General features: G+C 70.4%; 116 protein-coding genes and 1 pseudogene (1 of these 117 running past the window's edge). 46 read left to right on the forward strand and 71 right to left on the reverse strand.

Going from position 1 to position 111,836, the window contains the following annotated elements; all coding sequences use genetic code 11:
* Positions 1-150: 150 nt before the first annotated feature.
* On the forward strand, positions 151-660 hold the full coding sequence (locus tag JOD54_RS32855) for a YbaK/EbsC family protein (RefSeq protein ID WP_204455808.1): 510 nt from the start codon (positions 151-153) through the stop codon (positions 658-660).
* Entirely contained in the window at positions 657-1,235 is a 579-nt protein-coding gene (locus JOD54_RS32860) for a GNAT family N-acetyltransferase (RefSeq protein WP_204455809.1), read from the forward strand. The genes JOD54_RS32855 and JOD54_RS32860 overlap by 4 nt, the downstream gene beginning before the upstream one ends.
* Positions 1,236-1,633: 398 nt before the next feature.
* Here the strand turns inward: JOD54_RS32860 and JOD54_RS32865 are convergent, their stop codons facing one another.
* Positions 1,634-3,301, reverse strand: coding sequence for a DUF885 domain-containing protein (locus JOD54_RS32865; RefSeq protein WP_204455810.1), 1,668 nt, complete (start codon positions 3,299-3,301; stop codon positions 1,634-1,636).
* A gap of 63 nt (positions 3,302-3,364) precedes the next feature.
* Here JOD54_RS32865 and JOD54_RS32870 point away from each other — a divergent pair, with 63 nt between their 5' ends.
* The gene (locus JOD54_RS32870) at positions 3,365-4,066 is read left to right on the forward strand and encodes an LppM family (lipo)protein (protein WP_204455811.1); all 702 of its coding nucleotides are present in this window, start codon (positions 3,365-3,367) and stop codon (positions 4,064-4,066) included.
* Here the strand turns inward: JOD54_RS32870 and JOD54_RS32875 are convergent.
* Entirely contained in the window at positions 4,063-4,944 is an 882-nt protein-coding gene (locus JOD54_RS32875; RefSeq protein WP_204455812.1) for a methylenetetrahydrofolate reductase, read from the reverse strand. The genes JOD54_RS32870 and JOD54_RS32875 overlap by 4 nt on opposite strands.
* A gap of 156 nt (positions 4,945-5,100) precedes the next feature.
* Between JOD54_RS32875 and JOD54_RS32880 the strand changes: the two genes are divergently transcribed.
* From JOD54_RS32880 to JOD54_RS32895, 4 genes are all read left to right on the forward strand, one after another.
* Complete coding sequence (locus JOD54_RS32880) at positions 5,101-6,177, forward strand: polyprenyl synthetase family protein (protein ID WP_204456968.1); 1,077 nt, start codon at positions 5,101-5,103, stop codon at positions 6,175-6,177.
* 2 nt (positions 6,178-6,179) lie between these two features.
* Positions 6,180-7,718 (forward strand): phytoene desaturase family protein, encoded by a 1,539-nt coding sequence (gene crtI, locus JOD54_RS32885; protein ID WP_204455813.1) that lies wholly within the window; start codon positions 6,180-6,182, stop codon positions 7,716-7,718.
* Between the two features lie 776 nt (positions 7,719-8,494).
* The gene (locus JOD54_RS32890) at positions 8,495-9,922 is read left to right on the forward strand and encodes a hypothetical protein (protein WP_204455814.1); all 1,428 of its coding nucleotides are present in this window, start codon (positions 8,495-8,497) and stop codon (positions 9,920-9,922) included.
* Entirely contained in the window at positions 9,901-10,815 is a 915-nt protein-coding gene (locus JOD54_RS32895; RefSeq protein WP_204456971.1) for a phytoene/squalene synthase family protein, read from the forward strand. Before JOD54_RS32890 ends, JOD54_RS32895 begins: the two co-directional genes overlap by 22 nt.
* On the opposite strand, the gene JOD54_RS32900 is transcribed toward JOD54_RS32895, so the two are convergent.
* Both JOD54_RS32900 and JOD54_RS32905 read right to left on the reverse strand, forming a co-directional pair.
* Complete coding sequence (locus JOD54_RS32900) at positions 10,784-10,894, reverse strand: Rv2175c family DNA-binding protein (protein ID WP_204455815.1); 111 nt, start codon at positions 10,892-10,894, stop codon at positions 10,784-10,786. The two genes, JOD54_RS32895 and JOD54_RS32900, sit on opposite strands and share 32 nt — an antisense overlap.
* Positions 10,895-10,930: 36 nt before the next feature.
* Positions 10,931-11,299, reverse strand: coding sequence for an Rv2175c family DNA-binding protein (locus JOD54_RS32905; protein WP_204455816.1), 369 nt, complete (start codon positions 11,297-11,299; stop codon positions 10,931-10,933).
* 110 nt (positions 11,300-11,409) lie between these two features.
* Between JOD54_RS32905 and pknB the strand changes: the two genes are divergently transcribed.
* The gene (gene pknB / locus JOD54_RS32910; protein ID WP_307860466.1) at positions 11,410-13,518 is read left to right on the forward strand and encodes a Stk1 family PASTA domain-containing Ser/Thr kinase; all 2,109 of its coding nucleotides are present in this window, start codon (positions 11,410-11,412) and stop codon (positions 13,516-13,518) included.
* A gap of 306 nt (positions 13,519-13,824) precedes the next feature.
* On the opposite strand, the gene JOD54_RS32915 is transcribed toward pknB, so the two are convergent.
* Entirely contained in the window at positions 13,825-15,213 is a 1,389-nt protein-coding gene (locus tag JOD54_RS32915; protein WP_204455818.1) for a class II 3-deoxy-7-phosphoheptulonate synthase, read from the reverse strand.
* Positions 15,214-15,338: 125 nt separating this feature from the next.
* Here JOD54_RS32915 and JOD54_RS32920 point away from each other — a divergent pair, with 125 nt between their 5' ends.
* Positions 15,339-16,370: a DUF2891 domain-containing protein gene (locus JOD54_RS32920; protein ID WP_204455819.1), complete on the forward strand. Its 1,032-nt coding sequence runs from the start codon at positions 15,339-15,341 to the stop codon at positions 16,368-16,370.
* Here the strand turns inward: JOD54_RS32920 and JOD54_RS32925 are convergent.
* The 5 genes from JOD54_RS32925 to JOD54_RS32945 form a co-directional block, all read right to left on the reverse strand.
* The gene (locus tag JOD54_RS32925) at positions 16,367-17,155 is read right to left on the reverse strand and encodes a phosphotransferase (RefSeq protein ID WP_204455820.1); all 789 of its coding nucleotides are present in this window, start codon (positions 17,153-17,155) and stop codon (positions 16,367-16,369) included. The two genes, JOD54_RS32920 and JOD54_RS32925, sit on opposite strands and share 4 nt — an antisense overlap.
* A gap of 14 nt (positions 17,156-17,169) precedes the next feature.
* Positions 17,170-18,534 carry an amidase family protein gene (locus tag JOD54_RS32930; protein WP_204455821.1) on the reverse strand — a complete coding sequence of 455 codons (1,365 nt, stop codon included), beginning with the start codon at positions 18,532-18,534 and terminating at the stop codon, positions 17,170-17,172.
* 27 nt (positions 18,535-18,561) lie between these two features.
* Positions 18,562-19,029, reverse strand: coding sequence for a TspO/MBR family protein (locus JOD54_RS32935; protein ID WP_204455822.1), 468 nt, complete (start codon positions 19,027-19,029; stop codon positions 18,562-18,564).
* 126 nt (positions 19,030-19,155) lie between these two features.
* Entirely contained in the window at positions 19,156-20,181 is a 1,026-nt protein-coding gene (locus JOD54_RS32940; RefSeq protein WP_204455823.1) for a 6-phosphofructokinase, read from the reverse strand.
* 98 nt (positions 20,182-20,279) lie between these two features.
* Positions 20,280-20,783, reverse strand: a complete 504-nt coding sequence (locus tag JOD54_RS32945) for a polyadenylate-specific 3'-exoribonuclease AS (RefSeq protein ID WP_204455824.1) — start codon at positions 20,781-20,783, stop codon at positions 20,280-20,282.
* A 43-nt stretch (positions 20,784-20,826) separates the two neighbouring features.
* Between JOD54_RS32945 and JOD54_RS32950 the strand changes: the two genes are divergently transcribed.
* Entirely contained in the window at positions 20,827-21,927 is a 1,101-nt protein-coding gene (locus tag JOD54_RS32950) for a Kelch repeat-containing protein (protein ID WP_204455825.1), read from the forward strand.
* 150 nt (positions 21,928-22,077) lie between these two features.
* Entirely contained in the window at positions 22,078-22,374 is a 297-nt protein-coding gene (locus JOD54_RS32955) for a hypothetical protein (RefSeq protein ID WP_204457039.1), read from the forward strand.
* Positions 22,375-22,580: 206 nt separating this feature from the next.
* Here the strand turns inward: JOD54_RS32955 and JOD54_RS32960 are convergent, their stop codons facing one another.
* Together JOD54_RS32960 and JOD54_RS32965 are read right to left on the reverse strand one after the other, a co-directional pair.
* The gene (locus JOD54_RS32960; protein WP_204455826.1) at positions 22,581-23,723 is read right to left on the reverse strand and encodes a hypothetical protein; all 1,143 of its coding nucleotides are present in this window, start codon (positions 23,721-23,723) and stop codon (positions 22,581-22,583) included.
* 139 nt (positions 23,724-23,862) lie between these two features.
* A complete protein-coding gene (locus tag JOD54_RS32965) occupies positions 23,863-24,588 on the reverse strand; it encodes a lysophospholipid acyltransferase family protein (protein WP_204455827.1) in 726 nt (241 codons plus the stop codon).
* Between the two features lie 177 nt (positions 24,589-24,765).
* Here JOD54_RS32965 and JOD54_RS32970 point away from each other — a divergent pair, with 177 nt between their 5' ends.
* Positions 24,766-25,521: an alpha/beta hydrolase gene (locus JOD54_RS32970; RefSeq protein WP_204455828.1), complete on the forward strand. Its 756-nt coding sequence runs from the start codon at positions 24,766-24,768 to the stop codon at positions 25,519-25,521.
* 6 nt (positions 25,522-25,527) lie between these two features.
* Positions 25,528-25,977, forward strand: a complete 450-nt coding sequence (locus JOD54_RS32975; RefSeq protein ID WP_204455829.1) for a hypothetical protein — start codon at positions 25,528-25,530, stop codon at positions 25,975-25,977.
* A 314-nt stretch (positions 25,978-26,291) separates the two neighbouring features.
* On the opposite strand, the gene JOD54_RS32980 is transcribed toward JOD54_RS32975, so the two are convergent.
* The 6 genes from JOD54_RS32980 to JOD54_RS33005 form a co-directional block, all read right to left on the reverse strand.
* Positions 26,292-27,173 carry an ROK family protein gene (locus JOD54_RS32980; protein WP_204455830.1) on the reverse strand — a complete coding sequence of 294 codons (882 nt, stop codon included), beginning with the start codon at positions 27,171-27,173 and terminating at the stop codon, positions 26,292-26,294.
* 369 nt (positions 27,174-27,542) lie between these two features.
* Entirely contained in the window at positions 27,543-27,716 is a 174-nt protein-coding gene (locus tag JOD54_RS36130; protein ID WP_372440426.1) for a hypothetical protein, read from the reverse strand.
* 50 nt (positions 27,717-27,766) lie between these two features.
* The gene (locus JOD54_RS32990) at positions 27,767-28,909 is read right to left on the reverse strand and encodes an ArsA family ATPase (protein WP_204455832.1); all 1,143 of its coding nucleotides are present in this window, start codon (positions 28,907-28,909) and stop codon (positions 27,767-27,769) included.
* Positions 28,910-29,347, reverse strand: a complete 438-nt coding sequence (locus JOD54_RS32995) for an SRPBCC family protein (RefSeq protein ID WP_204455833.1) — start codon at positions 29,345-29,347, stop codon at positions 28,910-28,912.
* A 42-nt stretch (positions 29,348-29,389) separates the two neighbouring features.
* Complete coding sequence (locus JOD54_RS33000) at positions 29,390-30,178, reverse strand: metallophosphoesterase family protein (protein WP_204455834.1); 789 nt, start codon at positions 30,176-30,178, stop codon at positions 29,390-29,392.
* A 10-nt stretch (positions 30,179-30,188) separates the two neighbouring features.
* Positions 30,189-30,569 carry a polyketide cyclase / dehydrase and lipid transport gene (locus JOD54_RS33005; protein ID WP_204455835.1) on the reverse strand — a complete coding sequence of 127 codons (381 nt, stop codon included), beginning with the start codon at positions 30,567-30,569 and terminating at the stop codon, positions 30,189-30,191.
* A gap of 80 nt (positions 30,570-30,649) precedes the next feature.
* On the opposite strand from JOD54_RS33005, the gene JOD54_RS33010 reads away from it, so the two are divergent.
* From JOD54_RS33010 to JOD54_RS33030, 5 genes are all read left to right on the forward strand, one after another.
* Positions 30,650-32,392, forward strand: a complete 1,743-nt coding sequence (locus tag JOD54_RS33010; protein WP_204455836.1) for an AMP-dependent synthetase/ligase — start codon at positions 30,650-30,652, stop codon at positions 32,390-32,392.
* Positions 32,393-32,487: 95 nt separating this feature from the next.
* Entirely contained in the window at positions 32,488-32,832 is a 345-nt protein-coding gene (locus tag JOD54_RS33015) for a hypothetical protein (protein ID WP_204455837.1), read from the forward strand.
* Positions 32,829-33,803: a C40 family peptidase gene (locus JOD54_RS33020; protein ID WP_307860468.1), complete on the forward strand. Its 975-nt coding sequence runs from the start codon at positions 32,829-32,831 to the stop codon at positions 33,801-33,803. Before JOD54_RS33015 ends, JOD54_RS33020 begins: the two co-directional genes overlap by 4 nt.
* Complete coding sequence (locus JOD54_RS33025) at positions 33,800-34,057, forward strand: YbaB/EbfC family DNA-binding protein (RefSeq protein ID WP_204455838.1); 258 nt, start codon at positions 33,800-33,802, stop codon at positions 34,055-34,057. Before JOD54_RS33020 ends, JOD54_RS33025 begins: the two co-directional genes overlap by 4 nt.
* Entirely contained in the window at positions 34,054-34,302 is a 249-nt protein-coding gene (locus tag JOD54_RS33030; RefSeq protein ID WP_204455839.1) for a hypothetical protein, read from the forward strand. The genes JOD54_RS33025 and JOD54_RS33030 overlap by 4 nt, the downstream gene beginning before the upstream one ends.
* A gap of 20 nt (positions 34,303-34,322) precedes the next feature.
* Here the strand turns inward: JOD54_RS33030 and JOD54_RS33035 are convergent, their stop codons facing one another.
* From JOD54_RS33035 to JOD54_RS33060, 6 genes are all read right to left on the reverse strand, one after another.
* Positions 34,323-35,474: a glycosyltransferase family 4 protein gene (locus JOD54_RS33035; RefSeq protein ID WP_204455840.1), complete on the reverse strand. Its 1,152-nt coding sequence runs from the start codon at positions 35,472-35,474 to the stop codon at positions 34,323-34,325.
* A gap of 19 nt (positions 35,475-35,493) precedes the next feature.
* A complete protein-coding gene (locus JOD54_RS33040; RefSeq protein WP_307860469.1) occupies positions 35,494-36,852 on the reverse strand; it encodes a peptidase MA family metallohydrolase in 1,359 nt (452 codons plus the stop codon).
* Between the two features lie 130 nt (positions 36,853-36,982).
* A complete protein-coding gene (locus JOD54_RS33045) occupies positions 36,983-38,038 on the reverse strand; it encodes a C40 family peptidase (RefSeq protein WP_204455841.1) in 1,056 nt (351 codons plus the stop codon).
* 482 nt (positions 38,039-38,520) lie between these two features.
* Positions 38,521-38,706, reverse strand: a complete 186-nt coding sequence (locus JOD54_RS33050) for a hypothetical protein (RefSeq protein ID WP_204455842.1) — start codon at positions 38,704-38,706, stop codon at positions 38,521-38,523.
* Positions 38,707-38,823: 117 nt separating this feature from the next.
* Entirely contained in the window at positions 38,824-40,575 is a 1,752-nt protein-coding gene (locus JOD54_RS33055; protein WP_239573587.1) for a D-alanyl-D-alanine carboxypeptidase family protein, read from the reverse strand.
* A 6-nt stretch (positions 40,576-40,581) separates the two neighbouring features.
* Positions 40,582-41,934 (reverse strand): NYN domain-containing protein, encoded by a 1,353-nt coding sequence (locus JOD54_RS33060; RefSeq protein ID WP_204455843.1) that lies wholly within the window; start codon positions 41,932-41,934, stop codon positions 40,582-40,584.
* 81 nt (positions 41,935-42,015) lie between these two features.
* Here JOD54_RS33060 and JOD54_RS33065 point away from each other — a divergent pair, with 81 nt between their 5' ends.
* The gene (locus tag JOD54_RS33065) at positions 42,016-43,734 is read left to right on the forward strand and encodes a DEDD exonuclease domain-containing protein (RefSeq protein ID WP_239573588.1); all 1,719 of its coding nucleotides are present in this window, start codon (positions 42,016-42,018) and stop codon (positions 43,732-43,734) included.
* Between the two features lie 319 nt (positions 43,735-44,053).
* Here JOD54_RS33065 and JOD54_RS33070 read toward each other — a convergent pair whose 3' ends face one another.
* Entirely contained in the window at positions 44,054-44,476 is a 423-nt protein-coding gene (locus JOD54_RS33070; protein ID WP_204455844.1) for a YbaB/EbfC family nucleoid-associated protein, read from the reverse strand.
* Positions 44,477-44,556: 80 nt separating this feature from the next.
* Between JOD54_RS33070 and JOD54_RS33075 the strand changes: the two genes are divergently transcribed.
* Positions 44,557-44,835, forward strand: a complete 279-nt coding sequence (locus tag JOD54_RS33075) for an Lrp/AsnC family transcriptional regulator (RefSeq protein ID WP_204455845.1) — start codon at positions 44,557-44,559, stop codon at positions 44,833-44,835.
* Between the two features lie 31 nt (positions 44,836-44,866).
* Here JOD54_RS33075 and JOD54_RS33080 read toward each other — a convergent pair whose 3' ends face one another.
* The 5 genes from JOD54_RS33080 to ctaE all read right to left on the reverse strand — a co-directional run bounded on the left by JOD54_RS33080 (position 44,867) and on the right by ctaE (position 50,205).
* The gene (locus JOD54_RS33080; protein ID WP_307860471.1) at positions 44,867-45,826 is read right to left on the reverse strand and encodes a serine hydrolase; all 960 of its coding nucleotides are present in this window, start codon (positions 45,824-45,826) and stop codon (positions 44,867-44,869) included.
* 105 nt (positions 45,827-45,931) lie between these two features.
* The gene (qcrB, locus tag JOD54_RS33085; protein ID WP_204455846.1) at positions 45,932-47,572 is read right to left on the reverse strand and encodes a cytochrome bc1 complex cytochrome b subunit; all 1,641 of its coding nucleotides are present in this window, start codon (positions 47,570-47,572) and stop codon (positions 45,932-45,934) included.
* Positions 47,569-48,702: a cytochrome bc1 complex Rieske iron-sulfur subunit gene (gene qcrA / locus JOD54_RS33090; protein WP_204455847.1), complete on the reverse strand. Its 1,134-nt coding sequence runs from the start codon at positions 48,700-48,702 to the stop codon at positions 47,569-47,571. Before qcrA ends, qcrB begins: the two co-directional genes overlap by 4 nt.
* On the reverse strand, positions 48,699-49,496 hold the full coding sequence (gene qcrC, locus JOD54_RS33095) for a cytochrome bc1 complex diheme cytochrome c subunit (protein WP_204455848.1): 798 nt from the start codon (positions 49,494-49,496) through the stop codon (positions 48,699-48,701). The genes qcrA and qcrC overlap by 4 nt, the downstream gene beginning before the upstream one ends.
* 82 nt (positions 49,497-49,578) lie before the next feature.
* Positions 49,579-50,205: an aa3-type cytochrome oxidase subunit III gene (gene ctaE, locus JOD54_RS33100; protein WP_204455849.1), complete on the reverse strand. Its 627-nt coding sequence runs from the start codon at positions 50,203-50,205 to the stop codon at positions 49,579-49,581.
* Between the two features lie 83 nt (positions 50,206-50,288).
* Between ctaE and JOD54_RS33105 the strand changes: the two genes are divergently transcribed.
* Genes JOD54_RS33105 through trpD form a run of 3 tightly spaced genes read left to right on the forward strand, consistent with a single transcriptional unit; the run spans position 50,289 to position 52,201 of the window.
* On the forward strand, positions 50,289-50,696 hold the full coding sequence (locus JOD54_RS33105) for a hypothetical protein (RefSeq protein ID WP_204455850.1): 408 nt from the start codon (positions 50,289-50,291) through the stop codon (positions 50,694-50,696).
* A gap of 52 nt (positions 50,697-50,748) precedes the next feature.
* Positions 50,749-51,159 (forward strand): hypothetical protein, encoded by a 411-nt coding sequence (locus tag JOD54_RS33110; protein ID WP_204455851.1) that lies wholly within the window; start codon positions 50,749-50,751, stop codon positions 51,157-51,159.
* Positions 51,160-51,163: 4 nt separating this feature from the next.
* Entirely contained in the window at positions 51,164-52,201 is a 1,038-nt protein-coding gene (gene trpD, locus JOD54_RS33115) for an anthranilate phosphoribosyltransferase (RefSeq protein ID WP_204455852.1), read from the forward strand.
* A gap of 89 nt (positions 52,202-52,290) precedes the next feature.
* On the opposite strand, the gene JOD54_RS33120 is transcribed toward trpD, so the two are convergent.
* Both JOD54_RS33120 and ctaC read right to left on the reverse strand, forming a co-directional pair.
* Positions 52,291-52,692, reverse strand: a complete 402-nt coding sequence (locus JOD54_RS33120; RefSeq protein ID WP_204455853.1) for a cytochrome c oxidase subunit 4 — start codon at positions 52,690-52,692, stop codon at positions 52,291-52,293.
* 30 nt (positions 52,693-52,722) lie between these two features.
* Positions 52,723-53,682 (reverse strand): aa3-type cytochrome oxidase subunit II, encoded by a 960-nt coding sequence (gene ctaC / locus JOD54_RS33125; RefSeq protein ID WP_307860472.1) that lies wholly within the window; start codon positions 53,680-53,682, stop codon positions 52,723-52,725.
* Between the two features lie 275 nt (positions 53,683-53,957).
* On the opposite strand from ctaC, the gene asnB reads away from it, so the two are divergent.
* On the forward strand, positions 53,958-55,886 hold the full coding sequence (gene asnB, locus JOD54_RS33130) for an asparagine synthase (glutamine-hydrolyzing) (RefSeq protein ID WP_204455854.1): 1,929 nt from the start codon (positions 53,958-53,960) through the stop codon (positions 55,884-55,886).
* Between the two features lie 61 nt (positions 55,887-55,947).
* Here asnB and JOD54_RS33135 read toward each other — a convergent pair whose 3' ends face one another.
* Positions 55,948-56,232, reverse strand: a complete 285-nt coding sequence (locus JOD54_RS33135; RefSeq protein ID WP_204455855.1) for a hypothetical protein — start codon at positions 56,230-56,232, stop codon at positions 55,948-55,950.
* 138 nt (positions 56,233-56,370) lie between these two features.
* Here JOD54_RS33135 and JOD54_RS33140 point away from each other — a divergent pair, with 138 nt between their 5' ends.
* Positions 56,371-56,913 carry a DUF6461 domain-containing protein gene (locus JOD54_RS33140; RefSeq protein ID WP_204455856.1) on the forward strand — a complete coding sequence of 181 codons (543 nt, stop codon included), beginning with the start codon at positions 56,371-56,373 and terminating at the stop codon, positions 56,911-56,913.
* Here the strand turns inward: JOD54_RS33140 and JOD54_RS33145 are convergent.
* The 7 genes from JOD54_RS33145 to JOD54_RS33175 all read right to left on the reverse strand — a co-directional run bounded on the left by JOD54_RS33145 (position 56,910) and on the right by JOD54_RS33175 (position 62,058).
* Positions 56,910-59,756 carry an NACHT domain-containing protein gene (locus JOD54_RS33145; RefSeq protein WP_204455857.1) on the reverse strand — a complete coding sequence of 949 codons (2,847 nt, stop codon included), beginning with the start codon at positions 59,754-59,756 and terminating at the stop codon, positions 56,910-56,912. The two genes, JOD54_RS33140 and JOD54_RS33145, sit on opposite strands and share 4 nt — an antisense overlap.
* A gap of 81 nt (positions 59,757-59,837) precedes the next feature.
* A complete protein-coding gene (locus JOD54_RS33150; RefSeq protein ID WP_204455858.1) occupies positions 59,838-60,287 on the reverse strand; it encodes an Imm1 family immunity protein in 450 nt (149 codons plus the stop codon).
* Between the two features lie 102 nt (positions 60,288-60,389).
* A complete protein-coding gene (locus tag JOD54_RS33155) occupies positions 60,390-60,578 on the reverse strand; it encodes a DUF397 domain-containing protein (protein WP_204455859.1) in 189 nt (62 codons plus the stop codon).
* Positions 60,579-60,583: 5 nt separating this feature from the next.
* On the reverse strand, positions 60,584-60,772 hold the full coding sequence (locus JOD54_RS33160; RefSeq protein ID WP_204455860.1) for a DUF397 domain-containing protein: 189 nt from the start codon (positions 60,770-60,772) through the stop codon (positions 60,584-60,586).
* Between the two features lie 4 nt (positions 60,773-60,776).
* The gene (locus JOD54_RS33165; RefSeq protein ID WP_204455861.1) at positions 60,777-60,965 is read right to left on the reverse strand and encodes a DUF397 domain-containing protein; all 189 of its coding nucleotides are present in this window, start codon (positions 60,963-60,965) and stop codon (positions 60,777-60,779) included.
* Positions 60,966-60,970: 5 nt separating this feature from the next.
* Positions 60,971-61,168 (reverse strand): DUF397 domain-containing protein, encoded by a 198-nt coding sequence (locus JOD54_RS33170; protein WP_307860474.1) that lies wholly within the window; start codon positions 61,166-61,168, stop codon positions 60,971-60,973.
* Positions 61,165-62,058 (reverse strand): helix-turn-helix domain-containing protein, encoded by an 894-nt coding sequence (locus JOD54_RS33175; protein WP_204455863.1) that lies wholly within the window; start codon positions 62,056-62,058, stop codon positions 61,165-61,167. Before JOD54_RS33175 ends, JOD54_RS33170 begins: the two co-directional genes overlap by 4 nt.
* 194 nt (positions 62,059-62,252) lie before the next feature.
* On the opposite strand from JOD54_RS33175, the gene JOD54_RS33180 reads away from it, so the two are divergent.
* The gene (locus JOD54_RS33180; RefSeq protein ID WP_204455864.1) at positions 62,253-62,546 is read left to right on the forward strand and encodes a hypothetical protein; all 294 of its coding nucleotides are present in this window, start codon (positions 62,253-62,255) and stop codon (positions 62,544-62,546) included.
* Between the two features lie 322 nt (positions 62,547-62,868).
* Here JOD54_RS33180 and JOD54_RS33185 read toward each other — a convergent pair whose 3' ends face one another.
* Entirely contained in the window at positions 62,869-63,681 is an 813-nt protein-coding gene (locus JOD54_RS33185) for a helix-turn-helix transcriptional regulator (protein ID WP_204455865.1), read from the reverse strand.
* A 74-nt stretch (positions 63,682-63,755) separates the two neighbouring features.
* Here JOD54_RS33185 and JOD54_RS33190 point away from each other — a divergent pair, with 74 nt between their 5' ends.
* On the forward strand, positions 63,756-64,622 hold the full coding sequence (locus JOD54_RS33190; RefSeq protein ID WP_204455866.1) for an alpha/beta fold hydrolase: 867 nt from the start codon (positions 63,756-63,758) through the stop codon (positions 64,620-64,622).
* Here the strand turns inward: JOD54_RS33190 and JOD54_RS33195 are convergent.
* Together JOD54_RS33195 and JOD54_RS33200 are read right to left on the reverse strand one after the other, a co-directional pair.
* A pseudogene (locus JOD54_RS33195) lies at positions 64,612-65,593 on the reverse strand (aldo/keto reductase family protein). The gene JOD54_RS33190 and the pseudogene JOD54_RS33195 overlap by 11 nt on opposite strands.
* A gap of 10 nt (positions 65,594-65,603) precedes the next feature.
* Positions 65,604-66,254, reverse strand: coding sequence for a DUF3043 domain-containing protein (locus JOD54_RS33200; protein ID WP_204455868.1), 651 nt, complete (start codon positions 66,252-66,254; stop codon positions 65,604-65,606).
* Positions 66,255-66,298: 44 nt separating this feature from the next.
* Here JOD54_RS33200 and JOD54_RS33205 point away from each other — a divergent pair, with 44 nt between their 5' ends.
* Positions 66,299-67,324, forward strand: coding sequence for a glycerate kinase family protein (locus tag JOD54_RS33205; protein ID WP_204455869.1), 1,026 nt, complete (start codon positions 66,299-66,301; stop codon positions 67,322-67,324).
* A gap of 124 nt (positions 67,325-67,448) precedes the next feature.
* A complete protein-coding gene (locus JOD54_RS33210) occupies positions 67,449-67,811 on the forward strand; it encodes a HesB/IscA family protein (protein ID WP_204455870.1) in 363 nt (120 codons plus the stop codon).
* Positions 67,812-67,869: 58 nt separating this feature from the next.
* Here JOD54_RS33210 and JOD54_RS33215 read toward each other — a convergent pair whose 3' ends face one another.
* Entirely contained in the window at positions 67,870-68,046 is a 177-nt protein-coding gene (locus JOD54_RS33215) for a hypothetical protein (RefSeq protein ID WP_204455871.1), read from the reverse strand.
* A gap of 209 nt (positions 68,047-68,255) precedes the next feature.
* On the opposite strand from JOD54_RS33215, the gene JOD54_RS33220 reads away from it, so the two are divergent.
* The 4 genes from JOD54_RS33220 (at position 68,256) to JOD54_RS33235 (ending at position 71,380) form a co-directional block, all read left to right on the forward strand.
* Positions 68,256-69,191 (forward strand): carbohydrate kinase family protein, encoded by a 936-nt coding sequence (locus JOD54_RS33220; protein ID WP_204456988.1) that lies wholly within the window; start codon positions 68,256-68,258, stop codon positions 69,189-69,191.
* Between the two features lie 151 nt (positions 69,192-69,342).
* Positions 69,343-69,657 carry a hypothetical protein gene (locus tag JOD54_RS33225; RefSeq protein WP_204455872.1) on the forward strand — a complete coding sequence of 105 codons (315 nt, stop codon included), beginning with the start codon at positions 69,343-69,345 and terminating at the stop codon, positions 69,655-69,657.
* Positions 69,654-70,928: a hypothetical protein gene (locus tag JOD54_RS33230; protein WP_204455873.1), complete on the forward strand. Its 1,275-nt coding sequence runs from the start codon at positions 69,654-69,656 to the stop codon at positions 70,926-70,928. Before JOD54_RS33225 ends, JOD54_RS33230 begins: the two co-directional genes overlap by 4 nt.
* Positions 70,925-71,380, forward strand: a complete 456-nt coding sequence (locus JOD54_RS33235; protein WP_204455874.1) for a hypothetical protein — start codon at positions 70,925-70,927, stop codon at positions 71,378-71,380. The genes JOD54_RS33230 and JOD54_RS33235 overlap by 4 nt, the downstream gene beginning before the upstream one ends.
* A gap of 17 nt (positions 71,381-71,397) precedes the next feature.
* Here the strand turns inward: JOD54_RS33235 and JOD54_RS33240 are convergent, their stop codons facing one another.
* A complete protein-coding gene (locus tag JOD54_RS33240; RefSeq protein WP_204455875.1) occupies positions 71,398-71,664 on the reverse strand; it encodes a helix-turn-helix domain-containing protein in 267 nt (88 codons plus the stop codon).
* A gap of 46 nt (positions 71,665-71,710) precedes the next feature.
* Here JOD54_RS33240 and map point away from each other — a divergent pair, with 46 nt between their 5' ends.
* Positions 71,711-72,475: a type I methionyl aminopeptidase gene (map, locus tag JOD54_RS33245; protein ID WP_204455876.1), complete on the forward strand. Its 765-nt coding sequence runs from the start codon at positions 71,711-71,713 to the stop codon at positions 72,473-72,475.
* A 361-nt stretch (positions 72,476-72,836) separates the two neighbouring features.
* Here map and JOD54_RS33250 read toward each other — a convergent pair whose 3' ends face one another.
* From JOD54_RS33250 to JOD54_RS33275, 6 genes are all read right to left on the reverse strand, one after another.
* Positions 72,837-73,037: an FmdB family zinc ribbon protein gene (locus tag JOD54_RS33250; RefSeq protein WP_204455877.1), complete on the reverse strand. Its 201-nt coding sequence runs from the start codon at positions 73,035-73,037 to the stop codon at positions 72,837-72,839.
* 13 nt (positions 73,038-73,050) lie between these two features.
* On the reverse strand, positions 73,051-74,829 hold the full coding sequence (locus tag JOD54_RS33255) for a 3-hydroxyacyl-CoA dehydrogenase family protein (RefSeq protein ID WP_204455878.1): 1,779 nt from the start codon (positions 74,827-74,829) through the stop codon (positions 73,051-73,053).
* A 448-nt stretch (positions 74,830-75,277) separates the two neighbouring features.
* Positions 75,278-76,264 carry a DUF3558 family protein gene (locus tag JOD54_RS33260; RefSeq protein WP_204455879.1) on the reverse strand — a complete coding sequence of 329 codons (987 nt, stop codon included), beginning with the start codon at positions 76,262-76,264 and terminating at the stop codon, positions 75,278-75,280.
* Positions 76,265-76,309: 45 nt separating this feature from the next.
* Positions 76,310-76,564, reverse strand: a complete 255-nt coding sequence (locus JOD54_RS33265; protein WP_204455880.1) for a hypothetical protein — start codon at positions 76,562-76,564, stop codon at positions 76,310-76,312.
* Positions 76,565-76,572: 8 nt separating this feature from the next.
* Complete coding sequence (locus JOD54_RS33270; RefSeq protein WP_204455881.1) at positions 76,573-78,261, reverse strand: sodium:solute symporter family protein; 1,689 nt, start codon at positions 78,259-78,261, stop codon at positions 76,573-76,575.
* 466 nt (positions 78,262-78,727) lie between these two features.
* Entirely contained in the window at positions 78,728-79,927 is a 1,200-nt protein-coding gene (locus tag JOD54_RS33275; protein WP_307860478.1) for an MFS transporter, read from the reverse strand.
* A 79-nt stretch (positions 79,928-80,006) separates the two neighbouring features.
* Here JOD54_RS33275 and JOD54_RS33280 point away from each other — a divergent pair, with 79 nt between their 5' ends.
* Positions 80,007-80,594: a hypothetical protein gene (locus JOD54_RS33280; RefSeq protein ID WP_204455882.1), complete on the forward strand. Its 588-nt coding sequence runs from the start codon at positions 80,007-80,009 to the stop codon at positions 80,592-80,594.
* A gap of 325 nt (positions 80,595-80,919) precedes the next feature.
* Here JOD54_RS33280 and nucS read toward each other — a convergent pair whose 3' ends face one another.
* Positions 80,920-81,579, reverse strand: coding sequence for an endonuclease NucS (gene nucS, locus JOD54_RS33285; protein ID WP_204455883.1), 660 nt, complete (start codon positions 81,577-81,579; stop codon positions 80,920-80,922).
* A 35-nt stretch (positions 81,580-81,614) separates the two neighbouring features.
* Between nucS and JOD54_RS33290 the strand changes: the two genes are divergently transcribed.
* The 3 genes from JOD54_RS33290 (at position 81,615) to JOD54_RS33300 (ending at position 86,344) form a co-directional block, all read left to right on the forward strand.
* A complete protein-coding gene (locus JOD54_RS33290) occupies positions 81,615-82,157 on the forward strand; it encodes an NUDIX domain-containing protein (RefSeq protein WP_204456992.1) in 543 nt (180 codons plus the stop codon).
* Between the two features lie 103 nt (positions 82,158-82,260).
* On the forward strand, positions 82,261-85,560 hold the full coding sequence (locus tag JOD54_RS33295) for an HD domain-containing protein (RefSeq protein WP_204455884.1): 3,300 nt from the start codon (positions 82,261-82,263) through the stop codon (positions 85,558-85,560).
* A 10-nt stretch (positions 85,561-85,570) separates the two neighbouring features.
* On the forward strand, positions 85,571-86,344 hold the full coding sequence (locus tag JOD54_RS33300) for an enoyl-CoA hydratase-related protein (RefSeq protein ID WP_204455885.1): 774 nt from the start codon (positions 85,571-85,573) through the stop codon (positions 86,342-86,344).
* Between the two features lie 60 nt (positions 86,345-86,404).
* Here the strand turns inward: JOD54_RS33300 and JOD54_RS33305 are convergent, their stop codons facing one another.
* Positions 86,405-87,949, reverse strand: a complete 1,545-nt coding sequence (locus tag JOD54_RS33305; RefSeq protein WP_204455886.1) for a chitinase — start codon at positions 87,947-87,949, stop codon at positions 86,405-86,407.
* A gap of 165 nt (positions 87,950-88,114) precedes the next feature.
* On the opposite strand from JOD54_RS33305, the gene JOD54_RS33310 reads away from it, so the two are divergent.
* Together JOD54_RS33310 and JOD54_RS33315 are read left to right on the forward strand one after the other, a co-directional pair.
* Complete coding sequence (locus JOD54_RS33310) at positions 88,115-89,338, forward strand: sensor histidine kinase (RefSeq protein ID WP_204455887.1); 1,224 nt, start codon at positions 88,115-88,117, stop codon at positions 89,336-89,338.
* Positions 89,335-89,982: a response regulator gene (locus tag JOD54_RS33315; protein WP_204455888.1), complete on the forward strand. Its 648-nt coding sequence runs from the start codon at positions 89,335-89,337 to the stop codon at positions 89,980-89,982. The genes JOD54_RS33310 and JOD54_RS33315 overlap by 4 nt, the downstream gene beginning before the upstream one ends.
* On the opposite strand, the gene JOD54_RS33320 is transcribed toward JOD54_RS33315, so the two are convergent.
* Complete coding sequence (locus JOD54_RS33320) at positions 89,979-90,599, reverse strand: hypothetical protein (protein WP_204455889.1); 621 nt, start codon at positions 90,597-90,599, stop codon at positions 89,979-89,981. The two genes, JOD54_RS33315 and JOD54_RS33320, sit on opposite strands and share 4 nt — an antisense overlap.
* Positions 90,600-90,626: 27 nt before the next feature.
* On the opposite strand from JOD54_RS33320, the gene JOD54_RS33325 reads away from it, so the two are divergent.
* Positions 90,627-90,800, forward strand: a complete 174-nt coding sequence (locus JOD54_RS33325; protein ID WP_204455890.1) for a hypothetical protein — start codon at positions 90,627-90,629, stop codon at positions 90,798-90,800.
* Here the strand turns inward: JOD54_RS33325 and JOD54_RS33330 are convergent.
* Positions 90,797-91,744: a GlxA family transcriptional regulator gene (locus JOD54_RS33330; RefSeq protein ID WP_204455891.1), complete on the reverse strand. Its 948-nt coding sequence runs from the start codon at positions 91,742-91,744 to the stop codon at positions 90,797-90,799. The two genes, JOD54_RS33325 and JOD54_RS33330, sit on opposite strands and share 4 nt — an antisense overlap.
* Before the next feature lie 71 nt (positions 91,745-91,815).
* Here JOD54_RS33330 and JOD54_RS33335 point away from each other — a divergent pair, with 71 nt between their 5' ends.
* Positions 91,816-92,367, forward strand: coding sequence for a cysteine hydrolase family protein (locus JOD54_RS33335; protein ID WP_204455892.1), 552 nt, complete (start codon positions 91,816-91,818; stop codon positions 92,365-92,367).
* Here the strand turns inward: JOD54_RS33335 and JOD54_RS33340 are convergent.
* The gene (locus tag JOD54_RS33340; RefSeq protein WP_204455893.1) at positions 92,364-94,385 is read right to left on the reverse strand and encodes an ethylmalonyl-CoA mutase; all 2,022 of its coding nucleotides are present in this window, start codon (positions 94,383-94,385) and stop codon (positions 92,364-92,366) included. The two genes, JOD54_RS33335 and JOD54_RS33340, sit on opposite strands and share 4 nt — an antisense overlap.
* An 88-nt stretch (positions 94,386-94,473) precedes the next feature.
* On the opposite strand from JOD54_RS33340, the gene JOD54_RS33345 reads away from it, so the two are divergent.
* Positions 94,474-94,761 carry a hypothetical protein gene (locus JOD54_RS33345; protein WP_204455894.1) on the forward strand — a complete coding sequence of 96 codons (288 nt, stop codon included), beginning with the start codon at positions 94,474-94,476 and terminating at the stop codon, positions 94,759-94,761.
* Positions 94,762-94,814: 53 nt separating this feature from the next.
* Here the strand turns inward: JOD54_RS33345 and ggt are convergent, their stop codons facing one another.
* Together ggt and murA are read right to left on the reverse strand one after the other, a co-directional pair.
* Positions 94,815-96,617 carry a gamma-glutamyltransferase gene (gene ggt / locus JOD54_RS33350; RefSeq protein ID WP_204455895.1) on the reverse strand — a complete coding sequence of 601 codons (1,803 nt, stop codon included), beginning with the start codon at positions 96,615-96,617 and terminating at the stop codon, positions 94,815-94,817.
* Positions 96,618-96,742: 125 nt separating this feature from the next.
* Positions 96,743-98,014: a UDP-N-acetylglucosamine 1-carboxyvinyltransferase gene (gene murA, locus JOD54_RS33355; protein ID WP_204455896.1), complete on the reverse strand. Its 1,272-nt coding sequence runs from the start codon at positions 98,012-98,014 to the stop codon at positions 96,743-96,745.
* Between the two features lie 63 nt (positions 98,015-98,077).
* Here murA and JOD54_RS33360 point away from each other — a divergent pair, with 63 nt between their 5' ends.
* A complete protein-coding gene (locus JOD54_RS33360) occupies positions 98,078-98,650 on the forward strand; it encodes a cob(I)yrinic acid a,c-diamide adenosyltransferase (protein WP_204455897.1) in 573 nt (190 codons plus the stop codon).
* On the opposite strand, the gene JOD54_RS33365 is transcribed toward JOD54_RS33360, so the two are convergent.
* From JOD54_RS33365 to JOD54_RS33375, 3 genes are all read right to left on the reverse strand, one after another.
* Positions 98,647-99,630, reverse strand: coding sequence for an NsdA family TPR-like regulatory protein (locus tag JOD54_RS33365; RefSeq protein WP_204455898.1), 984 nt, complete (start codon positions 99,628-99,630; stop codon positions 98,647-98,649). The two genes, JOD54_RS33360 and JOD54_RS33365, sit on opposite strands and share 4 nt — an antisense overlap.
* A gap of 483 nt (positions 99,631-100,113) precedes the next feature.
* Positions 100,114-100,551, reverse strand: coding sequence for a DUF2550 domain-containing protein (locus tag JOD54_RS33370; protein ID WP_204455899.1), 438 nt, complete (start codon positions 100,549-100,551; stop codon positions 100,114-100,116).
* Between the two features lie 28 nt (positions 100,552-100,579).
* Positions 100,580-100,945, reverse strand: coding sequence for a F0F1 ATP synthase subunit epsilon (locus JOD54_RS33375; protein ID WP_204455900.1), 366 nt, complete (start codon positions 100,943-100,945; stop codon positions 100,580-100,582).
* Between the two features lie 108 nt (positions 100,946-101,053).
* On the opposite strand from JOD54_RS33375, the gene JOD54_RS33380 reads away from it, so the two are divergent.
* Entirely contained in the window at positions 101,054-101,563 is a 510-nt protein-coding gene (locus JOD54_RS33380) for a SigE family RNA polymerase sigma factor (RefSeq protein WP_204455901.1), read from the forward strand.
* Between the two features lies 1 nt (position 101,564).
* Positions 101,565-102,917: a hypothetical protein gene (locus JOD54_RS33385; protein ID WP_204455902.1), complete on the forward strand. Its 1,353-nt coding sequence runs from the start codon at positions 101,565-101,567 to the stop codon at positions 102,915-102,917.
* 60 nt (positions 102,918-102,977) lie between these two features.
* Here the strand turns inward: JOD54_RS33385 and atpD are convergent, their stop codons facing one another.
* The 10 genes from atpD to JOD54_RS33435 form a co-directional block, all read right to left on the reverse strand.
* Positions 102,978-104,414 carry a F0F1 ATP synthase subunit beta gene (gene atpD, locus JOD54_RS33390; protein ID WP_204455903.1) on the reverse strand — a complete coding sequence of 479 codons (1,437 nt, stop codon included), beginning with the start codon at positions 104,412-104,414 and terminating at the stop codon, positions 102,978-102,980.
* Entirely contained in the window at positions 104,414-105,343 is a 930-nt protein-coding gene (locus JOD54_RS33395) for a F0F1 ATP synthase subunit gamma (RefSeq protein ID WP_204455904.1), read from the reverse strand. Before JOD54_RS33395 ends, atpD begins: the two co-directional genes overlap by 1 nt.
* Positions 105,344-105,353: 10 nt before the next feature.
* A complete protein-coding gene (gene atpA, locus JOD54_RS33400) occupies positions 105,354-106,991 on the reverse strand; it encodes a F0F1 ATP synthase subunit alpha (protein WP_204455905.1) in 1,638 nt (545 codons plus the stop codon).
* A 43-nt stretch (positions 106,992-107,034) separates the two neighbouring features.
* The gene (locus tag JOD54_RS33405) at positions 107,035-107,871 is read right to left on the reverse strand and encodes a F0F1 ATP synthase subunit delta (protein WP_204455906.1); all 837 of its coding nucleotides are present in this window, start codon (positions 107,869-107,871) and stop codon (positions 107,035-107,037) included.
* A 12-nt stretch (positions 107,872-107,883) separates the two neighbouring features.
* Complete coding sequence (locus tag JOD54_RS33410) at positions 107,884-108,438, reverse strand: F0F1 ATP synthase subunit B (RefSeq protein ID WP_204455907.1); 555 nt, start codon at positions 108,436-108,438, stop codon at positions 107,884-107,886.
* 33 nt (positions 108,439-108,471) lie between these two features.
* On the reverse strand, positions 108,472-108,729 hold the full coding sequence (locus JOD54_RS33415) for an ATP synthase subunit C-like protein (protein ID WP_307860482.1): 258 nt from the start codon (positions 108,727-108,729) through the stop codon (positions 108,472-108,474).
* A 59-nt stretch (positions 108,730-108,788) separates the two neighbouring features.
* Positions 108,789-109,571 carry a F0F1 ATP synthase subunit A gene (gene atpB, locus JOD54_RS33420; RefSeq protein ID WP_204455908.1) on the reverse strand — a complete coding sequence of 261 codons (783 nt, stop codon included), beginning with the start codon at positions 109,569-109,571 and terminating at the stop codon, positions 108,789-108,791.
* 236 nt (positions 109,572-109,807) lie between these two features.
* Positions 109,808-110,296 (reverse strand): Cg1360 family ATP-synthase-associated protein, encoded by a 489-nt coding sequence (locus tag JOD54_RS33425; protein WP_239573591.1) that lies wholly within the window; start codon positions 110,294-110,296, stop codon positions 109,808-109,810.
* Complete coding sequence (locus JOD54_RS33430) at positions 110,293-111,447, reverse strand: glycosyltransferase family 4 protein (RefSeq protein ID WP_204455909.1); 1,155 nt, start codon at positions 111,445-111,447, stop codon at positions 110,293-110,295. The genes JOD54_RS33425 and JOD54_RS33430 overlap by 4 nt, the downstream gene beginning before the upstream one ends.
* A gap of 112 nt (positions 111,448-111,559) precedes the next feature.
* Positions 111,560-111,836, reverse strand: the final stretch of a protein-coding gene (locus tag JOD54_RS33435; RefSeq protein ID WP_204455910.1) for an L-threonylcarbamoyladenylate synthase. 371 nt of this gene lie beyond the right edge of the window; the window shows 277 of its 648 coding nt (coding positions 372-648); its start codon lies off the right edge, out of view; it ends in the stop codon at positions 111,560-111,562.

A 111,836-nucleotide genomic window follows, 5' to 3' on the forward strand; every position in this document is an offset into this window, starting at 1 on the left:
CGCTTCCCCCGCCCCACCGCCGGACCGTGTTCGAACCTATGTTCGAACACGACCAGCGTAACCCGTGGTCGGACGGGGTTCAAGCAGACCGGGGTGTGACCCTGACGGGTGGTTGGGCGCGGCCGGGGGGGCCGGTGGTGTGATGGAGCGGTGAGCACAATCGAGCACCGCGGGGTCACCGCCGTCGCGGCCGCACTGCGCGCGGCGGGACTCCCCGAGGCCGCCGCCGGGATCCGGTTCCTCGACGACGACGTCCGCACCGCCGCGGCCGCCGCGGCGGCGTTGGGCGCACCCGTGGGCGCCATCGCCAACAGTCTCGTCTTCATCGCGGACGGGGAGCCGCTGCTGGTGCTGACCTCGGGTGATCACCGCGCCGACACCGCCAAGCTCGCCGCGCTGGCGGGTGTCACCGAGGTGGGCAAGGCCAACCCGGCGTTCGTCCGCGAACACACCGGCCAGGCCATCGGCGGCGTCGCCCCGATCGGGCACCCCGCGCCCCTGCGCACCCTGGTCGACAGCCACCTCGAGCGCTACCCCACGGTCTGGGCCGCGGCGGGCCACCCGAAGTCGCTGTTCCCCACCACCTACGCCGATCTGGTGACCCTCACCGGGGGCACAGCTGCGCGGGTGGGCGTCGAGGAGGATGATCCGTCCTCGTGACCGCCGCTCCAGAACCCAGCGTCGCCCGCTTCGCCGAGCTGACCGGCGACGAGCTGCGGAGCCGCCTGCGCGAGGCGCTGACCCTGTACGTGACCGCCATGAACTACCCCAAGGGCACCGCGGAACAACGAGCCCCGATGTGGCTGGCGCACATGCTGCGGATCGGCTGGCGCTGCGTGGCCGCCTTCGACACCGACGACCGGATGGCGGGCATCGCCTACGGCTACCAGGGCGCCCCCGGCCAGTGGTGGCACGAACAGGTCAAACGCGGCGTCACCGAACGGCACGGCATCGAGGTCGCCGAGAGCTGGATGAGCGACTACTTCGAACTCACCGAACTGCACGTCCGCCCCGACACCCAGGGCCAGGGCATCGGCGGCGAGCTAGTCCGCCGCCTGGTAGCGGGCACCCCCAACGCCCACGTGCTGCTCTCCACCCCCGAAGGCCCCTCCCGAGCCTGGAACCTCTACCGAAAACTCTCCTTCACCGACGTCCTCCGCAACTACCAATTCGCAGGCGACCCCCGCCCCTTTGGCGTCCTGGGCCGCCCCCTCCCCCTCACCGACCAGAACTAGACCAACACCAAACAAGAAACTGGGCCAGCCCACCAAACCCGGCCACTGGACACTCGGAACCCGAGGTGCCAACTGCTCGATGGGGCGGACTTGTTTTGTGTGGGGGTGGCGGCAGTCGTAGCCTTGCCTCGCTGCAGGGCCATGCTTTTCGGCCCCGGCTTTTGCGGTCCTGCCACGGCTGGTGCAGGGGCCCCGCGCAAACAAGTTCGCCTCATCGAGCACACCGCACCACCCACGGATCCAGCGCAATGCCGAAGGCGAGCCGAACCCGCCCCATCAAGCACACCGCACCACCACGGGTCCAGGTCGCAATGCCGAAGGCGAGCCGACCCACCGAGCACACCGCACCACCACGGGTCCAGGTCGCGAGGTCCCCGTCAGGCGACGAGCCGACCGCCCTAGAACGCCGCCAACCGCTCCCTCAACGTGTCCAGCCCCATCGCGCCCATCTCCAGCGCGTCCTGGTGGAACGCCTTCAAATCAAACGCATCCCCCCGCCGAGCCCGCACCTCATCCCGCGCCTGCAACCACAGCCGCTCCCCCAACTTGTACGTGGGCGCCTGCCCCGGCCACCCCAAATACCTATCGATCTCGTCGTGCACATGAGTCGCGTCCGTGATCGTGCGCGTGAGCATGAACTCCAGCCCCAGCTCCGGCGTCCACCGCTCCCCCGCGTGGAATCCGTGCCCCGCCGGGATTTCCAGCTTCAGGTGCATGCCGATGTCGACGATCACGCGTGCGGCGCGGAAGATGTGCGCGTCGAGCATGCCCAGCAGGTCGCCGTCGTCGGAGAGGTAGCCGAACTCGCGCATGAGGCGTTCGGCGTAAAGCGCCCAGCCCTCGCCGTAGGCGGGGACCCAGGCGAGTAGGCGCTGGAACTTGTTGAGGCTGGCCGCTTGGTAGACCGCTGTGGCGATCTGCAGGTGGTGGCCGGGGACGCCCTCGTGGTAGACGGTGGTGACCTCGCGCCAGGTGGAGAAGTCCTCGCGGTCGGCGGGCACCGACCACCACATGCGGCCGGGTCGGGTCCAGTCGTCGGTGGGGCCGGTGTAGTAGGCGCCGACGCTGCCGCCGGGTGGGGCGATGCGGCATTCCAGGCGCATCAGCGGGTCCGGGATCTCGAAGTGCACGCCGCGCAGGTCGGACAGCGCCTGGTCGGAGAGCCGCTGCATCCACTCCTCGAACGCCTTCTGCCCGCGCACCTGGTAGCGCGGGTCGGCGTCGAGCACGGCGGCGGCCTCAGCGATGGTCGCCCCGGGGGAGATCCGGTTGGCGACCTCCTTCATCTCCGCCTCGAGCCGGGTGAACTCGGCCCAGCCCCACTCGTATGCCTCGTGCAGGTCCAGCCGGGCGCCGGTGAACTCGCGCGACCACAGCCGGTACCGGTCCTCGCCGACGGCGTCCTCGGTGGGCGCCTTGCCTGCCAGTTCACCGGTGAGGAACTCGGCGAGCCCGGCGTAGGCGCCGGAGGCGGCAGCGGCGGCGGTGTCGAGGTCCGAGCGCAGCCCGCCCTCGACGTCGGCACCGGCGACCATGTCGGTGAAGAAGGAGGCGGCCCAGGTGCGGCACTGGTCGGCGACCTTGGTGACCTGGCGCAGCGCGGCGACGTCGCCCTTGGCCGCGGCGGCGCGCAGCGATTCCCGGTAGCCCGCGAGCGCGGCGGGGACCTGCCCGAGCCGGGCGGCGATCGCGGCCCAGTCGTCGGCGGTGTCGTTGGGCATCAGGTCGAACACCTGGCGCACGTCCTGCGCGGGCGAGGCGATCACGTTCAGCTCGGCCAGCCGCTCACCGGCCTCGAACAGCTCGACCTGCAGCCCGACCCGCTCGGTGAAGACGGCCTTCGCGTTGGCCTCGCCCGCGTCGGTGGGCTCGACCCGGCCGATGGCGGCCAATCCGGCCCTGGCCAGGTTGCCGCGCTCGCTGACCCCGTCCGGGGACAGGTCGGGCAGGTCGCGCTCACCACCGGCGACGCCGAGCAGCGTCGCCATGATCGGGTCGGCGGCGGCGATGTCGTCGACGTAGCGGTCGCAGATCTGGTGCACGCCGTCGTGCGGGGAGGACGCCATGGTGGCCCACGTTACCCAACAGTCGGCGGCGGGCGCGGTGGACGGGTACGGCAGGATGGCCGGGTGCACCAGGCCACACAACAGCCCCGATCCGGTTTGCGCAGGTGGGCGGCGCTGCTCGCGCTCACCCTGCTGGCGCTGCTGACCCTTTCGGGGTGCGTGCGGGTGCAGGCCGCGTTCGCGGTGTCCGAGGACGACCTGGTCTCCGGCCAGCTCGTGGTCGCGTCGGTGGCGATCAAGCAGGGCGACACCGGGCCCGCGCTGACGATCCCGCCGGAGCTCAAGGGCAAGGTCCGCGCGCAGAGCTACACCGCCGACGGGTACGTGGGGCAGACGGTGTCGTTCCAGGGCCTGTCCTTCGCCGAGATCACCGTGCTCAGCGACGCCATCACCGCGGGCAAGCAGTACCGGCTCAGCTTCCGCCGCTCGGGTGACCTGGTGACGATGGGCGGGTCGGTCGACCTGACCGAGCTGCCCGCCGACCGGGCGGACGTGCAGGTGAAGGTGACCTTCCCCGGCACGGTCACCAGGACCAACGGCATCAACGACAACGGCACGGTCACCTGGAAGCCCAAGCCGGGCGCGGTGACCGAGTTCGACGCGGCGGTCCAGTACACCGACAAGTCCGGTGTCTCGTGGACCAAGTGGGTCATGATCGTCGGGGCTTCGGCGATCGGGGTCGCGCTGCTCGTGCTGGCCTTGGCGTACTTCACCCACCGCCGCTCGGTGCGCGCCGCGGGGCCGCCCACCGTGCGCCGGTATTAGGTCCGCGCGGGCACGAGCCCCAGTCGGTTGACGACCTCCTTGGTCGCCTTGGACCGGTTGAACGTGTAGAAGTGCAGGCCCGACACGCCCTCGGCCAGCAGCCGCTCGCTGACCTCGGTGGCCAGGTCGATGCCGGCGGCGCGGAACGACTTCGGGTCGGTGTGCGGCTCCAGCAGCGCGGCGATGCGCGGCGGCAGCGGCGCGCCGGAGAGCTCGATGGTCTTGGCCAGGGTCTTGCGGGTGGTGATCGGCATGATCCCGGGCAGCAGGTCGGCGTCGCAGCCGCGGGCGGCGACCCGGTCGCGCAGCCGCAGGAAGTCCTCTGGCTCGAAGAACAGCTGGGCGATGGCGAAGTCGGCGCCCGCCCGGAACTTGCGGATCAGGTTGTCGGTGTCGGAGTCCACGTCGGCCGAGCGCGGGTGGCCGTAGGGGAACGCGGCGACGCCGACGCAGAAGTCGCCGAGCTCGCGGACCAGCCGGACCAGCTCGTCGGCGTAGTGCAGGCCCTGCGGGTGCGCGACCCACTCGCCGTTGGGGTCGCCGGGCGGGTCGCCGCGCAGGGCCAGGATGTTGCGGATGCCCAGGGCGGCGTACCAGCCGATGACGTTGCGCAGTTCGGCGATGGAGTGGTCGACCGCGGTCAGGTGGGCCATCGACACCAGGGTGGTCTCCCTGGCGACCCGCCCGGTCGTGCGGATGGTGCGGTCGCGGCTGGAGCCGCCCGCGCCGTAGGTGACGGACACGAACGCCGGGTCGAGGCCCTCGAGCTCGCGGATGGCGTTCCACAGCCGCTGCTCGTCCGCCGCGTCGCGCGGCGGCATGAACTCCACGGAGAACACGGGCCTGCCCACCCGGATGCGCTGCACCACGGTCGTCATGCGGCCAAGCCTAGCGAAGTCCCGGCTCGTGGAACCGCGTTCCTAAGGTCTGGACAACCGGGTGCTCGGTCACAGTGGCCCACCCCCGGCTACCCGCCGCGGCGCGGCGCGGCGGACGATAGGCGGGTGCGGCGGACCCAGGTGATCGACAATTCCATGGACGGGGCGCTGGCGGTACACGTCGAGCGGGCCCTGTCGGATTATCTCGCGGGCAGGCACGCCGGGATGGCCGAGATGGCGCCGTCGTTCGGTTCGGCGGTGGAGTCGCTTGCGGCGTTCGTGCTCGGCGGCGGCAAGCGGATCCGGCCGACGTTCGCCTGGTGGGGCTGGCGCGGGGCCGGTGGCGCGGGCTCGGGCGCCGACGCGGAGGCGGTGCTGCGCGCGGTGAGCGCGTTGGAGCTGATCCAGGCGTGCGCGCTGGTGCACGACGACCTGATGGACGACTCCGCGGTGCGCCGGGGCAAGCCGACGGTGCACGTGGAGTTCGCCGCCCGGCACCGGGAGCGGGGCTGGTTGGGCACCTCGGAGCGCTTCGGCGCCGCGGCCGCGATCCTGCTCGGCGACCTGGCACTGGCCTGGGCCGACGACATGTACGTCAGCGCCGCGCTGGCCCCCGAGCGGCGGGCGGCGGCGCTGGTGCCGTGGCAGGCGATGCGCGCGGAGATGCTGGCCGGGCAGTACCTGGACGTGCTGACCCAGGCCAAGGGCGACGAGTCGGCCGAGGCGGCGCTGAGCGTGGCGCGGATGAAGACCGCCGCCTACACGGTGGAGCGGCCGCTGCACATGGGCGCGGCGCTGGCCGGGGCCGACGAGCGGGTGACCGGGGCGCTGCGGGCCTTCGGCGCCGACATCGGCGTGGCGTTCCAACTGCGCGACGACCTGCTCGGCATGTACGGGGACACGGACGTGACCGGCAAGCCCGCGGGCGACGACCTGCGCGAGGGCAAGCGGACGCTCCTGGTGTCGGTGGGCCTGCGCCGGGCGGACGCGGCGGGCAGGCAGGCGGACGCGGCGGTGCTGCGGTCGGCGCTCGGTGACGAGAACCTCGATTCAGCGACCGTCGAACGGGTCCGCGAGCTGTTGGTCGACCTGGGCGCGGTGGCCGAGGTGGAGGGTCGGATCGGCGAGCTGACCGAGTCGGCGATGCTGGCGCTGGGCGGCGTCGAGCTGGCCGAGCCCGCGGGAGAGGTGTTGGCCGGGTTGGCCGTCAGCGCGACCAAGCGGGCCAGCTAGCGGTGGGCGGGCTCCGGGTGCTGCCCGGTCGCACCGACCACGTCGTGGTCGTCGGCGCGGGCTTGTCCGGCCTGGCCGCGGCGCTGCACCTGGCGGGCGCGGGCCGCGAGGTGACCGTGCTGGAGTCCGCCGCGGTCCCCGGCGGCCGGGTGCGCCGGGAGTCCATGGGCGGCTACGCGGTCGACACCGGCGCGACGGTGCTCACGATGCCCGAGCTCGTCGAGGAGGCCTTGGCCGCGGTCGGCGCTTCGCTCGACCTGGACCTCGTGCCGCTGGACCCGGCGTACCGGGCGCACTTCGCCGACGGGTCCACCGTCCACGTGCACACCGACGCCGCGGCGATGGCCGACGAGGTGCGCCGGGTGGCAGGCCCCCGGGAAGCGGCGGGCTACCTGCGGCTGCGGGCGTGGCTGACCGAGCTGTACCGGGTGCAGCGGGACCGGTTCATCGGCGCCAACATGGACTCCCCGTTCGACCTGGTCGGCCCGGAACTCGCGCGGCTTGCGGCCCTGGGCGGCTTCGGCAGGCTCGGCCCGGCCGTGGCCAGGCACCTGTCCGACGAACGGCTGCGCAGGCTCTTCACCTTCCAGTCCCTCTACGCGGGGGTCGCGCCGAACCGGGCGTTGGCCGCGTACGCGGTGATCGCCTACATGGACACCGTGGCCGGGGTGTACTTCCCGCGCGGTGGGCGTGCGCACGGCGGTGGCGTCGGTGCCGTGGCCGAGGCGATGGCGGACGCGGCGGGGCGGGCCGGGGTGCGGTTCCGGTACTCGACGAGCGCGGCGTGGCTGGAGCGGGTCGGCACCCGGGTGCGGGCTGTGCGCACCACCGGCGGCGAGCGGATCGCGTGCGACGCCGTCGTGGTGACCGCGGACCTGCCCGCCGCATACGGCCTGCTCGGCCTGAGCCCGCGGCGCGCCCTGCGGGTGCGCTACTCCCCGTCAGCGGTCGTCCTACACACGGGCGTCACCCGCTCGTGGGACTTGTTAGCGCACCACACGATCTCCTTCGGCGCGGCCTGGGAACGCACCTTCGACGAGGTCACCCGGCGCGGCGCGCTGATGGGCGACCCGTCACTGCTGATCACCCGCCCGACCGCGACCGACCCGACCATGGCCCCCGAGGGACGGCAGCAGGTGTCGGTGCTGGCCCCGGTGCCGAACCTGCGCACCGGCCCGATCGACTGGCCGAGGATCGGCCCGATCTACCGCGACGAACTGCTGCGGGTACTCGAGCAGCGCGGCCTGACCGGCTTCACCGACTCGATCGAGGTCCAACGCCTGATCACCCCCTCCGACTGGGCGGCGGCGGGCCTGGCCGAGGGCACCCCGTTCTCCGTCGCGCACACCGTCACCCAGACCGGCCCGTTCCGCCCGAGAAACCTGGTCCCCGGCGTGGACAACGTCGTGCTCGCGGGCTGCGGCACAACGCCGGGCGTGGGCATACCCCCGGTGTTGATCTCGGGTCGGCTGGCCGCGCTACGGGTGACCGGCAGCCCCAGGGCGAGCACAGCCCGGCGGCGGTCCGCTAGCGGCATGTAAGGCGCTTTCGTTTCCTAGGCAACCGGCAGTTCAGGGGCGGGCGCGGCCGGGCGGCGGCGATCCGTGAGCGGTCTGCAAGGCCATTCTTGATTCCAGGTCCCCCACGGCCGCGACAATTTGCTCGGTCAGGTGTGGCCCTACACCGGCGTCGATATCCCGCCGGTGCCGATCTCCGGCAGGTTCGCCGCGCGCTACGGGTGACCGGTGCTTCCGCAGCGGGCACGGCCCAGCGTGGGCATCCCGCCGGGTTGATCTCGGGCAAGCTCGCCGCGCTACGGGTCACCGGACGTTACCGGGGGCAGGCACGGCCGGGGTATGGCACCACGCCCGGCGCGGGTATCCCGCCGCGCGGCCGGTGACCGGCAGTTCAGGGGCGGGCGCGGCCGGGCGGCGTCGGTCCGTGAGCGGCCCGTGAGGCACTTCTGATTCCGGTCATCCAAGGCTGCGACAACACGCGCGGCCAGGCGCGGGCACCCCGCCGGTACTGATCTCCGGCAGGCTCGCTGCGAGTGACCGGCCGGGCGGCGAAGATCCGTCAGCGACCTATGAGGCACTTCTGGTTCCTGGCCGCCCAAGGCCACGACAATCCGCGCGGCCAGGTGCGGCACCACACCGGCGTCGATATCCCGCTGCGCGGCCGGTGACCGGCAGTTCAGGGGCGGGCGCGGCCGGGCGGCGTCGGTCCGTGAGCGGCCCGTGAGGCTATCTTTGGTTCCTGGTCACCCAGGGCCGCGATAATCCGCGCGGTGGGCGGGTGGCGGACGGGGAGCGGCGAGATGCGCTGGGCTGGTTGGCGGAGGACGGCACGCGGGCGGGTGGTGCCGCTGGCGGCCCTGGGGCTTGGCGTGCTGCTGGCCGCGGCGGCGTGCAGCGACGGGGTGGCCGGGACGCCGGTGGCCACGGAGATCGGGCCGCCGACCGGTGCCGCCTCGGCCGTGCAGTCGCTCGACGACCTCGGCGAGGCCGGGCTGTTGCGCTTCCAGGGCACGCTGACCTCGGCCCACAGCGACCCGGTCCAGTTCGACCTCAAGGCGACCAGCGGCGGCGAGATCAGCGGCGCGCTCACCGTCAACGGCAAGGCCGCGTCGGTGCTGGTGATCGAGCGCGGCACCTACCTCAAGGCGGCGGCGGACTTCTGGTCGACGCTGTCGGGGGTGGGCAACGCCGAGAGCAAGGGCACCGCGGTGGCCGACCGCTGGGTGAAGGTGCCGGGCGGGTTGATCGGCATGGAGTTGGCCGACGTGTTCACCCCGGAGTCGATGAGCCAGTTCCTGGTGGTCGACACGGACAAGGCCGACGAGGCCGAGCAGCCGCTGACCACTCGACGGCCCACCGACCTCGGCGGCACCAAGGCGTTCCGGGTGCCGCTGGTCAACGGCGCGGTGTACCTGGCGGAGGCGGCGCCGCACGGCGTGCTGAAGGTGGAGCTCGACTCCGCCGGGCAGTCCGCGGCCACGACGGTGAAGAAGCTGGCCGCGACGGTCACCGACGCCACCGCGGACGTGGCGAAGTTCTACCAGGACGTGGCCACCGAGGCCGGGGCGCTGACCGCGCCGGTCGACGTGCTCAACACGGTGCAGGAGAGCGGCCACACCTTCGAGGGCTGCGGCGCGGCGAGTTGCTCGATCGTCGTGAGTTTCACCAACAGCACCAAGGCGGCGGTCCGGGTGTCGGTGCGCGGCAACTGGCAGGGCGACAGCGCGCCGCTGGGCGCGTGCGAGGTGCTGGCCGGTCCGGTGGCGCCGGGCCAGGCGGGCAGCGCCACCTGCACGCTGTCGAGCCAGGAGTGGGTGCAGTTCTTCGCCCGCGCGAACTCGGTGCCGGGCAACCACCCGTACAGCGTGGAGTGGTCGACGGTCGTGCTGGCCGACGCGCCGGACCTGACCAAGGTGACCGCGCTGTCGAAGTCCGCGCCCGCCGACGCCAAGGCCCGGTTGACCGAAGGCTCGCACTACGTGTTCTCGATCGGGTACGCGGGCAAGAAGGTCTGGAAGTACGGGGTGACCGGCAAGCACTGGTCCGACCGCGCCGACCGGCAGCTCGCGGTGTGCATGGGCATGACCGGGTCGGTGTGCCGGGTGGACCTGGTGACCGCGACCAGCGACGCGGGCTCGGCGTACGGGCTGCTCAAGCAGCTGGTCGAGGCGTACCGCAGCGCCGACGGGGCGTGCCCGGCCGGGCAATGGGCGGGGTGCGCGCGCTGAACCCGTTGGACGCGGCGTACGCGGGCAGCAAGCGGATCAACGCCCAGTACGGCCGCACGTACTTCCTGGCGACCCGCCTGTTGCCGCCCGAGCGCCGTCCCGCCGTGCACGCGTTGTACGGGTTCGCGCGGGTGGCGGACGAGGTCGTGGACAACCCAGGACCTGACCCAGCCGGTGATCTGCTCGCGTTGGAAGGTGCTCTTAAGAGCGCATTCGACGGCGGCCCCACCGAGAACCCCGTCTTACTGGCTCTTGCCGACACGGTCCACCGGTACAGCATCGACAGGGACCTGTTCAGCATGTTCCTGCAGTCGATGCGCATGGACCTCACCGTGACCGACTACGCCGACATGGACGAGCTGGCGCGGTACACCCACGGCTCGGCGGGCGTGATCGGCCTGATGCTGCTCCCCGTCCTGGGGACGGTCTCGCCAGAGGCCGCCCCACACGCAGCGGCACTCGGCGAAGCCTTCCAACTAACCAACTTCCTCCGCGACGTAGGCGAAGACCTAGACCGCGGCCGCGTCTACCTCCCAGCTGACCACCTGGCCGCCTTCGGAGTGGACCGCGATCGACTCACGTTCGCCCGCGCGCACGGCCCCGACCGCGCCGTGCGGCAGGCAGTGGCGCACTTCGCGGCGGTGGCGCGGGCGCGCTACCGGGAAGCGGAACCGGGGATCGGCCTATTGGACCCCGTGTCGCGCCCCTGCGTGGCGACAGCCGCACGGCTGTACCGGGCAATCCTCGACGAGATCGCCGAGGCCGGGTACGACGTGGTGACCCGGCGGGCAGTGGTGCCCACCGGGCGCAGGGCGGCACTGGCAGCCCCAGGCATCGCCCGATGCGTACTGGCCCGGGTGGCTAGAACGCGAGGGCCTGCGCCCGGCGCTTGACCTCTCGGTTCCGGTCTCCGCTCAAGGCGTCGATCGGGCGACCGGGGAGGGGCTCGTCGGCGGCGATGAGCCAGCGCATCACCTCGTCCGAGCTCCGGAGTCGGTGACCCGGCCGCTAGAACGCGAGGGCCTGTGCGCGGCGCTTGACCTCTCGACCCCGGTCGCCGCGCAACGCGTCGATCGGGCGGCCGGGGAGGGTTTCGTCGGCGGTGAAGAGCCAGCGCATCACCTCGTCCGGGCTGAAGCCGGAGTCGTTGAGCACGGTGATGGTGCCGGGCAGGCCCTTGACCACGTCGCCGGTGTCGGTGAGGAACTCGGCGGGGACCATGAGGACGCCCTTGCGCCGGATGGCGAGGAGTTGGTGGTCACGCAGCGCCTGGTGCACGCGGGTGATCGGCTGGTCGAGTCGTTCGGCGACGTCGGGCAGCGGCAGCACCGGGACGTCGGGGTCGAGGACGTCGGCGGCCACGGGGATTGAGCTCACAGCCCACAACGATGCCACACGATCGCCGGGTGGGCAGTCGACCACCCGGCCGCGCGCTCATCACCGGGGGCCGCCACGCGCGGGGCCGTGGCTCCGTACGATCCACCCTTGTGGAGGACAAGGAGTCGGCTCTGGTCGGGGCTCTGCTGGAGCAGCGCTACCGGGTGGACGCACCGCTGGCGCGGGGCGGGATGTCGGCGGTCTACCGCGGGGTGGACACCCGGCTGGACCGGCCGGTGGCCATCAAGGTGATGGACTCCCGCTTCGCCGACGACAAGACCTTCGTCGAGCGCTTCGAGCGGGAGGCGCGCTCCGCAGCCCGCATCCACCACCCGAACGTGGTGGCGGTGCACGACCAGGGCCTCGACGGCGACCACGTGTACCTGGTGATGGAGCTGGTCAGCGGCGGCACCCTGCGCGACCTGCTTGCCGAGCGGACCACGCTGCCGGTGCCGCTGGCCGTGGCGATCATGGAGCCGGTGCTCTCGGCGCTGGCGGCCGCGCACCGGGCCGGGCTGATCCACCGCGACGTGAAGCCGGAGAACGTGCTGATCGGCACCGGCGGGATCGTCAAGGTCGCCGACTTCGGCCTGGTCAGGGCCATCTCCAGCGTGGGGACCACCAAGAGCAGCGTCATCCTCGGCACGGTCGCCTACCTGTCGCCGGAGCAGGTGACGACCGGGGCGGCCACCGCCCGCGGCGACGTGTACTCGGCCGGGATCGTGCTCTACGAGGCCCTCACCGGCTCCCCGCCCTACCACGGCGACAACGCCCTGTCGGTCGCGTACCGCCACGTCAACGACGACGTGCCGCCGCCGAGCGCCACCGTGCCGGGGATCCCGCCGATGCTCGACGAGCTGGTCGTGCGCGCCACCCGCCGCGACCCGGCCGCCCGACCCGCCGACGGCGCCGCGTTCCTGGCGGAGCTGCAGCAGGTGCGGGCCGCGCTGTCGCTGCCGCGGATGCGCGTGCCGATCCCCCAGGCCGCCCCGGTCGACGAGACGATCGCGGTGTCGGGAGCGGTGTCGAGGGCCGTGTCGGGTCCGACGCACGCGGCGGTCGAGGAGGTCAACGCGCTGGACCCGGAGGAGACGGTCAAGGTCCCGTTGGCCGCGATCACCTCCGCCGAGGCCACCGTCAAGACCCAGCAGCCGCAGGTCCAGGCGCAGCCGACGGTCATGCGCCCGGTTCCGGGGTTCTCCGCCGCGGGCCCGCAGGGCACCCGCGCCATGCTCCGCTCCGACCTCGACCGGGTGATCGACTCCGCCGCCGCCCAAGCGGGCCCGCCGTCGACCCCGTTCCCCGCGCCCGCGGCGCCCCCGCCGCCCGCGCCCAACCCGAAGCGCAGGCTGGTCCTGCTCAGCGTCGTCGGCGTCCTGGTGATCGGTCTGCTGGCCACCGCCATCTGGTGGTTCAGCGCGGGCCGCTACACCGAGGTCCCCACCCTGGCGGGCAAGGATTCCGAGACCGCGCAGCAGCTCATCCGCTCCGCCGACCTCAACCCCAACGTCACCACCGTCCGCGACAACGACGTCGAGGCGGGCGTGGTGATCAGCTCGGACCCGAAGGCGGGCGCCGAGGCCCTGCGCGGCGACCAGGTGAACCTCGTGATCTCCGCGGGCAAACCGGTCGTCCCCGACGTCCGCCCCGGCGCCTCCAGGGACGAGGCCGAACGGGCCATCGGCGCCGAGGAACTCCAGGCGGCGGTGGACGACTCCCGCAACGTCCACGACGAACAGGTCCCCGCAGGCCGCGTGGTGAAGCTGGATCCCCCGTCGGGCACGCGGATGCAGCTCAACGAGCGGGTCGTGATCGTGCTCAGCAAGGGCCCGGCCCCCAAGGAGGTCCCGGACGTGCGGGGCAAGACCAGGGACGAGGCCTTCCAGGCGTTGACCCAGGCCGGTTTCGAGCCGGTGGACGGCCCCCAGGAGTTCTCGGCGGACGTCGAGAGCGGCCGCGTGGTGCGCACGGACCCGGGCGCGGGCGCGAAGATCGAGGCCTCCGCCGCCAAGCGCGTGTCCGTTGTGGTCTCCTCGGCCGTGACGGTCCCCGACCTCTCCCAGCGACCGGTGGCCGAGGCGCAGGCAATGCTGCAGCAACTGGGCCTGACCCTGGAACTGCAGCCCTTCTCCAACCCCAACGGCCGCGTGTTCAGCCAGGGACCCCCTGCGGGCACCAAGGTCCGCAAGGGCGACAAGGTCACGGTCTTCGCCTGGTAGGCCGCAGGAAGCGCAAGCCGCGAACCTGTTGGGGGATACCGCCATCGGGCCGGAGCGGGTGACACACGCGGCGAGCTCCGCGGTGCACCGGCAGAGGCACTGCGCTGGCGACCGCTACGTGCTCGAGGAGCTGCGCGCCACCGGCCGCCCGCTCGCCGACCTGGCAGGCCGAGGCGCGGTCGGCAACACCGCGGGCACCATCGCCGCAGCGCCCAACGGTTCGGCACCGTCTTCGCCTGGTAGGCCTCAAGAAACCGATGGCGGTGCCTCCCCCCGGGGAGACACCGCCATCGGCCGTACCGCGGGTCAGGAGCGGAGCATCTCCGCGACCAGGAACGCCAACTCCAGCGACTGCTGCGTGTTCAGCCGCGGGTCGCAGGCCGTTTCGTAGCGGCCTGCCAGGTCGGCGTCCGAGATCTCCTGGGCGCCGCCCAGGCACTCGGTGACGTCTTCGCCGGTGAGTTCGACGTGGATGCCGCCGGGGTGGGTGCCGAGGCGGCGGTGGACCTCGAAGAAGCCCTGGACCTCGTCGACGATGCGGTCGAAGTGGCGGGTCTTGTAGCCGGTGGACGATTCGTGGGTGTTGCCGTGCATCGGGTCGCACTGCCAGATGACGCGGTGGCCGGAGGCCTCGACCTTCTCCACGATGGCCGGGAGGACCTCGCGGACCTTGCCGTTGCCCATGCGGCTGATCAGGGTCAGCCGTCCCGGTTCGTTGCGCGGGTCGAGGCGGTGGACGTACTCGACGGCCATCTCGGGGGTGGTCGTCGGGCCGATCTTGAGGCCGATGGGGTTGGACAGCAGTTCGGCGAAGGCGATGTGGGCACCGTCGAGTTGGCGGGTGCGCTCGCCGATCCACAGGAAGTGCGCGGAGAGGTCGTAGAGCTTGGCCTCGGGGCCCGCGTTGTCCATCCGCAGCAGGGCCCGCTCGTAGTCCAGCAGCAGCGCCTCGTGGCTGGCGTACACCTCGACGCTGTGCAGCGACGAGTCCTCGACGCCGCAGGCCTGCATGAAGCGCAGGCCCCGGTCGATCTCGGTGGCCAGCGCCTCGTAGCGCTCCCCGGCTGGCGAGGTGCGGACGAAGTCGCGGTTCCAGTCGTGGACCTTGGTGAGGTCGGCCATGCCCGCGCCGGTCAACGCGCGCAACAGGTTCATCGCGGCGCCCGCGTTGGCGTAGGCGCGCACCATCCGGGACGGGTCGGCGACCCTGGCCTCCGGCGTGGCGACCAGCGAGTTGACGATGTCGCCCCGGTAGACCGGGAGGCCGAGGGCGTCGGTCTTGTTGGAGCGCGGCTTGGCGTACTGCCCGGCGATCCGGCCGACCTTGACCACCGGCAGGCTGGCCCCGTAGGTGAGCACGACGGCCATCTGCAGCAGGGTGCGGATGTTGCCGCGGATGTGCGGTTCGGTGTTGTCGGCGAAGGTCTCGGCGCAGTCGCCGCCCTGCAGCAGGAAGGCCCTGCCGTGGGCGACCTCGGCCAGCCGCTTGTGCAGCCGGTCGATCTCGGCGGGCACGGTGATCGGCGGGACGCTCTCCAGCAGGGTGCGCACCTGGCGCACCTGCTCGCCGTCGGGCCACTCCGGTTGCTGGGCGGCGGGCAGGGACAGGGCGGCGTCGAGTCGGGTGCGCAGAGCGGGCGGCAGCGGTGGCAGTTCCGGGAGGGTGTCCACCGGCACGTCGACGGTCCAGTTCACCGCACCAGACTACGAGTTCGGGCAACCGCGTTGGGCGGCGGGAGGAATATTTCACCGCGTCTTCCACCTGGCGGAAAAACGTAACAGGGGTGGGCATGGCCAATTGCGCGCGGCACGATGCGCCGGTGACCCCACCGCAACCCCACTCGACCCCAGCGCTGGACCCCGAAACGGCGAGTCGGTTGGTCGACACCGCGTTGGCCAACATCGGCCGCGACTACCCAGTGCACTGGGTACACGTGATCGACTCCCCCGCCGACCTGGTGCCGCAGCGCGCACTGCACCCGATCTTCGCCGGGTCGCTCGACTGGCACTCCTGCGTGCACCAGACCTGGCTCGCCGTCCGCCTCCTGCGGTCGTTCCCGCAGGTCAGCGCGGCTACGACGACCACTCTCGACGCGTTGATCACCGGGGAGTCCGCGACCGTCGAGGCCGAGTTCTTCGGCACGCCGAACGGGTCGTTCTGGGAGCGGCCCTACGGCTGGGCGTGGCTGTTGCTGTTGGACGCCGAGTGCAGAGCCTGGCCGGGCGGCGCGCGCTGGGCCGAGGCGCTGCTGCCGCTGGTCACGGCGGTGCGGACGCGGTGGTTGGACTGGTTGGGCCTGTCGAGGTGGCCGATCCGGGTCGGCACCCACACCAACACCGCGTTCGCCCTGTCGCTGGCGCTCGACGCCGCCCGCGCGACCGGCGACACCGGCCTCGAGACCGCCTGCACGGCCGCCACCAGGCGGTTCTACCTCGCTGACCGCGACTACGGCGGGTTCGAGCCGAGCGCGGCCGATTTCCTGTCCCCCGCGCTGACCGAGGCCGATCTGGTGCGCCGGGTGCTGCCGCCGGAGGAGTTCGCGGGCTGGCTCGACGCGTTCCTCCCGGACCTGGCCGGGCCCCGCTGGACCGACCTGCGCCACCCCGTCCCGGTGGACGACCCGACCGACCCGCACGGCTCCCACCTGGCCGGACTCGCCCTGTCGCGGGCGTGGGCCTGGCGCGGCGTCGCCGAGTCGCTGCCCCGCGGCCACCGCTACGTCGAGCTCGCGGCCGACGCGGCCGGACTCCACCGGGAGGCCGGGTGGCGGTACGTGTTCGGGTTCGGTTACGCCGCCGAGCACTGGCTCGGTGCTTTCGCGGCCTACCTCGACATCGGCGCTGTGGCTTAAAGCTCGTCGAGATAGTCGTTCAGGTGCGCTATTGACTGCCCCTGTCTCAGGTGGCCAATAGCGATCAACGGCGACATAGACCGGCACCACCGTTCAAGGCGCTCGGGTGAGAGGGAGGTCACCGAAATGAGGTCCGCTAATCGCACGGAAACGTCCGATTCCCCGAGGAGGTAATCGACCGCGTCGAACTCCGGTTCGCCGAGGGTCCCGTACGGGTCGATCACCACGACCCCGCGCGGACCCGCGTCGAGCAGGTTGTCCCGGTGCAGGTCGCCGTGCAGCAGCACCGGGGCCGCCTGGGTGGCGACCAGCTCGTCGGCCAGGACCCTGGCGCGGCGCAGGTGTTCGGCGGTGACCGGGCCGAGCGGGGTGAACCTCGGGAAGAAGTTGGCCACCCCGGCACCCAGGTCGGTGCGGGCGTGCCGTGCCGGGTCGGGCACGGCGTGCAGGTCGCGCAGCAGCGCGGCGAACCGGTCGGGGTCGGGCCAGCGGGGCTCGCCGTCGACCAGTTCCATCAGGACGGCGCCCGCGCCTGCCTCGACGATCTCCGGCGACCGGGACCCGTAGAGCCGCATGAGCCGCACCTGCTCGTCGAGGACAGCCGGGTCCGGCGACACCTTGAGCACCAGTGGTGTCCCGGCCCGGCTCACCCGCAGCGTCACCGCGGAGTTGCCGTCGGCGAACGGCTCGCCCAGGGCCAAGCCCCAGGTCGAGGCCAGCCCGTCGAGCAAGCGCGGCAACTCTGCCAGCCATGGCCGCACGGACTCGCCATAGCGGCGGATCATCCGCTGCTCCACGGTCACAGCGCGGGCCTGCGGGTCGCCCAGGGGCGGACTCCCTCGAACTGCGCGGACAACGACAGCAGCAGCCGCTCGGCCCCCGGTTGCCCGATGAGCTGCACGCCGACCGGCAGTCCTCGGTTGTCGTGGCCGACCGGGAGCGCCGCGACCGGGTAGCCGAGCACATTCCAGGTGGGGAAGTACGGGATGCGCGCGGTGACCCCGAGCCAGGTCGAGATCAGGTTCGCGCTCCGGAAGAGCCCGACCTCCGGCGGGTTGCGGGTCCAGGCGGGCTGCAGGACCACGTCGTGGCGGGAGGTGAAGCCCGCCATCCGCGCGTGCAGGTCGGCCTCGGCGTCGCGCGCCCAGCGCAGGACCCGGTCCGGGACGCGGCTCCCGATCGCGGCGATGTGCCGGGTACGTGCTTCTAGCCACTGCGGGTGCGGCAACCGGGCAACGTCTTCGGCGACCCCGCGCAGGTATCGGATGACGAACTGCGGCGTCGGCCGGACACCCAGCGGCGGATCTGCCTCTATGACCCGGTGGCCAAGAGAGCGCAGCGTCGCAGCGGCATCCAGGACGGCCTTACGCCACGCAGGGGCCAGCTTGGGCACGCCGAGCGGGGTCCGCCAAGAGAGAGCGACACGGGTAGGCTCGGGGACAGAGTCGACCGCGGACCGGAAACCCCGGGTGTCAGCCAGCGCGTCGAGCATGAGACCGACGTCCGCGACCCGCCTTCCCAGCGGGCCGATGGTGGAAAGCCCCTGCCAACCCTCGGGTTTCGGGGCCGTGGAGATAAGACCCCGCGTGGTCTTAAGAGCGAATACCCCGCATGCGGTCGCGGGGATGCGGATCGACCCGCCACCGTCGGAGCCGGTCGCGGCACCAACGATGCCCGCAGCGATCGCGGCGGCGGACCCACCAGAAGAACCGCCCGGGGTGTACGCCGGATGCCACGGGTTGCGGGTGGCGCCGCCGGTCTTGGACTCGGTGAACGGCCACAAGCACCGCTCCGGGGTGCGGGTGTGCCCCACGATCACCGCCCCGGCCGCGCGCAGGTTCGCCACGGCCGCACTGTCCTGTTCGGCCACCGGGAACTGCGGACGCCCACCCTGCGCGGTGAAGTCACCCACCACGTCCAGGTCGTCCTTGACCGCGACGGGCACACCGAGCAGCGGCAGCCGCTCCCCGGCTTCAAGGCGGGTCTGCGCCGCCGCCGCGGCCTCCCTGGCGCAGTCGGCGTAGACCGTGCGGAAGATGTTGAGCGTCCCGGCCAGGTGGTCCGCCCGCCGCAACACCAGCTCCAGCAACTCGGGCGCGGTGACCCAGCCGTCGCGCAACGCCCGCGCCTGGGCGTCGGCACCGGCCCAGAGCAGTTCGTCCATGAACGCACCCTAGCCGCAGATCGCGCCTCAGTTCAGTGCCGCGACACCCGCGTTGAGCAGCGACGCGAACAGGATCCAGGCCAGGTACGGCACCAGCAGCCACGCCGCCACCCGGTGCGTCCGGCGAAACCGCACGATGGTGGCGACCACGGCGACGTCGAGCAGCAGGATCACCGCGAACGCGGGCCACAGCCAGCGCAGCGCGAAGAAGGCGGGCGTCCAGGCCAGGTTCAGCGCCAGCTGCACCCCCCAGATGCCCAGGGCCGACCGGTCGCCGCGCCGCCAGACAAGCCACGCGGCGACCGCGATCAGCCCGTAGAGCACCGTCCACACCGGACCGAACAGCCAGTTCGGCGGGGTGAACCAGGGTTTGTCGGCACTGGCGTACCAGCCGCGGACGTTGTCCAGCGTGGCCAGCGACCCCAGCGCGGCGACCCCGTAGCTGAGCACGCCGAAGCCGAGGAGCGCGAGCCAGTCCTTCGAACGGGTGACCATGGACCTAGTCCACCGCAGCAGGCACGACCCCACAACTCGAAACTCAGCCTGCTGAACAATCGGCCTAGCCGAAGAAGACCTCGGCTGCGCCCACTGAAGACCTCCCGCTGCGGGGGCGACGTGTCCCTAGCCGAAGAAGACCTCGGCTTCGGAGTACCGCTCCAGCGGCACCGTCTTGAGCTCCGCCGTGGCCTCGGCCAGCTTGACCCGGACGATGTCGGTGCCCTTGAGCGCCACCATCACCCCGAAGTCGCCGTCGGCCACCGCGTCCACCGCGTGCAGGCCGAACCGGGTCGCCAGCACCCGGTCGTAGGCCGTGGGGGTGCCGCCGCGCTGGGTGTGGCCGAGCACGACCGCGCGCGACTCCTTGCCGGTCTTGGCCGCGATCTCCTCGGCCAGCCAGGTGCCGATCCCGCCGAGGCGGACGTGCCCGAAGGCGTCCTTCTCCCCGGTCAGCAGCACCTCGTTGCCGCCCTCGGGCAGCGCGCCCTCGGCGACCACGATGATCGGGGCGTACTGCCGCTCGAAGCGGCGCTCCACCCACTCGATCACCTTCGCCACGCTGAACTCGCGCTCGGGCACCAGGATCACGTTCGCGCCGCCCGCCAGGCCGGAGTGCAGCGCGATCCAGCCCGCGTGCCTGCCCATGACCTCGACGACCAGCGCCCGGTGGTGCGACTCTGCGGTGGTGCGCAGCCGGTCGATGGCCTCGGTCGCGATGTGCACCGCGGTGTCGAAGCCGAAGGTGTAGTCGGTGGCGCCGAGGTCGTTGTCGATGGTCTTGGGCACGCCGACCACGCCGACGCCGTCGTCGGTCAGCCGCTTCGCCACGCCGAGGGTGTCCTCGCCGCCGATGGCGATCAGCGCGTCGACGCCGTGCTCGGCCAGGACCGCCTTGATCCGGTCGACGCCGCCGTCCACCTTGTACGGGTTGGTGCGCGACGAGCCGAGGATGGTGCCGCCGCGGGTGAGGATGTCCTCGACGTCGTCGAGGCCGATCGGCTTCAGGTCGCCCTCGAGCGGGCCCTTCCAGCCGTTGCGGAACCCGACGACGTCCCAGCCGTGGCCCTCGATCCCCTTGCGCACGACCGCCCGGATGACCGCGTTGAGACCGGGGCAGTCGCCGCCCCCGGTGAGTACGCCGACCCGCATGACTACCGACCTTCCCCGCGCGCGCCCGTGATGACCACCACGGCTGACGGGTCAAGCCTGCCGGCAACTGAATCGGTATAGCAAGGTCGCGACGGCGGTTACTGGCCGTTGCGCATCCGCCACCGCTCGTCGATCACCCGCCACCGGACGAGGTTGTGCCTGGCATCGGCGAGCGCGTCGTGCGCGTCGTCGGGGGGCGGCGGCAGGGTCGGCTTGCCGACGTCCTCCCAGCGCTGGCGCAGCTCGCGGGTGAACCTGGGGATCGACCGGGGCAGCGCGGGCATGGCGCCCCACAGCTGGCCGATCGCGACGTGGTCGTAGGCGCCGAACCAGGCCCACAGCTCGATCTTGTCCTTGGCCCGCGGCGGGGTGAGGAACTCCAGCAGCCTGCGGCGCAGCTCCGCGCGGTCGCACCAGGACTTGTCGGCGGGCGGCGGGAGCTTGTCGAGCACGTTGGCCCGCACCCACGGGCCCGCCTTGTCCGGGTCGAACTCGGTGGACACCGCGTAGAACTCGCGGCCGTCCTCGTCGACGACACCGATCGACACCAGGTCGATGGTCGTTCCGTCCTCGATGAACTCGGTGTCGTAGAAGTAACGCACCGACCAAGCCTAGGTCACCGGGGTTCGGTGGATACTGATCGACATGCGCACACGGGCACTGGTGACCGTGCTGGTCGCCACACTTGTCGCGGCCGGTTGCGCCGGATCGGACGGTCCGGCGCCGCTCGCGCTGACCAAGGTGGACCTGCCGGGGGCGCCGGTGACGCTGACGCCGTCGGGCACCGGTCTGCTGATCGGCCTGCACCGCGACGGCCAACCGGTGGTGCCCGCGCTGGTGCGCCGGGACGAGTCCGGGGCCGTCACCGAGATCCCGACGACGACCGCGACCCCCTACGGCAAGCTCGCCCGCTGGACCCAGATCGCGGTCGAGGGCGACCGGCTGTTCGCCGTCGGCGGCGAGCGCGGCGGCGCCCACGGCAACGTCCGCTGGAGCGTCTGGGACGGCGGGTCCGGCGGGCTCACCGAGAAGCGCCAGGCGTTCAGCACCTTCGGCGGCTACGGCGCGGGCGACCTGGTCGGCGTCGTGACCACCCCGGCTGGCCCGGTCGTGCTCGGCGGCTGGGACAACCCCAACGGCGGCTTCGACGTCGCCACCTGGCTCCCCTCGGGTGACGACTGGATCAGGCAGCCGTCCGCGGGCACCGCCCTGGAAGCCTCCCGCGACGCGCTCCCCTTCCCCATCGCCGCCACCGCCCTGGCCGACGGCATCCTCATAGTCGGCTGGCAATTCGCCGACGGCAGGGAACAGCCCGTCACCTGGCGCTCGAAGTCCGGCAACACCGGCTGGACCAAGATCCCCCTGCCCACCCCGCCCACCGCCCGCGGCGCCGCGATGTCGGTCTCCTGCACAGGCACGGACTGCGTGGCCGCTGGCCGCCTGGACGGATCCCTGGCCCTCTGGCGCCTCACCGCCGACACCTGGACCCAACTCCCGGACGTCCCCACCTTCCCGGTGTCCGACACAGACGTCCTACCCGCACCCGTGCTGGCGGCTGACGGCTCCGTGATCCAACTCATCGGCACCCCGGACGGCCTCAAAGCCCTCCGCCGCACCGCGACCACCTGGACCACCCACCCCACCACCACCCCCGGCAAACCCACAGCGGCCACCACCGTGGGCACCACCCTCTACACAGTGGTCGACGACGCCCTGTGGACCCTGGACCTGACCAAACTGCACTGATCAGACCCGGGTGACGCTCGCCGTGTAAAGCAGTCGCACGCCACCAAGATCGCTCCGCCCCGCGGCGGCCGCGTGGCAGCACCGAGAGCGAGGCACCGCCCGCCGCGATCACCGCGTGGGGGTCGCCCGGATCCGAGCGGGGCAGGCCCCGTGATCCAGACCATCGACCACCCCGTGTTCGGCGCGCGGTTCGCCTCGCTGCTGCCCGCCCGCACCGGCGTCGCCGTCGGCCTGGCGGTCACCGTGTCGGGCATCGTCGCCCGCATCGGCGACCTGGTCCAGATCGGCCCGGCCGAGCAGCCGGTGCTGGCCGAGGTCGTCGCGCTCGACCACGAGCGCGTGGTGCCCGCCGCCCGGCCCGCTCCCCCGCCGATCCACACCCGTGCGGGCAGGCCGCGCCCACCAGACCCGGGCCACGCCTGCCGGGGGAGGCACTCGCCGAGGTGATCAAACAATCCGCGCGTGACACCCCCAAGCACCCGCGCGGACACCGATCGCCAAGATCGCCCCGCCTCGTGGCCCAGCGAGGCGATCAACCCACGCCTCGACGTGCCACCTCCCGCCACCAGCACCGCGAGTTCACCAGGCTCCGCCGTCGAACCCGCGCCCCCGTCGTGCCACCCCCGCCCGGCCGCTCCGATCAGCCCCTGTCCTCAGACCCGGGTGACGCTCGCTGTGTAGAGCAGTCGCTCGGTGGTCAGGAGGTTCTCGTCGTCGCCGATGAGGCCGAAGACGCCTACCAGCTCGCGCAGCAGTACCACCCGCTCGGTCACCGACAGGTCCGAGGCGCGGGTGATCTCGGCGAGGACGGTGTGGGCGGTGGCGCCCGCGATGTCGGGGAGGCCGCCTTCGGCCAGGAGGCGGGCTTGGCGGACGTGGGTGCGGTGTTCGCCGAGGCGGGTGCGGGTGACCAGGACGTCGTGGGCGTCGGCGGCGCTGGTGGCCAGGATGCGGCGCTCGGGGACGTGGTCGGCGGGCAGGAGGCGGTGCACGTGGGGGCCGCGGTCGTGGGTGAGCAGGTGGAACCAGTCGCCGAGGTTTCCGGCGGTGAGGGCGAACATGCGGCCCAGGTGGTCGCCCAGGCGCAGACGACCCGCCCAGTCGGTGTCGGCTGGCAGGTCGAAGGCGGGGAAGGTGGTGTCGAGCACGCCGGTCGTGGCGCGCGGCAGCAGGTTCCACGCGGCCAGGGCCGGGATGACCCGCTCGCCCACCACCCGGCCGTAGACCAGCACGACCGGGAACCCGCTGAGCGCGCCGCGGATGGCCCACACGTCGGTGTCGAAGTCGCGCAGCGGGCGGTGGACGAGCCTGGGTAACAGCGCCAGGTCGTCGTTCCACGGGCTGGCGGTCCAGGCGCGGCGCAGTGCGACGGCGAACCCGGTGGAGCCGGGGTTGGTGTCCTCGGGTTGGAACGGGGCGATCAGCAGCGCGGGCCGCCTGCCGCCGTCGGTGTGCTCGGCGACCTGTTCGCGCGCCCGCGCCGCCAGTGGGCTGCCGGGCCGTTCCAGCGCGGTGAGGTGGGTGTGCACGACGGTGGTGACCGTGCCGCGGTCCCAGCCCTCGACCCGCCCGGTGGCGCCGAGGAGTTCGCCGCCGACCTCCACCGCCGGGTCGACCCAGTCCAGCGACACCGCCGCCCTGGTCAGTTCGGCCAGCCGGGACCTGCCGCGCCGCCGCGCGGTCGAGGTGCGCGACCGGGCGGCCACCCCGAGCAACTTGTCGGTCTGGCGGACCACCCCGACCAGCCCGGCGACCCTGGCCAACTTGCCCGACTCCACCCAGTCTTCGACCGACACCCGCACCCCACCCGCATTCGCCGCTGACCCGGGTAGTTCGCGCTGGTGGCCCAGGTGTTCCCGCCCGGAGCCCGCATTCACCCGATGAGCCCAAACAGTGGAGGGGGGCTCACTTTCCGCCGGTGTGGTTCCCGGGTGTTCAGCCCGCCTCGCGCAGCCGGGGTTCGCGGTTCGGGGTGGGGACCGCGACCGCCTGCTGCTCCTTGGCCTTCGCAGCGTAGACGTCCACGTACTCCTGGTCCGACAGTTCCATCAGGGAATACATGATCTCGTCGGTGATCGACCGCTCGACGAACCGGTCGCCGTGCAGCCCGGCGTAGCGGCTGAAGTCCAGCGGCGGACCGATCTTGATCCGGATCGGGTACGGCTTCCACAGCTTGGACCCGATCGGGTTGGCCTTGTCTGTGCCGATCATGATCACCGGGAGCACCGGGACGCCCGCTTCCAACGCGATCCTGGCGACCCCGGTCTTGCCCTTGTAGAGGCGGCCGTCGGGGGACCGGGTGCCCTCGGGGTAGATGCCGACCAGGTGGCCCTCGCGCAGCAACCGGATCACGGTGTCGAGCGCGGCCTGCGCGGCGCTGCCCCCGGAGCGGTCGATCGGGATCTGCCCGACGCCGGTGAAGAACCACCGCTTGAGCCTGCCCTTGAGGCCGGGCGCGGTGAAGTACTCCATCTTGGCCGGGAAGGTCACCCGCCTGGGCACCACCAGCGGCAGGAAGAACGAGTCCGACACGGCGAGGTGGTTGCTGGCCAGCAGGGCGCCGCCGGTGGCGGGGACGTGTTCGAGGCCCTCGACCCGGGGCCGGAAGAACAGGTGCAGGACCGGGCCGAGCAAGACCCGTTTCATCAGCCAGTACAGCACGCGACCAGCGCTCCCGTCTCCCCGTTGTCCACCGCCGAGCCTACGAACGCCGCGGCGGCGCGCACAACGGCCCCGCGGTGCGGATTTCGCCCGCCCCGGTAGGGGCGCGCACGGCCCGGTTCGTGCGACGATGACCCTTGTCCCAGGCTCACCGGTGATCATCATAGGAGGGGCGCGGTGGTCGACCACGGCCTGCGCTTCGCACACGACGGCTCCACCGAGGTCGGCGTGCTGCTCAGCCACGGCTTCACCGGCTCCCCGGTCAGCATGCGCCCGTGGGCCGACCGGCTGGTCGAGGAGGGGTTCAGCGTGCGGTTGCCGCTGCTGCCCGGGCACGGGACGACCTGGCAGGAGATGAACCGCACCACCTGGCAGCAGTGGTACGGGGAACTGGAGTCGGCCTTCACCGAGTTGACCGAGCGCTGCTCCACGGTGTTCGCGTTCGGCCTGTCGATGGGCGGGGCGCTGTGCCTGCGGCTGGCCGAGGAGCACGGCGACCGGGTCGCGGGCCTGGTGCTGGTGAACCCGTCCGTGCTGACCGTGCGCCGCGCGGCCAAACTGGTCCCGCTGCTGTCGCGGGTGCTGCCCTCGGTCGCGCCGATCAGCGACGACATCGCCAAACCCGGGGTGAGTGAGGACGCCTACCGCCGGACACCGTTGCGCGCGCTCGCGAGTCTGGCCAAGCTGTGGGAGACGGTGCGCCGGGACCTGCCCAGGGTCGACCAGCCGGTGCTGCTGCTGCGCTCCGCGGTCGACCACGTCGTCGAGCCGCAGAACGCCGCCGCGGTGCTGGCCGGGATCTCCAGCCGCGACGTCGCCGAGGTGGTCCTGGACAACAGCTACCACGTCGCCACGCTCGACCACGACGCGCCGGTCATCTTCGACCGCAGCGTCGAGTTCGTCCGGCGGGTGCGTGCCGAGCGCGGAAGGTGATCGGCCGTGAAGAGCCGCCCCGGTGACGGTCCAGAGGACGTGGACGCCGCCTTCGCCCAGATCGTCGCCGACCTGGAGCGCGAGGGCGTCGGCCGCGACCTGCCGAAGATCGACGAGGACACCCCCGCCGCCGAAGAGCCCGACCACACCCCCCGCCCCGCCTCCACCTGGCGAGCCCACGAAACCGAAGTCGACTGGTCCGGCGACAACGCCGACGAGCACTACGAGCCCCCGGAGCCGCCACCCCTGCCCCGGCTGCGCCCGCTGACGGTCGTGGCGATTGGCCTGCTGGTGGCGGGGGTGCTGCTGCTGACTCTGGCCAGCATCCTGAACCTCGACGCCCGCGTCACGACCCCCATAGCCCTCACCGGCCTCGCGACGGGAATCGCGCTGCTGCTGTTGAGGGCCCGCAAAACCCCACCACCGCTAGACGACGACAACGGAGCACAGGTCTAACCGCGCACCGCTGCTGACGGCCCGCAAGACCCCACCACTCGACGACAAAAGGCACGGTGTCCGGCCGCCCGCTGCGCGCACCGCTTCATCGCCCAACTCAGCCCACAGCGTCCACCGCTTCTGACGACCCGCAAGTCGCCGCAGCCGCACGACGACGACCACGGGCATAGGCCTAGCCGCCCGCCATCCCCGGTTCGCCCAACTCGACGACCCGCACCACCCACACGTCCCGGACTCGCAACGGGATGCGCTCCGCTGCGGTTGAGGGCCCGCAGCCCACACCACCGCACGACGCCGACCATCCCGGCTCAGGCCTAACCAGCCGCCGCGAGCACCGCCGCGCCGACCATCCCCGCTTCGTCGCCCAACTCGGCCCGCAGCACCCGCGCCACCGGCCGGTGTCCCGCTCCGGTCACGGCCGCCTCGAACCGTGCCACCGCGTCCCCCAAGAACAGCTCCGCCGACCCCGACACCCCTCCCCCGATCGCCACCACCTCGGGGTCGTACACGTCGGCGACCAGGGCCAGTCCCTCCCCCAACCACCGCGCCATCTCCCGTACCGCGGCCACCGCGACGGCATCCCCCTCGCGCGCCAACCGGGCCACCTCGCGTCCGGTTAACTCCCCCGCGCCCAGCTCGAACGCGGTCGCGGCCAACGCGGTCCCCGAGCAGTACCGCTCCCAGCAGCCCCGCTTCCCGCACGGGCAGTCGCGCCCGTCCGGCACCAACCGCAGGTGGCCGAGTTCCGGCGCGACCCCGAACGCACCCCTATAGACCGTTCCGTCGATCAGCAGCGCGGCGCCGATCCCGGTTCCCAGCGCGACCAGCAGCCCGACCCGGGCACCTCGCAGGGCCCCGAACCGGGCCTCCGCCACCCCGGCCGCGTTCGCGTCGTGCTCCAACACCACCGGCAACCCGATGAGCCCCGCCAACCGGTCCGCCACGGCCGACGCCCGCCACGGCAGGTGCGGCGCGAACATCACCGTCCGCCGGTCTGCCGCCACGAACCCGGCCACCGCCAACCCGACGGCGGACACCTCGAAGTCCGACCGCAGCTCAGCCACCACCCGGCAGATCTCCGCCTCCAGCGACGGCACCCGGGTGGACCCCCTGGCAACCGCCAGCACCACCCCCGCCGAGTCGACAACCGCGGCCCGGACAGCGGTCCCACCGACGTCGACGCCGATCGTGCTCACGGTCGGCGAACGGGAATGTGCTGAACCCGCCCCGACGTAGGCGGGTCTGGCTGGAACCCGGGCATGTGCGGTTCCCCAGGATGCCAACGGTCAGCCAGAACGGCCCGCAGCAGTGCGACCAGATCCGCCAGACGCTCAACACCGGCGGCCGCCAGCTCGTTGGGTTCCCCACGCAGAACGGCGACGAGGGCGCACAGCGGACAGGACTGACACGGGGTCGCACCAGACGGCGTCGCAGCCACGCGATCCAGCCACGGCCCGACCTGGTCGGCGGCGGCGGTGAGCAGCAGGGCCAGCTCATTGGCCAACCGAGTACCGGGATCAGTCACTGGCTGCCCTCCTGACCGGCGCCAAACGCCGCTGCACAAGTCACGGGCCAGCCTCCCGACCAGGCGCGAACCGGACAACCACGCCCGCCCAATCAGCGGCGACCTCGATGCGGCCGCGCACCACCTTCGGCAAGGCGACAACTTGTCGGGCGCCACCAATCACGATCGCCACATCGTCCCCGACACGACTCAGCCCCAAGGCAGCCACGTCCATCCGCAACAGCTGGTCAGGCCCCTCACCGGCCAGGCAGCCGCCAGATCGGTTCACGGACCAGCCTCCCGACCAGGCGCGAATCGCACAATCACACCCGCCCGATCGGCCTCAGCGTCACGAACCACGTGTTCCCGCAACACCTCAGGCAGAGCCACGACCCGCCGCACGCCGTCCACCGTGATCGCCAGGTCATCCCCTACCCGCGCCAGCCCCAACGCGACCGCATCAGGCAGCGGCAAGGCGATCCGCAACAGCTGGTCCACCCCGTCCGCCGTGATTGACAGCAGCGGGGTACCCGCCGGTCGGGTCGCCAAGGGGTCTGTGTCGCCGTAGAGCGAGCCAGCGAGGCCACGCAAAGCAACAAGACCAACAGGCTCGGCCGCGACGTGTTCCACCCGGTGCAGTGGCAACCCCCCGGTGTCCAATTCGGACAGCACCGCGTCCTGTTCGGATCGCCGGTCGCGCATCCACGCCGCCGCGGGGCCGCGCCAGCGGCTGGCGCGCGGGACGAGGCGGTTGGCGATCATGGCGTCGACGTGGATGTCGCGCAGGGCCAGGGCGGCCAGGGTGCGGCGGGTTTCGGCGGCGACGAGGCGTTCGGGGGTGAGGACCAGGCGGACGGCGGTGACCGTGGGGTCGGTCAGCAGTGATCGCAGGTCCGCCAGGTGCTCGGCAAGCGTCCCGACGACGGCGGCCGCGGCGCGCACTTCCGACACCAGCCGTGCCCGGGTCCGGCTCAGGTAGGCGGCGATGGCCTCGGGCAACGCGAGCAGCCGCAGGGTCTCGGCGGTCGGGCCGCAGTCGACGACGAGTACGTCCCAGGTGCCGGTGCGGGCGAGCCGGGCGACCTCGGTGAGGGCGAGCAGTTCGTCCACGCCGGGCACCACGGTGAGTTCCTCGGCGTCGAGCGCGGAGAGCCCGAGCCCGGCGGCGAACCGGCCGAGGTGCTGTCGCAGTGCGGGCCAGGACTGGTCGACCAGGGCGCGGGCGTCGATGTGCGCGGCGTGCAGTGCGGCGTCCACCTGGGACGGTTCGGCGCCGAGGGTGACGTCGAGGGCGTCGGCCAGCGAGTGGGCCGGGTCGGTGGAGACCACCAGGGTCCGCTGCCCGCGCGCGGCGAGCTGGGCGGCGGTGGCCGCGGCGAGGGTGGTCTTGCCGACCCCGCCCTTCCCGGTGAACAGCAGTACCCGCACTCAGCCCCGCTCGACGCGGCGCTTGAGCTCCTTGAGCGCGGTGTCCATGATCATCTTCTCCGCCTTGCGCCGGAACAGGCCGATCATCGGCACCGCCAGCTGCACCGACAGCGTGTAGGTGACCGTGGTGCGATCCCCCTCCGGGGTCAGCGCGTAGCGGCCGTTCTGCGAGCGCTGCATCTGCCCCTTCACCAGCGACCACGCCACGGTGAGCCCGTCGGCCGACCACTCGTAGGCCAGCGTGTAGGAGTCCTTGAACGGCCCCGACTCCAGGGTGAAGGCGACCTGCTCGGCGCGGCCGTCCGCGCCCGCGGCGAGCACCTCGGTCTTGGTGAACGCCTGCGCCCACTCGGGGTACGCCGGGAAGTCCGCGATCACCGCCATGATCCGCTCTGGCGGCGCGTCGACGACGATGGACTGGGTGGACTCGTCGGCCATGCCCGGGAGGTTACCCGGTGCCGCCCGCCTCGGGGGCACGGCTCACCAGCGCAGCACGTAGGGCCTGCCGGTGCGCTGGAAGTGCCCGACGTTGGCGCACTCGGTCCGCCCGACCCGCACCCGCGCCGCCAGCGGCTGGTGCACGTGCCCGAACACCGCCCACCTGGGCCGGTGCTCGGTGATCGCGCGCAGCAGCGCGGCCGACCCGATCTCGGCGCGCCTGGCCAGCACGTCGTAGGTCAGCTCGGGCACCTCCGGCGGCACGTGGCTGCACAGCACGTCCACCGGTCCCAGCGCGGCGACCCCGGCGTCGAAGTCCTCTGCGGTGCGCAGGTACGGCCGGAACACCGAGCCGCGGCGCGGTACCGATCCCGGCGGCAGCAGCGCCCCGCCGACGAACCCGAACCGCAGCCCGCCGATCTCGGTGCTCTCCCCGTCGAGCACGCGCACGCCCTCGCCGATGAACTCCGGCCACAGCCACGGCTGGTCGACGTTGCCGGGGGTGGCGTAGGTGGGCGCGGTCATCGCCGCGAACAGCTCCTTGTACTGGGCGCGCACCGCCTCTTCGACCACCGCGGCGGCGTCTTCGAGCCCGGTCCACAGCTCGCGGGCGTACGCGGCTGCGGCGCCGTGCTTGCGCTCGCGGCGCAGCCCGGCGAACACCGCGACCCGCTCCGGCCCGAACACGCGGCCCATGATCCCGCCGGAGTGGTCGTGGTAGTCGACGAAGTCGACGAGGTCACCGAGCACGACGAGCGCGTCGGCCCCGTCCCCGGCCCTGGCCAGCGCCTCGGCGTTGCCATGCACATCGGACACCACATGGACCCGCACGGCGATCAGGTTACGCGGGCTCCGGGGCCACACCGGGCGCCCGCCCGGCTTCCAGCACCGCCTTGAGCCGCAACGCCACCCGCTTGGCGGCCAGTTGGCGGCGGGTGCGCTCGGCGGCCAGGCGCCGCGGCGGCATCGGGCCGGGGGTGTCGGCGCGCAGGAAGTAGTGCACGAGGGTGCCGTCGAGCACGGCCTCCAGCCAGATCTCCATGGTGCCCACCAGCGCGCCGCGCACGGTCCAGCGCAGCCCCTCGGCGCCCCGGTCGGCGTAGACGGCCAGCGACAGGTCCGGCCAGAACCGGCGCCAGGCGGCCGGATCGGCGAACACCGCGGCCACGACCGGCGGCGGCACGGCGAGGAAGGTCTCGTCCACCACATCGACTTGCGGCATCCGCGCAGCATGCCACGGTGGAGGCGGACCCGGGTCAGTGCCTGACCCCGGGGTGTGGTCGGCTGGGTCGGGAGGTCGCCATGCGGGAGTACAGCGGGCCGGGGAACGCGCCGGTGGCGGCCGGGGACAACCTGGCCGACGTGGTGCGGTCGAACGCGGCGCGGTTCCCCGACGCGATCGCCTTCCGCAGGCGGGTGGACCGGCGCTGGGTCGGGGTGAGCGCCGAGGAGTTCGCCGCGCACGTGTTGGCGCTGGCCAAGGGGTTGGTGGCGGCCGGGTTGGCGCCCGGTGACCGGGTCGCGCTGCTGTCGCGGACCCGCTACGAGTGGACCGTGCTGGACTTCGCGATCTGGTTCGCGGGGTGCGTCGGCGTCCCGGTGTACGAGACGTCCTCGGCCGAGCAGGTGGCGTGGATCCTGGCCGATTCGGGGGCGCGGGCGGTCGTGGTGGAGACCGGCGCGCACCGGGCGGTGGTGGAGGGGGTCGTGGACCGGCTGGGTGAGGTCGGCTGGATCTGGCAGCTGGACGGGACCGCGGTCGACGAGCTGACCGCGCTCGGGGCCGGTGTCGACGAGGGCACCGTGCGCGGGCGGACGCCGGGGGCCGACGACTTGGCGACGGTCGTCTACACGTCCGGGACGACCGGGCGGCCGAAGGGCGTGGTGCTGACCCACCGCAACCTGCTCGCCCAGGCCCGCGCCGACCTGGCGGCGTTCCCGTCGCTGCTGCGACCGGGCAACTCGATGCTGGTGTTCCTCCCGCTGGCGCACGTGTTCGCCCGCACCATCGCGCTGGCCTGCGTCTACGCGCGCACGACGCTGGGGCACCTGCCGGACGTGCGGACGCTGACCGACGACCTGGCGGCGTTCCGGCCGACGTTCGTGGTCGCGGTGCCCAGGGTGTTCGAGAAGCTGCACGCGACGGCCAGGCAGCGGGCGGTGGGACAGGGGCTCGGCGCGGTCTTCGACGCGGCCGAGAAGGTGGCCGTCGAGTACAGCCGCGCCCCGGGGTCGCTGCTGTTGCTGGCCAAGCACGTGGTGGCCGACCGGCTGGTCAACGCCAGGATCCGAGCCGCGCTCGGTGGTCGGTGCCGTGCGGCGATCTGCGGTGGGGCGCCGCTGGGCGAGCACCTGGCGCACTTCTTCCGCGGCGTGGGCGTGCCGGTGTACGAGGGCTACGGCCTGACCGAGACGGCGGCGGCGATCTGCGTCAACACCGAGGCGGCCACGCGGGTCGGCACGGTCGGTCGGCCGGTGGCGGGGGCGGCCGTGCGGGTTCTCGACGACGGCGAGATCGCGCTGCGCGGGGAGATGGTGTCGCCGGGGTACTGGAACAACCCGGAGGCCACCGCCGAGGTGCTGGTGGACGGCTGGTTCCACACCGGCGACCTGGGCACCGTCGACGCGGACGGCTTCCTGCGGATCACCGGGCGCAACAAGGAGATCATCGTGACCGCTGGCGGCAAGAACGTCGCGCCCGCGGTGCTGGAGGACGCGGTGCGCCGCCACCCGTTGGTCAGCCAGTGCGTGCTCGTCGGCGACCGGCAGCCCTACATCGCCGCGCTGATCACCCTCGACCCCGACGAGCTGCGCACTCGCGGCTGGGCCCGGCTGTCGACCAGGTCGGCCACCCTGCGCGCCGAGATCCAGACCGCCGTCGACGCGGCCAACGCCCTGGTGTCGCGCGCGGAGGGCGTCCGCCGCTTCGCCATCCTCGACGACGACTTCACCGAGGCCGCCGGGGAACTGACCCCCAGCCTCAAGCTGCGCCGGGACGTGATCCTCAAGACCCGTGCCGCCGAGGTCGCCGCGCTCTACGCGTGATGGGTCCACCTGTGCAGTGGTCATGATCGGTTGTGCACGACCGGTTCCGGCTCGGCCCCGCCCCGGCGAGGGTGGGGGTGAGCGAGGAGGCGGGGATGGACGAACACGGGCTGGTCGGGCTGATCAGCGGGGAACTGGGTGGCGGGTTCGCGGTGGACCCGGCGGCGCTGGCGCGGTACGGGCGGTCGGCTGATGAGCGGGCCGAGGCGTTGCGGCGGGCGGGTCGGGGGCTCGCGGCGGTGGACGGGGCCGGGTTCGGGTGGATCGGGCGGGAGTCCGGGTTCGCCGACGCGCTGCGGGAGTGCGCCGAGCGGGTGCGGGAGCGGGTCGAGGACCGCGCGGACGACGTGGAGCGGTTGGGGATCGCGGTGGCCAGGACCGGGGCCGAGCACCGCCGCGACGACCGGGCCAGGGCGGCGGGGCTGGGGCGGCTGGCGTGATCGACACCCGGCAGGTCGCCCGGCACTTCGCGGCGACGATGGTGGAGCACCGGAACCGGCTCGCGGGCAAGGCCGAGGACGCCGAAGCCGCGCGGCAAGCGTTTGCGCGGGTGCACGACGACCTGGCTGAGCAGCGCAAGGAGCACCGGGTCGCTGGCGAGACCGTGCTGGCCGACTGGACCGGCCACGACGCGTCGAGTTTCGAGCGGCGGTCGGATCGCACCCGAGCGGGCTTGCGCGAGACCGGCGAGTCCTCGGCTCGGGCGGCCGCGATCACCACGGATGCCGCGCAAGCCCTGACTTCTGGACACACTGCCGTGGTCCGCCTCTTGGACGAGTACACCGACCGCGCGGTCCGCATACTCGACGCGGCGGTGGCAGTAGGACAACGGGCAGCGCTATTACGCGCGGCGGGCCAGGTCGCGGACTTGGTGCGCCACTACACGAGCGAGTCGGCTAAGACGGTCGCAGAGACGAAGGCAGCTCTATCGGACGCCGCGCATCGATTGCGGGAGTTGGCACCTTCGCGCAAGGAGACCAAGCCGGCTGGCCCTGTCGCGAAGAAGCACGGCAACATAACCCAGATCGCGGCAACCCAACTCGGCTACCACGAGGGCCCCGGCAACGCGAACAAGTACGGCCCGGCCGCGGCATGGTGCTCGTCCTTCGCCACCTGGGTCTGGCGGCGCGCGGGCGTGAACATCCCACTACTCCCGTTCACCGGCGACGTCTTCACTTGGGGCAAGAGCAAAGGCTTGGTCTATAGGGACCTCAGCCGAGCGCGGCCGGGCGACGTGCTGCTATTCGGCACCGGACCACAGAACACATCCACCAGCACCCACATCGGCATAGTCGAGAAGGTCAACAGCAACACGGTGACGCTCATCGAAGGCAACGCGGGCGATGCTGTCGCGCGCAGAACACACACCCTGTCCCACAACACCTTCTACGGGGGCGTCCACCCATCATGACCGGCCAAGCCCAAGCCAACGGCGTAGAAGCCACCGTCCACCCCGGCGGGATGCTGTCCAGGTTGACCCTCACCGAGTCCGCCCTCCGCAGACCTGATCTAGCCGAGGTGATCCTCAGAGTGATCGACCAAGCCACCGCAGAAGCCAATCACCGAATCCGCCATCTTCTGGAAGAGGTGGACCCCGCCCTGCTCAACCTCTCTTCGCCTAAGACAACCGAGGACACCACCCCCACCACCTGGCGCACCCAGTGACCGTCTCCCAACGCCTCAACGCAATCACCGCCTCAGCCAACGGCAAACACGGCATAGAGGTGACGGTGAACCTAGAGGGCAAACTGATCGCCCTAACCCTCGGCACCGCCCAACGCCGCATGACAGCCCCGGAACTGGCCGCCGAGATCCACTCCCTAGCCAAGACAGCGGCCGCCTCTGCCCTGTCCGAAGGCATGGCCATCCTGGCCCCCTTCGCCGACCTGTTCCCCAACCAGAACTCTTAGACACGTCCCGGCAAGGCCGCCTAGTGGGCGCTGAAGCGGTAGACCGTCTCCCCGTCCAGCAGTTCACGGAGACGCGCGGCGCGGGTTGGCCAGGTCCAGGCCTTCTCCATCCACTGCCGTCCGGCTGCGCCCATCTGGGCGGCTTCCTCCGGATTGGACAGCAGGTGGGCGATGCGGTCGGCGATGTCCGACACCGCGCGGCCGTCGACCACGTGGCCGGTTTTGCCGTCCAGCACGGTTTCTGGCGCGCCGCCGGAGTTGCCGACGATGACGGGGAGGCCGGTCGCGGCTGCTTCTAGGAAGACGATACCGAGGGCTTCGACGTCCAGCCCCTTGCCGTGGGTGCGGCACGGCATGGCGAAGACGTCGCCAGCGGCGTAGTGGGCGGGGAGTTCTTCCCACGACACCGAGCCGGTGAACACTACGTGGTCGGTCACGCCAGCTTGTGCGGCAAGGCTTTCCAGCCGGGGGCGGTAAGGGCCGCCGCCGACCAACAGGAGGGCCGCGTCTGGCACCTGTGCGCGGATGGCGGTAAGAGCGCGGATCAACACGTCCTGACCCTTGCGGGGCATCAACCGCGACACACACACCACAACCGGCCGGTCGCCCAATCCGTACCGCGCGCGAATCTCAGCGCGAGCAGCGGCATCCGGCCTATAGAGGTCAGTGTCCACACCAGACGGAAGAAGCTCCAACGCCGCCTGAGGGCCGAAAGCGGCCGAGAAGCGGGCTCGCGTGTAGCGGCTCACATAGGTCACGACGTCTGTCGTTTCGCCGATGCGGCGGATGGCCTGTCGTGCGCCGGGCAGCATCGACCACCCCACTTCGTGGCCGTGTGTGCTCGCCACAACGCGATGAGCGCCTGCCTTACGCAAGACGGGCGCGAGCAGCGCCAATGGAGCGGCAGCACCGAACCACGCCGAGTCGCAGCCTTCCGCGCGGAGGATCTCCCGGGCGCGGCGGGCCACCGCGGGGGTGGGCACCATCAGCTTGCCGGGGTGGCGCACGACCGTGAACGGCTGGGCGGCGTCGAAGGCCTCGGCGCCGGGCCACGCGGGCGCGTAGACGACCAACTCCTGCCCGGGCAGCCACTTGGCGAACGAGTGCAGGTAGGTCTGGATACCCCCCGGACGCGGGGGGAAGTCGTTGGTGACCAGGAGGGTCTTGCGCACTGCTCCAACCTAGACCCGGTCAGCGCAGGGTCGCGCGCAGGTAGGACTGCCACTGCTTGAGCAGGCCCGCCCGGTCCAGCCCGATGACGCGGCGCAGCAGGTCGTCGGTGTCGCTGGCCGAGATGGGGCCCGCCCCCGCCAGCTCCCGGTACAGCTCGACCAGCTTGGCCTCGCCGTAGCGGTCGCCGAGGAACCGGGCGATCGACCAGGCCTGCTGGTAGGCCATGTCCAGCGCGCGGTCGCGGGCCCGGAAGTCGCGGTCCTCGGGCAGCGCGGTCGGCGGGCCGGACTCGCGGACCCGTTTGGCCAGGTCAGGGGCGCCTTGGGCGAGGGTGATGCCGCTGTCGCGGTAGCCGACGTAGTCGGCGAAGCCCTCCAGCAGCCACATCGGGGACCCGTCGACGGTGGCGGCGCGGGCGGCGACGTGGGTGATCTCGTGCCGGAGCACGACCCGCAGCGAGGTGACCGACAGCGCCCGCGCCCCGGTCGGACTGAGCACGACCCGCTGCCCGGTGGCGGTCTGCTTGGCGGTGTCGACCCGGTCGGCGATGGCCACCGCGACCACGGACTCGACCGGGAAGTCCGGTCCGACCAGGGCGCGCATCTCGGCCGGGCTGTCCGGCAGGATCAGCGCGACCTTCTGCGGCCACTGGTCGCCCCACACCTGGCTGACCGCGGCGACCGACGAGTCCAGCTCGCGCACCAGCCGGTCGACCATGGGCTGGCTGCCCCGGTGGGCCACCACCACGCCGTTGGCGGTGGGGGTCACCACGCACGGCCCGAAGTCCCACGGCCCGCGCCAGCTGCGCCTGCCCAGGTCGGTCAGCGCCGAGTCCGACCGCAGGTACCAGGTGTCGCCGCGGCGGGCGAACAGGTAGCCCATCGGCCGGGTCGTGGGGGTCTGGTCGATGCCGCGCAGCGCGTACTTGAGCTCGACCGCGGGCGCCCACAGCTCGGCCGTCGGGTCCGCCGCGGGCGCGGGCAGGGTGGTCAGGTCGAGGGTGTCGTCCGGGCGCAGCAGGTAGGACCAGGTCTCCAGCGGGATGTCGGCGAGGTTGGCGAACAGGGCGCGCTGCTCGTCGAGGAACACCGGCTCGGCCAGCGGGTCCAGGGTGGCGACGAAGGCGGCCTCGTCCCGGTTGACCATCGACTCGGCGCGCTTGCGGAGCAGGTCGGTGACCGCCGACGAGCGCTCGGCCGCCGCGGTCCGCTCGGACTCCGTCGGCGGCGGGATCGCCCCCATCGGCTGGGCTTGACCCACCTGACCTGGGGGTTCGACCGGCGGCTGCGCGGGCAGGTTGGCCACGGCGAGCCCGGACAGCGCGAGCACGGCCACCGCCGCGCTCAACCACGCCCTCGCCCTCGCCCTGGTGGCCACCGGCAAATCCTAGGGCCGCCCCGCCGCCCCGGCGAGCAGATACGGCCCAGCGCACACCCGGGCTCGCGGGAAAACGAACGGCCCCGGGACCTGTCGTGGTCCCGGGGCCGCCCGCGTGGTGCTGGGGTGACTAGCCGACGATGCGCTTGGCACCGAGGTAGTCGCGCCCGCCTCCATCGATGGTGTCGGTCTTCACCGGGACACCGGAGGTGGAGGCGTGCACGATGCGACCGTCGCCGATGTACATCGCGACGTGGTGGATCGAGCTGGCGCTGCCGCCGTAGAACAGCAGGTCACCGGGCTGCAGTTCGCTGCGCGAGACCGACTTGCCGTAGCCGTACTGCGCGCGGCTGGAGTGCGGGAGGCTGACCCCCGCGGCGCGGTAGGCGTACAGGACCAGACCGGAGCAGTCGTAGCTGCCCGGGCCCTCGGCACCCCACACGTAGGGCTTGCCGCGCTGGGCGAGGGCGACCTCCATGGCCTTGCCAGCGGCCCCGGGGGGCGCCAGGTAGACGCCGTCGTCCTTGGGGCCCTGCAGGTCGGTCTTCTCCTTCGCGGAGAGCCGGTTCTTGGCCGCCTCGACGGTCTTGATCTGCGCCTGCAGGTCGTCGCGGGTCTTGGTGACGTCCGCGGCGAGCTTCTCGGCGGCGGCCTTGGCCTCGGACGCGCGGCGCTGGCCGTCCTCGGCGAGCTTGCGCGCGTCGGCGGCGGTGTTCACCGCGCCGGTGTACTTGGCCAGCGCTTCCTGGTTGTCCTCGGCGAGCACGTTGAGCGCGGAGGCGCGCTCGAGGAAGTCATCCGGGGAGGAGCCGGTGAGCAGCGCGGAGATCTTGTTGAACCGGGCGCCCTGGAAGGAGGCGCTGGCCAGCAGGTCGACCTGGCCGCGGAACTGCTCCTCCAGCGCCAGCGCCTGCTTCTCGTTGGCGGCGGCGAGGGCGACGTCGTTGGTGGCCTTGTCGAACTCGACGCGCTTGGCCTCGAGGTCGGTCTGGGCCTTGAGCAGGTCCTCGTTGACCTTCTCGGCCTGCTTGCTCAGCTCCTGGTACTGCTTGAGCGCCTCGGACGCGGTGGTCGGCGGCGCGGGCGGCTGGGCGTAGGCGGGGGACGGCGAGAAAGCGACCACGGCGATGACGGCCGCGACCGTCATGGCGCCGCGCTTGGCACGTTTGAGTCGATGCGACGACACGTCGCGCGTACTCCTTCGTCTGTCGCACCGCCGACGGGGCGACCTGGCGGCCCGGCGCGCACGCGCACCGGGGGCCGCACGACCGGGTCGGCGCGTGCGTCACGGCCACAGCGACGTGGCCTGCACAGCGTGGCCGGAACAGCTAGGCCACAACGCGCCCGATCGAGGAAGCCCCACCGTGGGGGAATCCGGTTCAGCCCGGGGAGGGGGCCGATTCGGCGGCGATCTCGCGTCGTCACCTCGGGGTGGTGACTGCGGGCCGCGAGATCTCGGACAGGTTACGAAAAGTGAGCCCACCCGTCCACCGGCCGGGGCGAAAAAGGCTTGCCGGTCGTCGGAAAACCCCAACGGAGCAGTGCTGACTGCCGTCTGTGATGACGACAACAGTGCAGTTCACCCGCAGGTGGCGTCTGGGCGAAACCGTTCGGCGCGGGAAGCGACCACTCACCGCGCGCCGGATTCACCCCGGGCGTGTCGGTGGTTCAGGCGGACTTCTCGATCGGGATCAGCCGCAGCCTGGGCACCATGCCCGCACCGGCCAGCACGTCGATGGCGGCGCGCTCGCGCTCGTCCAACTCGACGGTCGGCGGGGCGCCGAGCAGGACCGTGACCACGCAGTCGGTGCACGCGTCGCCTCGAACCTCGCAGGTGTCGCAGTCGATGATCATGGTCCGTCCCCTTCCCGTTCCCCCGTGGTTGGCGATCAAGGACGAGATTAGGAGGGGGGACCGACAATGTCGCTCATCTGTTCGAGAAGTTACCCCGAACGAGTCGATCAATGGGCCTCAGCCCGCGACGTACTCCCAGTGCCACGGTTCTTCGCGGCCGCCTCCCTGGCGGGCCCAAAGCGGGTTCGACCAGCCGAACGAACCGGCGTTGGCGATCATCCACGCGTATTCGGCCGAACCGGCGGTCTGGACGCCGCCGCAGAGGTCGACCGCGAGTCCCCAACCGTGGTTGCTCGTTCCCGGGACAGCCGCCAATGCGGGCTTGACCGCATACAACTGGACCTGTGCGGTGTAGGTCCTATAGGAGTCCGTCACGCACAGCGGCCGCCCGAACGCGGCAGTAAACGCCGAGGACATCGCCTGGTAGCCCTGGGCCGCGTCGCACCGCAGGACATGGCTACCGACGCCTATAGGGCACAGCGCCGTGAGCGGGATCAGTCCGTTCGGGAAGCCGCCCCAGGCGCCTGGAGCCTCGCCCGCAGACCGCGCAGGCAGCTGTACGCCACCACATCGCCAGGTGAGGCCACCATCGGTCGCCTTGGGGGCCGCCACGGGCTCCCTGAACGCCAAGGACGGCCTGCCGAACCCGAGGACTGTGTCCACACCCGGTAGGTCCGTCACGATCACACCGGCCAACCGGGCGTCGGCAACGAGCATGGTCTTCTCGTCCAACACGATCCCGACGCCCTGGGCTCCCAGGCGCGCGGGGCCGAGGAACACGACATCTCCGGGGTGCGGGTCGGTAACGGGCATAAGAACCCCGAACTGCTCCCCCAAGCCGCCAGGCAGGGTTATGCCACCCGATGCATAGGCGGCGTGGACGAGCCCATCACACGAGTACGCCGTAGGTCCCTGACCGCCCACGCCGGGCACGTAAGGCTTGCCAAGCGCCCCAACAGCCAGGGTCACCGCAGCGATCGTCTCAGCTGGCAATACCAGAAGCCGGTCGCCCCCAGCCACCGCCTGCGCCACTCCGGGCTGCCGTACGCCACCCGCCCCCACCAGCGGCAAGAGGCCCGCTGGCAACCGGTCCGGATCACGCAGTGCGGCAGCCTTCGGCAGGACGACCCCAGCAGCTGCGAGCTTGTCCGTGTAGGCCTTCCAGTTGGCCGCAGTAGTCGTATTGCGCTCTTGCTGTGCCTTCTGCAGCGCGACCACGGCAGCGTCTGTGTCTGCCAGCTGCCCCCGCAGCTCCGAGGACACCGCAGCCGCACGGTTGGACGCGTCCGCACTACGGCGCTCCAGCTCGCCCTTACGGTCGGACGCCTCCCGCTGCGCGCCCAGAGCCTCACTCTCAGCCTGCGACGCCTCTCGCTGCCTCTCCACTGCCGCGCCTAGACGGGCGTCGAGGTCAGCCCGCAGCCGACCGATCAGCGAACTGCCGGTCAAGAAGTCGTCCGGGCCTCCTGCAGTGAGCAGAACGTGCACGCCGCCCGGTACGCCAAGGGAGCCATAGAGCGCAGACGTGTAAGAGTCGACTTCGGCCTGCTGCGCGGCAACAACCCGATCAGCCTCTTCGCGACGAGCAGTGGCCTCGCTCGCATGCGTAGTGGCCCGACCCAGCTCCTGCTCAGCGGTACGCGCGAGCTCACCCAGCCCGGTCAGCTCACGTTGGATGTCGGTGGCGGTCCGCTGCAACGCGGCGACCTTGGGATCGGCGAACGCCTCACCGGGGCGAGTGTCCGGCGCCGGGGTGCCCGGCGGAACACCGGCCTCGATCTGCGGGGGAACCGGTTGCGCGGACACGGGGCCGCTCAGCAGTGCTGTGACCAGCACCGCTGCCGCGCCCATCGCGATCGCCGACCGCATGGGTGCCTACACGCGACCCAGCCTGGCCAACAGGACCGCGGAGGGCACCGGGTGCGCCCCGCGCCTGCGCACCGCGTCGGCCACGGCCCGGTCGGAGGTCACCACGACCACCGGCCTGCCCTCGGGCTCCGCGGTGACCAGGGCCTTGATCACGTCGTCCGCCAGCACACCGGGGTCGCTGAAGAGCACCCGCACCCCGCGCGGCGCCGTGACCGGGACGGCCACCACTCCCGCCCCGTCGAACACCAGCGTCACCTCGGCCGAGGTGCGCGCGGCGAGCGAGGCGAGCTGGCGGACCAGCCGGTCGCGCTGGTCGGCCAGCGACAGCTCCGGGTAGCCGGTCTTGGTGACGTTGTAGCCGTCGACGACCACGTGCACAGCGGGCAGCGCCAACAGCCGGTCCAATGCCGCCGGGTCCTCGACCCGGCCGACGACGCCCTGCGCGGCCGTCGCACCCCGCACCAGGTCCGCCGGGCGGGGTCCGCCGCCGCCCAGGGCGAGCTCACGGCGGAGTCCGGTCACCGCGCCGTCGAGGGTGTCGACCAACAACGCCAGCCGGACCTCGTCGGCCTGGCGGGCCTCCCTGGCCGACTGGCGGGCGATCTCGGCGTCGGCCTCGGCGCGGGCGGCCCTGGCCCGCTCCTCCTTGGCCCGGTCGCGGTCGCGGTCGCGTTGCTCGGTGAGCGCCGCGACCTCGGCCCGGGCCTCGGCACGCACCTGCTCAGCGGCGGCTTCAGCGGCCGCGGCGGCGTCCTTGGCCTCACGCAGCTTGGCGCCCTGCTCACGCAGTCGTTTGCGCAGCCGCTCCAGCTCGACCTCGCCCTCAGCGCGGACCCGGTCGGCCGCCCCGGTCGAGGACGACAGCTCGGTGCGGATGCGCTCCAGCTCCGTCTCGACCTTGCGCAACTTGGTCACCGCAGCGTCGCGCTCGGCGCGTAGTGAGGAGTCGGAGGCCCTACGCGACACCAGTTCCAGGTAGTGCACGGCGGTCTCCTCGCCGAGCAGCACCGCCGCGGTGGCTACCGCCACCGGGTCGTCCCCGCCCAGGTCGAGGGCAGCGGGCTTGTGGTCGCGGCACCACTGGACCACGGCGGTGCGGAACCCCGGCGCGTCGCGCAGGCCCGCGATCAGCGCGGCCCCGCCCAGCCGGGCCCGCTTGGCCGGGGCGAACCTCGACACCGCGCGCAGCGACTGCGGCACGTCGACCTTGGGCAGCGCCCCGACGGCCTCGGCGGCGAGCTCGGCGAGCCTGCCGCGGACCGGCTCAGGCAGCCCGGACCACTCCACGACCGGGCCCTGATCGTCCGATGTGGACGCTTCAGGCCCGTCGGGCGGGTCGGGCAGCGAGGACAGTGCCATCCCTTAAGGCTAGTCGTGCCGCCGCGCGGCGCAGCGCCGGTGGGATCGGACTGTCGGTGGGGTGATCTAGCTTCGGTCGTGATGACCACGCCGATGAGCACCCGGGCGCAACTGACCTTCGACGAGTTGGGCACCCCGCTGCGCGACACCACGTTCGTCGTCTTCGACCTGGAGACGACCGGGGGCAGCGCGGAGCAGGACGCGATCACCGAGTTCGGCGCGGTCAAGGTCCGCGGCGGCGAGGTGCTCGGCGAGTTCGCCACCCTGGTCGACCCCGGTCGGGGGATCCCGCCCGAGATCGTGGCGATCACCGGCATCACCGACGCCATGGTCTACACCGCGCCCCGGGTCGAGGAGGTGCTGCCCGCGTTCTTGGAGTTCGCGGCGGGCTCGGTGCTGGTCGCGCACAACGCCGGGTTCGACGTGGGGTTCATCAAGGCCGCCTGCCAGCGATTGGGCTACCACTGGCCCAAGCCCGCGGTGGTGTGCACGGTGCGGTTGGGCAGGCGGGTGCTCACGCGTGAAGAGGCCCCGAGCTGCAAGCTGTCCGCGCTCGCGCAGTTGTTCCGTGCCTCAACGACGCCGATCCACCGGGCCCTGGCCGACGCCCGCGCCACCGTCGACGTGCTGCACGGGCTGCTAGAGCGGGTCGGGTCGCTCGGCGTGCAGTCACTGGAGGAACTGCTCGACTACATCCCCGAGGTCACCGCAGCGCAGCGGCGCAAGCGCACCTTGGCCGAGAACGTGCCGAACGACCCGGGGGTGTACCTCTTCCGCGGTCCCTCGGACGAGGTCCTCTATGTCGGCACGGCGACCGACCTGCGGCGGCGGGTGCGGCAATACTTCACCGCGAGCGAGACCCGGCGTCGCTTGCGCGAGATGGTCGCTCTCGCCGAACGGGTGGACACGATCAGCTGCGCGCACCCGCTGGAAGCCGAGGTCCGCGAGCTGCGTCTTCTGTCGGCGCACAAGCCGCAGTACAACCGCCGGTCTAAGAACCCCCGACACGGCTGGTGGCTGGTCTTAACCGAAGAGGCGTTCCCCCGGTTGTCGCTGGTGCGCAAACCGCGCGACGGTGCGTTAGGCCCGTTCCGCGCGCGAGGGCACGCCGAGGAGGCCATGTCAGCGCTGCAAGAGGCCACCGGGGTGCGGCCGTGCACGCTGCGCATCCCGGTCGGTGGCGGCGAGGCCACGCCGTGCGCGCTCGCGGAGCTGGGCCGGTGCGCGGCGCCGTGCGTCGGCAGGCAGACCCCGGACGAGTACGCGCCCGCGGTCACATCAGTGGTGTCGCTGGTGGCTGGCCAGGAGTTGGCTCCGCTCAAGCGCCTACACCTGCGGCTGACCGAGTTGTCGGCGGCGCAGCGCTACGAGCAGGCCGGTGGCGAGCGGGACCGGATGCGGTCACTGATCCGCGCACTCGACCGCGGTCAGCGGCTGGCCGCCCTGGCCAGGGTCACCGAGCTCGTCGCCGCCCGCCCGGACGGCGCCGGGGGCTGGGAGTTCGCGGTGGTCCGACACGGGCGCTTGGCGTCCGCGGGGGTGGCGCGCCGGGGGGTGTCACCGATGCCGGTGGTGGAGGCCCTGGTCGCCGCAGCGGAGACGGTCATCCCCGCGGAGGGACCGTTGTTCGGCGCGCCAGCTGAGGAGGTAGGCGTGGTCCTGCGGTGGCTCGACAAACCGGGCACCCGGATGGTCCGCTGCTCCGAACCCTGGTCCGAACCCGCCCAAGCCGCCGCCAGCTGGCGCGGCTGGCTAGACCGCGCCGACCGCGCCCGCGCCTCAACACTGCCCCGCGACTGACGAGTCACCAACTGTCGTTGCTGCACCGCCCGCGACTGCGAGTAGTCCTCGTCGGCGACGGCCATGCACGGCTTCCCCTCGGCTCCGCCCCTGAGCCGAACCCACCCACGCCGCCAAGTGGCGCAGCTGGCCGGACCGCACCCGCCCCGCGACTGACAGCACCGCCTCTCGCGCTGTTCACCGCGCGCAACTGCCAATAGTCCGTCTCATCAGCGTCCGCCCTACGCGGCCTCCCCCTGGGCCGAGCCAACCCACGCCGCCAAGTGGCGCAGCTGGCCGGACCGCGCCCGCCCCGCGACGCTGCCCCGCAGCTGTAGGGTCACCACCTGTCGTTGTTGTACACCGCGCGCGACTGCGAGTAGTCCTCCTCGTCGGCGTCCACCTTGCGCGGCTTCTCCTCGGGCTCGGCCTCGGTGACGGCGATGTGCTGCACCACTTCGGCGTCCCCGCCCAGCGGTACGAACGCCTGGGCCACGCCGTCGGCGGCGCTCTGGCGGGCGGTGCGGACCAGGGCCATGATCCGGTCGGCGAGGGCCTTGCCGGAGGCGGCGCGCAGGGCGGTGTCGGTCAGTTCGAGGCCGGTCATGGCGCCGTTGGGGGCGACGGTGACGGAGATGTCGCCTTCGTCGGCGGTCAGGGTGGTGGCCGAGGACTCCACGGCCTGCTTGAAGTCGGTGGCCTTCTGCTGCAAGTCGGCGACCTTGGCCTCGAAGTCGGCCAGCCACTCGTCCGGTGTCTGCACCCCGTGTCCTCTCCCTCGGCTCGGGCCCGAGCGTAGCGACCCCTCTAGGCTGGCCGGGACGACCACACAGGAGGACCCCCATGATCACCGCGATCGTCCTGATCAGCGCGGCGACCGACGCCATCGCCGAGACCGCCCAGGCGATCGCCGACGTCGAGGGCGTGGCCGAGGTCTACTCGTGTGCCGGTGACATCGACCTGGTGGCCGTCCTGCGGGTCCCCCACCACGAGGACCTGGCCCGCCTCATCCCCGGCCGGATCAGCAAGATCCCCGGCGTCCTCGACACCGCCACCCACATCGCCTACCGCTCGTTCTCCCGCAAGGACACCGAAGCCGCCTTCAACCTCGGCGACGACTAGAACCGCCTAACGACGTGGCACCCGGCGCGGTCTAGAACCGCCCCGCGAACAGCAGCCGGGCGATCTCCGTGTCCGTCTGCCTGCCGTCGTCGTAGCCGCCCTTGCCGTGGAGGTTGTTCATGATGGCGAGGGTGTAGCGCTCGTTGGGGCCGACGAAGCCCACCGTGTTCATCACCCAGCCGCCGTCTTCTTCGGACCAGCCGTCCTTGTTGCCGGGGTGGGCGGCGGGGCCCGCGCCCCAGACGCCCCATTGTTGGTTGGGGGCGACTTGGCGCATGTGGGTGAGGATGAAGGTGCGGTCGTCGGCGGGGACGGCGGTGAGGACGTGGTTGATCAGGCGGTCGAGGTCGTCGGCGGTGCACTTCTGGAAGCCCCAGTAGGGGAAGACCTTGCTGTAGCCGCGTTCGGCGCGCAGGGAGGTCATGCCGTACTCGGGGAACGCCCGGTTGAACGTCATGTGGTCGGCGCCGCCGTACTTGGTCCACAGGGTGGTGGCGGCGTCGTCGTCGGAGTTGTGCAGCATGGCGGCCATCTGGTCGCGGTCGCGGGCCGTCAGCGCGACGGTGTGCGCGCGGGAGCGGCGCAGCAGGTCGACCACCATGGCGAGCTTGATCGTCGACGCCGTCCAGGTCAGGTCTCCGGCGTGCGCGTTGCGCCACACCGCCCCGGTCTCCCGGTCGCGCAGGACGATCCCGACCGTGCCGGGCCTGCCCCCTGCGTAGTTCTCGGCGGCGGCGATGCGGTGCTGGAGGTCGCAGTCGAACCCTGACTGGGGCAACGGGCAGTCCTCGGGTTTCGCGGCGCTGGGCGACCCGGCAGCGGGAGCAGACGACGCCGCGGGAGCCGACGACGCCGTGGCGGCGGTCGGGACCTCGGCGACGACGGGGTGCGGGGTGGACACCGGCGGGGGCGCCTCTTCGGTGGACCCGCAGCCCACCAGCCCCAGTACCAGGGCGGTCACCGCCGCACCGCGCACCACCCGCTGGATCACGCCCGGGAGGCTATCGCGAATCCGCGACGCGTGGCAGGTCAACGGCCCGGAACGCGGTGGGGGGCGGCACCCGATCCGGGTACCGCCCCCCACCAGCGGGGTGACTCAGTGCTTCGCGGGCGGGTCTTCGCTGTGACCCGACTCCAGCTGCGCGTGCTCGGCGGCCCGCGCCCTGGCCAGCGCCGCGGTCTCCTCCGGCGGGTCCGGGGTCAGCCAGGACCCCTGGACCGGGGCACCGGCGGAGCCGAGCTTGTTCATCTTCTTCGGCACCGGCGCGCCCTGGTACTCCAGCGGCAGCGGGTGGCCGTGGTCGTCCACCGGGCCCAGCGGCTGGTGGATCTCGATGAACTCGCCGTGCGGGAGGCGCTTGATGATGCCGGTCTCGACACCGTGCTCGAGCACCTCGCGGTCGGAGCGCTGCAGACCCAGGCAGATCCGGTACGTGAGGAAGTACGCGATCGGGGGCAGCACGAGCAGCCCGATCCGGCCCATCCAGGTGGTGGCGTTGAGCGAGATGAAGAACTTCTCCGCCAGCACGTCGTTGGCCGCCGACAGCAGCGACACCATGAAGTAGGTGATCGCCATCACGCCGAGGCTGGTGCGGACCGGCACGTCCCGGGGCCGCTGCAGCAGGTTGTGGTGCGCGTAGTCCTTGGTGAACTTCCGCTCGATCCACGGGTAGACCGTCGCGATGCCGCCGAGCAGCGGCAGGCCGAGCATGAACGGGAAGAAGGCCGCCGGGATCGTGTAGTTCCCGAGGTAGACCTCCCACGCGGGCCACAACCGGATGAGGCCGTCGGTCCAGCCCATGTACCAGTCGGGCACCGTGCCCGCGGAGATGTGCGCGGCGTTGAACGGTCCGAAGTTCCAGATCGGGTTGATCTGGAACAGACCGCCCAGCGCGGCGGTGACGCCGACGACGACGGCCATGAACGCGCCGCCCTTGACCGCGAACACCGGCATGATGCGCACGCCGACGACGTTGGTCTCCTTGCGGCGCACGCCGGGGAACTGGGTGTGCTTCTGGTACCAGACCAGCGCCAGGTGGATGCCGATGAGCGCGAGCAGGATGCCGGGCAGCAGCAGGATGTGCACCGTGTAGAGCCGGGGCACGATGTCCTCGCCGGGGAACTCGCTGCCGAAGAGCAGCCAGTGCACCCAGGTGCCCAGCACAGGGATGGACAGCAGCAGGCCGGACATGATCCGCAGACCGGCGCCGGAGAGCAGGTCGTCGGGCAGCGAGTAGCCCGCGAAGCCCTCGGTGGCGCCGAGCAGGAACAGGTTGACGCCGATGACCCAGTTGACCTCACGGGGGCGGCGGAACGCGCCGGTGAAGAACACCCGGAACATGTGGGTGACGATCGAGGCCATGAACAGCAGCGCGGCCCAGTGGTGCATCTGCCTGGCGAACAGGCCGCCGCGCACGTCGAAGCTGATGATCAGCGTGGACTCGTAGGCCCGCGACATCTCCAGGCCGCGCAGGTTGGCGAACGACCCCTGGTAGACGACCTCCTGCATGGAGGGGTCGAAGAACAGCGCCAGGTACGTGCCGGTCAGCAGCAGGACGATGAAGCTGTAGAGGGCGATCTCGCCGAGCAGGAACGACCAGTGCGTCGGGAAGACCTTGTTGAGCTGTTTGCGCAGGCCACCGGCCGGGTGGAACCGGTCGTCGGCCCACTTCGCCGCCCCACCGGCCGCGCGGAGGGCGGCGTTGGTGGGCTTGGTGGGAGATGTGATGGCGCTCATGACTTCCGCTCCCAGAAGGCGGGCCCAACCGGCTCGATGAAATCGCTCCTGGCGTAAAGGTAACCCGTCTCCTCGTCGACCGCGATGGGGAGCTGGGCCAGCTTGCGGGTCGCCGGACCGAAGATGGGCTTGGCGTACTCCAGCGCGTTGAACTGCGACTGGTGGCACGGGCAGAGGATCCGGTTGGTCCGCTGCTCGTAGAGCGAGGTGGGGCAGCCGAGGTGGCTGCAGATCTTCGTGTACGCGTAGTAGTCGCCGTAGTTGAAGTCCTCCTGGCCCTGGTGCTTGATCACCTTGGCCGCGTCCTCCGGGCGCAGGCGGATGATCATGACAGGGTTGTCGGAGCGCTTGAGGGCCTTGGACAGCGCCTCGTGGTCCTTGCGCTCGGACTCGCGGAACGGGAAGACCGTCTCCATCGCGCCCGCGTCCAGGTCGGAGGGCTTGACCAGCACGACCTCCTCCGGGTCACCGGTGGCCCGGCGCAGGAAGACGCGCTCGCCGTTGTCGGACTTCCAGCCGGTGTGCCACAGCGAGTTCGGCGAGTCGGTCTGCGCCCACGGGTCGCGCACCAGGCCGCCGAGGGCGAACACGCCGACCCCGAGGCCCATCGCACCGGCGCCCAGGCCCGCGGTCCGCTTGATCAGCGAGCGGCGGGCGATGCCGTTGCGGGTGCCCGCGTCGGCGAGGTGGGCCAGGATGGTGGCCTTGTCCAGCTCGCTGGAGCTGCCCTCGTGGCGCTGCTGCACGGCGATCTCGTGCGGGATGAACTTCTTCGTGTAGAGCAGGGTGCCCAGGCCGACGGAGACGACCGACAGGCCGAGCGACGCGCCCAGCAGCGGGGTGTAGAGCGAGTACATGAAGTACCCGTCGGTGTCCGGGGCGGTGTAGGCCGACGGCCAGAACAGGAACACCCCGGCGAAGGCGAGCCCACCGACGGCGGCGAGCAGGAACCACATCGCGACCAGGCGCTCGGCGCGCTTCTCGGCGCGGGTGCCCTTGACCGGCCACGGGTCCGGGTACTCGATGATCTCGACGTCGTCGAGCTTGCCGCCGAGCTTGACCAGCTCCTCGCGGGACATCCCCGCGAGTTCCTCCTCGCTCGGCAGCTGCTGGGGGTTGGTGGAACTCATGCTTTAGCCCCAATCCAGAGGGTCACGCCGACCAGCGCGGCGATCCCCACGATGAATGCGATCAGACCCTCGGACTGCGGCCCGAGTCCACCGATCGGGTTGCCGCCGGGGTTGTTGTTGCCGTCGGTGACCGACTTGACGTAGGCGACGATGTCCTTCTTCTCCTCCGGCGTGAGCTGCCGGTCGGAGAACTTGGGCATGTTCTGCGGGCCGGTGAGCATCGCCGCGTAGATCTCGGTCTCGGTGACGCCGTCCAGCTTGGGCGCGAACTTGCCCGAGGACAGCGCGCCGCCGCGGCCGGTGAAGTTGTGGCAGGACGCGCAGTTGAGCCGGAACAGCTCGCCGCCGCGGGCCGGGTTGTCGCCGCGCAGCGCCTCGCCCTGCTCCTCCGGCAGCTTGGCGCCGCCGCCCTTGGAGTCGACGAACGCGCTGATGGCGTCGATCTGGTGCGGGTCGAGCTTCGGGGGCTTGCGCTCGATCTGGGCTTCCTGGCGCACCGCGGGCATCCGGCCGGTGGCGGTCTGGAAGTAGGTGGCCGCCTCGCCGACGCCGATCAGGCTGGGGCCGCGGTCGGCAACGCCCTCGAGGTTGGCGCCGTGGCAGGTGATGCAGGTGGTGTTGTAGATCCGCTCGCCCTCGCGCACCAGCGCCGGGTCGCCCTGCGCTTCGGCGACCGGTGGCTGGGGGGCGAACGCGGAGTACAGGACGCCGACCGACATCAGCGCGAAACCGAGGGCCAGCAGACCGGCCACGCGCCTGCGGAGCTTGCCGCGGCGCGGCAGTTTCTTGTTCATTGAACGGCAACCCTTGCTGTCGGTTCGGGCCCGGTGGAGCTGGTGGTGGCGGGCTGGGCGGCTGCTGGCTCGGCTGCGGCGGTCATGGGACCAGGTAGATGACCGCGAACAGGCCGATCCAGACCACGTCGACGAAGTGCCAGTAGTACGAGACCACGATCGCCGAGGTCGCCTGCGCCGGGGTGAACTTGCTCAGCTTGGTGCGCACGAGCAGGTACACGAAGGCGATGAGGCCGCCGATGACGTGCAGGCCGTGGAACCCGGTGGTGAGGTAGAAGACCGTCCCGAACGCCCCGGACGGGATGGTCACGCCCTCGTTGATCAGGTTGTAGTACTCGTAGGCCTGACCGCCGACGAAGATCGCGCCCATGATCAGCGTGGCGATGTACCAGCGGCGCAGGCCGAACACGTCGCCGCGCTCGGCGGCGAAGACGCCGAGCTGGCAGGTGAACGACGAGGCCACCAGGATGATCGTGAACGGCAGCGCGTAGGGCACGTCCAGGTGCACGGGCTCGCCGTCGGCCAGCGGCGGCGGCCAGTGGCCGGTGCTGTTCTGCGCCTTGACGGTGAAGAACATGGCGAACAGCCCGGCGAAGAACATCAGCTCGCTGGACAACCAGACGATGGTGCCGACGCTGACCATGTTCGGCCGGTTCAGCGAGTGCACACGCTGGCCAATGGAGGGCGCTGCTGCAGTCACGGGTCGCATTATGTCTTGCGAGTAGTGGGCTCGCCCGGTCGGGTCGCGAGTAGACCTCCTCGGCGCGCCGGGGCGGTCGGAAGGGCGGGGACGTGGGCTTTCTCAGCGGGCTTCGTACGGCGTTCTCCAGGCAACGGGCACCGGGGTTGAACCAGGACGACCCGGACTTGGCGGTCGTGGCGGCCTGTTTCGACGACGCCGAGGCCGCCTCCGCCGCGCTCACCCGGTCCAGTGACTTCCGCCCCACTGATCAGGCGGTGCTGCGCCACCACCTGTCACTGCCCGCCGACCGGGTCGACGAGGCGGCCGCGATCGTGGCCCAGGACGGCTACGCGCTGCGGGAAGTGCTGCCGCACGACGGGGCCGTGGTCACCGTGTACGCCCTGCGTGTGCGGGTCGTGGACGCCCTGGAGTGCTCGCGGGAGCGGTCCAGGATGGCCAGTCTCGCGGCGCGGTTGGGCGGGCGGGCGCTGGGGTGGGACGTCTTGCAGAGCAGGTGACGTGAGACCGATAACATCACCACGGGTACCTACTCGGATGACCGGAGGACGCATGAGCACCGCAGCACTGAAGATCCTGGTCTTCAGCCACCGGCCCGAGGTCCGCGAGACGATCATCACAGCCGTGGGCCGCAGGCCTGCCGCCGACATCGGCCGGGTGGCCTACGTGGAGGTCGGCACGGTGTCCGAGGTGCTGATGGAGATGGACGCGGGCGGCATCGACCTGGCCATCCTCGACGGCGAGGCGCAGCCGACCGGCGGCATGGGCCTGTGCAGGCAGCTCAAGAACGAGATCACCGACTGCCCGCCGATCGTCATCGCGGTGCGCCGCAAGGACGACCGCTGGTTGGCGACCTGGTCGCAGGCCGACGCGGTGGTCGTGCACCCGCTCGACCCGCTGACCGCCGCCGAGACCGTCGCCGACGTGCTGCGCACCAAGCGCCTGCCGCTCGTCCGGGGCTGACCCGGTGGCCGAGCGCACCTGGAAGTCGCTGCTCAACCACCTGGTCGACGGCGGTGACCTGACCGCGGCGGACACGTCGTGGGCCATGAACGAGATCATGTCCGGTGCCGCGACGCCCGCCCAGATCGCCGCGTTCGCCGTGGGGCTGCGCGCCAAGGGCGAGACCGCGGCCGAGATCGGCGGCCTCGCCGAGGGCATGATGGCCAACGCCCGCCTGGTCGAGCTCGACCGGCCCGCCGTGGACGTCGTGGGCACCGGCGGCGACCAGGCGCACACGGTCAACATCTCCACGATGACCTCTGTGGTCACCGCCGCGACGGGCGCCCCGGTCGTCAAGCACGGTAACCGCGCCGCCTCGTCGAAGTGCGGCACCGCCGATGTCCTCGAAGAACTCGGCGTGGTGATCGACCTCTCCCCGGAGGGCGTGGCCACCTGCGCGCGCGAGGTGGGCATCGCGTTCTGCTTCGCCCCCGCGTTCCACCCGGCGCTGCGGCACGCGGGCCCGGTCCGCAGCCAGATCGGCATCCCCACGGCGTTCAACGTGTTGGGCCCGTTGACGAACCCGGCCCAGCCCCGCGCGGGCCTGGTGGGCTGCGCCAACTTACGCCTCGCGCCGGTCGTGGCCGAGGTCTTCGCCTCCCGCGACGCGTCTGTCCTGGTGGTCCGCGGCGACGACAACCTCGACGAGATCACCACCACGACGACGACATCCGTGTGGGTCGTCTCGGGTGGGACTGTGTCCAAGCAGACCTTCGACCCGACCCGCCTCGGGGTCCCGGTGTCGGTGCCGGAGGACCTGCGTGGCGGTGACGCGCCGTTCAACGCCCAGGTGGTCCGGGATCTGCTGGGCGGCAAGCGCGGGCCTGTGCGGGACGCTGTGGTGCTGAACGCGGCTGGGGCGATCGCGGCGTTCCGGGGGTTGTCGGGGGATCTGTACGCGGACTTCGAGGCGGGACTCGGGGCGGCGGCGGAGGCGATCGACAACGGGTCGGCGGAGCGGTTGCTGGACCGCTGGATCGAACGGTCGCGGGAACTGGCTTAGGAGCCGACGAACCCCACCTGGCACCAACGAACTCAACAAGAAGGGCCCCGCACCGGTCTGGTGCGGGGCCCTTCTTGTTGTCCTATAGGTCAGTCCGTCGCGTTGGGGCGGGTGTGGTACTCGAAGACCAGGCCGCCGACGGCGACGAGGATCAGGACGATGGCGATGACCAGGAGCCAGATCTGCCAGAACGCCATGGCGAAGCCCGCCAGCGCGGCGGAGGCGGCCAGGGCGACGGGCCAGTAGCTGCCGGGGCTGAAGAAGCCGAGTTCGCCAGCGCCGTCGCTGACCTCGGCGTCCGGGTTGTCCTCCGGGCGCTGGTCGAGGCGGCGGGCGACGAAGTGGAAGTAGGTGCCGACGATGAGGGAGAGGCCGCCGGTGAGGATCAGGCCGACGGTGCCGACGGGCTCCTTGGACCACACGCCGTAGACGATGGCCGAGAGGAAGAAGAAGCCGGTGGTGATGTCGAAAAGCCGGGCTTCGACCTTCATGCAGTCCTCACATTCACCTGTTCGTGGCGCCTAGTTCGTGGCCGTGCGGGCCGTGCGGTCGGTGTTGAACGGCTTGGTGGTCACCGCGACCGGGGAGCACAGCTCGCCGCAGTTCATCTCGGTGAGCGCCTCGGCTGCCGTGTACGGCTTGCCGGTCTTCGGGTTGGTCTTCACCCGCAGGCCCATGTACTGGTCGAACTGGGCCGGCGTGATCGCGCGGACCTCGAAGTTCATCCCCGAGTGGTAGGTGCCGCACAGCTCGGCGCAGCGGCCGACGAACGAGCCGGTCTTGTCGATCCGGTTCTGGAACGTCGAGTCCTGGTTGTTCTTCTCCGGGTGCGGGAACACGTCGCGCTTGAAGAGGAACTCGGGGACGAAGAACGCGTGGATCACGTCGCGCGACTTGAGGTTGTACTGGATGGTGCGCTCGGTGGGCAGCACCAGCAGCGGGATCTCCACCGAGCTGCCGATGGTGCGCACCGTCGTGTCACCCGGCGCGGCGGGCACGTCGAGGGCGCCCTTGGTGTTCTTGTAGTTCTTGTAGTCGAACTCCCAGTTCCACTGGAACGCGAGCACGTCGACGGTGACGTCCGGCTCGTCGGTCTCGGTCTGGATGTAGTTCTGGGTGGTGGCGGTGAAGTAGAACAGCACGACCACGATCACGACCGGGATGCCGGTGTAGATCCACTCCAGGAAGTGGTTGTACTGGAACTGCTTGGGCAGCGTCTCCCCGCGCTTGCGGTGGGCGACCACCGGCCACAGGATGAGCGCCCAGGTGATGACGCCGATGATCAGCGCGGCCACCACCGACCAGGTCCAGAACTCGCGCATCCGCTCTGCCTGCGGGGTGATGCCCTCGGGCCAGCCGAACCGCAGCACCTCGTCGGTGGAGCAGCCCGACGCACCGAGGACGACGAGCGCGACGAGACCGGCGACCTTGCTCAGCCTGCCGACCGGCGCACGGCCGCCTGTGGCCTGGGGTGTGCCCACTGCGCGACTCCTCCTCGAAGCGGTGAATCCACGATCCCCGCGCGGGCGGCGAACCCGGTGCTGGACAGCGCGGATCGTCGCTCGTGGGGAGCACTGCGGAGCCTAGCCCAGCGACGTGGGCCACACCCCCCGAGGGGTGATCGGAGCCGGGTCGCACCGGGCGGTGACGCTGCGCGCAGGGGTCGGCCTGGTCCCCGCCGGGCAACCCCGCCCGGCATACTTGCGTCTTCCCCGCCAGATACACCCCGGCTCGACACGAGAGGTGCGCGAGAAGCGTGTGCGGTCTGCTTGGCCTGGTCTGCCCTTCGGAGATGGACGCCGCCGCGGCGCGGTCGGCGGTGGGGGCGGCGATGCGCTGCCAGCGCCACCGCGGCCCGGATGAGAGTGGCACGTGGACCGGCGGTGAGGTCGTCTTCGGCTTCAACCGGCTGTCCATGATCGACATCGAGCACTCCCACCAGCCGCTGCCGTGGGGGCCGCCGGAGTCGCCGCAGCGGTACACGCTGCTGTTCAACGGCGAGATCTACAACTACCTGGAGCTGCGGGCCGAACTGGCCGAGCGGCACGGCGCCCGGTTCGTCACCGATGGTGACGGCGAGACGATCGTGGCGGCCTACCACTACTGGGGCGAGGCGGCCGTCACCCGGCTGCGGGGCATGTTCGCGTTCCTGATCTGGGACTCGCAGAAGCAGACCCTGTTCGGCGCCCGCGACCCGTTCGGCATCAAGCCGCTGTTCTACGCCAGCGGCCCCGGCGGGGTGGCGTTCTCGAGCGAGAAGAAGTCGGTCCTGGAGCTCGCGCCGCTGATCGGCGCGCGGCTGGAGCTCGACCGCCGCTCGCTGCAGCACTACCTGACGCTGCAGTACGTCCCGGAGCCCGCCAGCCTGCACTCGGCGGTTCACCGGATCGAGTCGGGTACCTGCTTCACCCTGGTCCCCGGCGAGGAGCCGGTCACCAAGCGCTACTGGCAGCCGAGGTTCTCGCCGACCCCGGTGCGCGGCCCGGCCGACGCCGAGGCGCTCTACCAGCGGATCGCCGACGTGATGGCCGACTCGGTCCGGATGCACATGCGCGCCGACGTCACCGTCGGCTCGTTCCTCTCCGGCGGCATCGACTCGACCGCGATCGCCGCGCTGGCCCGCGAGCACAACCCGGACCTGGTGACCTTCACCACCGGCTTCGAGCGCCAGGGCTACTCCGAAGTGGACGTCGCCGCGGAGTCGGCCGCCGCGATCGGGGTCAAGCACGTGGTCCGCACGGTGTCGCCGCAGGAGATGATGGACGCCCTGCCGCTGATCGTCTGGTACCTCGACGACCCGGTGGCCGACCCGGCGCTGGTGCCGCTGTGGTTCATCGCCCGCGAGGCCCGCAAGCACGTGAAGGTCGTGCTCTCCGGCGAGGGCGCCGACGAGCTGTTCGGCGGGTACACGATCTACCGCGAGCCGCTGTCGCTGGCGCCGTTCGAGCGGGTGCCGGGTTCCCTGCGCAAGTTCATGGGCCGGGTCTCCGCGAAGATCCCCGAGGGCACCCGCGGCAAGGACCTCCTGCGCCGAGGTTCCCTGTCCCTGGAGGACCGCTACTACGGCAACGCCCGAATCTTCCGCGACGACCAACTGCGCGGCGTCCTGCGCACGTTCGACCCGGGCACCAGCCACCGCGACATCACCGCCCCGCACTACCGCGAGTCGGTGTCCTGGGACCCGGTGACCCGGATGCAGCACGTGGACCTGTTCACCTGGCTGCGCGGCGACATCCTGGTCAAGGCGGACAAGATGACCATGGCGAACTCGCTGGAGCTGCGGGTGCCGTTCCTGGACCCGGAGGTCTTCCGCGTGGCGGCCGAGGTGCCGCTGGAGCAGAAGATCACCAAGGAGACCACCAAGTTCGCCCTCCGCCAGGCCCTCCGCAAGGTCGTCCCGGCGCACGTGCTCAACCGCCGCAAGCTCGGCTTCCCGGTGCCCATCCGACTCTGGCTCAAAGACGAGATGTACGACTGGGCCCGAGACATCGTGATGGCGTCCCAAACCGACGCCCTCATCGACAAGAACGCGGTCATGCGGCTGCTGGAGGAGCACCGGGCGGGCACCCTCGACCACAGTCGGCGGATCTGGGCCCTCCTCGTCTTCATGCTCTGGCACGGCATCTTCATCGAACGCCGGATCACCCCGGTCATCCCGGAACCGCACTACCCGGTCAAGATCTGAGGCCGTGCCCAGAGGCCGCCTTCCCCACGGGGAAGGCGGCCTCTTGCGCAGCATCGGACCGCTACGAGGCGTCTCGCGAGGCGTGGGTGATCTTGGACCAGTCGGCGACCAGGACGATGGTTTCGCGGGAGTCGGCGGTGCCGTCGGTGCGGCGTTCCAGGAGGGTGAAGCCCGCGGCGACGGGGAGACCCAGGCGAGGCAGTGCACTGCCCGGATCACGCTGACCACCCGCCAGTGCGGCGACCTCAATGTGATCTTCATCGATGCCGCGCGGATGCCGTTCATCTCGCGCAACATCAAGCTCGCCTCGGGCGAGGGCAAGCCCGCGATCCTGCCAAGGGGGCACGATCAGTGCCGCTTACCAGCACTTGCCGATCAACGAGGGAGACGCCTACCTGGTGGTGATCGCCAATCCGGCCAGGATCGCCACAGGGCCGTGGGCGGGGCAGGAGGTTCGGGTGGTTCAGTGCTAGGCCTTGAGCGGGTGCGCCGATACCGGTGGGCCGACGAGGATGCTGATCTGGCGTGGACCGTGGCTGTCACCAGTGGGCGGTCGGTCGGCCAGGTTGTGCGGGCCTATGGGGGCGACACACTGGTGGGGCGGCTGTCGTTCGCTGAGGCGGCGGTGGGGCCGGGCGAACTGGGGGCGGTGTCTCTCCTGCGGGTGCAGGAAGTCGGCGAGCACGTCGTGGTTGTGGAGAACAACGGTTGGCGGGGCAAAGCGGCCGGGGTCGCTGAACGGGCCTCAGCGGGGAACGGCACCTTCCTCAGCGTCTTCTGGAACCTGAACGCGAACTACAAGGTCACCCAAGCCGCCGATGGGCAGCTGACGGCCTCGTTCGACCCGTTGACGGTCCAACACCCCGCACCTCCCGGGGAGGTCTACCCCCCTTGGATCACCGACGTCGTGTTCACCGACGGTGCTCTGCACGCCGAGCTGCTCGCGGTGCTCGAACACGAGACCGGTCTGGCGTTCGACCCGGCGTGGCTGGACACAGCGTGGCCGACCTACCGGGCGCTCGCCTAGCCCGCGTCGTGGGTGATCTTGGACCAGTCGGCGACCAGGACGATGGTTTCGCGGGAGTCGGCGGTGCCGTCGGTGCGGCGTTCCAGGAGGGTGAAGCCCGCGGCGACGTCGAGTAGGCGGAGGGCCAGGTCGTTGGTGTCGGACTTGGTGAAGGTGGAGAGGCCGAAGCACACCAGGCGGGCCAGTCTGGCTTCCTTGGGACCGACCGCCGGGTTCTCCGCTTCGACCAAGGGGCGCAGCGAGGCCAGCAGGGTGATGGCGCGGAGGGGCCAGGGCTCGGTTCGGAACGCCTTGGCCAGTCGGGTGAGGACGGCACGCAGCAGGCCGGCGAGTGCTTCCGGCGGAGCGTCCCACTCCTCCCAGGCGGCGAGTTCGGACTCGTCCGCCAGCGCGTCGATGAACTTGCGGACAGGGGCGGGTTTGAGCGCGCTGCTGAACGTGAGCAGCGCGGTGACGAACGGCCTACCTATGTGCGCTTCATCCCAGGAGCTAGCCGAGAGCAGCGGTCCCGCCTGCGGCACCTTGCCGAAGGTTTCCTTGGCGATCTCAGCCAAGTCGGTGCCCCACTGCCTGTTTTCTTCCAACGCCTTGACGACGCGCTCCAGCCGTCCGATCAGCGGGACCAGCACCCGGTCGTCACCCGCGCTGCGCGCGATGCGCAGAGCCGCCCCGAGCACCTCGCTCAACTCGGCGAGAGCGTCCTTCGACAGCTGCGGCCCGGAAGTCACGTGCACGCGGTACGCGTAGAGGACGAGGAGCAGAAACACAGTCGGCAGGTGTTGGAGGTCGTGGCGCAGGGCGCTGAACAGGTCGACACGCGTGACCAGGTGCGGTTTCCCGTGCCGCGCCCACACGCCCACGGCCTCGTCCTTGACCCACACGAGGCAGTCGTCGAGGTCCGAGGTTGCCTGGTTGTCGAGTTCGACCCGCCGAGGCAGCCGGTACGCCTGGTCGCTGTCGAGCAGGTCGTTGAACCAGCGGCAGAACTGCTCGGCCCGCGCCCCGGACATGCCCCCGCACGCGCCAACCGCATCGCCCTCCCCGGTGCGCCCCTGCTCCAGTTCGAAGACGCGGTAGATGTCGGCGGGCACCGGGCGCGGGGCGATCCGGACGCCGCGGCGCGGGTGGGCCCAGGACATCGTGTACCGGTGCGCCAGGATCGTCGCCGTGGTGCGGCGTTGGTGGGCGCTCGCCTGGTCGAAGCGCTCGATGGTCAGCAGCGCCGCCAGTTCGTCGCGCACGTCGGGTTCCAGTTCGAGGATGTCGCGCTGCTCCAAGCACTTCAACGCCAACGACAGCGCGTTCGCCGACCCGGACGCCAGGCATGCCCGGATGACGTCGTCGGCCGCGGCCATGGTGGTGTACAGGAGGATCGTCTCCTCCCAGTACGCGTCGTCGACCTGGTAGACGAGTTCGTCGCCCAAGGCGTTCTCGTTGATGTAGCGGGCGGCGAGGTATTCCTGGAAAGTCTTGTGCGCGAAGGTGTAGAGGCCTTCTTCGCGTTCGATCAGCAGGCCGTTGGACGACACATCGGTGACGACGTCCTCGGCGGTGAGCGAGGTGGACAGCTTGCGCAGCGTGGCGTTGAACTCCTCGAGCACGGCGGCGCGCTTGAACTCGCCGACCCCGGCTTTCATCATGCGGTAGGCCAAGCCGCGCAGCATCTGCTCTTTCTTGTCGCCGCTCAACCCGGTGGGCAGGTTCTTGGCCTCTTGCCTGCGCCACAACATGACCTGGCAGATCTCGCTGTACAGGTTGGTGCGGCTGCCGGGCAGCGCCCCGCGGTACTTGTGCACGTTGGCGATCATCGTGAGCAGCAGCGGGTTGGCGGTGAAGTCGGCGAGACCGGGCGCGGAGTCGAGTTTGCTCAACAGGTCGTCGGCGGCGGCCTTGGCGCGCTGGCGGACCCCTTCGTCGTTCGAGCTCACCCGTTCCATGGCCAGGTACCACCGGTTCACGAACCGCCGGACCTGCGCCTGGGTGAACCGGCGGGTCTGCAGTTGCTGGGCGCCGTGGATGGGCGCGTCCAGGATCCCCTCGCGCCGGGAGGTGATCACGAAGTCGTTGTGCGGGTACTGGGTGGTCTGCCGCTCCACCCAGGCCGCCACCAGCCGCCGGTTGCGCTGCCCGGCCACCTCGTCGAGCCCGTCGAGCAGCACCACGCAGTGCCCGTCGGCGAGCTGGTCGCCGAACCACCCGATCGGTTCGCTGGCCGCCAGCCGCCCGAGGGACTCGCGGACCAGCACGGGTAACAGGATCGTCTTGTCCTCGGCGATCGCGTCGACGTGGTCGCGCAGGTACAGCAGGATCGGGACGGAGCGGCGGCGGCCCTTCGGCTGCTGGCAGATGGACCGCGCGGTGTGCCGGAGCAATGTCGTCTTGCCACTACCGGGAACCCCGACCACGGCGAGCACCGCGGGCACCGGCTGGTCGAGGAAGTGCGCCAGGTCGCGCCGCTCCATCGGGTCCTTCAGGCCGCCGGGCAGCATCCCCGCGTCCGCTTGGTGCGGCGCCATCGATGCGATGCTGACGTCGACGTACACGTCGTCGAGGTCCGGGTTGACCTCGCCGATGGTGGCCAGCCCCTTCTGGTCGATGTAGCGCAGGGAGCTGGCCAGGTGGTCGCGGTACTTGCGGGGGAACTGGCTCACGACCCGGTCCAGCACCCGGTTGGCGTTGTCCACCAGCTGGACCTTGCGCCGCTTCCACACCTCCACCACAACCTGCGTCGCCCCGGCCACCACAGCCCCCGTGACCAGCGCAACCACCGCCTGCCACTGTGCGACGAGGGTGGTCAACACCACCGCCGCCACCCCGACCACCAGCGCGACCGGAATCCGCACCCTTGCCCCGTTCGCCGTACGGCCAGTGCGCGCCAACCTACCTGATCAAGCGCGCCCACCACCCCCGCGACGGACTCGGTTCTATTGCGACCCTGCGGACCACCGTGACTTCAACGGGGCGCCCGGACACCAGTCCACACAAGTCGGCCGCTCGCCCGAGTCGAGGTACTCGACCACAGCGGCCAACACCAGCTCGACCGGTACTTCCGCGCGGGGCCGGATGCTCGCGGGGTGCATCCCCGCACTGTGGTACTCCACCCAGTCGGCATTGGTCCCAACAGTGGGGACAAGCACCTCCCGGCTGTCGTGCCACTGCAAGAACCCAACGGCGTTACGCACCCCAAAAGCCAGCGTCGGCCCCTCCACCCCACCCTCAGGATCGGACCGGGTCTCACCCAGCTCCCACATCCACCCGATCTGAAGCCCACCCGCGTTGAGAGCGGCCACCGCACCCACCAGATCGATGTCGTCGGACAGCTCGTCCCGAGCGATGAAGCCCCGGTGGGTGATGGGCGTGGAGGTCTCAGTCACCACGCCTTCCTGGCGTCGTGGCGATCTCGTCGAGCCGGGCCGCAGCGCCCAGGTGCTGGCGATCGCCATGGCCGCCCGCCTTCGGGGCGGGCGGCCGGTGGATCAGGAGGTCTGAAGGGCGGACAGGGCCTCGGCCCAGGTGGTGGCGGGCAGGACGATCAGGCCACCGGCGGGGCACTTCGAATCCCGAACAGCAACCAGGCCCGGACGAAACCCCACCTCGACGCACTGTCCACCGTTGGTGCTGCTGCGGCTGGACTTGCGGAACAGAACCGTCGACCAATCGGACATGGGGATCAGCTCCTCGCGGCCGTGGCCAACAGACCAGCCCACGCGCTGGCGGACAGCACCACCAGGCCGCTGGCCGGACACTTCGAATCCCGAACAGCAACCAAGCCCGGACGAAACCCCACCTCCACACAGTTTCCGCCGTTGGTGCCGCTACGGCTGGACTTGCGGAACGGGACCGCAGACCAAACAGACATGGGATCAGCTCCTCACGGTCGTAGCCAACAGACCAGCCCACGCGCTGGCAGGCAACACCACCAGGCCACCAGCAGGACACTTCGAATCCCGAACAGCAACCAAACCCGGACGGAAGCCCACCTCCACGCACTCTCCCCCGTTCACATCGCTACGGCTGGGCTTGCGAAACGGAACCGTCGACCAAGCGGACATGGGGATCAGCTCCCCGCCGTTGTAGCCAACAGACCAGCCCACGCGGCGGCAGGCAACACCACCAGGCCACCAGCAGGACACTTCGAATCCCGAACAGCAACCAGGCCCGGACGGAAGCCCACCTCCACACATTCGCCGCCGTTGGTGCTGCTCAGGCTGGACTTGCGGAATGTGACCTTGGCCCAGTCAGTCATGGCTGTCATCTCCCTGTGGTTGCCACCGCGGCGTACTGCTCCGCCACGGTCGCCACCAAGTGTCGCGATTCCACCGGCCCGAGGGCTACCCCCTGCAACCTTGCAAACAGCTCCCTGTATCGGCGAACCGTCTCCGGCGGCTTGTCGAGGTAGGCGGCGTCGGAGTACATCTCCAGGTAGACGATGTCATCAGCCATCTCGTGCCCGAAGCGGAACAACGTGAAGTCGGTGCACAAGTGGGCGTAGGACTGGGCATCGAAGGGGATGATCTGGAGCGTCACGTTCGGCAGCATGGCGATCTCAGCGAGATGCCGCAGTTGCGCTGCCATCACCAACGGACCGCCGATCTGGCGGCGCAGCGCTGATTCGCTGAGCACAAAGGCGAATCCCGCCGCCGCCTCCCGGGTCAGCAGAGTTCGCCGATCAGCTCGAACACGCAGAGCATCGTCCACGACGTGATCTGCCGAGTCGACTCCCTCTGCCTCGAACATGGCGCGGATGTAGTCATCTGTCTGCAGGTTGCCGGGGATGATCTCCGCGCCAACTCTCATGATCTCGGTGGCGTCGGTTTCCAGGTCGCGGAAGGCGCGGAACCAGCGGGGTCCCAGGTAGAGGGTGGTCTCGCCGGTGGGCCTGCCGCGTTTGGGGCGGGACAGCCGGGAGAGCTCGATGCACCAGAGGCGGTCCTTCTCGGTGGCCCGGTAGAGCTGCAGGATCACGTCCAGGTCGGTCTTGTCGATGCCGATCTTGCCCGACTCGACCCGGCTGATCTTGTTCCCGGCCTTGCCCAGGTGCTCGGCGGCTTCCTCCTGGGTCAGGCCCGCCACTTCGCGCAGCCGCAGCAGTTCCGCGCCGAGCAGCCGCCGCTGCATGCTGATCGACCGCGATGGGCTCGTCATGGCCCCGGATCCTCCCACACACGATCACGTTGAGTGACCCGCACCGGCATCACCCTTTTAGGTGACTATACAAACTGGAACTACAGAATAAGCTGAACAGCACCTGGTAGCCGGTCCCCCTGGCAAATCGTGAACGTTGGGGCCACCACCCGGCTATCGCTCGCCGTATTTCATCCCGCAACGGAGGCAAGTTTATGACCACGTCCACCACCGTCGGCAACCGCCCCGACGAAGCCGAGTTCGCCGCCCTGCTCACCGGCACCGTCGCCGCCGAGGCCCCCCGCGTCTTCGCCGTCGTCGAGGAGTTCGGTGAGCGGTCCGACGCCCGGATCGCCGCCTGGGGCATGGCCTTCCCCGACCACACCGAACTCGTCGGCGTCCACCGCCCGCTCCGGATGAGCCTGTCCGCCCCCGAGTCCGCACTCCCCCTGTTCACCCGCGACCACACCCGCGCCCACCTGATCTGGGCCGAGCCCATCGACAACTGACCCAGCCCGAGCGGCAGTAAGGCGACGCGTAGCCAGCGCGGCTGGCCTTCACCAGTGCCCACACGGTGGTCGAGCCCACCGCTAACCGACTGAGCGACCCGGGCGGTAGTCGGTCGGCGTGCAGCCAGCCACCGTGCGGAAGCCTCGATCGCGGCGCGGCCTGCCCACGCATCCACCGACAAGCCTGTCCACAACCCCATCCACACACCCGGGTCTAGACCGAACCCACCGGAAACCGACTCAGCGACTCGGGCGGTAGTCCGTCGGCGTCCACCGACCGCTGCCACCAAGCCTGTCCACGCTCACACCCGCACGCCCTGACTCAGCGGCTGGGCCGGTAGTCGGTCGGCGTGCAGCCGGTCAGGGTGCGGAAGTCGCGGTTGAGGTGCGGTTGGTCCACATACCCGCAGGCGTGGGCCACCTCGGCCAGCGGCGGCGGTTCGGGGCGCGCCAGCATCAGGGCCGCGCGGTTGAGCCGGGCGATGCGGGCGACCGTGCGCGGTGCCAGGCCGATCTGCTCGCGGAACCGGGCGTGGAAGTGCTGGCGCGTCCACCCGCTCGCCTCGGCCAGCGCACCGACCGACACCGGGGCCGACATCATCCGCCGCCACGCGCCCTCGACCGGGCGGGTCAACGCCGGACCGTGCTGGAGGCGGGCCAACAGGTAGGCGTCAAGCAAGCGGAAGCGGTCGGGCCAGGTCGCGGCTTCGGCCAGTTGCTCACGAAGGAGGTCTATGCGAAGCAGGTCAGCCAGTGGGACGGTGAGGTTGGTCAGTTCCCGCAGCGGCAGGCCGAACAGGGCGTACGCACCGGGCGGCGTCAAGGTGACGCCGATGCCGCGCGATTCACCGGCCTGCTCCAGGTCTAGCGGCCGGTCACGCAGGCCGAGCACCGGTGACGCCGGGATATCCGTGCCGTCCGGCAAACGCCTACGCGGCGTTTCGAGGTCGACGACCGCTGTCAGGACGGTCAACGGCGTCAGGCGCCACGGGGTCGGCGGGGTCGCGGCCGGGTAGGTGTGCGCGGCGTAGGTGAGCACCAGACCGGCCAGTCGCGGGTCCGGTTTGCCGAAGACGTGTTCGCTCGGCACGCGCGCGATGTCCCGGTGCGCGACCACCAACGACCAATCCGCCATGCGTCATCCCCCCCCACCGGCAACCTTACCTGGTTCCAAGACGGGACCGCCCCGCTCTCCGTACCTTCAGGCACATGACAACCAAAGGAGTTGGGCAGTTCAAGAACGCCGCCGCGCGGGAGAAATACCTGCGGGCGTACGAAACAGCGATGTCGCAGTGGCCGGAACCGTTGACGGCACTGGACATCGAGACGCCGCACGGCACGACCCGCTTGTACCGCTTCGGGTCCGGGCCGCCCGTCGTGCTGCTCCCCGGTCTACTGGCCACCGCCGCGTGCTACTGGAAGCTGGGCGCGACCCTCGGCGAACACCGGACCGTGTATGCGATCGACACCCTCGGCGAGGGTGGGTGCAGCGTGCAGTCCTTGCGGTTCAACGACTTCGAAGACCGTGCCCAGTGCCTCGACGACGTCCTCGCCAAGCTGGACCTGCCCCCGGTCCCCCTCGTCGGCGCGTCCACCGGCGGCTGGCACGCCGTCAACCAGGCCATCCACCGCCCAGACCGACTGGAGTCCATCACCCTGCTCGACCCCACAACAGTCACCGCGTCGTTCTCGACGGGCGTGGCCGCCTTCGGCCTGCTGACCTCGATCCTCAACCGCCCGTGGGTCTGGCGCCGGTTCCTCCGCTGGTGCCTGGGCGAGGACATCTACGACAGCCCGGACGTGCAGCTCCTCCTCACCGCCACCCGCACCTTCCGCCCCGGCGTCCCCTTCCAGAAGACGCCTGCGGAGGAGGCGCTGCGGGGAATCAGCGTGCCCACGTTGGCACTTTTCGGCGGCAACAGCGTCGTCCACGACTCCGCTGCCGCCGCCCATCGGTTCAAAGACCTGGTGCCGCACGCCACCGTCGACACGATCGCGGGCGCCGGACACGACCTCCTCCGACGCCCGAACGACTACGACCAGATCGTCCGCCGAATACTCGACTTCACGGCGTAACGGTCAACCGGGGATCACGCTCCACAACCCCGTCGAGCACCTTGTCGATCGCCGCCAGCAGGTCCGCGTCGAGCTTCTTGCCTGCGGCCGCCGCGTTCTCCGTGACCTGCTCCGGCCGTGAGGCGCCGATGATCGCCGAGGCCACGTTCGGGTTCTGCAGCACCCAGGCGATCGCCAACTGGGCCAGCGACAGCCCGGCCTCCTCGGCCAGCGGGCGCAGGTTCTGCACCGCGACCAGCACCTCGTCCCGCAACAGGTGCGAGATCATCTTCGCGCCCTGGTCGTCGGTGGCCCGCGATCCGCCGGGCGGCTGCGAGCCCGGCAGGTACTTGCCGGTCAGCACGCCCTGCGCGATCGGCGACCACACGATCTGCGAGAGGCCCTCCCGCTCGGAGGCGGGTACGACCTGGTCCTCGATTACCCGCCACAGCATCGAGTACTGCGGCTGGTTGGAGATCAGCGGCACGTGCAGTTCACGCGCCAGCGCGGCGCCGCGGGTGATCTGGTCGGCGGTCCACTCGGAGACGCCCACGTAGAGCACCTTGCCCTGGCGGACCAGGTCGGCGAAGGCGAGGAAGGTCTCCTCCAGCGGCACGGTCCGGTCGAACCGGTGCGCCTGGTAGAGGTCCACGTAGTCCGTCTTGAGCCTGCGCAGCGAGGCGTGCGCGGACTCGATGATGTGCTTGCGGCCCAGCCCGCGGTCGTTGGGCCCGGGGCCGGTGACCCCGTAGACCTTGGTGAAGACCTCGACGCTCTCCCGCCGGTGCCCCTCCAGCGCGCGGCCGAGGACCTCTTCGGCCTTGGTCCCCGCGTAGACGTCCGCGGTGTCGAACGTCGTGATCCCGGCGTCGAGGGCGGCCCGCACGCAGGCGCGCGGTGTCCTCCTCGACCTGGGAGCCGTGGGTGAGCCAGTTCCCGAACGAGATCTCGCTGATGCTGAGACCACTACGACCTAGACGACGAAACTCCATGCCGCCGAATCTAGACCGCGGTGCCCGGGGTGACTCGAGGCTTGGGAACGCGCAGCTTGCGCAGCTGCGTGGCCCGCACGAACGCGTACCAGCCGATCGAGAAGCCGGTCACGGTCTCCTTGGGGAACTTCTGCCGGACCCGCTTGACCACGCGGCGACCGTTGAGCACGGCTTCGACGACCATCGCGATCAGCATGACCAGGCAGACCAGGGTCGCGTACTGCTGCACCACCAGCGAGGTGGACAGCAGCGAGACGAACACCAGCACAGCGAGCGGCATGAACAGGCCCAGCAGGTTGCGCTTGCTGTCGACCAGGTCGCGCACGTACGCCTTGACCGGGCCGCGGTCGCGGGGCATGAGGTAGCGGTCGTCGCCGTCGGCCATGCGGCGGCGCTGCTCGGCGCGCTGCTCGCGGCGCTGGGCGTTGAGCTCCTTGCGCTCTTCCTTGGACCCGCGGGCGCGGCGGATGGCCTCGCGCGTGGTCTTCGGCGGCGGCGCGACCGGGCCGCGCTTGCGGCCTTCGGCCTCGCGGCGCTTGGGGGTCGGCCTGCCCTTGCCGGGGGTGTGTCCCTTTGGTCCGGCGTCGCCGACGGTGACAGCGTCGTCCTCCACCGGGTCGGCGTCGGGGCTGTCAGCGGAGTTGCGGCGCAGGAACCTCACGTGGACAAGGGTAGGACAAGCCCGTCGGTGGCTACGCTGCGCCCGTGCGAGTCGTTATCGCCCCCGACAGCTTCGGCGGCACGCTCACCTCGGCGGAGGCCGCCACCGCCATCGCCGACGGCTGGCAGCGGGGCGCCCCCGGCCACCGGCTGTCGACCTTCCCCCTGGCCGACGGCGGTCCCGGGTTCGCCTCGGTCCTGCTCGCCGCCCTGGGTGCGCGGCGGGTGGTGACCACGGTCACCGGCCCGCTCGGCGACCCCGTCGACGCCCAGTGGCTCATCCACGAGGACGTCGCCTACCTGGAGTCGGCCGAGGCCATAGGCCTGCACCTGGTGCCCGCCGACCGCCGCGCCGAGTCCTGCGAGACGGCGACCACGCGGGGTGTCGGCGAGCTCGTGCTGGCCGCGCGCGACGCAGGCGTGTCCCGCGTGGTGATCGGCCTGGGCGGCTCCGCCACCACCGACGGCGGCCGAGGCGCCCTGGAGGTCCTCGACGGCCCCTTGCCCGAGTTGTTCGCCGCCGCCGACGTCGAGAACCCCCTGCTAGGCCCACACGGCGCCGCAGCCACCTTCGCCCCTCAGAAGGGCGCCGACCCAGCCGCCGTAGCCCGCCTAGAGGCCCGCATGGCCGCCTGGGCCACCGAGGTAGCCACCCGCTTCGGCCGCGACCCCCGCGACGAGCCCGGCGCAGGCGCCGCGGGCGGTCTCGGCTTCGCCCTCATGGCCCTGGGCGCCGCCGTCCTGTCCGGCGCCTCAGTGGTCCGCGCGGCGACCGGCCTGGACGACGCCCTAGACCGCGCCGACCTGGTGATAACCGGCGAAGGCAGCTTCGACTGGCAGTCCCTACGCGGCAAACTCGTCACCTCGGTGGCCAGCGCCGCCGCCGACCGCGGCGTCCCCTGCGTCGTCCTAGCGGGCCAGGTCTCCGTAGGCCGCCGCCAAGCAGGCTCAGTGGGCGTGGCCGAAACCCACTCGGTCGCCGACCACGCCGGTTCCCTGGACGCGGCCTTCGCTGACCCCATCGGAACCCTCTCCGACCTGGCCGAACACGTCGCCCAGCAGTGGCGCTGAGCGCATCACCGCCGCGATGTCACCCGGGTATGTCACCATGGGGTGAGGTAGACCGGAACAAAGTCCGGGCGAACGCTGTTGTGCCGGGTACGTGCCCGCGTAGGACCCATTCCCAGGGAGAACGATGACCACCGCTCAGGAGACTGGCACCGAGGCGGCGACCCACGGTGTCGAACTGTCCGACGCCGCCGCCGAGAAGGCCAAGGCCCTGCTCGAGCAGGAGGGCCGCGACGACATGCACCTGCGCATCGCCGTGCAGCCCGGTGGCTGCGCGGGCCTGCGCTACCAGCTGTTCTTCGACGAGCGCACCCTCGACGGGGACCTGTTCCGCGACTTCGGTGGCCTGAAGGTCGCCGTGGACCGGATGAGCGCCCCGTACGTGCAGGGTGCGACCATCGACTTCGTCGACACGATCGAGAAGCAGGGTTTCACCATCGACAACCCGAACGCGGGCGGTAGCTGCGCCTGCGGCGACTCGTTCCACTGATCCACACCGAAAGGCCGCGGCCCCCAGGGGTCGCGGCCTTTTGCGTGTCCGGATCCCGCTAGACGTACTCGTCGAGGTCGGCGACCTGGGCGTGGCAGGCCTCGTCGACCCGCCACGGCTTGGGCAGGCGGGGCAGCGGCAGCTCAGGGCGGCGCTGGGTCAGCACGGGCGGCAGCCCGGCGCAGTCGGCGATCAACTCGTCCATCGTGTCCGGCAGCTGCCTCGGTGCGCTCATTTGTCGCAATGTAGGCGCGGTTGGCGGCGGTTCCCAGGCGTACCAAGCGGTAGTGTTCAACGGTGACCTGAGGACCACCCGGGTGGGTGGTCGATCCGCATGACCGCGCCGAGCCCGGGTTCGACGCCGATCGGGCGTCGCCGGGCCGAGGAAACAGGAGGGGCCCCGTGCCCGTTGCCGTCACCGGAAGCATCGCCACAGATCACCTGATGCACTTCCCCGGTCGGTTCGCCGAGCAACTCGTCACCGAACAGCTGCACCGGATCTCGCTGAGCTTCCTCGTCGACGACCTCGTCGTGCGCCGCGGCGGCAACGGGGCCAACATCGCCTTCGCGCTCGGGGTCCTGGGGACCTCCCCGGTGCTGGTCGGCGCGGTGGGTGACGACTTCGCCGACTACCGGTCCTGGCTGGAGCGGCACGGGGTGAACACCTCCGGGGTGCACGTGTCCGAGGTCGCCAACACCGCCCGCTTCGTGTGCACCACCGACGACGAGCTGTGCCAGATCGCCTCGTTCTACGCGGGTGCGATGTCCGAGGCCAGGCAGATCGAGCTGGCCCCGATCGCCGAGCGGGTCGGCGGCCTCGACCTGGTGCTGATCAGCCCGAACGACCCCGAGGGCATGCTGCGCCACGCCCAGGAGAGCCGGGAGCGCGGCTACACCTTCGCCGTGGACCCCTCGCAGCAACTGGCCAGGATGGACGGCGAGCAGATCCGCCAGTTCATCACCGGCGCGGACTACCTGTTCAGCAACGACTACGAGTGGGAGCTGCTGCGCCGCAAGACCGGCTGGTCGGAGGCGGAGGTGATGGACCGGGTCGGGCTGCGGATCACCACGCTGGGCGAGAAGGGCGTGGAGATCGTCACCAAGGACGGCACGTCGCTCAACGTCGGCGCGGTGCCGGAGAAGGCGAAGGTCGACCCGACCGGCGTCGGCGACGGGTTCCGGGCGGGTTTCCTGGCCGGGTTGACCCAGGGCCTGGGGCTCGACCGGTGCGCGCAGCTGGGGTCGATGGTCGCGGTGCTGGTGCTGGAGGCCGACGGGCCGCAGGAGTGGACCTACGACAAGGCCGAGGCGGTGGCCCGCATCGCCGACGCCTTCGGGCCGGAGGCGGGCGCCGAGATCGGCGCGATCCTGCCCGGCTGAGCCGTGTTCACCGAAGGGCCGCCACGGGCTGTGGCGGCCCTTCGGCTGTCCCGGGGGCGTTCGCGGCCAACCGGGTGATCGGCCCGCGAACCCCTCGGGTCGTGGTCGGGCAACCCCTAGTTTTCGCCTCACGCACCGCGTGGGGAGGACCATGGACGGCTACGACGTCAACGTCGAAGGTCTACGCCGGGCGGCGAAAGCCGCTGGCTCGGCGGGAGAGCAGGCAGGTCAGGTCAGGCTGGGCGAGTCGGTGTCACCGGTCGCCGAGGCGATGCCCGGGTCCGCGTCGGCCGGTCAGGCCAAGGCCCTGGCCACCGCGTGGGACCAGCGGCTGCGCGGGTGGTCGGCCGACATCACCACCTTCAGCGGCAACCTGACCACCTCGGCCGACGGGTACGACAAGGACGAGGCTTCCGCCGTGGAGGACTTCAGCCTGGTCGGCGGGATGCTGGGGTTCTTCAAATGACCTCGTACGCCGCCGTCCGCTCGTGGAACCCGGACGCACTCGAAGACGCCGCGCAGGCGGTGCGGGGGCGCAAAGAGCGGATCCTGGGCTTGCAGGACGAGCTCGACATGTCGTTCGGACCGCTGGTGTGGCACGGGAAGAACGCCACGGGCGCGCGCGGCACCCTCGCCGGGTTGCGCGACCGCGCCGAGCACACCGTCGCCGAGGCCGCCCACGTGCAGAAGGCCTTGCAGGACGCGGCTGACGCGGTGATCGAACTGCGGCGCGAGCTCGACGAACTGGAGGACGTCGCGCGCGCGAACCGGTTCGGCATCGGCCCCGACGGCTCGATCCGCGACGGCGACCCGGGGTCCAAGGACAAGAACCGGCCGCGCATCGCCCAGTCGCTGGCCGAACGGGTCACCCGCGCGATGTCCGCCGCGAAGGAGATCGACGACCGGCTCGCCCAGGCCCTGGCCACCGCTGCGGCGGGCAAGGTCAGCGACCACGGCGCCACCACCCTCGCCGACGCCGACATCACCACGACCGCCGACGGCAAGTACCACACGGGTCCGCCGGAGAAGCCGACGATCAAGTTCGACGAGGACTTCGTCTACGACTCCGAGGAGTCCGGGCTCACCGACCACCTCTCGAAGGCGAGGTGGCTGGCGCAGTTGCGGGCGGCGCAGCTCGCTGGGCTGATGCCGGACGCGACCAAGATGTACGAGCACTACTGGGACAACACCGGCACACCCAAGGAATGGGACTACGAGAAGGCCTATCGGGAGGACTCCGGCATCCGCCGAGGTGTCGACTCCGAGGTGACCAGGGCCGCGCGGGCCGCCGAGGAGCTCATCCGGTCCGGCCGCACCGACTTCTCGATGACCGGCGCGCCCAGCGGCGCGCAGCAGTACCCGGAGACGCAGAACTGGCAGAAGGCGGTCGGCGGGTACCAGATCTGGAGCCACGGCAACGTCAAGGTCGAGGGCAACAAGGTCACCATGGTCGTCACCGTGGAGGGGCAGGACCGGTACAACTTCAATCGCGGCCAGGCCGACATCGCCACCGGCGCCTCCGACAACGGCAACGGCCGGTTCACCGAAATAGGCTGGGCCAAGCCGTTCGACACGCACGGCAGCATGACCAAGACGGTCACCTGGGAACTGGGCAACCCGCCGACGAGTCTCACCGGCGACGCCATGCCCAGAGACCAGATGGTGTTCGGCACCGAACGCGACCGCGGCCCGACGCCGGACAACCCGAGGGAACCAGGAAGGAACCGCGCCAGGTGACCCGCCTCGCCGCCGCAGCCCTGCTGCTGTTGATCACCGCCTGCGGCACCGCAGCGCCGGAGAAGGGACCAGCCATGCCCACCAAGTCCGGCACCGGAGCACTGCGCACCGACCTGGAGCCGCTCACCAAGCGCTTCCCCGCCCTGTCCTCGGCGGAAGCGGCCCAGTGGATGTCCGGCACCCTCGGCGACGACCGCGTACCGGGCCCGTCGACGTACTGGATCGACGCCATCGTGACGGTGCCCGAGTCCTTGGTGGCGAAGGTGTCGCAGGGGACGCGGGAAGAGGCTGAGGCGCCAGCGGTGGTGGAGGGGTTGCGGGAACACCTGCCAGCGGGGCCTTACCTGACCGGCCCGGCGCTGGACGACGCCTTCTCCAACGGCGGCTGGTCAGCCACGGCGTACTTGGCCAAGGGCACGAACACGGTCGTCCTGGTCGCGAAGGGCCAGTAGGCGATCCGGGCCTGCTTCTATGCGGTGAGTTTCCCGACTTCTTCCGGCGCGGTGCGGGCGAGCAGGTTCTCCAGCGGCAGCCCCACCGCGCCCGCGATGGCGGCGACGGTGAAGAAGGCGGGGGTGGGGACTCGGCCGCGCTCGATCTTGCGCAGGGTTTCCACCGAGATCCCGGCGGCGGCGGCGATGTCGACCATGCTGCGGTCCCCCCTGGCCGCGCGCAGGACGGCACCAAGCAGTTCGCCGCGCTGGCGTTCGTCGTCGCTGAGCGGGGGGCGCACCATGGGGCCCATCCTAGCGTGGGATAGAAATACCGGTATAGTTATCCGCATGATTGAGTTGAAGACGCCCGCCGAGGTGGCGGCGATGCGGGTGGCGGGTCAGGTCGTGGCCGAGGCGTTGGCGCAGGTCCAGGCCGCCGCGGCGGTGGGGGTGACGCTGCTGGAGCTCGACGGGGTGGCGCGCGGGGTGCTGGCGGCGCGGGGCGCGGGCTCGTCGTTCCTGGGGTACGTGCCCGGTTTCGCCCCGACCCCGTTCCCGGCGGTGCTGTGCACCTCGGTCAACGACGCCATCGTGCACGGCATCCCCGACGACACCCCCCTGCGCGACGGCGACCTGGTGAGCATCGACTTCGGCGCCCACCTCAACGGCTGGCACGGCGACGCGGCGAGGTCCTTCGTCGTCGGCACGCCTGACCCGGCCGACCTCAAGCTGATCGACACCGCCGAACGCGCCCTGGCCGCGGGCATCGCCGCCGCCACCCCCGACAACCGCCTCGGCGACATCGGCCACGCCATCGCGACCATCGCCCGCGGCGCTGGCTACGGCATCCCCCCGGACTTCGGCGGCCACGGCATCGGCCGCGCGATGCACGAGTCCCCCTCCGTCCCCAACGAAGCCCGCCCCGGCCGCGGTATGCGCCTACGCCCCGGCCTGGTCATCGCCATCGAGCCCATGCTCCACGCAGGCGCCGACCCCTTCACCACAGACCCCGACGGCTGGACCCTCCGCACAGTCGACGGCAGCCGAGCCGCCCACGTCGAACACACGGTGGCCATCACGGAGGACGGCCCTGTGGTGTTGACAGCACCATAAGCACTGACCAGGGATACCCGTGCTGAGCAGCCCCCGAATCAATTCTACCGAGGCGCGACGACAGAACGGGGTGGGCGAGATGCTGGCCTGTGGACAACTCGCGAGGCGGTCGACACCAATGCCACTGAGTCGAGCCGGAGTTGTCCACAGCCCTCACCCACGCAGCCCCGTTTCGTCGGCCCACCTCGGTAGAATTGATTCGGGGGCTGCTCAAAACCGGCGCCGCGCACATCGCTCGCGATACCGCCATCCACAGCGAGTTGTCCACAGGCCAGCACCTCACCCACCCCGTTCCATCGCCCCTCCCCGGTAAGCTGTATATCGGGGGCTGCTCAGCACGGGTCAGCCATGAATCGCCTGGTCAGCCGCAACAGCCGCCACCGCAGCAGCCGCCGCCCGCCTGGGGCGCTCCAGCACGACCCGACAAGCCCGCCATGGTGAGCAGCTTGACCGTGTCGTCGTGGCCTTCGGGGCAGGGGGCCGGGTCGTTGGCCGCGATCATGGGGCGGTTGACGTCGTAGGTGGAGCCGCACTCGCGGCAGCGGAACTCGTAGGTGGGCACCGCACCATTATCCTCACCGGCTGTAGTCGCGGAAGCCCTTCCCGGTCTTGCGGCCGAGGCGACCAGCGGTGACCAGGTGTTCCAGCAGCGGAGCAGGCGCGTAACCGGACTCGTGGAACTCGTTGTACAGGGTCCGCTCGATGGCCAGCGACACATCGAGGCCGACCACGTCCAGCAGCTCGAACGGGCCCATCGGCAGGCCGCAGCCGACCTTCATGGCCGTGTCGATGTCGTCGGCCTCGGCGTAATGCGCCTCGAGCATCTTCACCGCGTCGTTGAGGTACGGGAACAACAGGGCGTTGACGATGAACCCGGCGCGGTCGCCGCAGTGCACGGGGTGCTTGCCGACGGCCTGGCACACGGCGTGGGCGGTGGCGATGACGTCGGCGGAGGTGGCGATGGTGGCGACGACCTCGACCAGCTTCATCACCGGGGCCGGGTTGAAGAAGTGCAACCCGATCACGTCACCCGGTCGTGCGGTGGCCGCGGCGCACTCGATCACCGGCAGCGACGATGTGGTGGTGGCCAGGACCGCGCCCGGCTTGACGACCTCGTCGAGCGCGGCGAACACCGCCCGTTTCACCGACAGCTCCTCGGCGACGGCCTCCACCACCAGGTCGCAGTCCGCGAGCTCGGCGAACTCCACGGCGGGCGAGACCCGGCCCAACACCGCATCACGGTCCTCTGAGGAGAGTCGCCCCTTGTTCACCTGGCGGTCCAACGACTTGCCGACCTTGCCGATCGCGGCCGCCGCCTTCTCCGCGGACCGAGCACGCAGCACGACGTCAAACCCCTTGCGTGCGAACACTTCCACGATCCCGGTGGCCATCGTCCCGGTCCCCACAACGCCCACGCGACGCACCTCGCGCGCCGCGCCAACACCCGCGGCGGCCGTGGGCGTCTGGGCGTCCGCGACCACGGTCGGCGAGTCCGGCCCGTCGTAGGTGTAGAAGCCGCGCCCGCTCTTGCGGCCGAGCAGCCCCGCGGTGATCATCTGCTTGAGCACCGGAGTCGGCGCGTGCAATCGGTTACGGGACTGCGCGTACATCGTCTCCAGGATCTCGTACGCGGTGTCGAGCCCGATGAGGTCCAGCAGCGCCAACGGCCCCATCGGGTAACCGCAACCGAAGCGCATGGCGGCGTCGAGGTCCTCCCGAGTGGCGTAGCGGGACTCGTACATCGCCACGGCGTGGTTGAGGTAGCCGAAGAGCAGGGCATTGGCGATGAACCCGGCCCGGTCGCCGATGACCACCGGTTCCTTGCCCAGCCGCCTGGCGAACTCGACCACGTCGGTGACCACATCCGGCTCGGTGACCACCGTGCGGACCACCTCGGTCAGCCGCAGCACCGGCGCCGGGTTGAAGAAGTGCAGCCCGACCACCTTGCCCGGCCGTCCTGTGTGGACGCTGATCTGGGTGACCGACAGCGAGGAGGTGTTGGACGCCAGCACAACCTCGGGGCGCACAATCCGGTCCAACTCGGCGAACAACCCCGCCTTGAGGTCCAGCGATTCCGGAATCGCCTCGATGACGAGGTCGGCGTCGGCCAGGTCGGTCAACGCGGTGCTGTAGGTGATCAGGTCCAGCAGGCGCGCCCTCGCGTCCTCGTCGAGCTTGCCCTTGGCGACCGCACGCCCGGTGGAGTGCTCGATGTGGCCGCGGCCGCGCTCGATGCCCGCCGGATCGACCTCGACGGCCACCACGCGGACCCCGCTGCGCGCGAGTACCTCGGCGATCCCCGCGCCCATGGTGCCCAACCCAACCACGCCGACGACGGCGAAATCACGCGCCACAGCTACCTCCCGCGTTGCTACCTGCCGGTAACATCTTGCGCTGATGATGCCACGGCATCGGCGGCCCGCGGCGTGAACTGCGCCACTGCACCGGTTCCGCACGGAAAGCGAAACCGCGTTCGACCAGGCCCGCCCCCGCAGCGGCGATCTGGTCACCCAGTTGGGCCCCGACGGACATCAGCCCCGGCGGCGAGCACTCGTGCCGCCGCAGCGACCGCACGACCACCGGCGGCCGATGTCGCTTAGCGGAACAACTCCACCGCGGCGTGCGCGAAAGCGGCCGGGGTTCAGCCACCTCACCGGACCACAGGGCGGCCCGCACAACCACACCACAGCCGCCCCCTCGACGAGGCCGCCAAGCCAGGGGTTCCGCGACTACGCCGCGGCCAACACCTGGCAGTCCAGCCGCCGCAGCGCCCACCATCCACTTGGGACAGTGGTCGTGCCGCTACCGCTTGGGCAGCTTCGGGATGAGCGCCTTGGCCACCGCCTGCGCCTTCGCGCAGAGGTCCTCACCCGCGCCGGAGCCGCTGTAGCGGCTCAGGTCGATCGCGACCACCTCGGCGCGCTCCTTGTCGCCCGGGTAGTCCGCGTGCGCCCACTCCAGGCGGCAGCGGCCGCCGTCGGCCTCGGCCCGCTGCTGGCCGGTGACCCCGCCCAGGTTGATCGGCACGCTCTTGGCCGCGTCGGCGATCGCCTCCGGGCGGGGGCCGATGCGGAAGGTGAGCATGAGCGACATGCCGCCGCCGTTCCACGAGCACACGTGCGCCCCGGAGGGCCGTTTGCGCGTGTCGGGGCCGACGGCGGCGGTGATCACGGAGTCCGCGAGCTGCCCGCACGGATCGACGGCGACCAGCGTGTTGTCCGCGAGATCCAGCCGCGGCGCGTCGTCGCGGATCTTGGCGAGGGCGGACTCGAGCAGGGCCCGACCCGGCGTGCACAGGTCGCCCTTGTCGCGGCGGCCCGCCTGCACGGTGATGCCGCGGTTGGGGTTGGTCTCGGTGATCGCGGTGAGGAAGCAGGCCGTCTTGTCGTCCAGTTCGGACTTGACGAACGGCAACCCCTCGATCTCGGCGTCGGGCTCCGGCTGGCCGATGGTGGGTTCGCCGATGGACAGGGTGAGGTTGAGCTCCTCGCCGTCCTTGTCCTTCATGTAGTTCGAGCACTGGGAGAAGTCGCGCAACCGGCTCTCCGCGGGCTCACCCAGCGGCTTGAGCGCGGCGTTGTCCATCAGACCGCACGGGTTGATCCCACGCAGGTTGTCCGGGTCGAACGCGTCGACCGGCGACGGCGAGCTGGTGCTGGTGCTGGTGGCCAGCCCGGAAGTGGCGGGCACGGTGCTGCGCGCGGTGCTCGATTTGGACAGATCCGCGCCGCAACCAGCGGCGAGCACCAGCACCGTGCCCGCCGCGACCAGTCGAAGTAATCCCCGCACGGGCCAACGGTAACCACTCCGTCCGCGATCCGTGCGAGGAACTCCTCAGCCGGGCTCCTCTTCGGACTCCGAGTTGGGCACGGACAGCGGTCGCACGCGTACCCAGAGTGCGAACAGCAAGGCCACGGCCACCATCCCGAGGCCTACCCACAGGTTCACGTTGATCCCGCCCGCCTTCTCCAGGTCGGCGTCGGTGGTGAACGCGATACCCATGACGGTCAGCACGAACCCGTATACGGCGAACAGCAGCGCCAGCACGCCGCGCAGGTCGAACAGACCCGCCGCCTTCTTGTCGCTCATGTCGCTCCTCACCAGAAGACGATGTTGAGGGCCAGTGCCAGCACCAGCACGCCAGCGGCCAGGACCCCGGGCTTGCGGTACCAGCCCGCGTTCTCGCCGGTCTCGTCGTGGCGCAGCCGCTCACGCGGCGTCAGCGACCACACCAACCCGACCAGCTCGGCGTCCGGCTTGGGCCTGGTCACCAGCGACACCGCCACGCTGACCGCGATGTCGACCACGAACGCGGCGCTGGCGGCCACGAAACTCGCGCCCTGGCCCGCCAGGTGCAGCACCTCGGCCCGGTTCAGCACGTCGACGGTGACCGCGGACGCCGTGCCCGCGATCAGGCCGAGCCCACCGGCGAGCGGGGTCATCCGCTTCCAGAACATGCCGAGGATGAACGTCGCGAACAGCGGCGCGTTGAAGAAGCCGAACAGGGTCTGCAGGTAGTCCATGATGTTGGTGAAGCTGCTGGCGATGAACGCGGTGCCGATCGCGATCACGCAGCCGACCACGGTGACGACCCGCCCGACCCTGAGGTAGTACCCGTCCGGTTTGTCCTTGCGGACGTAGGCTTGCCAGAGGTCGTAGGTGAAGACGGTGTTGAAGGAACTGACGTTGGCGGCCATGCCCGCCATGAAAGCGGCCAGCAGACCGGTGATCGCGATGCCGAGCATGCCGTTGGGCAGCAGGTCGCGGATCAGCAGCAGGATCGCGTTGTTGTAGGTGACGCCGGTGTCCTGCCCCCGCTTGAACTCGGCCAACTCGGGCACCAGGACCGCGGCGATCATGCCGGGGATGATGATGATCAGCGCGATGAAGGTCTTCGGATACGCCCCGATCAGCGGCGTCCGACGCGCGGCCGACATGCTCTTGGCCGACATCGCCCGCTGCACCTCGGCGAAATTCGTTGTCCAGTAACCGAACGACAGCACGAACCCGAGCCCGAACACGATCCCCAACACACTCAGCGTCGCGTTCCCGATCCCCGTCAGGTTCGTCCCCGGCCACGACGACAACTGCTCCCCCGCCGTCGCCGGATCAGCTGCGGTGATCTTGTCGACCAGCCCCTGCCACCCACCGACCTTGTGCAGCCCCACGAACGTCAACGGCAACAACATCGCGACGATGACGAAGAACTGCATCACCTCGTTGTAGACCGCCGCCGACAGACCACCGAGCGAGGTGTACGCGAGCACGATCGCCGCCGCCACAACGACACTGAGCCACAACGGCCACCCGAGCAACAGGTTGACCACGGTGGCGAGCGCGAAGAGGTTGACCCCCGCGATGAGCACCTGCGCGGTGGCGAAACTGAGCCCGTTGACCAGGTGCGCGAACTTCCCGAACCGCCGCAACAGGAATTCGGGCACACTGCGCACTTTGGACCCGTAGTAGAACGGCATCATCACCAGACCGAGGAACACCATCGCCGGGATGGCACCGATCCAGTAGTAGTGCATCGTGGGCAACCCGTACTGCGCCCCGTTCGCCGTCATCCCGAAGATCTCGACAGCCCCGAGGTTCGCCGAGATGAACGCCAACCCGGTAACCCACGCGGGCAATGACCGCCCGGACAAGAAGAAGTCCAAACTGCTGGAAACCGACCGCCGGGCCAACGCCCCGATCCCCAGGACAACGACGAAGTAGACGCCCAACAAGATGTAGTCAATAGGAGCCGCGTCCAGCCGCAAATCGGCATCCGCGAGAAGGCGCACACCAACCACCACCCGTCACCTCGGTGTGATCACCCCGACAGCATGACCCCACCCAACCCCCACCGCACAACGAAGACTTTTCCAGTCCCTTTTGCCCGATTTACGGACTGATCCCAGCCTCACGACCATCGCTCCCGGAAGCCGCAGCTGCCAACCCAGCCGCCCTACTCCGACCACCGAACCCAGCTACTGGACACTCGGAAGCCGAGGTGCCATCTGCTCGATGGGGCGGACTTGTTTTGCGTGGGGGAGCGGCAGTCGTAGCGTTCTGCGCGGACAGGGCCACGCTTTTCGGCCCCAGCTTTGCGGTCCTGCCACGGCTGGCGCAGGGGCCCCGCGCAAAACAAGTTCGCCCCATCGAGCACACCCACACCCCACGGACCGCGTCGCAATGTCGCCGCCAGGCGACGAGCCGAAGCCGAACTGATCAGCGCACCCCGCCCTCCGTCCACAGTGGTGGGATGACCTAGACCCTGGTCAGACGCCGGACCGGGGCGGTGGCAACAAGGGCGATAGCGCAACCCGTACCCGCGATCGCGGCGACGAACAGGAGCGGATGAATCCCGAACAGGGCGCTGGCAGGCCCCGCGAGCACCTGCCCGAGCGGAACCGCGAGGATGGACCCCGCGACCTCATAAGCCGCGACCCGGTTGAGCCGGTCCGCCGGGATCTGCGTCTGCACCGAAGTCGCCCACTGCACGCCCCAGAACGCCCAACCAGCACCACTGGCCGCGTACAGCGCGAACAGCACCGGCACCGCGGGCACCAACGCGGCGCCCAGCGGCATCAACGGGAACAGGAACATCGCGATCGCACCGCCGAACAGCGGGCGCGCGGGCCGGAGCTTGATTGCGATCAACCCGCCGATGATGCTCCCCGCGCCGAAGGCCGCCTCCGCGTAGCCGAACACCGCCGTTCCGTGCACCTCGATGATCGACGCCGCGCCGAGCGGGTGGATCGGGCCCCAGACCAGGACGCCGAGGACCCACCAGATCAGGATGACCGTCCACAGCCAGGACCTGGAGCGGAACTCGTGCCAGCCCGCGCGCAGGTTCTGCCAGGTCGTCGCCGTGTCGGTCACCTCGAACCTGGGGACTTTGAGCAGCAGCAGGCAGATCCCGCTGACGGCGAAGGTCGCCGCGTCGACGACGAAGGCCCAGGCGACGGTCGTGGTGGCGACCAGGACACCGGCCAGCGCCGGGCCGAGCATTGTTGCGAGGCCCTGGGAGACGCGGAGCACGCCGTTGGCCTGCTGCGCATCGGTCGCGACCTGCGGCACCATGCTGGTCAAGCCGGGCTGGAACATGGCGGTCGCGATGCCGCCGAGCAACGATGCGGCGACGATGAACCACAGCGGCGGGTGGCCGAGCCACAGGTACGCCGCGAGGGCCACCTGCACGGCGCAGCGGACCGCGTCGGCGCCGATCATGAGCGGCCGCGGGTGGAACCGGTCGGCGAACACGCCGCCGAAGACGACGAACAGGGCGAAGGCGCCCATCCAGGCGCCGAGCGCGAGCCCGACGCCGACCACGCCGTAGCCCAAGCCGAGCACGGCGACCGACATGGCGACCGGGATCATCATGTCGCCGAGCATGGAGACGATCCTGGCGGTGAAGTACAGCGCGAAGTTCGCCGTCCACAGCCGACCGGGTGCAGTGGTGGTCACGGGTAAGGTCTATACCAATAGGGCCTGGTGAGCACCACCACGGGTACCGAACCGCCGGTTCTCGCGGACAATGCCCCCCATGACCACTCAGGACACCCCCGCGGTGCGCGCCAGGCACCGCCGCAACCCGTACGCGTACATGCTCGACGACGCCGGGCTCACCGACCTGCTGGTCACCGCCGGTCGGCGCCGCGCGGAGAGCGTCTGGCGCAACCACAACACCGACGGTCCGCGCGGCCGCTACCCCCGCTCCAGCATGGCCTTCGTCGTCCTCGACCCGACCGCCCCCTGCACGGACCCCAACCCCGTCCTAGCCGCCCTCACCATCGGCGACGAAGCCCTCCCCTTCCTCCCCAACGCCGCCGCCAAGGCGATCGGCCACCGCCACACCGGCCACAACCACGGCGAGGCCGCCCTCATCGACCCCCACCTCCTCGGCACCGGCCACTTCCGCTACGGCCACTCAGCCAACATCCGCGGCCTCATCGTCGGCGCCAGCTCCCAAACCCCCGACCAAGACCTGCACGAAGCCGCCACCCTCGGCACCGACCTGGTCAACGCCCTCATCACCGCCCACCGAACCTGGGAAACCACCGTCGGCCCCGGCCGCTGGGTCGGCGACCCCGACCCCCGCTACCAGACCATGGTCGGCTTCTTCACGGAGTGACCGCGCGGTTCCGGGGATGCTCAAGATCAAACCGGCCAGAGCAGCCCCCGATATACAGCCTTCCATGCGGCACCGACAGAACAGCTCGCTCGCGGCGTGGCTGTGGACAGCTCGGGTGGTTGTGGACGACTCCGAGGTTGTGGATAGCCGCGCGGTTGTGGACAGCTCGACGGCTCTGGACGGCTCCGCGGTTGTGGGCAGCTGGGCGCATGTGGGCAACCCAGGGGGTTGTGGGCAACTGGCCGGTTGTGGACAGGCGGCCGTTGTGGACGGCTGGCCAGTTGTGGGCAACCCAAGGGGTTGTGGACAGCCGGGCGGTGTCGGGTCAGAAGAGGCGGAACTCGTCGGATTCGATGCCGCGGAGGGTGTCGTAGTCGAGGGTTACGCAGCGGATGCCGCGGTCTTCGGCGAGGACCCTGGCCTGGGGTTTGATCAGCTGGGCCGCGAAGACGCCGCGGACGGGGGCTAGGAGGGGGTCTCGGTTGAGCAGTTCGAGGTAACGGGTCAGCTGCTCGACGCCGTCGATTTCGCCTCGGCGTTTGATCTCGACGGCCACCGACGAGCCCCCGGCGTCGCGGCACATGATGTCAACCGGGCCGATGGCGGTGGGGAACTCGCGGCGGACGAGGGTGTAGCCGTCGCCCAGGGTGGTGATGTGCTCGGCGAGCAACTCCTGCAGGTGCGCCTCGACGCCGTCCTTGACGAGGCCGGGTTCGGCGCCCAGTTCGTGGGCCGAGTCGTGCATGACCTCGTCGAGGGTGATGACCAGCTTCTCACCGGCCTTGTTCTGCACGGTCCACACGCCGGGCTCCTCGGTGAGCCAGCACGGCGGGGTCATCCAGTTCAACGGCTTGTAGGCGCGGTCGTCGGAGTGCACCGACAGCGAGCCGTCCGCCTTGACCAGCAACAGCCGGTTGGCCATCGGCAGGTGGGCGGTGAGCCGTCCGGCATAGTCGACCTGGCAGCGAGCGATCACGAGACGCACCCGGGCAGGTTAGCCCGTCCGGCGGGCACGGCAGGATCGACCCTGTGGAACGCCTCGACACGACACAGGTCTACGCCAACGCCTGGATGACCGTCCGCGAAGACCGCATCCGCCGCCACGACGGCAGCCCCGGCATCTACGGGGTGATCGACAAACCGGACTACGCCCTGGTCATCCCCCTCGACGGCGAGCGGCTGATGCTCGTCGAGCAGTTCCGCTACCCGCTCGGGGCGCGCCGCTGGGAGTTCCCGCAGGGCACCGCCCCCGACCGCGCGGTGCTGCCCCCCGACCAGCTCGCCGCCCGCGAGCTGCGCGAGGAGACCGGCCTGCACGCCGCCACCATGACCCACATCGGCACCCTCGACGTCGCCGCGGGCATGTCGAGCCAACGCGGCAACGTCTACCTCGCCACCGACCTCACCGAGGGCCCGCCCTCGCGCGAACTCGAGGAACAGGACATGCGCGCCGCCTGGTTCCCCCGCGCCACCTTCGAAGCCATGATCCGAGCAGGCGACATCACCGACGCCCAGTCCGTCGCCGCCTACACGCAGCTGCTCTTGCACGAGCACCACCGCTGAGCCGTTCGGGGGAATCACCGGCGACCCCGAACGCGCCGCGGCGGCGAGCGGTAGAACCCAGGCAGGACCCGGCTGACCGGGCGTAGTGCTGGGAGGTCAGCCGATGGCGGCAGCGGACGTCGCGGAGTTGTGCGCGAAGCTCAGGCAGCTGTGGCAGGAGAGCGGCAAGCCCGCGCTGGCGAGCCGGTGCGGGCTGTCGGAAGGCCAGCTGTCTGCGATCCTCGGCGGGACGGTGAAGAACGCGCCGTCCTGGGAGGTGGTCCAGGCGGTGGTGCAGGCGTGCGCTGGTCTCGCCACGACGCCGCCGTCGGTCACCACAGACCTGCTCTTCTGGCGGGACCTGCACGGTCGAGCCGAGGCATCGGTCCCCCCGGCGACCTCCGCCGACTGGACCGACCTGGTCCGGCTGCACCCCGCGTGGACGAAGGTCGCGGACGCGGGCCAGGCGTTGGCGGGCGCGATGTCCACGGCCGAGCAGCTGTTCGCGGCGCACAACCAGGCCGAGCACGCATTGGCTGGCGACCCCTGGCGCGACGAAGACCTCCCGAAGCGGATGACCGACCAGGTCTCCGCGCTGATCGTCGCGATCAGGGAGCACGAGCCGCTGGAGTTCTCCCCGCTAGAGGCGGCGCTGCTGTCGTTGGCCCCTCTCGCGCACCAAACGCGAACGGCCAGGGCCGCGGCTTCACTCACCTGCGTCGACCCGATCAACTTGTCGGCAACGGGCGAGAAGGCCCGCGAGTCGTACGAGCGTTTCCTGGACGGCCAACAGGAACGTCGTCTAGTGGCGAGAGCGGCGCAACGAGATCTGGGCGACCGCCAAGCGGCCGCGGAGGAGATCGGCTGGTGGCTGTTCCACCGCTGGGTCGAGACCCACCCGCTCCCGTCGACCACGATCACCCTCGACGACCTCCCCACCCGCAAGGTCCTCACCGACGTCCTCGACCGCATGACCCGCCTCCTGCGCCTGTCCCCCGGCGACCTCGGCAACCCCGCGCGGCTGGACCTGCGCCCGAGAACCAGCCACCTCGGCGGGGTCATGGTCCGCGAACGGTTGCTCGGCCTGCTGGTGGCCGTCGCACACTGCCTCGCCGTCGAGCCGATCACGCTGTCGCCGGTGCTGGTCGAACACCTCGGCGTCCCCAACCCGGTGGAGCTGCCGCTGCTGCGGACCACGCTCACCTACCTGAGCTGGGAACCCGTCCACATCGGCGTCGGCATGGTCGCGGAATGCCACCACGAGGCGGTCATGGAGGCACTGCGCGACCACGTCGCCCGCGCGGACGCCGTGTTCGCAGCGGTTCATTCAGTGGCCCAAGACGACACCCACCTGCAGCCGCTGCTCCTGTTGCCCGCCCGCGCCTCGGCCGACCGCGTGGAACCCGCCTCGGTGGATGGAGCGCCCGCGTTCACGGTGCCCGTCACCAGGTTCCGCCTCGACGAGACCCGGGTCCGTGAACTCCTTATGGGCCAACAACTCTACGGGGACCAGTCGCTGGCGATCCGCGAGCTGTACCAGAACGCGCTGGACGCTTGCCGCTACCGGCAAGCGCGGCAGGACTTCCTGGCCAGGCCGTGGACGGGCAACATCGCGTTCGAGCAGGGCGTGGACGAGCAAGGCAGGCACTACCTGCGCTGCTCCGACAACGGCATCGGCATGGGCGACCAGGAACTGCGCGAAGTCTTCTCCCAAGCCGGTATCCGCTTCGCCGACCGCCCAGAATTCCTCGAAGAACAAGCCGAATGGGCCGACCGCGACATCCACCTCTACCCCAACAGCCGCTTCGGCATAGGCGTCCTGAGCTACTTCATGCTCGCCGACGAAATCGAAGTAACCACCACCCGAATGGACCGCCACGGCGGCCGCCCCGGCCCCGAGTGGCACGTACGGATCGTCGGCCCCGGCCACCTGTTCCGCATCACAGTGACGGAGGAGCACGGCGCGGAACCCGGCACCACAGTCACCCTCTACCTCCGCGACGGCGCCGACGCCCCCTCCTGCGTGGACGTCCTGGACCGCCTCCTGGGAATCGCCGAGTTCACCACAACTGCCACCGACTCCATGAGAAGCGAAGAATGGAATCCCAATATCTTCCGACCTCGCTCGACATCGCTACGCGCGGGCATTGACGCGCAAGGGCCGTTGGTCCATGCCACACCGCAACCGAACGGGCAGGTCGTGTGGTGCGCACGCGGAGGAGCGATGCTCGTTGACGGCCTACTCATCAAAGAGACCATCAGAGGCGCCGTTGTGAACCTGACTCGCGAGTGGGCCCCCCGCTTGACAGTTGACCGCACCTCGACAGTGGACAGAACGTCAACTCAGGTCAAAAAACTGCTATCCCAGTCAGCTGTCGATCTTGTTTCCGAGAATCCCGGGTTCATGACGCTCAACTGGATTCGCGCCGCTGACCTCAGCGTAGCGGACGCGGTCACGCTCGCGGCTATTGCGAACCGAACCCAACTCCGCTCCAGTTGGGGCAGCTCGGATATGGCCAGAACGGGCTGCTTCCCCACCGACGAAACCCTGTTCAATCCCACGACAAGCGATTTAGAGGTTGGTAGCCCCTCTCTTTCCAACTGGATATTACTGTGGCGCCTCCTCGCACACAGGCCACACCTTCTTGACGAGAACCTGCTAATCGATCCGAGAAATGTCCGACCGGCTATACCTTCTGATTTCAAACTTACGCAGATACTTGCAGCTACAGAACAAGCATCTATTACCCCCGAAGCAGTCTTGAATACGGACAACTTTGCCGGGGACGTAGCGTCTCTCACCGTTCGAGCAATCGAGCTAGGCTACAGGATCAATGCATCGGAGTACGAGGGGTCTCTGGAGACAGTCACTGCTGCACCAATCTACGACTTTCCTGCAATCAAGTTAAGCAATGCAGTCCAAGTGGCCCATCGAGAAAGAATAAGCCTCAAGGAAGTGCTCGAAGAGCACCTCGAACAGAGCCGACCCAATTTCGACGCCTCGTTCCCCCCAGGGATACCAACTGATCGTGATGCAAAGATCTTCAGCGAAATAAGCGCTTGCAGACTCCTGCTCGACTGGACTCATGCACCGCTCCACCTTCCGTATACCCTCTTCGGAGGAGACCTTTTCATATTCTGGCTGACAATGGATCGCCTGGCCGAACTGGGGGCCGTCCGCCCCACTCGGATCCAGCGGGACGCAGCCCAGGAAGGGACTGACCTGCTCAGACAGTTCGGTCGCACCGCATATCACGCATCCAACGAGCAGGTGCCTATTGGACAAATACTGGGGCTGGCCATGCAGCACAATCTCCCAGTCGCGGAGGTCGCACGGCGGCTGCGGTGGTGGGAGCTTGAGGTTGAGCCCGTGGACGAGGCGATCGGGCGGTTGATGGAGCGGGTTCCGAAGCTCGATGGCTAGGGTCGGGGGTATGGGCGACTACCAGCACATCCTGGTCACCAGGGATGGCGAGATCGTGCGGATCACCATGAACCGGCCCGAGCGGCGGAACGCGTTGTCCGCTGAGCACCTGGCCGAGCTCCTCGCCGCCTTCTGCGTGGCTGGCACATCAGACGCCAAGGGGATCGTGTTGGGCGCCGAGGGGCCGGTGTTCTCGGCGGGCCACGACTTCGCGGATGTGGCTGGGCGGGATCTACTGGGGGTGCGGGGCCTGCTCAGGCTCTGCACCGAGCTCATGCGGACCATCCAGACCGTGCCCCAGGTGGTGGTTGCGAGGGTGCACGGGTTGGCCACGGCGGCGGGGTGTCAGTTGGTGGCTACCTGCGACCTGGCCGTAGCCGCGGAGTCGGCGGGGTTTGCGCTGCCGGGCGGTAAGGGGGGCTGGTTCTGCCACACGCCTGCGGTGCCGGTGGCGCGGACTATAGGTCGGAAGCGGTTGATGGAGCTGGCCCTGACAGGGGACGTGATCGACGCTAGGACGGCGGTGGAGTGGGGGCTCGTCAATCGGGCGGTGCCGGATGAGGAGCTGGACAACGCGGTGGACGACCTCATGCGGCGGGCCACAAGAGGCAGCCAGGCGTCCAAGGCGTTGGGGAAGCAGACGGTCTATGCGCAGTTGGATCGGCCTGAGCAGGATGCTTATGCGCTCGCTATAGAGGTGATGGCGTCGGCCTCTCAGCTGAAGGGGGCCAAGGAGGGCATGGCGGCCTTCTTGGAGAAGCGCACGCCGGTCTGGCCTGACTAAAGAACGTGCGCGGCGGGCACCCTCGCCCCGCCGCGCACGTCCTCACCGGTCAGCCCCGCTTTACGGCAGGGTGTCCAGGAACGGCGCCACGGTGTTGGCGAACGCGTACCCGTTGGAGGCGTCCCAGTTGATCGACCAGGTCATCGCGCCCCGAATGCCCGGGTAGGTCGTCGACGGCTTGTACGAGCCGCAGTCGGTACCGCGGGCGAGGCAGTTGAGCGCCTTGTTGACGTTCTGCGGCGACTGGTAGCCGCCACCGGCACCCGACGGCGACGCGGGCAGGCCGAGGCCGACCTGGTCGGGGCGCAGGCCGCCCTGCAGCTGGATGCAGGCCAGCGCGGTCAGGAAGTCGACCGTGCCCTGGGAGTAGACCTTCTGGTCGCAGCCCAGCATGGTGCCGGAGTTGTAGTACTGCATGTTCCAGATGGTCAGGATGTCCTTGACCGCCAGCGCCAGCTGGAAGTACTGCTGACCGGTCGACTGGCCGTCGATGGTCTGCGGGGCCATGGTGATGATCTTGCCGCCGCCGTTGTAGATGGTGCGCAGCGCCGGGCCCATGTACTGGGCGCTGACCCCGTTCTCCAGGTCGATGTCGACGCCGTCGAAGCCGTAGGTGCGGATCAGCTCGACGACGCTGTTGGCGAACGCGGTGGCCGAGGTGGTGTCACCGGCCCAGATGGTGCCCTTCTCGCCGCCGACGGAGATGATGACCTTCTGGCCGCGGCCCTGGACGGTCTTGATGTCGGCCTTGAACTGCTCGATGGTGTAGCCGCCGAGCTTCTGCGACAGCACGGGGTCCAGGTTGAACTCGACCCGGCCGCGCACGGCGGGCACCGCGTCGGCGAACGACACCGCGATGATGTCGTAGGTGGTCGGCACCTGCGCGATGGTCAGCGGCTTCGCGCCGTTGTCGAAGTTGTGCCAGTAGCCGGTCAGCACGTGCTTGGGCAGCGGCACGTTCGGGTTCGTCGTGGTCGTCGTGGTGGTGGTCGGCGTCGTCGAGGTCGTGGTGGTGGTCGACGTCGTCGTGGTGGTCGTGGTCGTCGTCGTGGTGGTCGACGACGTGGGACGGGTCGTCGTGGTGGTCGTGGTCGAGGTCGGCGGGGTGCCGGGGCCGTCGAGGCTCACGTCGTCGGCCAGGTAGGCGGGCTGGCCGTACCAGCCGTGCAGGTACACCGTCACCGACCGGGTGTTGGCGCCGGTGCTGAAGCTGGTCGACAGCTGCACCCAGGACCCGCCGGTGGGGTTCCAGGTGCTGACGTCCGTGGTGCCGGTCCCCGAGGCGCCGAGGTAGACGTAGGCGCCCTTGACCCAGGCGGTCAGGGTGTAGCGCGAGCTCGGGTTGACCGTGACGGTCTGCGAGCAGCGGGCGTTGTCCGAACCGGCGGGCGCGGCGGTGAGCGCGTAGCCACCGGTGCGCTTGTCGGTGGAGGTGACGGACCCGCCGCCGGAGCAGGTCCACCCGGAGAGGCTGCCAGCCTCGAACCCGGGGTTGGCGACGAGGTTGGCCGCGGACGCGTTGCCCGCGAAGGCCAGGACCAGGCCGACGGTGACCGACAGAGCGGACAGCAGGGCGACGGTCGCACGCCGGGCGTGGGACGTCATGGCTGCCTCCCAAGGGGCATGTGCAGGTGCAGGGTGATCGAGACCACCTCAAAATGGACTAGACCATTGCGCGCTGTCAACCCCCGGGTTGACGAGGGGCGACGCCGCCCGCCCGGGGGTCGGCCGCGACCAATGACAGTGCGTGACAGGGGCGGTGGTCCGGCCATGATCGTCCACAACGGACCGGTGGTCATCACTTCGGCGGACTCGGCCGCGCGGCGGGTGTGCTGTGATGGCTCGGTGGTCAAAGCGTGGGGCACCCGGCTGGCGCAGGTGGTGTTCGTCTTCCTGCTCGGCGCCGTCCTCTTCGCCGTGGACGCGCCGAACCTGGCCGACACCGGGGTGCTCAAGTGGCCGATGTGGGTGCGGTACGCGGTGCTGGGCGGGCTGTGCCTGCTGCAGCTGGCCAAGCACCGGGCACCGGCGGTGGCGCTGGCGGTGGGCCTGCCGCTGCTGGGCCTCGACATCGCGATGGGCCTGACCCTGGCGATCGCCCTCGCCTTCGGCGACCTGATCTACCTCGCCGTGCTGTACGGGTCGCGGCGGGCCAGCAACGCGGTGATCGTCATCCTCTGGTGCTACGTCGGCCTGGTGGTCGTGGCGGCGCTGCTGGTGGCCGATTCGGTGCGGGTGGCGCTGCTGATCATCCTGGCCGCCTGCCCGCTGCCCGCGATGCCCGCGTGGTGGGCGCTCAACGTGCGGCGGCAGCGGGAGATCGCCGACGTCGAGCGGGCCAGGGCCGACCAGCTGGCGCGGATCGCGGAGCTCGACCGGGCCGCGGCGGTGCACGCGGAGCGGGCGAGCATGGCCCGCGACCTGCACGACGTCATCGCCGGGCACCTGTCGGCGATCGCGATCCAGTCGGAGGCGCTGCTCACCATGCGCGACGGCGACCCGGAGCGGACCAGGATGGTGCTGCGGTCGGTGCGCGAGAACAGCGTGTCGTCGTTGACCGAGATGCGCGCGATGATCGGCCTATTGCGATCGCAGGATGGCCAAGAGGCGTTCACCTCGCCTGCCCGGCTGCGCGAGTTCGACAGGCTCGTTCGGTCCGCGCACGCGGCGGGGCTAAGTGTCGAAGTCGAGGTCGAGGACATAGAGGACCTCCCGGCGGCAGTGGACCTGTCCGCGTACCGGATCGTGCAGGAGTCTTTGACCAACGCCATCAAGCACGCACCTGGGGCTTCCGTTCAACTGCGCATCGTTCGCACGCCGGGGGCCCTCGTAGTCGAAGTGGTCAGTGACAAGCCAGCCGCGGCCGCCAATCCCGCGGGGACTGGGCTGTTGGGGATGTCAGAACGCGCTGAAGCGGTCCGCGGGAGCCTTGTAGCGGGTCCGGTGGACGGTGGGTGGCGCGTGCGTGCAGAGCTCCCGGTGGAGGAAGAGTGACGATCAGGGTCCTACTGGCCGATGACCACGCCGCGATCCGCACCGGCCTGGGCATGATCCTCGACAGCGCGCCGGACATGGAGGTGGTCGCAGAGGCTGGGGATGGCGCGGCCGCGGTTCGCAAGGCGACGGCTCTTAGGCCGGATGTGGTGCTTATGGATGTCCGCATGCCCGAGGTCGACGGCATAGAGGCCACGCGTCGCCTTGTGTCCGCTGGCGTGTGTGCGGTGCTGGTGCTGACGACCTTTGACATGGACTCTTACGTCTACGGGGCGCTCCGAGCGGGTGCCGCTGGGTTCCTGTTGAAGTCCGTGGACGCACCACGACTGCTCGACGCGATCCGTGTAGTGGCAGCTGGGGACGCTGTGATCGAGCCAAGCGTCACCCGGCGTCTTATCCACGCGTTCGCGGCGGCTCAACCACGCGAGGCAGTGCCGCCGCCGGGTTTGGACCAGCTGACCGACCGCGAGTCCGAGGTCTTGGTCTGCGTGGGCGAGGGGCTGTCGAACCAGCAGATCGCGCGGCGGCTGGGGATCGGGGAGGCCACGGTGAAGACACATGTATCCCGGGTCCTCACCAAGCTCGACCTCCGCTCTCGGGTGCAGGCGGCGGTTCTCGCGCAAGAGGCCGGTCTCGTCAACTAGCGCGGCACATCCACAGCGATCTCGCCACCGTGCGGTAGGTCCATGCCGTCGCCGCTCCAGAAGCGGCCGGGGTCGTAGGCGTGTGGCCGTTCACCTGCGGGAAGTAGGCCCATGGCTTCCATGGTGACCGCGACGACCTCGGCGCAGTAGGCGCTCTCCAGCTCCACAGGGCGTGGCTTCTGCCATCGCAGACGCGGTACGCGGCCCTTGGCCCACCGGCCCGCGAGTCGGGCGGTGGAGGGGAACGGGGTGCCATCCAGGCGCGCGATGGTGCGCAAGACGGCGTCTTCCTGTTCGCGGCTGACCGGCTCCGGCAGCTGCCTCAGCCAAGCCTTCTGCCCGTACTTGGTGGCCCACACGACGACGGCGTCTCTTAGGTCGTGGAGCTGCACCCCGCGTTGGTGTGTGCCGGTCCAGCGGTCTGGGAGGGAGCGGCCCAGCTCGGCGTGCCACATCAGCGGCGGCATGTCGTCGAGGACCACGGCGAGGCCTACGTGGTTCACCGGGGAGTTGGTCAAGGTCTGGATCGCGCGGTCAGCGGGCGTGCGGCCGCGGAAGAGCCACAGGTCGCCTGTGCGGGTAGCCGCCACCGCCTCGTCGAGCGTGAGAGAGCCCATGGCTCAAACCCTAGGTAACCTCGGGCCATGCGACACGTTTGGAAGTTCCTGGGCCTCGCCGGGCTGGTAGGCGTCGCCGCCACCGGCGCGGTCATCGCCCGGTCTGAACGCCAGCGCCGCGCCTACACGCCGGACGAGATCCGCGACCGCCTCCGCGAACGGATCGCCGAGGCGGAGAGCCCCACAGCGCGGCAGGGCTAAGAGGCGAAAGTACGTCGGTAGGTCGATGGCGTTGTGCCGAATTCGGCGCGCATGCGGCGGCGCAGGTTGGCGGACGTGCCGAGGCCACTACGGGCGGCCACGCGCTCGACGGACAGAGTCGTCGTCTCCAGCAGCAGTTGGGCCAACCTGAGGCGTTGGAGTAAGAGCCAGCGGCCCGGTGTGTCGCCCACTGCGGCGACGAACGCGCGGTGGAAGGCGCGAGGGCTCATCTGGGTGCGCGCGGCGAACTCGGGGACTCCGATGGGGTCGCCCAACGCCGATAGAGCCCAGTCGACGGTGCTAGCGATGTCACCGCGGTCAGGGCGGATGGGGACAGGAGCGTCCACGTACTGCGCCTGGCCGCCTTGCCGGACCGCGGGCATGACCAGCCTGCGAGCGAGGGTGTTGGCGACGCGGATACCTAGGTCGCGGCGCACGAGGTGCAGGCACAGGTCGAGTCCGCCTACGACTCCGGCGGAGGTCAGTAGGCCATCGTGCTCGGTGTAGAGGACGTCCCGCTCGACGAGCGTGTCCGGGTAGGCGCTGGCCAGGTCGTCCAGGAGCGCCCAGTGGGTCGTGGCGCGGCGACCGTCGAGCAGGCCGGCTGCGGCCAAGGTGAAGGCGCCGGAGCAGAGAGCGGCGACGGTCACCCCGCTGGCGTGGACCGCTCGCAGGGCTACGCGGACCGTGGCGGGCACGTCGGCCTCCGGGTCGGCCCGACCCAGGACGACGACCAGATCGCAGCCCGTGAGCCCCGTGAGGCCGTGCGACGGCGTCACCGAGCCCGCCGGGTGCAGGCCGACCGGGCGGGTGGTGGGGCCGCAGAGCCGGACCTCGAACGGGCCGACCTCGTGCGGGGTGCGGTCGACCGACCAGACCTCGGTGACGACGGCGAAGTCGAACACCCGGGTGCCCGGCAGCAGGAGGACGCCGATCGTGCGCATGGCAGGAAAGTATCGCATCGCGCCTTTCCTGCACCTCCCGATCGACGCGCGGACCCGGCACGGTTGTCCCCATGACCGCACTCATCCTGATCGACGTCCAGCGCGGCTTCGACGACCCGCGCCTGGGCAACCGCAACAACCCCGCCGCCGAGGGCAACATCAAGACCCTGCTCGACGCTTGGTCGGCGGCTGGACAACCGCTCGTCCTGGTGCGGCACGACTCTCTTATCGAGAACTCGCCTCTAGAGCAGGGGACCGAGGGCGCGCGGTTCAAACCGGAACTAGAGGGCGCCGAGCCGGATCTTATGTTCACCAAGCACGTCAACTCCGCCTTCCACGGCGCGGTCGACCTCCACGGGTGGCTCACCGGGAAGGGCATCACGCGGATCGTGTTGGCGGGTATCCAGACCAACATGTGCGTTGAGACCACCGCGCGGGTCGGCGGCAACCTGGGCTACGAGGTGCACGTGGCGTTGGACGCGACCTACACCTTCGACCTCACCGGCCCCGACGGCAGCGTGCAGACCGCCGACGAGCTGAGCCGGGCGACCGCCACCAACCTCCACGGCGGCGGGTTCGCCACGATCAGCAGCACGCAAGAGGTGCTGACGCTGCTCGGCTAGGCCGGGAGGTCGTGGGCCTCTCGCACTACCCGCACGATCTCGGCCATGATCTGGGTCATCTCGTAGTCCTTCGGCGTGAAGACCCGCGCGACCCCGCCTGCGAGCAGGGTCGCGGCGTCCTCGGGCGGGATGATCCCGCCTACCACCACCGGGATGTCACCCGCGCCCGCGGCTCGTAGTCCTTCGACGACCGCGGGCACGGCCTCTAGGTGCGAACCGGACAGGATCGACAACCCCACCACGTGCACGCCCTCTTGGACGGCAGCGGAGACGATCTGGTCCGCGGTGAGCCGGATGCCTTGGTAGACAACCTCGAAGCCGGTGTCGCGGGCACGCACGGCGATCTGCTCGGCGCCGTTGGAGTGCCCGTCGAGGCCGGGCTTGCCGACCAGCATGCGCAGCCGCTCCCCCAGTTCCTCACCGGTGGCCTTCACCGACTCGCGAACCTTCGCCAACTCGGCGCCCGCTTCTCCCGCAGCGGAAGCACCGGAGACACCGGTCGGGGCGCGGTACTCGCCGAAGACCTCGCGTAGTGCGGCCGCCCACTCTCCGGTCGTGACGCCCGCCCTAGCGCAGGAGAGCGTCGCTGCCATCAGGTTGGCGTCTGTCTTCGCTGCCGCGCATAGGACGTCCAGCGAGTCCTGCACGGCCGCGTCGTCGCGGGAAGCACGCCAGGCCGCGATGGCAGCAACGGCCTCACGCTCCGCGACAGGGTCAACGGTTTCGATGGCCTTAGCGCCCTCGGCTTGCAGTGGGCTCGGCTCGGTGGTGTCGAACCGGTTGACGCCAACGATCACCTCTTCGCCAACCTCAATGCGGCGACGCCTCTCGGCAAGAGAGCCGACCATCTGGGTCTTCATGTAACCGCTCTCGACAGCAGCGACAGCGCCACCCATGGCCTGCACGCGGTCGATCTCAGCGCGCGCACCCTCAAGGATCTCGTCCACCTTCGCCTGGATGACGGGAGAGCCGTCGAAGATGTCCTCGTACTCCAGTAGGTCCGTCTCGAAGGCGAGCACCTGCTGCATGCGCAGCGCCCACTGCTGGTCCCACGGGCGCGGTAGGCCCAACGCCTCGTTCCACGCGGGCAGCTGGATCGCGCGCGCCCGCGCCTTACGCGACAACGACACCGCGAGCATCTCCAGCACGATCCGCTGGACGTTGTTCTCCGGCTGCGCCTCAGTGAGCCCTAGGGAGTTGACCTGGACGCCATAGCGGAACCGGCGCTGCTTGGGGTTGGTGATGCCATAGCGGTCGCGGCAGATCTCGTCCCAGAGGTCGGTGAAGGCGCGCATCTTGCACATCTCTTCGATGAACCGCACACCCGCGTTGACGAAGAATGAGATCCGCGCGACGACGTCGCCGAACTCCTCTTGCGGCACCTGGCCCGAATCGCGCACCGCGTCAAGAACCGCGATCGCGGTGCACATCGAGTACGCGACCTCTTGCACCGGGGTCGCCCCAACCTCCTGCAGGTGGTAGCTGCAGATGTTGATGGGGTTCCACTTCGGCACGTTGGCGACGGTGAAGGCCACCATGTCCGTGATCAGGCGCAGGCTAGGGCCCGGCGGGAAGACGTAGGTGCCCCGGGAGAGGTACTCCTTGATGATGTCGTTCTGCGTAGTGCCGGTGAGCTTCACTACGACGTCGTGCCAGTCGGTGCCCTCGGCCTCAGCCTGCTCCTGGGCGACGGTGACGTAGAGGGCGAGCAGCCACATCGCTGTGGCGTTGATGGTCATAGAGGTGTTCGCGGCGCCGAGCGGGATCCCGTCGAAGAGGGTCCGCATGTCACCGAGGTGGCTGACCGGGACGCCGACCTTGCCGACCTCGCCCCGGGCGAGCTCGTGGTCGGGGTCGTACCCGGTCTGCGTAGGCAGGTCGAAGGCGACCGAGAGACCGGTCTGCCCCTTGGCCAGGTTGCGCCTATAGAGCTCGTTGGACTTGGCGGCGGAGGAGTGGCCCGCGTAGGTCCGCATGACCCACGGCCGGTCGCGCTCGCGATCAGAGGGATACGGCACCGGTTAACCTCCGTTCACTTTCGCCTGAGCGTACTGGCCGGTAACCGCCTTGGCGCGTGGACTTGCTCACACGCGCGATGATGGGGACATGGATCTGCCCGCCCCGTACCTGCTGCTGGTCGCCCTGCTCGTCATCGGGCTGCTCGGGCTGGTCCTGCGCTGGGCCTTCCACTCCCCCGACCGCCACCCCGACTACGGCCTCCTCCGCCAGGTCGCCAAGGCCCCCACACCCACCGCTGCCAAAGCCGTAGAAGCCCAACTCCGCGCCGCGGGCGTCAAATCCACCACCGTCCCCACCGACGACGGCGACGCCTACCGCATCCTGGTCTTCCCGGCGGACGAGCGGGTGGCGATAGACGTGCTCCTGGGCTCCTGAACACGACAACGGGCCGCCCCCGAAGCAGGGGGCGGCCCGTTGGCTGGTGAGGACTACCGGGCGGGGCGCACTACGCCTGCGGACGTGCCGCTGCGGCGGGTGGGTTCGCCTACGGCGAGGATTTGGCCGTGGTCGGTGAACTCGAGGGTGGCTGCGGCGCCGATCTCGGCTTGTTCGGTGAAGGTGTGGCCGTAGCGGGCCAGGAGCGGGTTGCCGGTGATGAAGGCCGGTTCAGCGGTCACCGAGGGCGTGTTGCGCTGGGTGGCGCGGGGGGCCGCGACGGCGTCGGGGAGGGAGAGGCCGAAGTCGACGCGGTTGACGATGATCTGCAGGACGGTGGTGATGATCGTGGAGCCGCCCGGGGAGCCCAGGGCCAGCCACGGCTTGCCGTCCTTGAGGACGATGGTCGGCGACATGCTGGAGCGGGGGCGCTTGCCCGCGGCGGCCAGGTTCGGGTCGGGCGCGGTGCCCTGCGTCGGGGTGAAGTTGAAGTCGGTCAGCTCGTTGTTGAGCAGGAACCCGCGGCCCGGGACGACGATGCCGCTGCCGCCGACCTGCTCCAGGGTGTTGGTGTAGGTCACCACGTTGCCGCGCGCGTCGGCGACCACGAAGTGGTTCGTGTGCACCTCGTTCTCGCTGGTCGGCGTGGCCGAGGGCGGCGGCGGGGTGCAGTCACCGGGGTTGAGCGGGTTGCCCGGGGCCACCGGCGCCGGGGTGGCCCGGATCGGGTCGATGCGGCACGCGCGGATGGCGGCGTAAGAGTCCGACAGCAGCTGCGCGGTGGGCACGTTGACGAACTTGGGGTCACCGACGTACCGGCCACGGTCTGCGTAGGCGAGCTTGGTGGCCTCTAGGTAGAAGTGCAGCGCCTGGTCGCGCGGAGCCTTCTTAAGATCGAACCGCTCAAGGATGTTGAGCGACTCACCGACAGTGGTGCCACCCGAGGAAGAAGGCGCCATCCCGTACACGTCCACATCGCGGTACCGGACGTGCGTAGGAGCCTGGTCCAGAGTGCGGTAAGAGCGCAGGTCTCCCACCGTGAGCTTGCCCTTGGGCGGCGTGATCGTCGCGTCCGACGCAAGAGGCGGGTTCTGCGCGGCGTTGGCGACGTCGCGGCCAACGGACCCGCCGTAGAAGGCGCGCGTGCCGTTGCGGGCGATCTCGCGGTAGGTCTTAGCCAGATCCGGGTTGCGCAGCGTGGAGCCCACAGCGGGCGGCGCACCACCGGGCAGGTACAGCGCCGCGGTGGAGCTGAACTGCTTAAAGCGCGGCTGGTTCTGTTCGATCTCCTTGCGCAGCTGCGGCGTCACCGGGAAACCCCGCTCGGCGACGCGGATCGCGGGCTGCAACGCGTCCTCTAGGTCGTACTTGCCCCACCGCTGCAGCGCCCGCTCCCACAGCGCCAGGTTGCCCGGCGTGCCGACCGACAGGCCACTGGTCACCGCGTCGGCGAAGGCGTACGGCTGACCGGTGGCCGGGTTGATGAACAGGTTCGCGTCACCGGCCGCGGGCGTCGTCTCGCGACCGTCGATGGTGGACACCTTGCCGGACTTCGCGTCGTAGTAGACGAGGTAGCCGCCACCACCGATCCCGGCCATGTTGGGGTCGGTCACCCCGAGCACCGCCGCCACGGCGACCGCCGCGTCCGCAGCGGTGCCACCGCGGCGCAGTACGTCCAGACCGGCCTGGGTGGACTGCACGGTGTCGGAGACGACCGCGCCCCCGTACCCCTTGGCCACCGGAACCTTGGGCAGCTCGCGGCCGGGCGTCGCCGCCGCGGCCGTGGGCACCAGCAGAGCACCCGTCACGGTGGCAGCAGCCACCGCGCACACACCTACTCCGCGCCGAACACGCATCAGGACCTCTTCCGTTGGTCGCACAGGTGGTCCTTGTTGTACTCGGACACCCCATGCCCGTGGACCGCTGTTCGGACCGCGTCACCCGGTGGGACCGGAGGGCCTGCCTGGGCCAAACGGGTGAGTCAGGCCCGCGTCGGCTCGCCCAGCACCCGCCGCACGTCCGCACCCAGGCGCTGCATGTTCTCCACGAACTTGGGATAGCCGCGGTCGATGTGGAACACATCCCACACTTCGGTCACCCCGTCGGCGCACAACCCCGCCAGGACCAGGCCCACCCCCGCCCGGATGTCGGACGCCCACACCGGCGCGCTGGAGAGCCGGGGCACCCCCCGCACCACCGCGTGGTGACCGTCCGTGCGCGCGTCGGCCCCCAACCGGATCATCTCCTCGACGAACCGGAACCGGGCCTCGAACAGGTTCTCGGTGATCATCGAGGTGCCGTCGGCGACCGCGCTGAGCGCGATGGCGAACGGCTGCAGGTCGGTGGCGAACCCCGGGTAGGGCAGCGTCATGAAGTCGACCGCGGTCGCGCGGGCGTCCTGCTGGACCCGGAAGCCGTCGTCGAACGTGGTGACCTCGGCGCCCGCCGTGCGCAGCTTCTCCAGCACGAGGTCCAGGTGGTGCGGGTTGACGCCCTTGACGGTGATGTCGCCGCAGGTCATCGCGGCGGCGAAGGCCCAGGTGGCGCCGACGATGCGGTCGCCGACCACGCGGTGCTCGGTCGGGGTGAGCTCGCTGACGCCGTGCACGGTGAGGGTGGAGGTGCCCGCGCCCTCGACCTTCGCGCCCATCTGCTGCAGCATCAGGCACAGGTCGACGATCTCCGGCTCGCGCGCGGCGTTGTCGATCACCGTGGTGCCCTCGGCCAGCACGGCGGCCATCAGGATGTTCTCGGTCGCGCCGACGCTCGGGAAGTCCAGCCAGATCTGCGCCCCGCGCAGGGCGTCGGCCTTGGCCACGACGCAGCCGTGCTCGATCTCGCTGCTGGCGCCGAGCTGGCGCAACCCGTTCTGGTGCATGTCCAGCGGCCGCGACCCGATCGCGTCACCGCCGGGCAGCGCGACCACGGCGTGCTTCAACCGGCCGACCAGCGGACCGAGCACGCACACCGAGGCGCGCAGCTTGCCCATGGACGCGGAGTCGGCGCGGTGGTTGAGCTCGGCGGGGGTGGTGATCCGCACGAGGTCGCCGTCGATGTCGACGGTGCAGCCGAGGCTGCGCAGCACGTCGCCCATCAGCGGGACGTCGAGGATCTCCGGGCAGTTGGTGAGGGTGGTGGTGCCCTCGGCGAGCAGGGCGGCCGCCATCAGCTTGAGCACGCTGTTCTTGGCGCCGACGACCTCGACCTCGCCGACGAGCCGGGCCCCGCCGCGAACCTGGAAGTGCTCTGTCACGGGCGCAATGATGCCTTGTGCTGTCCGCATCCCGGACATCCGGGGCGGTCTAGGCTGGGTCCCATGTCGGTCCGCATCAACCGCGTCTACACCAAGGTCGGCGACAACGGCACCACCGCCCTCGGCGACGGCACCCGTGTCAGCAAGACCTCCCCCCGCCTCACCGCCTACGCCGACGTCGACGAGGCCAACTCGGCCATCGGCGTCGCCCTGGCCCTCGGCGGCCTGCCAGAGGACATCGCCGGGGTCCTGGGCACCGTCCAGAACGACCTGTTCGACGTCGGCGCGGACCTGTGCACCCCGATCGTCCCGGACCCGCCGTACCCGCCGCTGCGGATCACCGAGGAGTACGTGACCCGCCTGGAAGGCGAAATCGACTCGTTCAACGACCGCGTCGGCAAGCTGACCTCGTTCATCCTGCCCGGGGGCACGCCAGGCGCGGCCCTGCTGCACACGGCCCGGACTGTGACACGGCGGGCTGAGCGGGGGGCGTGGGCGCTGGTGGAGGCCGAGCCGGAAACGACGAACGTGTTGGCGGCCAAGTACCTGAACCGGTTGTCGGACCTGCTGTTCGTGCTGTCGCGGGTGGCGAACCCGGGCGGGGACGTGCTCTGGAAACCGGGCGGCGAGCGCTAGATCCGCTGCGCGAGCTCCGGCGGGGCGGTTGTGCGCAGGAGCTTGAGGTGCTCGGCGAGTCGGTTCGAGCGGATGGTGGCGGCCATGTCGACGACCTGGTGACCCAAACGGGTACCGGTGTCCCGGTCGCCACCGCGCAGGTGACAGGTGGCCAGCTCGGTGAGCCCGAACGCGAGGCGTTTGGTGCGGGCGGGATCGGTGCGCCGCGTGGACGCGGTCAAGGTGTCGATCGCGTCGGTGGCATAGCGGCGGTCGTGGACGGTGAGGATGGTCAGAACCCGGCCACGCTCACTGGCCAGCAGGTTCTCGTCGAAGCCACTGGGATCGGCTACTGAGCCCTGGGACACGGCATCCTCGGCACGCGAGAGGAACTCGACCGCTTTCTGCGGATCCCGGGATTCTGCATAGACACGCGCCTGGCTGCACAGGAGCAACGAGGTGAGCCCACCGGAGCGGACACGTTCGGCGGCCACCAACCCCAATCCGATCGAGTCCTGCGCCTGCCGCCCATCCCCACCCTGGCTGTAGACCCTGCCGATTTGGCCGAGCGCCAAAGCGGCTCTTGCTGGATCTTCCGCCTCCTGCGCCACAACCACGGATTGGCCGAGGTAGCGCAAGGCCGCCCCCGACAGCCCCACATCATGCGATGCCCGGCCCGCGAGAGCGAGAAGATCCGCGAGAACTGAGCGGAGCTGTGCTTCAACCTGGTCGCTGCGCACGGCGTTCAACAGCCCATGCGCCCAGCCGAGCTGCCCGATCACCGCCTCTCGCACCGCACCGCCGCCCAACTGCCGCTCTTGGGCCCACAACATCCGCGTGAGAGCACGCAGTTGCCCCACCTCGGTCTCCCCGACGCGGTTCGGAGCAGGTGTCGCCACCGCCGGATTCGCCAGCAAGGCGATGTCGGCCCCCGTGACCGCCGCGCCCATCGCGACCTTGGCCAGTAACCCCATGAACTCCCGCCGATCCGGCACGTCCACCACCCCGTCCGTCTGCTCGATGCGCCCCCGCGCTCATGGGCAGCAGCAACTGTCCAGACACTCACGGTAACAACGATGCCGCTGTCCGTCACACAGAGAAGTGCGGCTCATACGGGTGGCGTATCAAACTGGAGGCCGCGAAGACTCCGCACATTGGCGGCGGAAAGCGTGGACATTCGGCGATCGTGTTCAGTCGATTCCACGAGGGTCCTGCCGCAGTGGTGCTCCGGCTACCAGCGGTCAGCTAGCCCACGGGAGACGGATACCAGGCGGCGCGCTCTCCATCCGCGACAGGAACCCCATCAACGCGTCCGGACCCATCGCCACCCCACCGGCGGCAGACCACCAGGCGGCTCGAACCGGAGTACCCGGGAGCCCGCAGGCAGGTCGGAGGTCCTACTGCGGCCGACCCTTGGCAGACTGCGGCCATCAAGGCCCAAGAGCAAAGGACCAGCGGTCCACATTTGCTACGGCTGCAGGCGGTCAGCTAGCCCACGGGAGGCGGCTACCGGGAGGGGCGCTCTCCATCCACGACAGGAAGCCCGTCAACGCGTCCGGGCCCATCGCCACCTCCACCGGCGGCAAACCACCAGGCGGCTCGAACCGGAGCACCCGGGAGCCCGCGGGCAGGTTCGGCGTCTCGCCGTGGTCTGGTTCGCGGCGGGCGGCGATTTCCAGGCCCTCCCGGCGGAGCACCTGGTCGGGACCAGCCCGCAGGCTGATCGCGCGGAACCAGGCGAACTCGTCGCCGTGGTAGCGGCCTACGCCCCAGGCCCAGCCCTTGCCGGACTCGTCGACGCGGGTGCGGAGGGCTACGTGGATGCCGCCCGCCCGCAGTAGGCGGACGCGGCGGCTCACCAACAACAGCAGCACGAGCAGGATGACGGCCAAGAGCGCGACGACGAGCAAGCTCACGTCCACGGCCGCTCCCCTGCCCGCTAGGCCGACATCAGGCGGACTGGCCCGCGGCGCGGAGGCTGGCCGCCGCTCGGTCGCGCTGCTCGGGGTCCTGGGTGGTCAGCTCGGCGCGGGCCTTGTCGACGTCGATCTCGTGGGAGAGCTCGGCGGACTCGGCGAGGATGCTGACCGCGTCTGCGGTGACCGAGAGGAAACCGCCGTAGACCGCGGCCACGATCGTCTCGCCGTCGGTGGTCTCGATCTTCACGACGCCGCCGTGCACGAGCTGCCCCAGCACCGGCTCGTGACCGGGCATGATCCCGATCTCGCCCTCGGTGGTCTGCGCGACGACGAAGGTGCCGGTGCCCGACCACAGGCGTCGTTCCACGGCGACCAGTTGGACCGACATCTCAGCCACGCGTATCTCCTCACAGCTCGCGGTTGTCCGCCAGTCTAGTCGGCACCCTGACAACCACCCCAGCCAGCCCGGTGTCAGAACGGGCGGAACAACAGTTGAACACAGGGGGTGAGCACGATCAGACCGGACAGCGAGTTCGCCGACTTCGTCGCGCACCGGTCCACCGCACTGCTGCGCACCGCGTACCTGCTCTGCGCCGGTGACCGGGCCGCCGCCGAAGACCTGCTCCAGGACGTCCTGGAACGGGTCTACGGCAAGCACCGCCGGATCCGCGGCGACCTGGAGCCCTACGTGCGGGCCGCGCTGGCCAACGCCTCTGCCAACCGGTGGCGGACGCGGTCCCGCCGGGTGGCCGAGGCGCCGCTGGAGCGGGCCGGTGAGCCGGGTATCGGCGGGCACGAGGGCGCGGTGGTCGACCGGGACCGGGTGGCCAGGGCCCTGGGGGCGCTGCCTGCGCGGATGCGGGCGGTACTGGTGCTGCGCTTCTTCGACGACCTGTCGGAGGCCGACACCGCGGCGGCACTGGGGGTGTCGCCGGGGACGGTCAAGAGCCAGACGGCCAGGGGCGTCGCGCGACTGCGCGAACTGCTCACCGAACACGACATGACGAGGGGTTGAGATGGACACGGCAGAACTGGCCCACGTGCTGCGTGCGGCCACCGACGGCCTCGACACCCGGCCGGGTTTCGCGGTCGACGTCCTACGCGGCGGCAGACGGCGCAGAACCCGCCGACGGGTCACCCTGGCCGCGACGATGGCCGTCGTCGTCGCGGCGGCGGGCCTGGCCACAGCGGACGTCATCAGCGACAACGACGCCGCACCGGGGATCACCACGGCGACCAACCCGATGCTGACCGCCCGGACCCGCGGCGACCTGGCAGGTGACCAGGCCTACCTCGACGCCGCCGTGAAGGCCTTCGACGCGGGCATGCCCAACGAACCCGGCAGCGCCCGCCTCGACAAACCGCACGTCTACTGGGCAGGCACCACCGAGGGCGGCAAGATCGCGGTAGTGGCGCAGAAGGTGGAGCCCGCGGAAGGCATCGGGCACGACCAGGACGGGCAGGTGATCGACCTGCGCACCGTAGAGCGCAGCGTGGTCGGCCTGCTGGTCGGGACCAAACCCGTCCTCGTGAACTCCTTCCCCCAGCCTTACAGCACGCCGAAGCGGGGATTCGCGTTCATCTACGGCCCGTTCAACCGCGACATCATCGCGATGGGCGCCGATGACCTGAGCCTCTCGCCCGGGTGGACGTACATATTCGCCACGGGCAAGCCCGGGCGCCAGTGGACACCGATGGTCGAGAACGAGGGGGTCTGGCTGGGGCAAGCCCCTGACCGCACACCACCGGAGGAGATCCGCGTCGTCACCGGCGACCCGGCGAAAGCCGGGCGCGACCAGGCCCTGACGATGCTGCCCGGCACGCGGTGGTCGCTGGGGACCGACCGGCAGGCCAAGCCGGTCCCGGAGGGCCTCCTGCGCACCGGGCCCGCCGACGTCTACCGGGTGGGCGGCAGCACGGCTCCCCCGCTGGGCGACAACATCCACGAAACCCTCACGGCGGCGGGACTGCTCGACCCGCTGGCGGGTGTCTCACCGACCGGGGCCCAGTTCATCGCCGACCGACCGACCGGGGGCAGTGTGGTGGTGGTGGAAGTGGTGGACACCTTCATCATGAGCCACCTGTTCCTGGCCGAACGCGACGCGGCGGGCGCCATCACCCGCTGGGTGGCCTGCGAGCTGGTGCGGCGCGACGGCGGCTTCGTCGGTGCCTGTGTCCTGCCCGGTGAATCGGGCTACCTCGCCGCCGCACCGGGGATGAAGCTGAGCTACCAGACCCAGAACGGCACCACCCTGAGCGACTGGATTGACGCGGGCACCGACGCCGCGATCCTCCCCCCGACCGCGACGACGGTGCAACTGACCACCCCCGAAGGCCACACAGAACTGCACAGCCTGCTGCGGCAGTGACCAGAACGACGAACGGCCCGGTGTCCCTTGAGGACACCGGGCCGTTTCGCTTGGTCTAGCTCACTTCTTGGTGAGCGCCTGGTACTTGCGCTCCAGGTCGTCGAGACCACCGATGGAGAGGAAGGCCTGCTCCGGCACGTGGTCGTACTCGCCCTTGGCGACGCGGTCGAACGCCTCGATGGTGTCGGACACCTTGACGAACGAGCCCTCCTCGCCGGTGAACTTCTGCGCGACGAAGAAGTTCTGGGACAGGAAGCGCTCGATGCGCCGGGCCCGGTTCACCGTCACCTTGTCCTCTTCGGACAGCTCGTCCATGCCGAGGATGGCGATGATGTCCTGCAGCTCCTTGTACTTCTGCAGGATCCGCTTGACCTCCTGCGCCACCCGGTAGTGCTCGTCGCCGACCACGGCCGGGTCGAGGATGCGGGAGGACGAGGTCAGCGGGTCGACCGCCGGGTAGATGCCCTTCTGGGAGATCGGACGGGAGAGCTCCGTCGTCGCGTCCAGGTGGGCGAAGGTGGTCGCCGGGGCCGGGTCGGTGTAGTCGTCGGCGGGCACGTAGATCGCCTGCATCGAGGTGATCGAGCGACCGCGCGTCGAGGTGATGCGCTCCTGCAGCTCGCCCATCTCGTCGGCCAGCGTCGGCTGGTAACCCACGGCCGAAGGCATGCGGCCCAGCAGGGTCGACACCTCGGAACCGGCCTGGGTGAACCGGAAGATGTTGTCGATGAACAGCAGCACGTCCTGGTTCTGCACATCGCGGAAGTACTCCGCCATGGTCAGCGCGGACAGGGCGACGCGCATGCGGGTGCCCGGCGGCTCGTCCATCTGGCCGAACACCAGCGCGGTGTCGGGGAGAACGCCCATCTCCTCCATCTCGAGGAAGAGGTCGGTGCCCTCGCGGGTGCGCTCACCCACACCGGCGAACACCGAGGTGCCACCGAAGTTGCGGGCGATACGGGTGATCATCTCCTGGATGAGCACCGTCTTGCCGACGCCCGCGCCGCCGAACAGACCGATCTTGCCGCCCTCGACGTACGGGGTGAGCAGGTCGATGACCTTCACGCCGGTCTCGAGGACCTTGGTCTTGCCCTCGAGCTGGTCGAAGGCCGGGGGGCGGCGGTGGATGCGCCAGCGCTCGGCGTCCGCGGCGTGGCCCGGCTTGTCCAGGCACTCGCCGAGGGCGTTGAACACGTGGCCCTTGACCGCGTCGCCGACCGGCACCGAGATGGCCTCGCCGGTGTCGGTGACCGGCGCGCCGCGCACCAGGCCGTCCTGGGGCGCCATGGAGATGCAGCGCACCAGGTTGTCACCCAGGTGCTGGGCGACCTCGAGGGTGATGGTCTTGCGCAGCGACTCGAGCTCGACCTCGACCTTGAGCGCGTTGTAGAGCTCGGGCACCGCGCCGCGCGGGAACTCCACGTCGACGACGGGGCCGATCACCCGGACGACGCGACCGACCGCGTTCTTGGTGCCTGGTTCCTGAATGGCAGTCATTAGTCATCACTTCCTGCGGCAGCGAGCGCCTCGACGCCACCGACGATCTCGCTGATCTCCTGGGTGATCTGCGCCTGGCGGACCTGGTTGGCGACACGGGTGAAGCTCTTGACGAGCTCGTCGGCGTTGTCCGTGGCGGACTTCATCGCCGTGCGGCGGGCAGCGGACTCGGACGCGGCCGACTCCAGCAGTGCCGCGAAGATGCGGGTGTTGATGTACTTCGGGAGCAGGTTGCCCAGCAGCGTCTCCGCGCTCGGCTCGAACTCGTAGGACGAGGTCAGGCCCACCGGGGTCTCGATGTACTCGATCTCCAGCGGGGCGATGCGCACCGCGACCGGCTTCTGCGAGAGCATCGAGTTGAACTCGGTGTAGACGATGTGCAACTCGTCGACGCCGAGCACCCCGTCCACGCCGGGCTTGTCCTCGACGTCGTCGGCGCCGTGCAGGAAGGCCTGGATGAGCGCCTCGCTGGCGGCGACCGCGTCGGTGTAGGAGGGCCGCTCGGAGAAGCCGGTCCAGCTCGCCTTCACGTCCCGCTGGCGGAACTTGTAGAAGTTGAGCCCCTTGCGGCCGATGACGTAGACCACCGGCTGCTTGCCCTGCTCACGCAGCAGCGTGACCAGTTCCTCGGCCCGCCGCAGCGCGTTGGCGTTGTAGCCACCGCACAGTCCGCGGTCCGAGGTCACCACGAGCACCGCCGCGCGCCGGTACTTCTCGCGCGGGGTCAGCAGGGGCGAGTCGAGCGTGGTCGCGCCGGTCGCCAACGCGGTGAGCACCGAGGTGATCTCATCGGCGTACGGCTTGGCCGCGGCCACCCTGGCCTGCGCCTTGCTGATCCGCGAGGTCGCGATCAGCTCCTGCGCCTTGAAGATCTTCTTGAACGACTGGGCCGACTTGATCCGCTGCCGGATCTCGCGAAGCTGTGCCATGGCGGTCCGCCTACTCCGCCGGGGCGGACTTGTTGACCTTGACGGTCTCCTGGCCCACCTCGTTGGCGTCGAGCGCGCTGGCCGGGGCGTCGGTCACCGAGCCGGAGCCCGCGGTGAACGAGTCCTTGAACGCGGTGACGGCGGCGACGAGGCGCTCCTCGTTCTCCGGGGAGAACTTGCCGGAGATCCGGATCTCCTCCAGCACACCGGCGTGCCGGTGGCGCAGGTGCTCGTGCAGCTCCGACTCGAAGCGGCGCACGTCGGCCACGGCGAGGGAGTCAAGGAAGCCCTTGGTGCCGACGTAGATCGAGACGATCTGCTCCTCGACCGGCAGCGGCTGGTACTGGCCCTGCTTGAGCAGCTCCATCATCCGGGTGCCGCGCTCCAGCTGCGCCTTCGAGGTGGCGTCCAGGTCGGAGGCGAAGGCCGCGAACGCCTCCAGCTCGCGGAACTGGGCCAGCTCGAGGCGCAGGGTGCCGGAGATCGACTTCATCGCCTTGGTCTGCGCGGCGCCACCCACCCGGGAGACGGAGGTACCGACGTTGACCGCCGGGCGCTGACCGGCGTTGAACAGGTCCGACTCCAGGAAGCACTGGCCGTCGGTGATGGAGATGACGTTGGTGGGGATGTAGGCGGAGATGTCGTTCGCCTTGGTCTCGATGATCGGCAGACCGGTCATCGAGCCGCCACCGAGCTCGTCGGAGAGCTTCGCGCAGCGCTCCAGCAGGCGGGAGTGCAAGTAGAAGACGTCGCCGGGGTAGGCCTCGCGGCCCGGCGGGCGGCGCAGCAGCAGCGAGATCGCGCGGTAGGCCTCGGCCTGCTTGGTCAGGTCGTCGAAGATGATCAGGACGTGCTTGCCCTGGTACATCCAGTCCTGGCCGATGGCCGAGCCGGTGTAGGGGGCCAGCCACTTGAAGCCAGCGGAGTCCGAAGCCGGGGCGGCGACGATGGTGGTGTACTCCAGCGCGCCTGCGTCCTCCAGCGCGGTCTTGACGCCCGCGATGGTGGAGCCCTTCTGGCCGACCGCGACGTAGATGCAGCGGACCTGCTGCTTCGGGTCGCCGGTGTCCCAGGCCTTCTTCTGGTTGATGATCGTGTCGACGCAGACCGCGGTCTTGCCGGTCTTGCGGTCGCCGATGATCAGCTGGCGCTGGCCGCGGCCGATCGGGGTCATCGAGTCGATGGCCTTGATGCCGGTCTGCAGCGGCTCCTCGACCGGCTGGCGCTGCACCACGGTGGCCGCCTGCAGCTCCAGCACGCGCTCACCGGAGGCCGCGATGTCGCCGAGGCCGTCGATCGGGTTGCCCAGCGGGTCGATGACCCGGCCGAGGAACGCGTCGCCGACGGGGACCGAGAGGACCTTGCCGGTCCGCTTGACCTCCTGGCCCTCCTCGATCTTGTCGTAGTCACCGAGGATGGCCACACCGAGCTCGCGCGCGTCGAGGTTCAGCGCCACGCCGACGATGCCGCCGGGGAACTCCAGCAGCTCGTTGGCCATGGCCGAGGGCAGGCCCTCCACGTGGGCGATGCCGTCGCCGGTGTCGGAAACCGTTCCGACCTCTTCCCGGTTGACGTCCGGGGAGTAGCTGGAGACGTAGTTTTCGATCGCACTGCGGATCTCGTCCGACGAGATCGTCAGCTCCGCCATGAAAGTTCCTGCTCTCACTTCGTTGCTTCGGGGGAAGTTGGGGTCAGGAGAACCGACGACGCAGCGCGTCGAGCCGTCCTGAGGTGCTGCCGTCGATGACCTCGTCGCCGACCCGGACGACCAGACCGCCACCGATGGTGGGGTCGATCTCCAGGTGCAGCGCGATGGGCCGCGAGTAGATCCGCTGCAGGGTCGCCGACAGGCGCTCCTGCTGCTCGGCGGAGAGCGCGCCCGCGGAGACCACGTGCGCCACCGAGCGCTCCCGGCGCTTCGCCGCCTCGGCGGCCAGCGCCTCCAAACCCGACACCAACTGGCGACCGCGGGGGCGGCCGACCAGGTTCTGCACCAGGGTCTCGGTCGTGGCGTCCACCTTGGACCCGATCAGACCGCGGATGAGCTCGAGCTTGCCGACCGGGTCACCGGTGCGGTTGCTGAGCACCTGCTCGAGCTCGCCGTGGTCGGCCAGGATCCGGCCGAGCCGGAACAGCTCGTCCTCGACGGAGTCGAGGCGTCCCGCGCGCTCGGCCCCGACCAGCAGGGCGGTGACCGCGAGCGACTCCAGGCCGTCGACCAGCTCACGGGGGCTCGACCAGCGGGCCGAGGCCGCGGTGGTGAGCACCGTGACGGTGTCCGCGGACACCTTGCCGGTGAGCAGCTCGGTGACCAGGCGGGCCCTGGCACTCGGGGCGGTCGAGGAGTCGGCCAGCGTGCGGCGCAGGCCGACCTCGCGGTCGAGCAGCCCGACGACGGCGAACAGCTCGCCGCCCAGCGCCGCCGCGCCCGCCGGGGTGGCCTCCAGCACGTCGAGCAGGGTCAGCTCGACGGCCGCGAGGGCCTCCCGGCTGGCGGCGTGCAGCGCGGTGGTCACAGTTGAGGTCATCGCGGACGTCCCCTAGCGCTTCGCCGGTGCGGAGACCGTGTCGAGGTCGGCCAGGAACCGGTCGACCGTGCCGCGGCGGCGGGCCTCGTCCTCCAGGGACTCACCCACGATGCGGCTGGCCAGCTCGACGGCCTGGCGCCCCAGTTCGGCGCGCAGCTCGGCGACGATCTGGGCCCGCTGGGCCTCCAGCTGGGCCTGGCCCTGCGCGACGATCCGCGCGGACTCGGCCTGCGCCTGGGCGCGCAGCTCTTCCTTGATCTGCTCGGCCTCGGCCCTGGCGTCGTCGCGGATGCGCGCCGACTCCGCCCGCGCCTCAGCCAGCTGCGCCTTGTACTGCTGCAGCGCGGCTTCGGCTTCCTTCTGCGCGGCCTCGGCCTTCTCGATCCCGCCCTGGATCTTCTCGGTCCGCTCGGTGTAGAGCTTCTCGAACCGGGGCGCGACGAACTTCGAGATCACGAACAGCAGCAGCAGGAAGGCCACCAGACCGAGGATGACCTCGGCCATGTGCGGCATGACCGGGCTTGGCTTGTCCTCGGCGAGGAAAAGCACTGCGGCTGACTTCACCACATCGACTCCCTAACAGACGAAGGGCTAGCTGGATCAGCCGCCGGAGGCGATGAAGTAGACGACCAGGCCGATCAGCGCGAGGACCTCGACGAGCACGAAGGTCGTCCAGGCGATGCCCATGAGCTTGCCCTGGGCCTCCGGCTGGCGGGCGGTGCCGTTGATGACCGCGGCCCAGATCAGACCCACGCCGATGCCGGGGCCGATCGCGCCGAGGCCGTAGCCGATGGCGGCGAGACCCGGGTTGATGCCCGCGGTCGTCGCGACTTCCTGAGCGAGGAGAACACTGCTCACTTGTGTATCCCTTTCCAACTCGGTCCGCGGGCACCCGCGGATCGGGGGCTTGAGTTTCCCTAGTGGTCTTCGGCGAGCGCGCGACCGATGAAGCTCGCGGCGAGCAGCGCGAAGATGTAGGCCTGCAGGACCTGGATGAAGGCCTCGAGGAAGGTCATCGCGATGGCCATCGCCCAGGCGACCAACGACACCGGCTTGAGCGGCGCGGCGGCGTGCAGCAGCAGGTACTCACCACCCAGGGTGAACACCAGCAGGATGAGGTGACCGGCGAACATCGCGGCGAACACCCGGATCGCCAGCGTGATCGGGTCCATGAAGAACTTCAGGAACAGCTCGATCGGGGTCAGCAGGATGTAGACCGGCTTGGGGACCCCGGGCGGCAGCAGCTGGTTCTTCAGGTAGCGGCCGAAGCCGAACTTCTTGATGCCGACGAAGTGGTAGACCGGGTAGACCACCAGCAGCGCGAGCGCGAGCGGGAACCCGATGCGCGACATCGTCGGGAACTGGATGATCGGGATGATCCCGAACAGGTTGTTCACCAGGATGAAGGTGAACAGCGTGAGAATCAGGGGTACGAAGGGCTTGAACTCCTTCGAACCGATCTGGTCGCGCGCGATGTTGTTGCGGCCGAAGTCGTACACCGACTCCGCGGCGAACTGCCAGCGGCTCGGGACGATCTTGAGGTTGCGCGAGGTGATCAGGAAGAACGCCGAGACGATGACGATGGACAGGACCATCAACACCATCGGCTTGGTGACTTCGCCGAAGATCGGCGGGAGGAAAAAGTCCTTGACTCCGGGGGGTGCGAACTTGTCACCCTCGGCCAGCACCAGCCTGCCCACCTGTGGGCTCCTTCCGGTTCTCCCGGCCGGCGTTCACTCCGCCGGGGGAATCGTCACGATCAGGACGTAACGTACCTGACGAACTTGGCATGTCTTCAGGCGGCCACCCGGGGATCCCGAGCGGCCATGGTGAGCGCGCGTGCGGTTCTGGCCGCCCACCGTTGACGCGAACGATAGCAGGCAGTGCGCGCACTCCGGACAGGCGTACTGCTAGTTGCCTGTTCCCAGGTAAGAGCCTATTTTTCCGCGGCCGGGATGATGGTCGGCAGCTTGGTCCTGCGGAAGGCGACCGCCTCGGCCGCGGCAGCGACGAGCACCACAGCCACCATCGTGATACCGAGCGACTCGGCGTGCAACGCGTCGACCCCGCGCAGGGCCGTCATCACCAGCATCAGGACCAGCAACTTGCCGACGAAACCGCCCAGCGAGGCCGCCATGCCTATGTGCGGCCCCAGGTGCGCGGTCTTGCGCATGAGCAGCAGCGTGAGCAACGAAGAAGCCGCCGCGAGCAGACCACCGACCAGCGCGCCCCACAGCCCGGGCGCCCCGTTGATCAACGCGAACACCACGGCGCCCACCGCGATCGTGGCCAGCGACGGCCACAGCGCGTAGCGGAACATGGCGTTGGCCAGTGTCAGCAGGGACTTGGCGTGCGGATCGATCTCGGGCGCCGGGGCCGCCTCCGCCGCGTCCCGGTCCTCGGTGTCCTGGATGTGCTCGCTCATCGTGACCTCAGTCTAGGGATGGCGGAGATGATCACCGCGACCAGGACGCCGACGCCGACCACCCAGACCACCGCGGACACGTCGTAGATGGTCACCGCGACCGCGCCGAAGGCGAGCAGGCAGGCCCACAAGTAGATCAACAGCACCGCGCGGCGCTGCGAGTGGCCGATCTCCAGCAGCCGGTGGTGCAGGTGCATCTTGTCCGCGGAGAACGGGCTGACCCCGCGCCTGGTGCGGCGGATCACGGCGAGCAGCAGGTCCAGCACCGGGATGAACAGCACAGCGGCCACGATCAGCAGCGGCGAGAACAGCGCGATCGCGTCCGACAGGCCCCAGATCGGCGGGTTGGCCCGACCCGACGCGGTGGTGCTGGCGGCGGCGAGCATCAGGCCGATGAGCATCGAGCCGGAGTCGCCCATGAACAGCCGCGCGGGCTGGAAGTTGTGCGGCAGGAAGCCGAGGCACGCGCCCGCCAGCGTCGCGGCGATCAGCGCGGGCGAGTAGGTGCCGACGTCGCCGCCGGAGAGGTCGAGCAGGTGCAGGGCGAACACCGCGGTCGCGGCGGCGGCGATCATGCCGACGCCCGCGGCGAGGCCGTCGAGGCCATCGATGAAGTTGATCGCGTTGATCAGGGTGACCGCGAGCAGGATGGCCAGCAGGCCGCCCTGGTTCTGGTCGAGGATCAGCACCGAGCCGAACCCGTCGGCGTCACCGCCCCACGGCACCCACAGCACCACCCACTGGATCCCGTACAGCACCAGGATCCCGGCGCAGGTGATCTGGCCCGCGAGCTTGGTCAGCGAGTCCAGCTCGAACCGGTCGTCGAGCATTCCGATCAGCACGATGATGCCGCCGCCGATGAGCACCGCGGTCGGGTCGAACGAGTAGTCGAAGGCCCGGCGCAGCACGGGGAGCTGGTGGGCCAGCAGCATCCCGCCGCACACACCCAGGTACATGCCGAGGCCGCCGAGGCGGGGCATGGGGACCACGTGCACGTCGCGCTGGCGCGGGTAGGCCACCGCGCCGAATCTGATCGCGAAGAGGCGGACCAAACCGGTGAGCAGGAAGGTCAACACCGCGGTGACCAGACCGACCAGGAGGTACTCGCGGACCGGCAGGCCCGCTGGAGCGAAGTCGCCCGTGGGGTTCACGCGCGGTCGCTGCTGGTGATCGGGGCGGACTGCGGGCGCACGGCGGGTCGGCTCTCCTGGTCGGACTCGGGTTCGCGGGTTGCTCTGCTGCGGTCGATCGGCACCTGCGGCGCTACCTTGCGGTGCGGACCTCGGTGCCCAGCGCTTCGCGGACCGCGGCCACGCTGACCGCGCCCTCGCGCAGCACCAGGGGTTCGTCGCCGGTGAGGTCCACGATCGTGGACGGAACCGGGTCGCCGGACGGGCCGCCGTCGAGGTAGATCCCGACCAGGTCGCCGAACTGGTCCACGGCCTCCTGGGCGGTGGACGCGGGCGGCTGCCCGGAGCGGTTGGCGCTGGAGACGGCCATCGGCCCGACCTCGCGCAGCAGCTCGATGGCCACCGGGTGC

Source organism: Actinokineospora baliensis, from assembly GCF_016907695.1.
Taxonomy (GTDB): domain Bacteria; phylum Actinomycetota; class Actinomycetes; order Mycobacteriales; family Pseudonocardiaceae; genus Actinokineospora; species Actinokineospora baliensis.

Excerpts from the sequence above, each read along its gene's own strand:
- JOD54_RS32865 (WP_204455810.1), bottom strand. The coding sequence starts at position 3,301 with ATGGCGTCCTCCCCGCACGACGGCGTGCACCAGATCTGCGACCGCTAC.
- JOD54_RS32875 (WP_204455812.1), bottom strand. The coding sequence starts at position 4,944 with ATGACGACCGTGGTGCAGCGCATCCGGGTGGGCAGGCCCGTGTTCTCC.
- JOD54_RS32880 (WP_204456968.1), top strand. The coding sequence starts at position 5,101 with ATGGACGGGGCGCTGGCGGTACACGTCGAGCGGGCCCTGTCGGATTAT.
- JOD54_RS32890 (WP_204455814.1), top strand. The coding sequence starts at position 8,495 with ATGCGCTGGGCTGGTTGGCGGAGGACGGCACGCGGGCGGGTGGTGCCG.
- JOD54_RS32895 (WP_204456971.1), top strand. The coding sequence starts at position 9,901 with ATGGGCGGGGTGCGCGCGCTGAACCCGTTGGACGCGGCGTACGCGGGC.
- JOD54_RS32900 (WP_204455815.1), bottom strand. The coding sequence starts at position 10,894 with ATGCGCTGGCTCATCGCCGCCGACGAGCCCCTCCCCGGTCGCCCGATC.
- JOD54_RS32925 (WP_204455820.1), bottom strand. The coding sequence starts at position 17,155 with ATGATCCGCCGCTATGGCGAGTCCGTGCGGCCATGGCTGGCAGAGTTG.
- JOD54_RS32930 (WP_204455821.1), bottom strand. The coding sequence starts at position 18,534 with ATGGACGAACTGCTCTGGGCCGGTGCCGACGCCCAGGCGCGGGCGTTG.
- JOD54_RS32935 (WP_204455822.1), bottom strand. The coding sequence starts at position 19,029 with ATGGTCACCCGTTCGAAGGACTGGCTCGCGCTCCTCGGCTTCGGCGTG.
- JOD54_RS32940 (WP_204455823.1), bottom strand. The coding sequence starts at position 20,181 with ATGCGGGTCGGCGTACTCACCGGGGGCGGCGACTGCCCCGGTCTCAAC.
- JOD54_RS32950 (WP_204455825.1), top strand. The coding sequence starts at position 20,827 with ATGCGCACACGGGCACTGGTGACCGTGCTGGTCGCCACACTTGTCGCG.
- JOD54_RS36130 (WP_372440426.1), bottom strand. The coding sequence starts at position 27,716 with ATGGACGTGGCTGCCTTGGGGCTGAGTCGTGTCGGGGACGATGTGGCG.
- JOD54_RS32995 (WP_204455833.1), bottom strand. The coding sequence starts at position 29,347 with ATGGCCGACGAGTCCACCCAGTCCATCGTCGTCGACGCGCCGCCAGAG.
- JOD54_RS33005 (WP_204455835.1), bottom strand. The coding sequence starts at position 30,569 with ATGCCGCAAGTCGATGTGGTGGACGAGACCTTCCTCGCCGTGCCGCCG.
- JOD54_RS33010 (WP_204455836.1), top strand. The coding sequence starts at position 30,650 with ATGCGGGAGTACAGCGGGCCGGGGAACGCGCCGGTGGCGGCCGGGGAC.
- JOD54_RS33015 (WP_204455837.1), top strand. The coding sequence starts at position 32,488 with ATGGACGAACACGGGCTGGTCGGGCTGATCAGCGGGGAACTGGGTGGC.
- JOD54_RS33025 (WP_204455838.1), top strand. The coding sequence starts at position 33,800 with ATGACCGGCCAAGCCCAAGCCAACGGCGTAGAAGCCACCGTCCACCCC.
- JOD54_RS33050 (WP_204455842.1), bottom strand. The coding sequence starts at position 38,706 with ATGATCATCGACTGCGACACCTGCGAGGTTCGAGGCGACGCGTGCACC.
- JOD54_RS33055 (WP_239573587.1), bottom strand. The coding sequence starts at position 40,575 with ATGCGGTCGGCGATCGCGATGGGCGCGGCAGCGGTGCTGGTCACAGCA.
- JOD54_RS33060 (WP_204455843.1), bottom strand. The coding sequence starts at position 41,934 with ATGGCACTGTCCTCGCTGCCCGACCCGCCCGACGGGCCTGAAGCGTCC.
- JOD54_RS33065 (WP_239573588.1), top strand. The coding sequence starts at position 42,016 with ATGACCACGCCGATGAGCACCCGGGCGCAACTGACCTTCGACGAGTTG.
- JOD54_RS33075 (WP_204455845.1), top strand. The coding sequence starts at position 44,557 with ATGATCACCGCGATCGTCCTGATCAGCGCGGCGACCGACGCCATCGCC.
- qcrB (WP_204455846.1), bottom strand. The coding sequence starts at position 47,572 with ATGAGCGCCATCACATCTCCCACCAAGCCCACCAACGCCGCCCTCCGC.
- qcrA (WP_204455847.1), bottom strand. The coding sequence starts at position 48,702 with ATGAGTTCCACCAACCCCCAGCAGCTGCCGAGCGAGGAGGAACTCGCG.
- qcrC (WP_204455848.1), bottom strand. The coding sequence starts at position 49,496 with ATGAACAAGAAACTGCCGCGCCGCGGCAAGCTCCGCAGGCGCGTGGCC.
- ctaE (WP_204455849.1), bottom strand. The coding sequence starts at position 50,205 with ATGCGACCCGTGACTGCAGCAGCGCCCTCCATTGGCCAGCGTGTGCAC.
- JOD54_RS33110 (WP_204455851.1), top strand. The coding sequence starts at position 50,749 with ATGAGCACCGCAGCACTGAAGATCCTGGTCTTCAGCCACCGGCCCGAG.
- JOD54_RS33120 (WP_204455853.1), bottom strand. The coding sequence starts at position 52,692 with ATGAAGGTCGAAGCCCGGCTTTTCGACATCACCACCGGCTTCTTCTTC.
- JOD54_RS33155 (WP_204455859.1), bottom strand. The coding sequence starts at position 60,578 with ATGTCCGATTGGTCGACGGTTCTGTTCCGCAAGTCCAGCCGCAGCAGC.
- JOD54_RS33160 (WP_204455860.1), bottom strand. The coding sequence starts at position 60,772 with ATGTCTGTTTGGTCTGCGGTCCCGTTCCGCAAGTCCAGCCGTAGCGGC.
- JOD54_RS33165 (WP_204455861.1), bottom strand. The coding sequence starts at position 60,965 with ATGTCCGCTTGGTCGACGGTTCCGTTTCGCAAGCCCAGCCGTAGCGAT.
- JOD54_RS33170 (WP_307860474.1), bottom strand. The coding sequence starts at position 61,168 with ATGACAGCCATGACTGACTGGGCCAAGGTCACATTCCGCAAGTCCAGC.
- JOD54_RS33175 (WP_204455863.1), bottom strand. The coding sequence starts at position 62,058 with ATGACGAGCCCATCGCGGTCGATCAGCATGCAGCGGCGGCTGCTCGGC.
- JOD54_RS33180 (WP_204455864.1), top strand. The coding sequence starts at position 62,253 with ATGACCACGTCCACCACCGTCGGCAACCGCCCCGACGAAGCCGAGTTC.
- JOD54_RS33185 (WP_204455865.1), bottom strand. The coding sequence starts at position 63,681 with ATGGCGGATTGGTCGTTGGTGGTCGCGCACCGGGACATCGCGCGCGTG.
- JOD54_RS33190 (WP_204455866.1), top strand. The coding sequence starts at position 63,756 with ATGACAACCAAAGGAGTTGGGCAGTTCAAGAACGCCGCCGCGCGGGAG.
- JOD54_RS33210 (WP_204455870.1), top strand. The coding sequence starts at position 67,449 with ATGACCACCGCTCAGGAGACTGGCACCGAGGCGGCGACCCACGGTGTC.
- JOD54_RS33215 (WP_204455871.1), bottom strand. The coding sequence starts at position 68,046 with ATGAGCGCACCGAGGCAGCTGCCGGACACGATGGACGAGTTGATCGCC.
- JOD54_RS33220 (WP_204456988.1), top strand. The coding sequence starts at position 68,256 with ATGCACTTCCCCGGTCGGTTCGCCGAGCAACTCGTCACCGAACAGCTG.
- JOD54_RS33225 (WP_204455872.1), top strand. The coding sequence starts at position 69,343 with ATGGACGGCTACGACGTCAACGTCGAAGGTCTACGCCGGGCGGCGAAA.
- JOD54_RS33230 (WP_204455873.1), top strand. The coding sequence starts at position 69,654 with ATGACCTCGTACGCCGCCGTCCGCTCGTGGAACCCGGACGCACTCGAA.
- JOD54_RS33240 (WP_204455875.1), bottom strand. The coding sequence starts at position 71,664 with ATGGTGCGCCCCCCGCTCAGCGACGACGAACGCCAGCGCGGCGAACTG.
- map (WP_204455876.1), top strand. The coding sequence starts at position 71,711 with ATGATTGAGTTGAAGACGCCCGCCGAGGTGGCGGCGATGCGGGTGGCG.
- JOD54_RS33265 (WP_204455880.1), bottom strand. The coding sequence starts at position 76,564 with ATGAGCGACAAGAAGGCGGCGGGTCTGTTCGACCTGCGCGGCGTGCTG.
- JOD54_RS33280 (WP_204455882.1), top strand. The coding sequence starts at position 80,007 with ATGACCACTCAGGACACCCCCGCGGTGCGCGCCAGGCACCGCCGCAAC.
- JOD54_RS33295 (WP_204455884.1), top strand. The coding sequence starts at position 82,261 with ATGGCGGCAGCGGACGTCGCGGAGTTGTGCGCGAAGCTCAGGCAGCTG.
- JOD54_RS33300 (WP_204455885.1), top strand. The coding sequence starts at position 85,571 with ATGGGCGACTACCAGCACATCCTGGTCACCAGGGATGGCGAGATCGTG.
- JOD54_RS33305 (WP_204455886.1), bottom strand. The coding sequence starts at position 87,949 with ATGACGTCCCACGCCCGGCGTGCGACCGTCGCCCTGCTGTCCGCTCTG.
- JOD54_RS33310 (WP_204455887.1), top strand. The coding sequence starts at position 88,115 with ATGATCGTCCACAACGGACCGGTGGTCATCACTTCGGCGGACTCGGCC.
- JOD54_RS33320 (WP_204455889.1), bottom strand. The coding sequence starts at position 90,599 with ATGGGCTCTCTCACGCTCGACGAGGCGGTGGCGGCTACCCGCACAGGC.
- JOD54_RS33325 (WP_204455890.1), top strand. The coding sequence starts at position 90,627 with ATGCGACACGTTTGGAAGTTCCTGGGCCTCGCCGGGCTGGTAGGCGTC.
- JOD54_RS33330 (WP_204455891.1), bottom strand. The coding sequence starts at position 91,744 with ATGCGCACGATCGGCGTCCTCCTGCTGCCGGGCACCCGGGTGTTCGAC.
- JOD54_RS33335 (WP_204455892.1), top strand. The coding sequence starts at position 91,816 with ATGACCGCACTCATCCTGATCGACGTCCAGCGCGGCTTCGACGACCCG.
- JOD54_RS33345 (WP_204455894.1), top strand. The coding sequence starts at position 94,474 with ATGGATCTGCCCGCCCCGTACCTGCTGCTGGTCGCCCTGCTCGTCATC.
- ggt (WP_204455895.1), bottom strand. The coding sequence starts at position 96,617 with ATGCGTGTTCGGCGCGGAGTAGGTGTGTGCGCGGTGGCTGCTGCCACC.
- JOD54_RS33360 (WP_204455897.1), top strand. The coding sequence starts at position 98,078 with ATGTCGGTCCGCATCAACCGCGTCTACACCAAGGTCGGCGACAACGGC.
- JOD54_RS33385 (WP_204455902.1), top strand. The coding sequence starts at position 101,565 with ATGGACACGGCAGAACTGGCCCACGTGCTGCGTGCGGCCACCGACGGC.
- atpD (WP_204455903.1), bottom strand. The coding sequence starts at position 104,414 with ATGACTGCCATTCAGGAACCAGGCACCAAGAACGCGGTCGGTCGCGTC.
- JOD54_RS33395 (WP_204455904.1), bottom strand. The coding sequence starts at position 105,343 with ATGGCACAGCTTCGCGAGATCCGGCAGCGGATCAAGTCGGCCCAGTCG.
- atpA (WP_204455905.1), bottom strand. The coding sequence starts at position 106,991 with ATGGCGGAGCTGACGATCTCGTCGGACGAGATCCGCAGTGCGATCGAA.
- JOD54_RS33405 (WP_204455906.1), bottom strand. The coding sequence starts at position 107,871 with ATGACCTCAACTGTGACCACCGCGCTGCACGCCGCCAGCCGGGAGGCC.
- JOD54_RS33425 (WP_239573591.1), bottom strand. The coding sequence starts at position 110,296 with ATGAGCGAGCACATCCAGGACACCGAGGACCGGGACGCGGCGGAGGCG.